118 protein-coding genes (1 of these 118 running past the window's edge) are annotated in these 109,103 nt (G+C 62.3%); 83 read left to right on the top strand and 35 right to left on the bottom strand.

Annotated features, from left to right (window positions below; translation table 11 throughout):
- Window positions 1-62: 62 nt before the first annotated feature.
- Complete coding sequence (locus tag HAD_RS16490) at window positions 63-1,337, bottom strand: glycosyltransferase family 2 protein (RefSeq protein WP_156942315.1); 1,275 nt, start codon at window positions 1,335-1,337, stop codon at window positions 63-65.
- A 417-nt stretch (window positions 1,338-1,754) separates the two neighbouring features.
- Between HAD_RS16490 and rpsJ the strand changes: the two genes are divergently transcribed.
- The 31 genes from rpsJ (at window position 1,755) to HAD_RS16335 (ending at window position 21,060) form a co-directional block, all read left to right on the top strand.
- A complete protein-coding gene (rpsJ, locus tag HAD_RS16485; RefSeq protein WP_034765807.1) occupies window positions 1,755-2,075 on the top strand; it encodes a 30S ribosomal protein S10 in 321 nt (106 codons plus the stop codon).
- Window positions 2,075-2,836, top strand: a complete 762-nt coding sequence (gene rplC / locus HAD_RS16480; protein ID WP_035573595.1) for a 50S ribosomal protein L3 — start codon at window positions 2,075-2,077, stop codon at window positions 2,834-2,836. Before rpsJ ends, rplC begins: the two co-directional genes overlap by 1 nt.
- Window positions 2,836-3,474: a 50S ribosomal protein L4 gene (gene rplD, locus HAD_RS16475; protein WP_035573593.1), complete on the top strand. Its 639-nt coding sequence runs from the start codon at window positions 2,836-2,838 to the stop codon at window positions 3,472-3,474. Before rplC ends, rplD begins: the two co-directional genes overlap by 1 nt.
- A 5-nt stretch (window positions 3,475-3,479) precedes the next feature.
- On the top strand, window positions 3,480-3,779 hold the full coding sequence (locus tag HAD_RS16470) for a 50S ribosomal protein L23 (protein WP_035573591.1): 300 nt from the start codon (window positions 3,480-3,482) through the stop codon (window positions 3,777-3,779).
- Window positions 3,780-3,797: 18 nt separating this feature from the next.
- Window positions 3,798-4,628: a 50S ribosomal protein L2 gene (gene rplB, locus HAD_RS16465; RefSeq protein WP_035573589.1), complete on the top strand. Its 831-nt coding sequence runs from the start codon at window positions 3,798-3,800 to the stop codon at window positions 4,626-4,628.
- Window positions 4,629-4,643: 15 nt separating this feature from the next.
- Window positions 4,644-4,922, top strand: coding sequence for a 30S ribosomal protein S19 (gene rpsS / locus HAD_RS16460; protein WP_034765812.1), 279 nt, complete (start codon window positions 4,644-4,646; stop codon window positions 4,920-4,922).
- A 3-nt stretch (window positions 4,923-4,925) separates the two neighbouring features.
- Window positions 4,926-5,315 carry a 50S ribosomal protein L22 gene (rplV, locus tag HAD_RS16455; protein ID WP_035573586.1) on the top strand — a complete coding sequence of 130 codons (390 nt, stop codon included), beginning with the start codon at window positions 4,926-4,928 and terminating at the stop codon, window positions 5,313-5,315.
- Window positions 5,315-6,052, top strand: coding sequence for a 30S ribosomal protein S3 (gene rpsC / locus HAD_RS16450; protein ID WP_035573583.1), 738 nt, complete (start codon window positions 5,315-5,317; stop codon window positions 6,050-6,052). Before rplV ends, rpsC begins: the two co-directional genes overlap by 1 nt.
- Window positions 6,053-6,055: 3 nt before the next feature.
- Window positions 6,056-6,472: a 50S ribosomal protein L16 gene (gene rplP, locus HAD_RS16445; RefSeq protein ID WP_034765815.1), complete on the top strand. Its 417-nt coding sequence runs from the start codon at window positions 6,056-6,058 to the stop codon at window positions 6,470-6,472.
- A 2-nt stretch (window positions 6,473-6,474) separates the two neighbouring features.
- Window positions 6,475-6,693 carry a 50S ribosomal protein L29 gene (rpmC, locus tag HAD_RS16440; protein ID WP_035573581.1) on the top strand — a complete coding sequence of 73 codons (219 nt, stop codon included), beginning with the start codon at window positions 6,475-6,477 and terminating at the stop codon, window positions 6,691-6,693.
- 11 nt (window positions 6,694-6,704) lie between these two features.
- Entirely contained in the window at window positions 6,705-6,950 is a 246-nt protein-coding gene (gene rpsQ, locus HAD_RS16435; protein WP_035573579.1) for a 30S ribosomal protein S17, read from the top strand.
- The gene (rplN, locus tag HAD_RS16430) at window positions 6,947-7,315 is read left to right on the top strand and encodes a 50S ribosomal protein L14 (RefSeq protein ID WP_034765820.1); all 369 of its coding nucleotides are present in this window, start codon (window positions 6,947-6,949) and stop codon (window positions 7,313-7,315) included. The genes rpsQ and rplN overlap by 4 nt, the downstream gene beginning before the upstream one ends.
- A 1-nt stretch (window position 7,316) precedes the next feature.
- Complete coding sequence (rplX, locus tag HAD_RS16425) at window positions 7,317-7,634, top strand: 50S ribosomal protein L24 (RefSeq protein WP_035573577.1); 318 nt, start codon at window positions 7,317-7,319, stop codon at window positions 7,632-7,634.
- Complete coding sequence (gene rplE / locus HAD_RS16420; RefSeq protein ID WP_035573575.1) at window positions 7,627-8,181, top strand: 50S ribosomal protein L5; 555 nt, start codon at window positions 7,627-7,629, stop codon at window positions 8,179-8,181. The genes rplX and rplE overlap by 8 nt, the downstream gene beginning before the upstream one ends.
- Window positions 8,182-8,200: 19 nt before the next feature.
- Window positions 8,201-8,506: a 30S ribosomal protein S14 gene (gene rpsN, locus HAD_RS16415; protein ID WP_035573572.1), complete on the top strand. Its 306-nt coding sequence runs from the start codon at window positions 8,201-8,203 to the stop codon at window positions 8,504-8,506.
- 15 nt (window positions 8,507-8,521) lie between these two features.
- Entirely contained in the window at window positions 8,522-8,917 is a 396-nt protein-coding gene (gene rpsH / locus HAD_RS16410) for a 30S ribosomal protein S8 (RefSeq protein WP_035573570.1), read from the top strand.
- 9 nt (window positions 8,918-8,926) lie between these two features.
- The gene (gene rplF / locus HAD_RS16405; protein WP_035573568.1) at window positions 8,927-9,538 is read left to right on the top strand and encodes a 50S ribosomal protein L6; all 612 of its coding nucleotides are present in this window, start codon (window positions 8,927-8,929) and stop codon (window positions 9,536-9,538) included.
- A gap of 4 nt (window positions 9,539-9,542) precedes the next feature.
- Window positions 9,543-9,905, top strand: coding sequence for a 50S ribosomal protein L18 (gene rplR, locus HAD_RS16400; protein ID WP_034765836.1), 363 nt, complete (start codon window positions 9,543-9,545; stop codon window positions 9,903-9,905).
- 12 nt (window positions 9,906-9,917) lie between these two features.
- Complete coding sequence (gene rpsE / locus HAD_RS16395; RefSeq protein ID WP_035573566.1) at window positions 9,918-10,493, top strand: 30S ribosomal protein S5; 576 nt, start codon at window positions 9,918-9,920, stop codon at window positions 10,491-10,493.
- 20 nt (window positions 10,494-10,513) lie between these two features.
- Window positions 10,514-10,699 (top strand): 50S ribosomal protein L30, encoded by a 186-nt coding sequence (rpmD, locus tag HAD_RS16390; protein ID WP_035573564.1) that lies wholly within the window; start codon window positions 10,514-10,516, stop codon window positions 10,697-10,699.
- Window positions 10,700-10,757: 58 nt separating this feature from the next.
- The gene (gene rplO / locus HAD_RS16385) at window positions 10,758-11,237 is read left to right on the top strand and encodes a 50S ribosomal protein L15 (RefSeq protein WP_035573562.1); all 480 of its coding nucleotides are present in this window, start codon (window positions 10,758-10,760) and stop codon (window positions 11,235-11,237) included.
- A gap of 88 nt (window positions 11,238-11,325) precedes the next feature.
- Window positions 11,326-12,684, top strand: coding sequence for a preprotein translocase subunit SecY (gene secY / locus HAD_RS16380; RefSeq protein ID WP_035573560.1), 1,359 nt, complete (start codon window positions 11,326-11,328; stop codon window positions 12,682-12,684).
- Entirely contained in the window at window positions 12,681-13,250 is a 570-nt protein-coding gene (locus tag HAD_RS16375) for an adenylate kinase (protein WP_035573558.1), read from the top strand. Before secY ends, HAD_RS16375 begins: the two co-directional genes overlap by 4 nt.
- A gap of 147 nt (window positions 13,251-13,397) precedes the next feature.
- The gene (gene rpsM / locus HAD_RS16370) at window positions 13,398-13,766 is read left to right on the top strand and encodes a 30S ribosomal protein S13 (RefSeq protein WP_035573556.1); all 369 of its coding nucleotides are present in this window, start codon (window positions 13,398-13,400) and stop codon (window positions 13,764-13,766) included.
- A 13-nt stretch (window positions 13,767-13,779) separates the two neighbouring features.
- Complete coding sequence (rpsK, locus tag HAD_RS16365) at window positions 13,780-14,169, top strand: 30S ribosomal protein S11 (RefSeq protein ID WP_035573554.1); 390 nt, start codon at window positions 13,780-13,782, stop codon at window positions 14,167-14,169.
- Between the two features lie 67 nt (window positions 14,170-14,236).
- Window positions 14,237-15,274 (top strand): DNA-directed RNA polymerase subunit alpha, encoded by a 1,038-nt coding sequence (locus HAD_RS16360; RefSeq protein ID WP_035573552.1) that lies wholly within the window; start codon window positions 14,237-14,239, stop codon window positions 15,272-15,274.
- A gap of 49 nt (window positions 15,275-15,323) precedes the next feature.
- Window positions 15,324-15,743: a 50S ribosomal protein L17 gene (gene rplQ, locus HAD_RS16355; RefSeq protein WP_035573550.1), complete on the top strand. Its 420-nt coding sequence runs from the start codon at window positions 15,324-15,326 to the stop codon at window positions 15,741-15,743.
- 364 nt (window positions 15,744-16,107) lie between these two features.
- Window positions 16,108-17,319 carry an RtcB family protein gene (locus HAD_RS16350; RefSeq protein WP_051596398.1) on the top strand — a complete coding sequence of 404 codons (1,212 nt, stop codon included), beginning with the start codon at window positions 16,108-16,110 and terminating at the stop codon, window positions 17,317-17,319.
- A gap of 283 nt (window positions 17,320-17,602) precedes the next feature.
- On the top strand, window positions 17,603-18,664 hold the full coding sequence (locus tag HAD_RS16345) for a hypothetical protein (RefSeq protein WP_035573548.1): 1,062 nt from the start codon (window positions 17,603-17,605) through the stop codon (window positions 18,662-18,664).
- 128 nt (window positions 18,665-18,792) lie between these two features.
- Window positions 18,793-20,373, top strand: a complete 1,581-nt coding sequence (locus HAD_RS16340) for an amino acid permease (protein WP_035573546.1) — start codon at window positions 18,793-18,795, stop codon at window positions 20,371-20,373.
- An 84-nt stretch (window positions 20,374-20,457) separates the two neighbouring features.
- A complete protein-coding gene (locus tag HAD_RS16335) occupies window positions 20,458-21,060 on the top strand; it encodes an HD domain-containing protein (RefSeq protein WP_035573544.1) in 603 nt (200 codons plus the stop codon).
- A 17-nt stretch (window positions 21,061-21,077) separates the two neighbouring features.
- On the opposite strand, the gene HAD_RS16330 is transcribed toward HAD_RS16335, so the two are convergent.
- Window positions 21,078-22,262 carry an FAD-binding domain gene (locus tag HAD_RS16330; protein ID WP_035573541.1) on the bottom strand — a complete coding sequence of 395 codons (1,185 nt, stop codon included), beginning with the start codon at window positions 22,260-22,262 and terminating at the stop codon, window positions 21,078-21,080.
- 130 nt (window positions 22,263-22,392) lie between these two features.
- Here HAD_RS16330 and HAD_RS18755 point away from each other — a divergent pair, with 130 nt between their 5' ends.
- Window positions 22,393-23,013 carry a TetR/AcrR family transcriptional regulator gene (locus tag HAD_RS18755; RefSeq protein ID WP_035573539.1) on the top strand — a complete coding sequence of 207 codons (621 nt, stop codon included), beginning with the start codon at window positions 22,393-22,395 and terminating at the stop codon, window positions 23,011-23,013.
- Between the two features lie 152 nt (window positions 23,014-23,165).
- Here the strand turns inward: HAD_RS18755 and HAD_RS16320 are convergent, their stop codons facing one another.
- Window positions 23,166-23,549 (bottom strand): Kazal-type serine protease inhibitor family protein, encoded by a 384-nt coding sequence (locus HAD_RS16320; protein WP_035573537.1) that lies wholly within the window; start codon window positions 23,547-23,549, stop codon window positions 23,166-23,168.
- Between the two features lie 91 nt (window positions 23,550-23,640).
- Window positions 23,641-24,564 carry an SDR family NAD(P)-dependent oxidoreductase gene (locus tag HAD_RS16315; protein WP_035573535.1) on the bottom strand — a complete coding sequence of 308 codons (924 nt, stop codon included), beginning with the start codon at window positions 24,562-24,564 and terminating at the stop codon, window positions 23,641-23,643.
- A 139-nt stretch (window positions 24,565-24,703) separates the two neighbouring features.
- On the opposite strand from HAD_RS16315, the gene HAD_RS16310 reads away from it, so the two are divergent.
- Window positions 24,704-25,072, top strand: coding sequence for a VOC family protein (locus tag HAD_RS16310; RefSeq protein ID WP_035573533.1), 369 nt, complete (start codon window positions 24,704-24,706; stop codon window positions 25,070-25,072).
- A 62-nt stretch (window positions 25,073-25,134) separates the two neighbouring features.
- Here the strand turns inward: HAD_RS16310 and HAD_RS16305 are convergent, their stop codons facing one another.
- Window positions 25,135-26,673 (bottom strand): S10 family peptidase, encoded by a 1,539-nt coding sequence (locus HAD_RS16305; protein ID WP_035573531.1) that lies wholly within the window; start codon window positions 26,671-26,673, stop codon window positions 25,135-25,137.
- Window positions 26,674-26,943: 270 nt separating this feature from the next.
- On the opposite strand from HAD_RS16305, the gene HAD_RS16300 reads away from it, so the two are divergent.
- From HAD_RS16300 to HAD_RS16290, 3 genes are all read left to right on the top strand, one after another.
- The gene (locus HAD_RS16300) at window positions 26,944-28,233 is read left to right on the top strand and encodes a NupC/NupG family nucleoside CNT transporter (protein ID WP_035573780.1); all 1,290 of its coding nucleotides are present in this window, start codon (window positions 26,944-26,946) and stop codon (window positions 28,231-28,233) included.
- 145 nt (window positions 28,234-28,378) lie between these two features.
- Window positions 28,379-30,424, top strand: coding sequence for a TonB-dependent receptor (locus tag HAD_RS16295; RefSeq protein ID WP_241765396.1), 2,046 nt, complete (start codon window positions 28,379-28,381; stop codon window positions 30,422-30,424).
- Between the two features lie 20 nt (window positions 30,425-30,444).
- Window positions 30,445-31,059 (top strand): glutathione S-transferase family protein, encoded by a 615-nt coding sequence (locus tag HAD_RS16290; protein WP_035573529.1) that lies wholly within the window; start codon window positions 30,445-30,447, stop codon window positions 31,057-31,059.
- Here HAD_RS16290 and HAD_RS16285 read toward each other — a convergent pair.
- Window positions 31,056-32,054, bottom strand: a complete 999-nt coding sequence (locus HAD_RS16285; RefSeq protein WP_035573527.1) for an MsnO8 family LLM class oxidoreductase — start codon at window positions 32,052-32,054, stop codon at window positions 31,056-31,058. The genes HAD_RS16290 and HAD_RS16285 overlap by 4 nt on opposite strands.
- A 53-nt stretch (window positions 32,055-32,107) precedes the next feature.
- Here HAD_RS16285 and HAD_RS16280 point away from each other — a divergent pair, with 53 nt between their 5' ends.
- A complete protein-coding gene (locus tag HAD_RS16280; RefSeq protein WP_035573525.1) occupies window positions 32,108-34,774 on the top strand; it encodes a M1 family metallopeptidase in 2,667 nt (888 codons plus the stop codon).
- 29 nt (window positions 34,775-34,803) lie between these two features.
- Here the strand turns inward: HAD_RS16280 and HAD_RS16275 are convergent, their stop codons facing one another.
- Both HAD_RS16275 and HAD_RS16270 read right to left on the bottom strand, forming a co-directional pair.
- Window positions 34,804-35,592, bottom strand: a complete 789-nt coding sequence (locus tag HAD_RS16275; protein ID WP_035573523.1) for an SDR family NAD(P)-dependent oxidoreductase — start codon at window positions 35,590-35,592, stop codon at window positions 34,804-34,806.
- Window positions 35,589-36,026 carry a PaaI family thioesterase gene (locus HAD_RS16270; protein ID WP_084332023.1) on the bottom strand — a complete coding sequence of 146 codons (438 nt, stop codon included), beginning with the start codon at window positions 36,024-36,026 and terminating at the stop codon, window positions 35,589-35,591. The genes HAD_RS16275 and HAD_RS16270 overlap by 4 nt, the downstream gene beginning before the upstream one ends.
- A 117-nt stretch (window positions 36,027-36,143) precedes the next feature.
- On the opposite strand from HAD_RS16270, the gene HAD_RS16265 reads away from it, so the two are divergent.
- The 6 genes from HAD_RS16265 to HAD_RS16240 all read left to right on the top strand — a co-directional run bounded on the left by HAD_RS16265 (window position 36,144) and on the right by HAD_RS16240 (window position 40,405).
- Window positions 36,144-37,304, top strand: a complete 1,161-nt coding sequence (locus HAD_RS16265) for an acyl-CoA dehydrogenase family protein (protein WP_035573521.1) — start codon at window positions 36,144-36,146, stop codon at window positions 37,302-37,304.
- A gap of 95 nt (window positions 37,305-37,399) precedes the next feature.
- A complete protein-coding gene (locus HAD_RS16260; protein ID WP_035573520.1) occupies window positions 37,400-38,635 on the top strand; it encodes a serine hydrolase domain-containing protein in 1,236 nt (411 codons plus the stop codon).
- A 191-nt stretch (window positions 38,636-38,826) separates the two neighbouring features.
- Window positions 38,827-39,318: a hypothetical protein gene (locus HAD_RS16255; protein WP_156942314.1), complete on the top strand. Its 492-nt coding sequence runs from the start codon at window positions 38,827-38,829 to the stop codon at window positions 39,316-39,318.
- Between the two features lie 9 nt (window positions 39,319-39,327).
- A complete protein-coding gene (locus HAD_RS16250; RefSeq protein ID WP_035573515.1) occupies window positions 39,328-39,792 on the top strand; it encodes an NUDIX hydrolase in 465 nt (154 codons plus the stop codon).
- Entirely contained in the window at window positions 39,789-40,052 is a 264-nt protein-coding gene (locus HAD_RS16245) for a DUF3253 domain-containing protein (protein ID WP_035573513.1), read from the top strand. Before HAD_RS16250 ends, HAD_RS16245 begins: the two co-directional genes overlap by 4 nt.
- Window positions 40,052-40,405 carry a TfoX/Sxy family protein gene (locus HAD_RS16240; protein ID WP_035573511.1) on the top strand — a complete coding sequence of 118 codons (354 nt, stop codon included), beginning with the start codon at window positions 40,052-40,054 and terminating at the stop codon, window positions 40,403-40,405. Before HAD_RS16245 ends, HAD_RS16240 begins: the two co-directional genes overlap by 1 nt.
- Before the next feature lie 112 nt (window positions 40,406-40,517).
- Here the strand turns inward: HAD_RS16240 and HAD_RS16235 are convergent, their stop codons facing one another.
- From HAD_RS16235 to HAD_RS16225, 3 genes are all read right to left on the bottom strand, one after another.
- Window positions 40,518-41,021, bottom strand: coding sequence for a phosphoglycerate mutase family protein (locus HAD_RS16235; protein ID WP_051596396.1), 504 nt, complete (start codon window positions 41,019-41,021; stop codon window positions 40,518-40,520).
- Complete coding sequence (locus tag HAD_RS18230) at window positions 41,018-41,506, bottom strand: DUF3291 domain-containing protein (protein ID WP_051596395.1); 489 nt, start codon at window positions 41,504-41,506, stop codon at window positions 41,018-41,020. Before HAD_RS18230 ends, HAD_RS16235 begins: the two co-directional genes overlap by 4 nt.
- 85 nt (window positions 41,507-41,591) lie before the next feature.
- Window positions 41,592-42,386: an enoyl-CoA hydratase/isomerase gene (locus HAD_RS16225; RefSeq protein ID WP_035573509.1), complete on the bottom strand. Its 795-nt coding sequence runs from the start codon at window positions 42,384-42,386 to the stop codon at window positions 41,592-41,594.
- Window positions 42,387-42,547: 161 nt separating this feature from the next.
- On the opposite strand from HAD_RS16225, the gene HAD_RS16220 reads away from it, so the two are divergent.
- Window positions 42,548-43,984 carry a coniferyl aldehyde dehydrogenase gene (locus HAD_RS16220; protein ID WP_035573507.1) on the top strand — a complete coding sequence of 479 codons (1,437 nt, stop codon included), beginning with the start codon at window positions 42,548-42,550 and terminating at the stop codon, window positions 43,982-43,984.
- Between the two features lie 70 nt (window positions 43,985-44,054).
- On the opposite strand, the gene HAD_RS16215 is transcribed toward HAD_RS16220, so the two are convergent.
- The 3 genes from HAD_RS16215 to HAD_RS16205 all read right to left on the bottom strand — a co-directional run bounded on the left by HAD_RS16215 (window position 44,055) and on the right by HAD_RS16205 (window position 47,140).
- Window positions 44,055-45,632, bottom strand: coding sequence for a DEAD/DEAH box helicase (locus HAD_RS16215; RefSeq protein WP_035573505.1), 1,578 nt, complete (start codon window positions 45,630-45,632; stop codon window positions 44,055-44,057).
- Window positions 45,633-45,814: 182 nt separating this feature from the next.
- Window positions 45,815-46,345 carry a hypothetical protein gene (locus tag HAD_RS16210; protein WP_156942313.1) on the bottom strand — a complete coding sequence of 177 codons (531 nt, stop codon included), beginning with the start codon at window positions 46,343-46,345 and terminating at the stop codon, window positions 45,815-45,817.
- A 186-nt stretch (window positions 46,346-46,531) separates the two neighbouring features.
- The gene (locus HAD_RS16205; RefSeq protein ID WP_035573501.1) at window positions 46,532-47,140 is read right to left on the bottom strand and encodes a superoxide dismutase; all 609 of its coding nucleotides are present in this window, start codon (window positions 47,138-47,140) and stop codon (window positions 46,532-46,534) included.
- A gap of 64 nt (window positions 47,141-47,204) precedes the next feature.
- Between HAD_RS16205 and HAD_RS18225 the strand changes: the two genes are divergently transcribed.
- Window positions 47,205-47,855: a squalene/phytoene synthase family protein gene (locus HAD_RS18225; RefSeq protein WP_162177532.1), complete on the top strand. Its 651-nt coding sequence runs from the start codon at window positions 47,205-47,207 to the stop codon at window positions 47,853-47,855.
- On the opposite strand, the gene HAD_RS16195 is transcribed toward HAD_RS18225, so the two are convergent.
- Together HAD_RS16195 and trmFO are read right to left on the bottom strand one after the other, a co-directional pair.
- The gene (locus HAD_RS16195) at window positions 47,852-48,829 is read right to left on the bottom strand and encodes an NAD-dependent epimerase/dehydratase family protein (RefSeq protein ID WP_035573499.1); all 978 of its coding nucleotides are present in this window, start codon (window positions 48,827-48,829) and stop codon (window positions 47,852-47,854) included. The two genes, HAD_RS18225 and HAD_RS16195, sit on opposite strands and share 4 nt — an antisense overlap.
- A gap of 5 nt (window positions 48,830-48,834) precedes the next feature.
- Complete coding sequence (trmFO, locus tag HAD_RS16190; protein ID WP_035573497.1) at window positions 48,835-50,238, bottom strand: methylenetetrahydrofolate--tRNA-(uracil(54)-C(5))-methyltransferase (FADH(2)-oxidizing) TrmFO; 1,404 nt, start codon at window positions 50,236-50,238, stop codon at window positions 48,835-48,837.
- A 78-nt stretch (window positions 50,239-50,316) separates the two neighbouring features.
- On the opposite strand from trmFO, the gene HAD_RS16185 reads away from it, so the two are divergent.
- The 3 genes from HAD_RS16185 to HAD_RS16175 are packed head-to-tail and all read left to right on the top strand — an operon-like array spanning window position 50,317 to window position 53,119.
- Entirely contained in the window at window positions 50,317-51,135 is an 819-nt protein-coding gene (locus tag HAD_RS16185) for a hypothetical protein (protein ID WP_156942312.1), read from the top strand.
- Between the two features lie 53 nt (window positions 51,136-51,188).
- Window positions 51,189-52,163 (top strand): hypothetical protein, encoded by a 975-nt coding sequence (locus HAD_RS16180; protein ID WP_035573493.1) that lies wholly within the window; start codon window positions 51,189-51,191, stop codon window positions 52,161-52,163.
- 11 nt (window positions 52,164-52,174) lie between these two features.
- Complete coding sequence (locus HAD_RS16175) at window positions 52,175-53,119, top strand: hypothetical protein (protein ID WP_035573491.1); 945 nt, start codon at window positions 52,175-52,177, stop codon at window positions 53,117-53,119.
- 16 nt (window positions 53,120-53,135) lie between these two features.
- On the opposite strand, the gene uvrA is transcribed toward HAD_RS16175, so the two are convergent.
- Entirely contained in the window at window positions 53,136-56,192 is a 3,057-nt protein-coding gene (gene uvrA, locus HAD_RS16170) for an excinuclease ABC subunit UvrA (RefSeq protein ID WP_035573489.1), read from the bottom strand.
- A gap of 141 nt (window positions 56,193-56,333) precedes the next feature.
- Window positions 56,334-57,425: a phosphatase PAP2 family protein gene (locus HAD_RS16165; RefSeq protein WP_035573487.1), complete on the bottom strand. Its 1,092-nt coding sequence runs from the start codon at window positions 57,423-57,425 to the stop codon at window positions 56,334-56,336.
- 282 nt (window positions 57,426-57,707) lie between these two features.
- Between HAD_RS16165 and ssb the strand changes: the two genes are divergently transcribed.
- From ssb to queA, 6 genes are all read left to right on the top strand, one after another.
- Window positions 57,708-58,190 carry a single-stranded DNA-binding protein gene (ssb, locus tag HAD_RS16160; RefSeq protein ID WP_035573774.1) on the top strand — a complete coding sequence of 161 codons (483 nt, stop codon included), beginning with the start codon at window positions 57,708-57,710 and terminating at the stop codon, window positions 58,188-58,190.
- 12 nt (window positions 58,191-58,202) lie between these two features.
- Window positions 58,203-59,042 (top strand): OXA-1090 family carbapenem-hydrolyzing class D beta-lactamase, encoded by an 840-nt coding sequence (blaOXA, locus tag HAD_RS16155; protein ID WP_084332020.1) that lies wholly within the window; start codon window positions 58,203-58,205, stop codon window positions 59,040-59,042.
- Window positions 59,043-59,189: 147 nt separating this feature from the next.
- Window positions 59,190-61,982, top strand: a complete 2,793-nt coding sequence (gyrA, locus tag HAD_RS16150) for a DNA gyrase subunit A (RefSeq protein WP_035573482.1) — start codon at window positions 59,190-59,192, stop codon at window positions 61,980-61,982.
- Window positions 61,983-62,024: 42 nt separating this feature from the next.
- Window positions 62,025-62,522, top strand: coding sequence for a pantetheine-phosphate adenylyltransferase (gene coaD / locus HAD_RS16145; RefSeq protein ID WP_035573480.1), 498 nt, complete (start codon window positions 62,025-62,027; stop codon window positions 62,520-62,522).
- Between the two features lie 108 nt (window positions 62,523-62,630).
- Window positions 62,631-63,548: a peptidylprolyl isomerase gene (locus HAD_RS16140; protein WP_241765395.1), complete on the top strand. Its 918-nt coding sequence runs from the start codon at window positions 62,631-62,633 to the stop codon at window positions 63,546-63,548.
- A 54-nt stretch (window positions 63,549-63,602) separates the two neighbouring features.
- The gene (queA, locus tag HAD_RS16135) at window positions 63,603-64,658 is read left to right on the top strand and encodes a tRNA preQ1(34) S-adenosylmethionine ribosyltransferase-isomerase QueA (RefSeq protein ID WP_035573479.1); all 1,056 of its coding nucleotides are present in this window, start codon (window positions 63,603-63,605) and stop codon (window positions 64,656-64,658) included.
- On the opposite strand, the gene HAD_RS16130 is transcribed toward queA, so the two are convergent.
- The 4 genes from HAD_RS16130 to HAD_RS16115 all read right to left on the bottom strand — a co-directional run bounded on the left by HAD_RS16130 (window position 64,647) and on the right by HAD_RS16115 (window position 68,037).
- On the bottom strand, window positions 64,647-65,135 hold the full coding sequence (locus HAD_RS16130) for a PaaI family thioesterase (RefSeq protein ID WP_035573477.1): 489 nt from the start codon (window positions 65,133-65,135) through the stop codon (window positions 64,647-64,649). The genes queA and HAD_RS16130 overlap by 12 nt on opposite strands.
- A complete protein-coding gene (locus HAD_RS16125) occupies window positions 65,132-65,503 on the bottom strand; it encodes a tRNA-binding protein (RefSeq protein WP_035573476.1) in 372 nt (123 codons plus the stop codon). Before HAD_RS16125 ends, HAD_RS16130 begins: the two co-directional genes overlap by 4 nt.
- Window positions 65,503-66,270: an SDR family oxidoreductase gene (locus tag HAD_RS16120; RefSeq protein ID WP_035573474.1), complete on the bottom strand. Its 768-nt coding sequence runs from the start codon at window positions 66,268-66,270 to the stop codon at window positions 65,503-65,505. Before HAD_RS16120 ends, HAD_RS16125 begins: the two co-directional genes overlap by 1 nt.
- A 99-nt stretch (window positions 66,271-66,369) precedes the next feature.
- A complete protein-coding gene (locus tag HAD_RS16115; protein ID WP_162177530.1) occupies window positions 66,370-68,037 on the bottom strand; it encodes a DUF262 domain-containing protein in 1,668 nt (555 codons plus the stop codon).
- A gap of 123 nt (window positions 68,038-68,160) precedes the next feature.
- On the opposite strand from HAD_RS16115, the gene HAD_RS16110 reads away from it, so the two are divergent.
- The 14 genes from HAD_RS16110 to HAD_RS16045 all read left to right on the top strand — a co-directional run bounded on the left by HAD_RS16110 (window position 68,161) and on the right by HAD_RS16045 (window position 82,614).
- The gene (locus HAD_RS16110; RefSeq protein ID WP_035573473.1) at window positions 68,161-68,994 is read left to right on the top strand and encodes a fumarylacetoacetate hydrolase family protein; all 834 of its coding nucleotides are present in this window, start codon (window positions 68,161-68,163) and stop codon (window positions 68,992-68,994) included.
- A gap of 16 nt (window positions 68,995-69,010) precedes the next feature.
- Entirely contained in the window at window positions 69,011-69,745 is a 735-nt protein-coding gene (locus HAD_RS16105; protein WP_035573472.1) for an MBL fold metallo-hydrolase, read from the top strand.
- A 349-nt stretch (window positions 69,746-70,094) separates the two neighbouring features.
- A complete protein-coding gene (locus HAD_RS16100) occupies window positions 70,095-71,324 on the top strand; it encodes an EAL domain-containing protein (protein ID WP_035573470.1) in 1,230 nt (409 codons plus the stop codon).
- 85 nt (window positions 71,325-71,409) lie between these two features.
- Window positions 71,410-71,895, top strand: a complete 486-nt coding sequence (locus HAD_RS18220; protein ID WP_051596391.1) for a hypothetical protein — start codon at window positions 71,410-71,412, stop codon at window positions 71,893-71,895.
- A 32-nt stretch (window positions 71,896-71,927) separates the two neighbouring features.
- Window positions 71,928-72,791 carry a TIGR01459 family HAD-type hydrolase gene (locus HAD_RS16090; protein ID WP_035573468.1) on the top strand — a complete coding sequence of 288 codons (864 nt, stop codon included), beginning with the start codon at window positions 71,928-71,930 and terminating at the stop codon, window positions 72,789-72,791.
- A gap of 56 nt (window positions 72,792-72,847) precedes the next feature.
- A complete protein-coding gene (locus HAD_RS16085) occupies window positions 72,848-73,279 on the top strand; it encodes a MaoC family dehydratase (protein ID WP_035573467.1) in 432 nt (143 codons plus the stop codon).
- A complete protein-coding gene (gene ribF / locus HAD_RS16080) occupies window positions 73,280-74,203 on the top strand; it encodes a riboflavin biosynthesis protein RibF (protein ID WP_035573465.1) in 924 nt (307 codons plus the stop codon).
- Window positions 74,204-74,290: 87 nt separating this feature from the next.
- The gene (locus HAD_RS16075) at window positions 74,291-74,848 is read left to right on the top strand and encodes a YbjN domain-containing protein (protein WP_035573463.1); all 558 of its coding nucleotides are present in this window, start codon (window positions 74,291-74,293) and stop codon (window positions 74,846-74,848) included.
- A gap of 115 nt (window positions 74,849-74,963) precedes the next feature.
- Window positions 74,964-75,473 carry a type III secretion system chaperone family protein gene (locus HAD_RS16070; protein WP_035573461.1) on the top strand — a complete coding sequence of 170 codons (510 nt, stop codon included), beginning with the start codon at window positions 74,964-74,966 and terminating at the stop codon, window positions 75,471-75,473.
- 182 nt (window positions 75,474-75,655) lie between these two features.
- Window positions 75,656-78,634, top strand: coding sequence for an isoleucine--tRNA ligase (gene ileS / locus HAD_RS16065; RefSeq protein ID WP_035573460.1), 2,979 nt, complete (start codon window positions 75,656-75,658; stop codon window positions 78,632-78,634).
- Between the two features lie 58 nt (window positions 78,635-78,692).
- Window positions 78,693-79,223: a signal peptidase II gene (gene lspA / locus HAD_RS16060; RefSeq protein WP_035573458.1), complete on the top strand. Its 531-nt coding sequence runs from the start codon at window positions 78,693-78,695 to the stop codon at window positions 79,221-79,223.
- A gap of 21 nt (window positions 79,224-79,244) precedes the next feature.
- Window positions 79,245-79,739, top strand: a complete 495-nt coding sequence (locus HAD_RS16055; RefSeq protein WP_051596390.1) for a DUF3035 domain-containing protein — start codon at window positions 79,245-79,247, stop codon at window positions 79,737-79,739.
- A gap of 45 nt (window positions 79,740-79,784) precedes the next feature.
- Window positions 79,785-81,155: a M16 family metallopeptidase gene (locus tag HAD_RS16050; protein ID WP_035573457.1), complete on the top strand. Its 1,371-nt coding sequence runs from the start codon at window positions 79,785-79,787 to the stop codon at window positions 81,153-81,155.
- 1 nt (window position 81,156) lies between these two features.
- A complete protein-coding gene (locus tag HAD_RS16045; RefSeq protein ID WP_051596389.1) occupies window positions 81,157-82,614 on the top strand; it encodes a M16 family metallopeptidase in 1,458 nt (485 codons plus the stop codon).
- 1 nt (window position 82,615) lies between these two features.
- Here the strand turns inward: HAD_RS16045 and HAD_RS16040 are convergent, their stop codons facing one another.
- A complete protein-coding gene (locus HAD_RS16040) occupies window positions 82,616-83,563 on the bottom strand; it encodes an NrtR DNA-binding winged helix domain-containing protein (RefSeq protein WP_035573768.1) in 948 nt (315 codons plus the stop codon).
- Window positions 83,563-84,180, bottom strand: coding sequence for an HD domain-containing protein (locus HAD_RS16035; RefSeq protein WP_035573455.1), 618 nt, complete (start codon window positions 84,178-84,180; stop codon window positions 83,563-83,565). The genes HAD_RS16040 and HAD_RS16035 overlap by 1 nt, the downstream gene beginning before the upstream one ends.
- 179 nt (window positions 84,181-84,359) lie before the next feature.
- Between HAD_RS16035 and HAD_RS18640 the strand changes: the two genes are divergently transcribed.
- Window positions 84,360-84,512 (top strand): hypothetical protein, encoded by a 153-nt coding sequence (locus tag HAD_RS18640; RefSeq protein WP_156942311.1) that lies wholly within the window; start codon window positions 84,360-84,362, stop codon window positions 84,510-84,512.
- Between the two features lie 20 nt (window positions 84,513-84,532).
- Here the strand turns inward: HAD_RS18640 and HAD_RS16030 are convergent, their stop codons facing one another.
- The 8 genes from HAD_RS16030 to HAD_RS15995 all read right to left on the bottom strand — a co-directional run bounded on the left by HAD_RS16030 (window position 84,533) and on the right by HAD_RS15995 (window position 89,808).
- The gene (locus tag HAD_RS16030; RefSeq protein ID WP_035573453.1) at window positions 84,533-85,654 is read right to left on the bottom strand and encodes a beta-ketoacyl-ACP synthase III; all 1,122 of its coding nucleotides are present in this window, start codon (window positions 85,652-85,654) and stop codon (window positions 84,533-84,535) included.
- A 115-nt stretch (window positions 85,655-85,769) separates the two neighbouring features.
- On the bottom strand, window positions 85,770-86,090 hold the full coding sequence (locus HAD_RS16025) for a hypothetical protein (RefSeq protein ID WP_035573451.1): 321 nt from the start codon (window positions 86,088-86,090) through the stop codon (window positions 85,770-85,772).
- Window positions 86,087-86,671, bottom strand: a complete 585-nt coding sequence (locus HAD_RS16020) for a DNA-3-methyladenine glycosylase I (RefSeq protein ID WP_035573450.1) — start codon at window positions 86,669-86,671, stop codon at window positions 86,087-86,089. Before HAD_RS16020 ends, HAD_RS16025 begins: the two co-directional genes overlap by 4 nt.
- A complete protein-coding gene (ygfZ, locus tag HAD_RS16015) occupies window positions 86,664-87,473 on the bottom strand; it encodes a CAF17-like 4Fe-4S cluster assembly/insertion protein YgfZ (RefSeq protein ID WP_035573449.1) in 810 nt (269 codons plus the stop codon). Before ygfZ ends, HAD_RS16020 begins: the two co-directional genes overlap by 8 nt.
- 16 nt (window positions 87,474-87,489) lie before the next feature.
- The gene (locus HAD_RS16010; protein ID WP_051596388.1) at window positions 87,490-88,035 is read right to left on the bottom strand and encodes a biotin transporter BioY; all 546 of its coding nucleotides are present in this window, start codon (window positions 88,033-88,035) and stop codon (window positions 87,490-87,492) included.
- 88 nt (window positions 88,036-88,123) lie between these two features.
- Window positions 88,124-88,549 (bottom strand): GtrA family protein, encoded by a 426-nt coding sequence (locus HAD_RS16005; protein WP_162177529.1) that lies wholly within the window; start codon window positions 88,547-88,549, stop codon window positions 88,124-88,126.
- Between the two features lie 75 nt (window positions 88,550-88,624).
- Entirely contained in the window at window positions 88,625-89,164 is a 540-nt protein-coding gene (locus HAD_RS16000) for a VOC family protein (protein WP_035573441.1), read from the bottom strand.
- A 2-nt stretch (window positions 89,165-89,166) separates the two neighbouring features.
- Complete coding sequence (locus HAD_RS15995) at window positions 89,167-89,808, bottom strand: carboxymuconolactone decarboxylase family protein (RefSeq protein WP_035573439.1); 642 nt, start codon at window positions 89,806-89,808, stop codon at window positions 89,167-89,169.
- Between the two features lie 133 nt (window positions 89,809-89,941).
- Between HAD_RS15995 and HAD_RS15990 the strand changes: the two genes are divergently transcribed.
- From HAD_RS15990 to HAD_RS15970, 5 genes are all read left to right on the top strand, one after another.
- Window positions 89,942-91,282: a dihydroorotase gene (locus HAD_RS15990; protein ID WP_035573437.1), complete on the top strand. Its 1,341-nt coding sequence runs from the start codon at window positions 89,942-89,944 to the stop codon at window positions 91,280-91,282.
- Window positions 91,279-91,869 carry an HD domain-containing protein gene (locus tag HAD_RS15985; protein WP_051596387.1) on the top strand — a complete coding sequence of 197 codons (591 nt, stop codon included), beginning with the start codon at window positions 91,279-91,281 and terminating at the stop codon, window positions 91,867-91,869. The genes HAD_RS15990 and HAD_RS15985 overlap by 4 nt, the downstream gene beginning before the upstream one ends.
- A complete protein-coding gene (locus HAD_RS15980; protein WP_035573435.1) occupies window positions 91,866-92,651 on the top strand; it encodes an ion channel in 786 nt (261 codons plus the stop codon). Before HAD_RS15985 ends, HAD_RS15980 begins: the two co-directional genes overlap by 4 nt.
- A 34-nt stretch (window positions 92,652-92,685) precedes the next feature.
- Window positions 92,686-94,554: a feruloyl-CoA synthase gene (locus HAD_RS15975; RefSeq protein ID WP_035573434.1), complete on the top strand. Its 1,869-nt coding sequence runs from the start codon at window positions 92,686-92,688 to the stop codon at window positions 94,552-94,554.
- A gap of 79 nt (window positions 94,555-94,633) precedes the next feature.
- Entirely contained in the window at window positions 94,634-96,181 is a 1,548-nt protein-coding gene (locus HAD_RS15970; protein ID WP_035573766.1) for an acetolactate synthase large subunit, read from the top strand.
- Between the two features lie 6 nt (window positions 96,182-96,187).
- On the opposite strand, the gene HAD_RS15965 is transcribed toward HAD_RS15970, so the two are convergent.
- A complete protein-coding gene (locus HAD_RS15965; RefSeq protein WP_035573432.1) occupies window positions 96,188-98,209 on the bottom strand; it encodes a lytic transglycosylase domain-containing protein in 2,022 nt (673 codons plus the stop codon).
- Between the two features lie 104 nt (window positions 98,210-98,313).
- On the opposite strand from HAD_RS15965, the gene dapA reads away from it, so the two are divergent.
- Together dapA and smpB are read left to right on the top strand one after the other, a co-directional pair.
- Window positions 98,314-99,195 (top strand): 4-hydroxy-tetrahydrodipicolinate synthase, encoded by an 882-nt coding sequence (gene dapA, locus HAD_RS15960; protein ID WP_035573765.1) that lies wholly within the window; start codon window positions 98,314-98,316, stop codon window positions 99,193-99,195.
- Window positions 99,196-99,204: 9 nt separating this feature from the next.
- Window positions 99,205-99,684 (top strand): SsrA-binding protein SmpB, encoded by a 480-nt coding sequence (gene smpB, locus HAD_RS15955; protein ID WP_035573431.1) that lies wholly within the window; start codon window positions 99,205-99,207, stop codon window positions 99,682-99,684.
- A 4-nt stretch (window positions 99,685-99,688) separates the two neighbouring features.
- On the opposite strand, the gene HAD_RS15950 is transcribed toward smpB, so the two are convergent.
- Complete coding sequence (locus HAD_RS15950; RefSeq protein WP_035573430.1) at window positions 99,689-100,345, bottom strand: uracil-DNA glycosylase; 657 nt, start codon at window positions 100,343-100,345, stop codon at window positions 99,689-99,691.
- 71 nt (window positions 100,346-100,416) lie between these two features.
- Between HAD_RS15950 and recQ the strand changes: the two genes are divergently transcribed.
- From recQ to HAD_RS15930, 4 genes are all read left to right on the top strand, one after another.
- Window positions 100,417-102,249, top strand: a complete 1,833-nt coding sequence (gene recQ, locus HAD_RS15945) for a DNA helicase RecQ (protein ID WP_035573428.1) — start codon at window positions 100,417-100,419, stop codon at window positions 102,247-102,249.
- Window positions 102,250-102,342: 93 nt separating this feature from the next.
- Window positions 102,343-102,951: an ATP-dependent Clp protease proteolytic subunit gene (locus HAD_RS15940; RefSeq protein ID WP_035573426.1), complete on the top strand. Its 609-nt coding sequence runs from the start codon at window positions 102,343-102,345 to the stop codon at window positions 102,949-102,951.
- Window positions 102,952-103,058: 107 nt separating this feature from the next.
- The gene (locus HAD_RS15935; RefSeq protein ID WP_051596386.1) at window positions 103,059-104,687 is read left to right on the top strand and encodes an ATP-binding protein; all 1,629 of its coding nucleotides are present in this window, start codon (window positions 103,059-103,061) and stop codon (window positions 104,685-104,687) included.
- A 63-nt stretch (window positions 104,688-104,750) separates the two neighbouring features.
- Window positions 104,751-105,815 carry a D-2-hydroxyacid dehydrogenase gene (locus tag HAD_RS15930; protein WP_051596385.1) on the top strand — a complete coding sequence of 355 codons (1,065 nt, stop codon included), beginning with the start codon at window positions 104,751-104,753 and terminating at the stop codon, window positions 105,813-105,815.
- Here the strand turns inward: HAD_RS15930 and HAD_RS15925 are convergent.
- A complete protein-coding gene (locus HAD_RS15925; protein WP_051596384.1) occupies window positions 105,812-106,831 on the bottom strand; it encodes a glycosyltransferase family 2 protein in 1,020 nt (339 codons plus the stop codon). The genes HAD_RS15930 and HAD_RS15925 overlap by 4 nt on opposite strands.
- Before the next feature lie 135 nt (window positions 106,832-106,966).
- Between HAD_RS15925 and HAD_RS18215 the strand changes: the two genes are divergently transcribed.
- The 3 genes from HAD_RS18215 to cobU all read left to right on the top strand — a co-directional run.
- A complete protein-coding gene (locus HAD_RS18215; protein WP_051596383.1) occupies window positions 106,967-108,241 on the top strand; it encodes a glycosyltransferase family 2 protein in 1,275 nt (424 codons plus the stop codon).
- 93 nt (window positions 108,242-108,334) lie between these two features.
- Window positions 108,335-108,706, top strand: a complete 372-nt coding sequence (locus tag HAD_RS15915; protein ID WP_035573425.1) for a DUF983 domain-containing protein — start codon at window positions 108,335-108,337, stop codon at window positions 108,704-108,706.
- A gap of 94 nt (window positions 108,707-108,800) precedes the next feature.
- On the top strand, window positions 108,801-109,103 hold the 5' portion of the coding sequence (gene cobU, locus HAD_RS15910) for a bifunctional adenosylcobinamide kinase/adenosylcobinamide-phosphate guanylyltransferase (protein ID WP_035573423.1). Its footprint extends 207 nt past the window's final position; only the first 303 of its 510 coding nucleotides appear in the window; its start codon is at window positions 108,801-108,803; its stop codon lies off the right edge, out of view.

Raw genomic sequence — 109,103 nt, 5'->3', positions numbered from 1 at the left:
AAAAGGCCGCCCAAACAGGGCGGCCTTTTTTGTATCTGGATTTCCGTTCTGTCCGGGCGAGGTTACTTGCCCGATTGCGGCAGGCGGATGAAGGACGCCAGGAAGGCGGCGGCGGCGAGCTGGACGCTGATCGCGACGGAGGTCAGCGACAGGGAGAACCAGCGCAGCGTGGAGCTGCCCACGATGTCGCCAAAGCCGGAAGAGGCCCAGCCGGAGAAGGCGGCGCCCGCACCCGCTAGTCCCGCAACGCAGAGAATGGCTGCCAGCTGGAGTTGTCGCTCCAGCGTGAGGAAAGGCAGGATCCGATCGAGGTGCTTCGATGTCGGCAGCACGCCGAACTCACCTGCATAGACCCGCGTCAGAAGCGAGAAGGTCAACAGCTGGACACCGAGGATCACCGAGAAGCAGGACGCCACCAGGGTCAGCAGGTCGAACCGGATACCGCCAATTTCCAATGGGCCGCCGATCAGGGCAGCGATGCCGACCAAGCCAGCGCCAAGTAAGGTGGAGCCAGGCACGCCGAACAGCCATTTCGGACTGTGTAGCAGCAGGAAGCGGAGGTGACGCCAGCCGTCCCGCCAGGTGCGCAGGTGAGGCGCCCGCGTCCGGCCATCCGGGGACAGGGTGGTCGGCACTTCACGGATGTCGAGATCATTGAGGGATGCCTTCACCACCATCTCGCTGGCGAATTCCATGCCCGGGCTGGAGAGTTTCAGGTCGCGAATGGCGTCGCGGTTGAAACCGCGCAGGCCGCAATGGAAATCACCGACCGGGATCTTGAAGAAAAGGCGACCGATAAAGGAGAGGACCGGGTTGCCGAGCATCCGGTGGAGGAAAGGCATCGCACCTGGCGCAATGCCGCCCTCGAACCGGTTCCCCATGACCAGTTGTGCGCCCTCGCGCAGTTCCCAGACGAAGGCGTCGAGATTGGCGAAATCATAGGAATCGTCAGCGTCGCCCATGATGACATACTTGCCGCGGGCAGCACGGATGCCGCCGATCAGGGCCGCGCCATAGCCGCGCGCGGCCACCGGCTGGACCCGGGCGCCTTCTTCCTTGGCGATTTCGCGTGAGCCGTCTGTGCTGCCATTGTCGGCAATCAGGACCTCGCCCTTGATTCCGGCGCGGTCCAGATAGTCGCGTGCCTTGCGGATGCAGGTGGCGAGAGTTTCGGCTTCGTTCAGGCACGGCATGAGAATAGTCAGCTCAAGATCGCGCGCCTCTTGGCCTTCGAATTCGGACCGGAGGTGTTTGAGGAGTTCGAAGGCGCCGACGCCTTCTTCCGGCTGGTTGTCGGGCTCTGGCCAGCTCGCGTCGATTTTTCTGACTGTATTCATTGTCTACCCTGCCATCTTGTTTGAGCCGACCGTCTCAGGAATCCGGAAAATTTCGGTGAAGATTGCTGGGATCTCCCGACGATTTCCGTTGAATCTTTTTGGAATCCGGTCCGGATCGGTTAACCATGCTTGTGCCCGGGTTTATCGTTGGCATGTACTGGCGGTGTGATCATGCGGGCAGGGGGCCTTCCTGCCGGTGGCCAGACCGCCCGCTGTCACTGCAGATCAACAGCAAAAATACGTCGGGCAGGAGTTGACGGGGCGGTGACTATCCCATAGACCGCCCACTTCGCCGGGATGGCAGCGCTTTTTAATCAGCGAACGCTCCCTCGAAACAGACAATTCAATCCCACGGACGCCCGGGCGCATGCTGTTTTGCCCACGGGCGGATGTGTTTTGTGCGGACGGACCGAGACGATGGAACGACAAAATATCCGGATCAGGCTGAAAGCCTTCGATCACCGCGCCCTCGACATGTCGGCGAAAGAGATCGTGAACACGGCAAAGCGCACGGGCGCTGAAGTCAAAGGCCCGATCCCGCTGCCAACACGTATCGAGCGCTTCACCGTGAACCGCTCGCCCCACATCGACAAGAAATCCCGCGAACAGTTCGAGATCCGCACGCACAAGCGCATCCTCGACATCGTGGACCCGACCCCGCAGACCGTCGACGCGCTCATGAAGCTCGACCTGTCCTCCGGCGTCGGCATCGAAATCAAGCTTGAGGGAGGCCGTTAATGGCTCTGCCAGCAGCCCGTACCGGCGTGCTTGCCCGCAAAGTCGGCATGACGCGCGTATTCGATGAGCAGGGCCGTCACGTTCCCGTGACCGTCCTGTCGCTCGACGGCTGTCAGGTCGTCGGCGTGCGCACGGAAGACGAGCGCACCGTCACCACCAAGAAGGGTGGCGAAGTCACCCGGACGGACGGCTACAAGGCCGTGATCATGGGTGTTGGCGACAAGAAGGCCAAGCGCACCACGAAGGCGCTGCGCGGCCAGTTCGCGAAAGCCGGCGTTGCGCCGAAGCGTAAGCTGAAAGAATTTCGCGTCTCCGGCGACCTGCCGGAAGTTGGCGCGACGGTCCTTGCTGACCACTTTGCTATCGGCCAGAAAGTCGATGTTGCTGCGCTGACCATCGGTAAAGGTTTCTCCGGCGCCATGAAGCGCTGGAACTTCGGTGGTCTCCGCGCGACCCACGGTGTGTCGATCTCTCACCGTTCCCACGGTTCGACCGGTGCAAACCAGGATCCGGGCCGTGTCTGGAAAGGCAAGAAGATGGCCGGTCACTACGGCGTTGAGCGCGTGACCACCCAGAACATCGAAGTCGTCCGTACGGACGTCGATCGTGGCCTGATCCTCGTGAAGGGCGCTGTCCCGGGTCACGATGGCGCCTTCGTCGAAATCCGCGACGCAGTGAAGAAGGCTCCGCATGCCGATACGCCGGCAGCCGGTTCGTTCAAGGCCGCTGAAGGCAACACCAATCAAGAGAGCGCCGAATAATGGAACTCGCAGTCAAAACCCTGGCTGGCAAGGCTGCCGGCAATATCACGGTCGACGATGCGATCTTCGGAATCGACGAGATCCGCGACGACATCCTGCAGCGCACCGTTCGCTGGCAGCTCGCTCGCCGTCAGGCCGGTACGCACAAGACCAAGTCGCGCGGTGAAGTGAACCGCACGACGAAGAAGTACATCCGCCAGAAAGGTTCCGGCGGCGCACGTCACGGTTCGCGCAACGCACCGATCTTCGTCGGTGGCGGTATTGCCCACGGCCCGCGCGTCCGCAGCCACGCTCACGACCTGCCGAAGAAAGTCCGCAAAATGGCTCTGGCCCATGCGCTGTCTTCGAAAGTGAAGGGCGAAGCGATCCTCGTTCTGGACGACGCTGTGCTCACCTCCGCCAAGACGAAGGAACTGGCTGGCCAGTTTGCAGGTCTCGGCATCGAGAACGCGCTGATCATTTCGGGCTCCGCAGTTGACGAAAACTTCGCCAAGGCTGCGCGCAACATCCCGAACATCGACGTGCTGCCGGTCGCTGGCCTGAACGTTTACGACATTCTGCGCCGCAAGACGCTGGTCATCACCAAGGAAGCTGCCGAGGGTATCCAGGCGCGCTTCGACGGATCGAAGGAGGCCTGATCGTCATGGCTGACGTGCAACCCCATCACTACGACGTCCTGCGCCGTCCTCTCATCACCGAGAAGTCGACGCTGGTCGCCGAACAGAACAAGATTGTGTTCGAAGTCGCTATCGATGCCGACAAGAAACAGATCAAGGACGCGGTCGAGACCCTGTTCAAGGTCGACGTGACCAAGGTCAACACGATCCTCCAGAAGGGCAAGACCAAGCGCTTCCGTGGCTATGCCGGACGTCGTTCCGACATCAAGAAAGCCATTGTGACGCTTGCTGAAGGCCAGTCTGTCGACATCACGACGGGCCTGTAAGCGGGAAGGACGAATATTATGGCACTGAAGACATTCAATCCGACTTCGCCCGGCCGCCGCCAGCTCGTTCTGGTCGACCGTTCCGAGCTCCACAAGGGCAAGCCGGTCAAGGCGCTCACCGAGGGCCTGACCAAGAAGGGCGGACGCAACAACAAGGGTCGCATCACGGCACGCCGTATCGGCGGTGGCGCGAAGAAGCTGTACCGCAAGGTCGACTTCAAGCGTAACCGTTGGGACATTCCGGCGACCGTCGAGCGCCTGGAATACGATCCGAACCGCACGGCCTTCATCGCGCTGATCAAGTATGAGGACGGCCAGCTGTCCTACATCATCGCGCCGCAGCGCCTGGAAGTCGGTGACACCGTCATCACTTCCGCAACGGCGGACATCAAGCCGGGCAACACGCTGCCGCTGAAAAGCATCCCGGTCGGGACGATCATCCACAACATCGAGCTGAAGCCGCAAAAGGGCGCCCAGATGGTCCGCTCTGCCGGTACCTACGCCCAGCTTGTTGGCCGCGATGGTGGCTATGCCCAGATCAAGCTCACTTCGGGCGAACTGCGCATGGTGATGGATACCTGCCTGGCAACCGTCGGTGCTGTGTCCAACCCGGACAACATGAACCAGGTGCTCTCCAAGGCTGGCCGCAAGCGCCACCTCGGCAAGCGCCCGTCTGTCCGTGGTGTCGTGATGAACCCGGTCGACCACCCGCACGGTGGTGGTGAAGGTAAATCGTCCGGCGGTCGTCACCCGGTGACGCCGTGGGGCAAGAAGACCCGCGGTCCCAAGACCCGCAAGAACAAGGCTACGGATCGTCTCATCATCCGTCGCCGTAACGCGAAACGCTAACAGGAGCCACGAGACATGCCCCGTTCTGTCTGGAAAGGCCCGTTCGTCGACGGCTACCTGCTGAAGAAAGCAGAGGAAGCCCGTTCCTCCGAGAAGCGCACTGTGATCAAGACCTGGTCCCGTCGCTCGACGATCATGCCGCAATTCGTTGGCCTGAACTTCCAGGTCCACAATGGCAACAAGTTCATCCCCGTTACCGTGTCGGAAGAGATGGTGGGTCACAAGTTCGGCGAATTCGCCCCGACCCGCACCTACTACGGCCACGGCGCGGACAAGAAAGCGAAGAGGAAGTAAGCCATGGGTAAGGCCAAGAATCCTCCTAAGCAGGCTTCGAACGAGTCGCGCGCTGTCCTGCGCATGTACCGTTCCAGCCCGCAGAAGCTGAACCTGCTGGCACAGCAGATCCGCGGCCTTCCGGTCGAGCGGGCTCTGGCTGAGCTTCAGTTTTCGCCTAAACGTCCGGCCAAGGATGTTCGCAAGCTGCTGCAGAGCGCTATCGCGAACGCTGAAAACAACCACAACCTCGACATCGACAGCCTGGTCGTCGCCGAGGCCCACGTTGGCAAGAACCTGGTGATGAAGCGTATTCGGGCCCGTGCCCGTGGCCGCGCTGCACCGATCCAGAAACCCTTCGCGCAGCTCACCATTGTGCTGCGTGACACGAGCATGGAAGCGGAGGCTGCCTGATGGGTCAGAAAGTAAATCCGATCGGCCTGCGTCTCGGTATCAACCGGACGTCCGACAGCCGCTGGTACGCAGACAGCGCCGATTTTGGCCGTCTGCTGCATGAGGACATCGGGATCCGCAAGGAAATCCGCAAGCGCCTCAAGCAAGCCGGCATTTCGAAGATCATCATCGAACGCCCGCACAAGAAGTGCCTCATCACGATCCACACGGCTCGCCCGGGTCTGGTGATCGGCAAGAAGGGTGGGGACATCGAGACGCTCCGCAAGGACCTGTCGAAGATGACCGAGGATGAAGTCCGCGTGAACCTCGTTGAAATCCGCAAGCCGGAAATCGACGCCACGCTGATCGCCGACGACATTGCACGCCAGCTTGAGCGCCGGGCTTCGTTCCGCCGCACGATGAAACGGGCCATTCAGTCCGCCATGCGCCTTGGCGCAGACGGTGTGAAGATCATGGTTGCCGGCCGTCTTGGCGGCGCCGAGATCGCCCGTACTGAAAAGTATGCTGAAGGGTCCGTGCCGCTGCACACGCTGCGCGCCGACATCGACTACGGCACTGCCGAAGCCGAAACCACCTACGGCATCATCGGGATCAAGGTCTGGGTCTACAAAGGCGAGATCCTGGAGCACGACCCGATGGCACAGGACAAGCGCCTGGAATCGTCCGGCCAGTCCCGTGCACGTGCAAATGCTAACCAGCGCGGCCCGGCAACGGGCGCACAGACCGCCGGAGCATAAGAGATGCGTCAACCGAAGCGAACCAAATTCCGCAAGGCCTTCAAGGGCCAGATCCGCGGGAACTCCAAGGCGGGTTTCTCGCTGGCATTCGGCGAGTTCGGCCTGAAGGCGCTCGAGCCGGAACGCGTGACCGCGCGCCAGATCGAAGCGACCCGCCGTGCCATTACCCGCGAGATGAAGCGTCAGGGTAAAGTGTGGATCCGCGTCTTCCCGGACGTGCCGGTGTCGGCCAAGCCGATCGAAGTGCGTATGGGTAAAGGCAAGGGCTCGGTGGACCGTTGGGTCTCCCGCGTTGCCCCGGGCCGCATCCTGTTCGAGATTGACGGTGTGCCGGAAGACATTGCCCGCGAAGCTCTGCGCCTCGGCGCTGCCAAGCTTCCGATCAAGACCAAAATCATCAAGCGTATCGAGGGGATCTGATCATGGCTCGCAAGACCAAAGCGCGTCTCGATGACTTGAAGACGAAATCGGCTGACCAGCTCAAGGATGATCTGGTGAAGCTGAAGAAGGAACAGTTCAACCTGCGTTTCCAGGCGGCCACCGGTCAACTGGAAAAAACTTCCCGCGTTTCTGAAGTCCGCCGCGACATTGCTCGCGTGAAGACTCTGATGCGTGAGAAGGCTCAGGCCGGTCAGGCGTAAGGAGAGGGATCATGCCCAAGCGTATCATGGAAGGCGTCGTGGTCTCCGCCAAGCAGAACAAGACCGCAATCGTCCGCGTCGAACGGACCTTCACTCATCCAGTGATGAAGAAGATCGTTCGCCGCTCTAAGAAGTATCACGCTCACGACGAGGCCAATGCCGCCGTCGAAGGGCAGATCGTCACCATTCAAGAGTGCACGCCGAAGTCCAAACTGAAGCGTTGGGAACTCGTAACCGGCGAAGGGAGTGACGCATGATCCAGATGCAGACCAACCTGCGGGTGGCTGACAACTCCGGCGCGCGCCGCGTCCAGTGCATCAAGGTGCTGGGTGGCGCAGGCCGTCGTTATGCCTCCGTCGGGGACGTGATCGTGGTCTCCGTGAAGGAAGCGATCCCGACAGGCCGCGTGAAGAAGGGGGATGTCCGCAAGGCCGTCGTCGTTCGCGTGGCAAAAGACATCAACCGCCCGGACGGCTCCACCATTCGTTTCGACACGAACGCTGCCGTCCTGATCAACAACAATGGCGAGCCGATCGGCACCCGTGTGTTCGGCCCGGTTCCGCGTGAACTGCGCGGCAAGAACCAGGTCAAGATCGCCAACATGGCCCCGGAGGTCCTGTAACATGGCTGCGAAGATCAAAAAGGGCGACACGGTTGTCGTGATCGCCGGCCGGAACAAGGGCACCACGGGCGAAGTCCTGAAGGTGATCCCGGATGAGAACCGCGTCGTCGTGCGCGGCGTGAACGTTGTGAAGCGTCACCAGAAGCCGTCCCAGGCAGATGCCGGCGGTCTGAAGACGTTTGAGTCACCGGTTCACGTCTCGAACGTGGCGCTCACCGATCCGCGCGATGGCAAGGCCGTCCGCGTGGGATTCAAAACCGACGAGCATGGCCGCAAGACGCGCTATGCCAAACGCTCTGGGGAATCCATCGATGTCTAAGGCATACGAACCCCGTCTGAAGACGAAGTACCGCGAACAGATCCGCGCCAAGCTGCAGGATCAGTTCAACTACTCGAACCCGATGATGGTCCCGAAACTGGACAAGGTCGTGATCAACATGGGCGTCGGCGAAGCTGTGGCGGACTCCAAGAAGATCAAGTCGGCCCTGGCCGAGCTCGAGCGGATCGCCGGCCAGAAGCCGGTGGCCACGAAGGCTCGCAAGTCGATCGCGGGCTTCAAGCTCCGCGAAGGCATGCTGATCGGCTGCAAGGTCACCCTGCGCCGCGACCGCATGTACGAGTTCCTCGATCGTCTGACCAACATTGCCCTGCCGCGCGTGAAAGACTTCCGTGGTCTGAACGGCAAGAGCTTCGATGGCCGTGGCAACTACGCCATGGGTCTGAAGGAACACATCGTGTTCCCGGAGATCAATTACGACGAAGTCGATGACGTTCGCGGTATGGACATTATCGTCTGCACCACCGCCGCAACCAACGAAGAAGCCAAAGCACTCCTTGCTGAGTGTGGCTTCCCGTTCCGGAACTAGCGCCCAGGAGACTGCTGACATGGCAAAGAAGAGCGCAATCGAGAAAAACGCGAAACGCCAGAAGATGGTGGAACGCTACGCTGAAAAGCGCGCAAAGCTGAAAGCGGCGGCGATGGATGAGAACCTGTCGCTTGAAGAGCGCTACAAGGCCCGCCTGAAACTGGCTGAGCTGCCGCGCAATTCCGCACCGAACCGCGTGCGCAATCGCTGTGAGGTATCCGGGCGTCCGCGCGGTTACTATCGCAAACTCAAAATGTCGCGGATCGCGCTGCGCGAGCTTGGCTCGAACGGTCAGATCCCCGGCCTCGTGAAGTCCAGCTGGTAAGAGAGGAGGGTACACATGAACATTTCTGATCCCCTCGGTGATATGCTCACACGCATCCGCAACGCTCAGATGCGCGGCATGTCTACAGTTGTCACCCCGGCGTCAAAGCTCCGCGGTCGTGTGCTGGAGGTTCTCCTGTCGGAGGGCTACATCCGCGGCTACACGGAAATCGAAAAAGACGGTCACAAGAACCTGGAAATCGAGCTCAAGTATTACGAAGGCCAGCCGGTCATCTCGGAGATCAAACGTGTCTCCAAGCCCGGCCGCCGCGTGTACTCTTCGGTCTCCGACATTCCGCTGGTGCGTAACGGCCTCGGCATCTCCATCCTTTCGACCTCGAAAGGTGTGATGTCCGATAACGTTGCCCGCACAGAGAATGTTGGTGGCGAAGTGCTCTGCCGGGTCTTCTAGGAGAACACCATGTCACGTATTGGAAAACTCCCCATTGAGATCCCCGCCGGCACCACGGTGACGGTCGAAGGACAGACGATCAAGGCAAAAGGCCCGAAGGGGGAACTCTCCCTGACGGTTGCCGAAGTCATCACGCCGAAGCTGGAAGGCAATGAGCTGACCGTCATGCCGCGTGAAGACCTCACGAAGGCTGCCAACGCCCGGATCGAAGCCGAGACGGCCCGTGGCAAGCGTCCGCCGACGTTTGCCCAGGCACTTGACGCCGTTGCCCGCACCCAGTGGGGAACCGCCCGGTCGCGCGCTGCCAACATGATTGAAGGCGTGTCCAAAGGCTACGAAAAGACGCTCGAACTCGTCGGCGTTGGTTATCGTGCGCAGATGCAGGGCAAGGATGTGAAACTGGCCCTCGGCTTCTCGCACGATGTGGTCTACGCGGCGCCGGAAGGCATCACGCTGGCATCGTCCAAGCCGACGGAAGTCGTCATTTCGGGCGCTGACAAGCAGGCTGTCGGCCAGGTTGCCTCGGAAATCCGCAAGTACCGTTCGCCGGAGCCTTATAAAGGCAAGGGTATCCGTTACGCGGGCGAATACGTCCGCCGTAAGGAAGGTAAGAAGAAGTAACGCCATGAAAAGCTCACGCGAAAAGATGCAGCGCCGCGCCCAGCGGGTTCGTACAAAGCTCCGGAAGGTCGCCGAAGGCCGTCCGCGCCTGTCGGTTGCGCGCAGCCACAAGAACATTTCCGCCCAGATCATCGACGACGAGAAGGGCATCACGCTCGCTTCGGCCTCGACGCTGGAGAAGGACGTTCTCGGCGGTGCCAAGACCGGCGCTGATACGTCTGCCGCTGCTCAGGTCGGCAAGATCCTGGCAGAGCGGGCCAAGAAAGCCGGTGTCGAAGACGTTGTTTTCGACCGCGGCGGCTACATGTTCCACGGCCGGGTGAAAGCCCTGGCAGACGCCGCCCGTGAGGGCGGTCTCAAATTCTAAGGAGAGGCCCCTATGGCTGAAGAAAGAGGAAGAGGCCGCCGGAATCGCGATCGCGACGAGGAGCAGTCTGAATTCGTCGACAAGCTGGTTGGAATCAACCGCGTCGCCAAGACCGTGAAGGGGGGTAAGAACTTCGGTTTCGCAGCCCTCGTCGTGGTTGGTGACCAGAAGGGCCGGGCCGGCTTCGGCAAGGGTAAAGCCCGCGAAGTTCCGGAAGCGATCCGCAAGGCAACGGAAGAAGCCAAGCGTAACATGGTCCGCATCCCGCTCCGCGAAGGCCGCACGCTGCACCATGACGGCCGTGGCCGTTGGGGCGCTGGCAAGGTTGTGCTGCGCGCAGCCCCTCCCGGTACCGGTGTGATCGCAGGTGGTCCGATGCGTGCCGTGATGGAAGTGCTGGGCGTCCAGGACGTCGTCGGCAAGTCGATCGGCTCCTCGAACCCGTACAACATGGTTCGCGCCACATTTGATGCACTGACGGGGCAAGCCAGCCCGCGTTCCGTTGCATCCAAACGTGGCCTGAAAGTTCAGGACGTGGTTGGCCGTCGCACCGATGGTGCGTCGGAAGCCGGCGTCGTTGAAGCCTGAGCCGAGGGAAGGATAACGACATGTCGAAATCCAAGCTTACCGTCCGCCAGACTGGCAGCCCAATCGGCCGCAAGCCTGCACAGCGCCAGACGCTGGTTGGCCTTGGCCTGAACAAGGTTGGCCGGACCAAGGAACTCGAAGACACTCCGGCCGTGCGCGGCATGATCCGCAAAGTGGCCCACCTGGTAGAGGTGGTCGGCGAATAAGGCCTCGCGCCGCATCGCCCGCCGCCCTCACCATCAAGACGTATCGGAAGATAGAACGATGAAACTCAACGAACTGTCCCCCGCTGAAGGCTCCACCAAGCAGCGCATGCGCATTGGCCGCGGCGTCGGCTCGGGCAAGGGCAAGACGGGCGGCCGCGGTGTAAAAGGCCAGAAGGCCCGTTCCGGCGTTGCCATCAATGGCTTCGAAGGCGGCCAGATGCCGATCTACATGCGCCTGCCGAAGCGTGGCTTCACGCCGCGCGGCCAGAAAACGACGTCCTGGGTCAACCTGGGCCGCGTCGCGAAGGCTGTTGAAGCTGGCAAACTGGATCCGTCCAACGTGACGGAAGAGACGCTCGTGGCTTCCGGCCTGGTGCGCAACGTCCGTGACGGTGTGCGCCTGCTGGCCAAGGGCGATGCTCCGAAAAACCTCAACATCACAGTGACCGGCGCGTCCAAGGCGGCTATCGAAGCCGTTGAAAAGGCCGGCGGCAAGGTGACGGTTACGGGTGCCGCGAAAGACACGGCTGCAGAATAAACAGAGGTTTTTACCCGGAACCCCTTCACAAACACCGTGACGCCGCCGATTTTGGCGGCGCACGCATTTTCAGGGAGATCGAGCGTCGATGGCCAATGCCGCAGAACAGATGGCTCGCAATGTAAATCTGGGAACCTTTGCCAAGGCCAAGGACCTTCAGAACCGCATCCTGTTTACTCTGGGCATGTTGTTGCTCTACCGGCTCGGCACCTTCGTCCCGATTCCCGGTCTCGACCCGGTCGCTTACGCGTCGATCTTTGAAAGCCAGTCCGGCGGTCTTCTCGGCAACATGAACATGTTTGCCGGTGGGGCCGTGGAGCGGATGGGCATCTTCGCCCTGAACGTGATGCCGTACATTACGGCCTCCATCATCATCCAGATGATGACCCAGGCCTCTCCGACGCTCGAAAAGCTGAAGAAGGAAGGCGAGGCGGGCCGCAAGCAGATCAACCAGTACACCCGTTACCTGACGCTGGCGTTCGCGCTGGTGCAGTCATTCGCGATCTCTTCCGGGCTCTCGCATGTCCGGATCGATGGCATCGCCGGGCCGTTCTTCATCCTGACTGGTGTGGTGACCCTCACGGGCGGCACCATGCTGCTGATGTGGATGGGTGAGCAGATTACCGCGCGCGGCATCGGGAACGGCGTCTCGCTGATCATCTTCGCCGGTATCGTGGCAGAGCTGCCCAAGGCGATTGTAAACCTTATCAGCCAGGCGCGGGCTACCTCGGTCAACGTGGTGTTCGTCATCGCAATCGCCGCCATGGTGATCGCTCTGGTTGTGTTCATCGTGTTCATGGAGCGCTCGCAGCGGCGGCTGCTGATCCAGTATCCGAAGCGCCAGCAGGCGCATGGCGCTGCGCAGGGGCAGAAGAGCTTCCTGCCGCTCAAGATCAACACGGCGGGCGTGATTCCCCCGATCTTTGCGTCGGCCCTGCTGATGCTGCCGCTCACTGTCGTGGGCTTCATGGGCGGTAACGCAGCCGGTGCAGCAGCGGACACGGATGTGAACGGGGTTCTGTCCTGGCTTGCGGCGAACTTTTCGGCCGGCACCTGGACGCACATCATCTCCTATTGTGTGCTCGTGATCTTCTTCACGTTCTTCTACACCTCGATCATGTTTAATCCCGAGGAAACGGCGGATAACCTCCGGAAATATGGTGGTTTTATCCCGGGTATCCGGCCCGGTTCGAACACCGCCGCCTACTTCGACTATGTGCTGACTCGCCTGACCGTGATCGGTGCGCTCTATTTGACCTTTGTCTGTGTTTTGCCAGAACTGTTGCGGCGCTATTTTCCAGAAATCCCGTTTTACATCGGCGGGACATCTCTGCTGATTGTGGTGTCGGTGACGATGGACACCGTGACGCAGATACAGTCGCATTTGATTGCGCATCAATACGAAGGCATGATCAAGAAGTCGAAGCTCGGGGGCCGGAAAAAATGAATTTGATACTGTTCGGGCCGCCTGCGGCCGGGAAGGGTACGCAGGCGAAACGTCTGGTTGAGGAGCGTGGCTTCGTCCAGCTCTCCACAGGAGACATGTTGCGCGCTGCGCGTGCCTCAGGCTCGGAACTGGGCCAGCGTGTTGCCAAGATCATGGACGAAGGCGGCCTCGTCTCCGACGAGATCGTGATCGCCCTGATCGACGAACAGCTCACCGCCAACAAAGGGGCCGCCGGATTTATCTTCGATGGCTTCCCGCGTACGGTTGGCCAGGCAGGCGCCCTGGACGAGCTGCTCAAGTCGCGCGACACGGAAGTGAACCGCGTCATCCGCCTCGTGGTGGACGACGAACAGCTTCTGGCACGTGTAACCAAGCGTTTTGAAGAGCAGGGGCGCAAGGATGACAATCCGGAAACCTTCTCGAAACGTCTTGAAAAGTACTATGAGGACACGGCCCCTCTGGTGCCGATTTACGCTGAGCGGAGCATCCTGACGGAAGTCGACGGGATGGCCTCGATCGACGAGGTCGCAAAGCAGATCGACGCTGCGCTGAAAGAGACGGCATAAAGCTGGGATTCCGCTGTTGACGCGTTAATTTCCACGGCTATAAGCCTCCATTCTTAGCTTAAGGCTTAATCGCCGGCGCGCGAGGCGGACCGTTTCCGGCTCGGCGCGCTTTTAATGTTTGAACAGTCCGCTTGAGGAGAACCGGCATTGGCCCGTATTGCAGGCGTAAATATCCCGACCAACAAGCGCGTCGTCATTGCGCTGCGGTACATCCACGGCATTGGTCCGTCCTTCGCACAGGAAATCTGCGATAAGGTGGGCGTTGACGCGTCCCGCCGCGTGAACGAACTGACCGACGCTGAGGTTATCAAGATCCGCGAAACGATCGACGCCGATTACATGGTCGAAGGTGACCTGCGCCGCGACACGTCGATGAACATCAAGCGTCTGATGGATCTTGGCTGCTACCGTGGCCTGCGCCATCGCCGCAAGCTGCCGGTTCGCGGTCAGCGGACGCACACCAACGCACGTACCCGCAAGGGTCCAGCCAAGCCGATCGCCGGCAAGAAGAAGTAAGGGGTAGTTCGTCATGGCTCGTGAGACGACCCGCGTCCGCCGCAAGGAACGCAAGAACATCACCTCGGGTGTTGTTCATGTGAACTCCAGCTTCAACAACACGATGGTCACCATCACCGATGCGCAGGGGAACACCATCTCCTGGTCTTCATCGGGCACGATGGGCTTCAAGGGATCGCGTAAGTCGACCCCGTATGCTGCCCAGATGGCCGCTGAAGATGCCGCCAAGAAGGCCATGGATCATGGCCTGCAAACCGTCGAGGTTCTCGTCCGTGGTCCGGGCTCGGGCCGTGAGAGCGCTCTGCGTGCCCTTCAGGCTGCCGGCCTGACGGTTACTGCGATCAGCGACACCACGCCGATCCCGCACAATGGGTGCCGCCCGCCGAAACGCCGCCGCGTCTAAACGGATAGAACCTTCCCGGTGGCGCGACTCTATCGCGCCGCCTTCCGCTTTTTGAGGATCGCCACACATGGCCGAGAACACCGCCGTCAACGACCGTAACTGGAAAGAACTGATCCGCCCGAACCGCCCGGTGGTTCAGGCCGGATACGACCCGAAGCGCAAGGCGAAGCTCGTCATTGAGCCGCTGGAACGTGGTTATGGCACGACGCTGGGCAACGCCCTGCGCCGCGTGCTGCTGTCCTCGCTGCAAGGTGCTGCCATCATTGGCGTCCAGATCGACAATGTCGTTCACGAATTCTCCGCCATTCCGGGCGTGCGTGAAGACGTGACCACGATCGTTCTGAACCTCAAGCAGGTCGCGATCTTCATGGAAAGCGAATCGTCCAAGCGCATGGTCCTCAAGGCGACCGGCCCGGGCGAAGTGAAGGCCGGTCAGATCGAGACCTCGGGCGACACCAAGATCCTCAATCCGGATCACGTCATCTGTACGCTCGATGACGGCGCCGAAGTGCGCATGGAATTCACCGTCGACACCGGCAAGGGCTATGTCCCGGCCGAAGCCCACCGTCCGGAAGATGCGCCGATCGGCTATATCCCGATTGATGCGATCTATTCGCCGGTCCGCCGCGTCGGCTACCAGGTGGAAGACACCCGTGAAGGTACGAAGCTGGACTACGACAAACTGACCCTCGACATCGAAACCGATGGGTCGGTCACGCCGGAAGATTCCGTCGCTTACGCCGCACGCATCCTGCAGGACCAGCTGCAGCTCTTCATCAACTTCGAAGAGCCGACGCTGGAAGCCGGCACCCAGACGGAAGAAACCGATCTCGGCTTCAACCCGGTTCTCCTCAAGAAGGTGGACGAGCTGGAACTGTCCGTGCGCTCGGCAAACTGCCTGAAGAACGACAACATCGTTTACATCGGTGACCTGATCCAGAAGTCGGAAGCGGAAATGCTTCGCACTCCGAACTTCGGCCGCAAGTCGCTGAACGAAATCAAGGAAGTCCTCGCTGGTCTTGGCCTGCACCTCGGCATGGAAGTGCCGGACTGGCCGCCGGAAGACATCGAAGGCCTCGCCAAGAAATACGACGACCACCTCTAGGACCCGAAACTCAGACGGGGGCCTGACCACCTCCTGAAGGATAACGACAATGCGCCATCGCCTCGGATACAGAACTCTGAACAAAACGACTTCCCACCGGAAGGCGATGTTCGCCAACATGGCCGCAAGCCTGATCGAACACGAACAGATCGTGACGACGGTGCCGAAAGCCAAGGAAATGGCTCCGCTGATGGACAAGCTGGTGACCCTGGCCAAGAAGGGTGACCTCGCTGCCCGCCGTCAGGCCCTCTCCAAGGTCCGCAACGAAGATGCTGTCCGCAAGCTGTTCGACGTCTTCGGCGAGCGCTACAAGGACCGCAATGGCGGCTATACCCGCGTGCTGAAAGCCGGCTACCGCCATGGCGACAATGCACCGGTTGCTGTCCTGGAACTCGTCGACCGTGACGAGTCTGCCAAAGGCGCCGCCGACAAGGCTCGCCACGAGGCAGAACTCGAAGCCGGCGAATAATCCGCGCAAAAAATTTTCCGCAAGGAAATCAAAGAGCCCCGGAGTTTTCCTCCGGGGCTTTTTGTTTTTTGCGGTTGACGCATTTGCCTGCTTCCATCATACGGCGCCTCCATTCAGCAACGGAGAGGCCCGATGAACGATCGGTTCCCAAGTCAGACACGGAAGAATGCCGCCCTGGCGCAGGGCTGCGATCGATTCCGCATGGAGGTTGCTGGATAAGGGCTGATGGTCAGCCCGATGACCTGAATGGTCAGATACCGCCCTCCGCGCGTTCCGCCCGGAGGGTTTTCTTTTCTCTCTCACCCAAAGGGATTCGCGCGGAGGGCTTCTCAGGAGGGGTCTGCCTAGAGCAGGCTGTGAAACGATGAGTGAGTTTGAAGTGTTCGAAACCTTTGCCGGTGGCCGCATCAAGGCTTGGGTGAAAGGCGTGACGGTGGAAAACGCCGCGCGTGAGCAGCTTGAGAATGTCGCCGGGCTGCCGTTCGTGCACTCGCACCTTGCCGTTATGCCAGACGTGCATTTCGGGCGCGGCGCAACGGTTGGTTCGGTGATCCCGACCAAAGGCGCGATCATTCCCGCCGCTGTCGGTGTCGACATCGGATGCGGTATGATGGCGGTGCGGACCAGCCTGACCGCGAATGACCTGCCAGACAGTCTCTCGGCTGTACGCAGCGAGATCGAGCGGAAGGTGCCGGTTGGCAACGGACCGGGTGGAAACCACAAGGACACCCCGGCGCGGGCCGCTTCGGCGCTCCGCCGGTCGGGGCTCGACACGCGTCTCGAGGTGATCCTCGCGAAACACAAGCGCGTCAAGCGCGCGAAGTTCGCGACACAGCTGGGAACGCTTGGCGGCGGGAACCACTTCATCGAGCTTTGCCTCGATGAAGCGGACCGTGTGTGGGTGATGCTGCATTCCGGATCCCGCGGCACGGGGAACATCCTCGGCACCTACTTCATCCAGGAAGCCCGCGAGGCCCTGGAGAAGCGGGTGCTCGGCTATCACGTCCCGGACAAGGACCTCGCCTTCTTCGTGGAAGGGGAAGACCTGTTCGATGACTACACGATGGCCGTGGGTTGGGCGCAGGACTATGCGCGCCTTAACCGCGAGGTGATGATGGACCGCGTGCTGCTTGCCTTGCGCGATTTCTTCCCTGGCTTCTCGCTGGAGAAGGAAGCGGTGAACTGCCACCACAATTATGTGGAGCGGGAACACCACTTCGGCGCAAATGTCTGGGTGACCCGCAAAGGCGCTGTGCGCGCCGGTGCAGGCGACCTCGGCATCATTCCCGGCTCGATGGGGGCGAAGTCCTTCATCGTGCGCGGGAAGGGCAATGCAGACTCTTTCTGTTCGTGTTCGCACGGGGCAGGGCGAGCTATGAGCCGGTCGGAAGCCAAGCGGACCTTCACTGTGGAGGACCACCTCATGGCGACGGAAGGCGTGGAATGCCGGAAAGACTCCGGCGTCATCGACGAAACGCCGATGGCCTACAAGAACATCGACGCCGTCATGGCCGCGCAGACCGACCTTGTGGAGATTGTCCACACACTGAAACAGGTCGTTTGCGTCAAAGGCTGATCGAATTAATTTCGATGTGTCCTTGACACGCAACGGTGGCTCACCTTATACGCCACCCTCCTCTTGACCAGCCGTCCGGATACAGACGGCTGGTCAAACCAATCAACGGAACAAACAGATGAAGCACGGTTGTACAACAACAAACCTGCTCCTCAGTCGATGGGGAGCGCTGTCAGCGTCCCCCGCGCGTTTGCCGGTGGGCGTCTGACCTCACAATTTTTCTGACTTCGATCGGTCCGGACCCGGCCTTCCGGCATGCGGACGATATGGAAGGAGGTGGATCATGGGCAATCCCATGACCCGGCGCCACGTGCGGCCGCATGGCCGTGCCGGTGCCATGACGCCACTGTTGCAGTTCCTCGCTGGGCCCCATGCCGAAGCGCTGGCCATTGCCTGGCCGGCGCCGCATGTGAAGTTTCTGGCCCTGCCATCGGCGCGCCGTCATGCGGCGGCCATCCTGCTGGCGCGTGATCTCGACCTTGAAGAGATCGCCCATATCGCCGGGTACGGGCAGGATGGGGATGTTGCAAAACACCTCATGCACGGCCAGGCCACCGGCGGTCTGATGAAGGTGCTTTCCCGGTTGGGCGAGACCCTCTGGGAGGCGGCGGATTATGACTTGTTCCTGTCGCTGTTTTCGGATGAGAATACGGCGCAGGTATTGCGGCATACGGATGAAATCCGTCCGGCGCAGCTGCGCCTGATCCGCGCCTTGCCTGTCCTGCTCCGGCGGCCGAAAATCCTTCGGCACATTCCGGACAGCAAAGGCGCCGTGGAGGATCTTGCCGCAGCCTTCGGTCTGGCCGTGCGTATGCGCGGACAGACACAGGCCGCATCCGTCGCCCGCCGGTGGGAGCGGGCCGCATCGTCTGAACGTCTGTTCGACATGGCTGCGGACGATCTGCAGCCGGCCCGCTTCGGCAACATGCTGTCCCCGCCGGACCTGCCGCCAGCCTTCTTCCGGGTGACGGACAGGAAAATGCTGGGGCAGGTTGCGCGGGAGTTCCGCAACTGCCTGCGGGACTTCACCGGCGACATCGCTGCCGGGCGCATGGCGGTTTACGTTCTGCACGATGGCGTTGAGCGCGCCGTCCTTGCCCTGCGCCAGGATCCGGTGGGCTGGCGGCTCGCGGAGGCGAAAGGCAAAGGCAATATGGACCTGCGCGAAGAAACGCTCCGGTTCATTGTCGATGCTGTGGAACGGGCAGGTGGGCGGACAGGCGAGTCCAGCTGGACGCTCGCGCGCCGTCTGCACGAGCATTTCTGCAGCCGCTGTGGACCGGCCTATGTTCCGGACCGGAACACCTGGGAGGACCAGCTGATGCTGGGCGCTCTCTGGGACTGATCGGGAGACTGATCCGGGCACCTGGTGGGAGACGCCTCTCCGGAAACGGAGGGGCGTCGTCTCACGGAAGTCTCTTGTGCAGTCCGGAATTACGGATAGGCTCAGCGCCGCCTATCGGAGCATTCCCCATGATATTCGATCGTATCAAGCCGCTCGACGCCATCCTTGCGACAGCGGAGAAGAAGTCCCTACACAGATCCCTTGGTGCCTTCCAGCTGACCATGCTGGGCGTCGGCGCCGTGATTGGCACAGGCATCTTCGTCCTGACCGCTGCGGCCGCCCAGAAGGCCGGGCCGGGCATGATGTTCTCTTTCGTCATTGCAGGTTTCGTCTGCGCGGTGGCAGCGCTTTGCTATTCAGAGCTCGCCTCCATGGTGCCGGTCTCGGGCTCTGCCTACACTTATACCTATGCCGTGATGGGGGAGTTGCTGGCCTGGATGGTCGGCTGGGCGCTAATTCTCGAATACGCGGTCGCGGCCTCGGCGGTGTGTGTCGGCTGGTCCGGTTACGTGATGGGCCTCGTTGAGAACTTAACAGGGTTCACCTTGCCCGGGGCGCTCAGTAGCGGCCCGGCCTGGGGCTTTGCAGGCGGCATTCCGAGCGTCGATTTCAGTCATGGGGTGGTGAACCTGCCTGCCATCATCGTGGCGGCCGTCGTCACCTGGCTGCTGGTTATCGGTACCAGCGAAAGCGCGTCGGTGAACGCAGTGCTGGTGGCCATCAAGGTCACGGCCCTGACGGCTTTCATCGTGCTCAGCTTCCCGATCCTGAAAGGGGAGAACTTCTCGCCGCTCATGCCGACCGGATTGCTGGGACATGACGGGCTCGGCGTCGTTGGGGCCGCGGCGACCATCTTCTTTGCCTATGTCGGCTTCGATGCCGTTTCGACAGCCGCCGAAGAGACCAAGAACCCTCAGCGCAATGTGCCGATCGGCCTGCTCGGCTCGCTGGCCATCTGTACGGTTTTCTACTTCCTTGTGGCGGCAGGCGTGGTCGGAACCGTCGGGGCCCAGCCTGTGCGCGATGCTGCTGGCGCGGTGCTGCCGCCGGACGGGGCCGGTTTTGCCGCCCGCTGCGCCGAACTAGCCGCGCTCGGTCAGGCGCCGATCGTCTGTTCGGACGAGGCGCTGGCAGAGACGCTCCGCATCATCGGCTTCCCCGTGATCGGCAACCTTGTCGGTCTCGCGGCCTCCATCGCATTGCCGTCTGTGATCCTGATGATGATCTACGGCCAGACGCGGATCTTCTTCGTCATGGCCCGCGACGGCCTGCTGCCGGAGAGGCTCGCGGATGTGCACCCCAAATTCAAGACACCGTGGAAAATGACCATTTTTACCGGCATCTGCGTTGCCATCGCAGCGGCCTTCTTCCCGGTTGGCCAGCTGGCGGACATTTCGAACTCCGGCACCCTGTTTGCCTTCTTCATGGTCGCCATTGCGGTGATGATGCTGCGCCGGACGGATCCGGACCGGTTCCGCCCGTTCCGCACGCCACTGGTCTGGGTGATCGCGCCGATTGCAGCCCTGGGGTGCCTCGGCCTCTACCTGAACCTGCCCTTCGTGGCGCAGATGGTTCTGCCGGTCTGGGGCGCCATCGGGCTGCTGATCTACGTCTTCTACAGCCGCAAGCGCAGCCATGTCGGCCTGGGCCTGATCGAGGTGCATGAAGAAGATTCGGACGTCCCGCCGACGGCCATGCCGCCAATCTGACGGCACAGGGACTGGAAAGGGATTGGAACTGGCCCGCGGCGGGGGTATCCTGCGGCCAGAGAATAAGAAACCGGAGGAAACGACATGGCGGACGGACACGGCGCGGCCCCAAGCGCGAAATTCACGCAAATGCTGGATGGCACCCAGGAAGACTGGGATATCATCGCGAAGAACGCGCGGGCGTTCAACAAAGGCCTCGCGAAACGGGTGCTGGATCATCTGCGCCTGCTGGACGGGGATTTCGGCGGCTATCCCATCGACCGGCTGGAGCATTCCCTGCAGACAGCGACGCGCGCGCATCGCGACGGGCGGGACGAGGAATATGTCGTCTGCGCGCTGCTGCACGATATCGGTGACACGCTGGGCAGCATGAACCACCCGGACGTGGCCGCCGCGATCCTGAAGCCGTTCGTGTCGGAAGAGAACCTCTGGATGGTCGCCAATCACGGCGCCTTCCAGGGCTATTACTTCTTCGAGTATCTCGGCCTCGACAAGAACATGCGCGACCAGTTCAAGGACAGCCCGCACTACCAGCGCTGTGCCGAGTTCTGCCACAAATACGACCAGGCCGCCTTTGACCCGGACTATGAAAGCGAACCGCTGGAATTCTTCGAACCGATGGTGGAACGCGTCTTCTCCAAGCCGAAGAACTCCATGTACCTGAAGGCAATGAAGACCGCTGAATAGTCCGCAGGCGGCCGGCCCTAAATACCGTAGTCCGGAAGATGGAAATCGTCCTTCACAGTGTCGCCGATCAGCAGGTCGGCCAAAGGTGGGATGACCATGAGATGCGTGGCCATGTTGCGCAGCCAGATTCCGAACTCGGTCTTCGGGGCGATTGAGGACGCGAATGCGCGGGCACTTTTCTGCTTCTCTTCAATGAAGGGACGCAGGCGTTTCTCGTAGGCGTCAAAAGCGGCCGGTATGTCGCCGCCGCTCGCGGCGAGTTCGCCGGCCAGCACATAGGCCTCGGTCATGGCGAGGCCAGTGCCTTCTCCGGCGAGCAATGACGGACAGGCGGCCGCATCGCCGATCAGGACGGTCCGGCCCTTGCTCCATTGCGGAACATCGGCCTGGCTCACCCGGTCCAGATAGATCTCTGCCGTATCGTCCATGGCATCCAGCATTTCCCGGGCTTCCCACCCCATGTCTTCGAAGATGTCCCACAGAGCGGCTTTCTTCGTACCGAGATCATGCGGTAGCGGCGCTTTCAGACGCTCATTCTCGAAGATGAAGAGTACCAGCGTGCGGTTGTCGCGCATGGCAAAGCGGGAGGCGCTGAGGCCGGGTTTGGTGTAGCTGACATAAACGTCCTTGTCCTGGTGGGGATAGTCCCGGCACTCGAACGCGGCGACATGGAAGCCAACGGGCTTTTCAAAACCGGCCTGATCGCCCCAGACAAGGTGGCGGACATTCGAATGCAGGCCGTCTGCGCCAACGGCCATGTCGAACTCACGCGTCCCGCCATGCTTCAGGCTGACGGATACGCCATCGCCATGATCGTCGATGGCGACAATGGTTTCGCCAAAGAGGGTTTCGATCTTGTCCTTCACGGAATTGAAGATCACTTCGGCCAGCTCACCCCGTGGCAGGCTGGTGTAGCGATCATGGGTGAGACGCCGGAACACGTCCACATTGAAGCCCGCGGCCCGGGCACCGCTTTCCTTGACCAGCCGGAGTTCCTGCACGTCGTAGCCGTGGGTCAGGATCTCCGGAAGCAGGCCCATTCTCTCTGCCACATCGTAGCCGACCCCCCAGAAATCGATGACATAACCGCCCGCCCGGAACTCCGGCGATTCCTCGATCAGGGTGGGTTCGTGACCGGTACGCAGCAGCCAATAGGCGAGGCATGGCCCGGCAACGCCGGCGCCGCTGATAGCGATTTTCATGGGAGGACTCCGTGACAGGCAATTTCAGTTTTCAATACTCAGGCGCTGGCGGGCCTGGGGTCCGTCAGGGTTGTGGACCACGTGGTCCACACATCTGGTACGTAGTCCTGGTGCAGGCTAGGGTCAAGTTATGAGCCGTTCACGATTCGAGAAACTCAACCCCGACAAGCAACACCGCCTCATCGAGAGCGCGGCGGAGGAATTTGCTGCGAAGGGCTATGAAGCGGCGTCGCTGAACCGCATCCTGGAGCAGGCGGGCATGAGCAAAAGCTCGCTGTATTACTATTTTGACGACAAGGCGGATCTGTTCACGACGCTTGTGGACCGGTCGCTCGGTTTGCTGTTCCGGGAGATTGGCGGTTTCGACGCGAGCACGCTGACGGAAGATAATTTCTGGAGCGAGATGGAGGCGCTGGCGCAGCGGTTCACAGCCCTTGGCAACTCCAACGCCTGGTATGTGAAGATGGGCCGCATGTTCTATCGTTTGCGTTCAGACCCGGCGCACAGTGCGCCGACGGAACGGTCGTTTGTCGCGGCGCGGCGCTGGATCACGGACATTCTCCGCAAGGGGCAGGCATTGGGGGCGGTCCGGACCGACCTGCCGGAAACGCTGTTGGTCGACGCTGCCATGGGCCTGGGGGAGGCGTTGGACTTGTGGGTGCTGAACCACTGGGACGAGATTCCAGACGATGCACGCCTGCGCATGGCAAATGATCAGGTGGGTTTGTTCCGGCGCCTGCTCGCGCCCTGAGCTGCTGAGGCGGCTTGCGCTCTGTTGGGGGAAGCCGGCCGATATCATCCGTATCCGGGTGGAAGTGTTGAACGGTTGGCACCTGAAAAAATGGCCCGTATCCAAGGGGGTGTGGGCCATTCTTTATGCATGAATAGGGGGTCTGCTGACGGTCAGCTTTCCTTCACCTTGCACTCACCGGGGTAGGCGACGCTGACGCCTTCGGCATAAGCTTCGCAGCGATTGCCATAGGTCTCGCCGTCGCATCCGCACACCGGGCGGTATTCCTTGGTGCAGATCGGGCCGGTTTTCCTGCAGGTGCCGGCGGCGTCCGCGATCGCGTGGCAGGCGCCGTCTTCATAGATACAGGTCAGGCCGTCATCGCATTGGAGCGCCGCGATGCCGCCGCACATGGCGCCTTCACCGGCTGTCGGCAGATCATTGGGGGCGGCGACTTGATCCGCTGGAACGGCCCGGTCCGGAACGACGCCGGGTTCGAGAAACCAGGCGCAACCGGCCAGAAACAAAGAAGAAAACAAAAGAATGGCGAGGCGCATGAGAGTCTCCTTTCGGGAGAACAACCTGCGCCTCGCCATCATTTTTGGCAAGTTTGAAGCGGGGCCCTGGGCCCGCGTTTCAATGCTTGGCTCAGCCTTGGCCTTTGCCCTCAGCGACGAGCGAGAACATGTTCGCGCCGTGCTGGCCGCCGGAGGTGAAGGCCGGCAGTGTCTTGCTGGTGTCGGTGATCTCGTCCCACTTGGCCGCAACGGCTTCGGCGGTCAGCTCGTCGCCCTGGCCGACATAGGCGCCGCGGGTTTCGACGATGCGGGCCATCGAGAAGGCACCGGCACCGGCCGACAGGATCATGCCGGTCGGAGCGTCGTCTTTCACAAGGTTCATCACGCCCGGCGTGACATATTCCGGCTTCAGCTGTTCCAGCGCTTCCGGCGGCATCAGGCCTTCGGTCATGCGGGTTGCGGCGACCGGGCAGACCGCGTTGACCTTGATGTCGTTCTTGGCGCCTTCGATTTTCAGCGTGTTCATCATGCCGACGACGCCGAGCTTGCCGCCGCCATAATTGGCCTGGCCAAAGTTGCCATACAGGCCGGTGGAGGAGGTGGTCACGACGATACGGCCGTAATTCTGTTCCTTCATGATGTTCCAGGCAGCGTGGACCGGAAGGAACGTGCCGCGCAGGTGGACGGCGAGCACCAGGTCGATGTCCTGGATTGTCATCTTCGAGAACGACTTGTCGCGCAGGATGCCGGCATTGGCGATCAGGATGTCGATGCGGCCCCATTTTTCCATGGTGTCGTCGATCATTTTCTTCACGCCGGCCTCGTCCGCCACGGACGATCCGTTGGCCATGGCTTCGCCGCCCATGGCTTCGATTTCCTTGACCACGGCTTCAGCGGCTTCGGAGCTGCCGCCGGAGCCATCCATCGACGCGCCGAGGTCGTTGATCACGACTTTTGCGCCGCGGCGGGCGAGTTCGAGGGCGTGGCAGCGGCCAAGACCGCCACCGGCACCCGTAACAATGGCAACGCGACCGTCAAAACGGATGTCAGACATGGGCTTTCTCCTGAAAAGTTTGGAGGTTTCACACCAGACGCTCACGTGAACGTCAAGCACATCCCTTGCGTCAGGCATTGCCTGCGTTGTCGCACCGTGTATCAGTTCCATTCTGGAATGCACCAGAGGAGGAAACAACATGCTCGCTTATGTCACGCTCGGCTCCAATGATACCGACAAGGCCTGCGCCTTTTACGACGCGGTTCTGGGGGAAATGGGGGCCAAACAGGTCTTCAATAATGGCCGCCTTTACTTCTACGGCACGGGGCCTGGCGCACCCATGCTGGCAGTTGGCGGCCCGTACGACGAGAAGGCGGCCACTTGCGGCAATGGCGTCATGCCGGCCATCGCCGCACCGGACAATGCGACGGTCGACAAGGTCTACAACAAGGCCATCGAACTCGGCGCGCAAGATGAAGGCGCCCCCGGCCAGCGCATGCCGACCTTCTACGGCGCCTATTTCCGCGACCCCGACGGCAACAAGATCTGCATCTGCAAGCTCGGCTAGGGCGTCACTGCTCTGAAAGGCTTTGGCCCCCGGCATTGTGCCGGGGGCCTTTTTGTTTCTGCCTAGTCGGGCCGCTGGTCTTCCAGCTTCCCGGCATAGAAGCTGCGGATGTCGGCGGCGAGGGCCTTCAGGGCACCGTCGTTCAGGTACATCATGTGCCCGCCCTGATAGTAGGTCATGGCCACCTGGTCCTGCGGGATGCCGTAGCGGGCGAAGGTGATCTCTGCGTCGAAGAAGGGGCAGATCAGATCAAAATAGCCGCTGGCGACCATCACTTTCAGTGCCGTGTTGTGGCGCATGGCCGTCGTCAGCTGGCGCCCGGCATTCACATAGTGCGGTTCCCAGTACTCGCCTTCCGGCGCGTCGCGGAAATCCCATTGTTCGCCGGCGTCCGGGCTGGAGACCATGTAGGGCCGGTCCATTTCCACGCCGAGATCGGCGGCGAGATACTGGTTCATCAGCGCCGAATAGGCTGAGCTGACCGCATAGCTGGAGACATCGTCCTCCGGGCCTTCGGCGGCATCGTCTGCCTCGTCCCCCAGATAGCGCCCGTCGAGCCGCCCGAGCGCCACGCCCTTGTCGCGCAGCAACTCCTTCTGGAAGCGGTGCATCAGGATACGGAGGTTCGACGTCTCGATATATTCCGGATCGAGCCCGGTGAAATAGGCGAGCCTGTCGCGGATATAGGTACGTTCTTCCGGGCTCAGCCGCTCGCCCTTCCACAGGGCCGGGCCGTATTCGTCGCGCGCGAAGGCCCGGGCCTCGGCCAGGAATTCCGCCTGCGGAACGCCTTGCCCGGCGCGGCCATGATACTGCGCCGCCGCTGCCATCGAGGGCAGGTAGGTGACATAGGAGTAGACATTGTCATGGGCAGAGGTGGAGCCCTCATAATCCAGTGCCTGCGAGATCAGCACGATGCCGTTGAGGGCAATGTCCACATCGCCCACCGTCAGCTCATTGGCGAGATAGGCGGCACGCGTTGTGCCGAAGCTTTCGCCGATCAGGTATTTCGGCGCGTTCCAGCGTTTGTGCTTGGTGATCCAGATGCGCATGACTTCGGCAATGGATGACTTGTCGCCCGCTTCGTTCCAATAGTCCTTGTCTTCGCCTTCGCCGATGGCCTGGCTGAATCCGGTGCCGACCGGATCGATGAAGACAAGGTCTGTCTGGTCGAGGATGGAGAGCGGATTGTCCACCATCCGGTAGGGCGCGGCGCCATCGTCTTCGTCGGCATCGCTGGCCACCACGACCCGTTTAGGGCCGAGCAGGCCCATGTGCAGCCAGACGGAGGCCGAGCCCGGCCCGCCATTGAACACGAAGGTCACCGGCCGGTCCGACCCGGCATCTTCCTTGATGTAGGAGATCGTGAACAGGCTGGCGGCCGGTTTGCCATCTTCATTCGTGATCTGCGTGTCGCCTGCCTCGACCGTGTAGGTCATCTTCTGGCGGCCGAACGTGCCGGTGTGGCGGCTTTCGAACATGACCGGATCGGGCACGGGGCGGGTTTCGGTCTCTTTCGGCGGGTCACCGGCGTTGGTGTCGGCAAAGGCGGGGGCAGTCATGGCCATGACGGCGGCCATGAAAAGGGCGCGCAATTTCATCGGGGTCGGGTCTCCTTGACGTCCGGCGGGTCACCTCTCAGGAGATCGCGCCAGAGGTCTGATAATTAAGGCGAAAACCTATCCCTCGGGCCGCGCCTCGTCAAACCGCAGATTTACGTCCGGTGCAATCGGTCTGCAACCTGCCCTGCCGCTTGCCAGGCAGCATGGAACGCACCTGCCGAACAGATCAGTGCTTCCCCTGCGGCGGCCACCCGTTTAATCCATAAGGCTGTATCTTCGGGGAAGGGAGACTGGGCCGGGATGAACATCATGGGATTTGAATGGGGCTGGGACAACGCCCGCGCGTTGCTCGGCATCGCCATGATCTATGGCCTCTGCTGGGCCTGGTCTGAAAAACGCAAACTGTTCCCGTGGAAAGTCGTCATCGGCGCCACGGTGATGCAGTTTGTCTTCGCCCTGATCCTGTTCGGCATTCCCTTCATCCGCTCCATCCTGTTCCGCGCCAATGACGTGGTCGATGGCCTGCAGGCCGCGACGCGCGCCGGCACGGGCTTTGTGTTCGGCTATGTCGGGGACAATGTCGCCGGGGCCGAACTGATGGACGGCACACCCCCGCCGCTCTTCTTCTTCCAGATCCTGCCCATCGTCATCGTCGTCGCCGCCCTGTCGGCCATGCTCTGGCACTGGGGCATCCTGAAATGGATCACCAACGGCTTCGCCTTCATCTTCCGGCGGGGCATGGGCCTTGGCGGGGCGACGTCGCTGGCCGTCTCCGCCAACGTCTTCATGGGCATGACCGAGGCGCCGGTGCTGATCCGGCCTTACATCAAGGGCATGACCCGGTCGGAACTGCTGATCATGATGACGGCGGGCTTCGCGACCATCGCGGGCTCTGTCCTCGTCGTGTACGGCTCGTTCCTTGAAGGCAAGATGGCGAACCCGCTGGCGCAGTTGCTAACGGCTTCCATCATGGCCGCGCCTGCGGCTGTCGCCGTTGCCCTCACCATGATTCCGGAAACGACCCCCGCGACCGAGCGGATGAAAGAGCCGGACTTCAACTACGCCTCCACCATGGACGCCTTCTCGCGCGGCGCGACCGATGGCCTGCAGATCGTGTTCAACATCGCGACCATGCTGATCGCGGCGCTGGCGCTGCTCTGGCTGGTCAATGCCGGGCTCGGCGCGCTTCCGGACGTTGCCGGTGCGCCGCTGTCGATTGAGCGTGTGCTCGGCTGGATCTTCGCCCCGCTGATGTACATGGTCGGCGTGCCGATGGAAGAGGCGGCCAAGTCGGGCTCCCTGATGGGTGTGAAGACGGTGCTGACTGAATTCGTGGCCTTCCTGCAGCTGGCCGAAGTGCCGCCGGACGCAATGGACCCGCGCACCCGCATGATCACCGCGCACGCGGTCTGCGGCTTTGCGAATTTCGGCTCCATGGGCATCCTGATCGGCGGGCTTTCCATCATCGAGCCGAGCCGCCGGGATGACTTCCTGTCGCTCTCCTGGCGTACGCTGGTGGCCGGCACGTTTGCGACCTGCCTGTCGGCGGCGGTCGTCGGCGCGTTGCCGTATCAGCTGTTTGCGGGCGCGAACGGCTAACCTGCTGACAAAAGCCTGACACGCAGGCGTGACCGGCTGCCCCTTGCGTGCCGCTGCGGTACGTACGACACACAAGGCTTCCGCTTGGGAGGAAGCGTTTATGCAGAGTGATAACGGCCGTAAAATTCACGGCGGCGCGAGCTGTTTGCCCCATACTTCCGCGCTTTCCAGCGCGGTAGGTATCGCATTCCTGTTTGGTGCCTTGTCGGCGCAGGCACAACAGGCGGATGAAGCGCCGGTGACGCGCGATGTGCTTTCGCCGATTGAAGTGTGGGGTGACCGGAATGCGAATGATCCGGGAAGCTACTCCGCACTCGATGCCGCCGAAATCGACGCCACCGCCGCCGACCACCCCGCCGAAATCCTGAACCAGCTGCCCGGCGTGAACGTGCAGATGAATTCCGGGCAGGAACATCTGATCGCCATCCGCTCGCCGGTGCTGACCGGCGGGGCCGGGCAGGGCAGCTTCCTGATCCTCGAGAATGGTGTCCCCACCCGCTCCCCTGCCTTCGGCAACGTCAATTCCCTGATCGAGCCGCACCACGAGGTCGCCGACGCCATCGAAGTCGTGCGCGGGCCGGGCAGTGCGAAATATGGCTCCAACGCCGTGCACGGACTGATCAACGTCATCCTGCCGGAACCGGGCGAGGGCAGCGAAGTGCGCGCCTCCTATGGCACGCTTGGCCGCTGGCGCACCGACATGAAGCTGGACGAGGGCCAGCACTGGCTGGTGAACCTCTCCCTGCAGAAAGACAATGGCTGGCGCGACAACACAGACGTCAACCAGCAGAAGCTCTCCGTGGTCGGCAAGTTCAATCCGGGCCTGTGGGACGCGACCGTCTGGCTGTCGGGCCAGAACCTCGAGCAGGAAACGGGCGGCTATATCGTCGGCGCCGATGCCTACAAGGATGAGGACATCGCAAAGTCGAATCCGAATCCCGAAGCCTGGCGCAATGCCTGGTCCGCCCGGCTTGGCGCCCGCCTCGAACGGCCCCTGTTCGATGGCGCGCTGGTGGTGATGCCCTACGCCCATTCGCAGGCGATGATCTTCGCGCAGCATTTCCTGCCGAATGGCGGTGTGGAGAAGAACGGCCACACAGGTGGCGGCGTGATGGTACGCTACGAGCAGCCCGTCTCGCAGCAGCTCACCTGGCGCGTCGGCACAGACCTCGACGCCGCGAGCGGCTACCTCCGCGAAATCCAGCCGGACCCGTTCGGCTTCTTCCCCGGAGATTCGCGCTTCCCGCAAGGCGTCCACTATGACTATGACGTCGACACAACCGTCGCGGCGCTGTGGACCGAACTGGAATGGGCGCTGTCGGACGATGTCCGCATTCTGGCGGGCCTGCGCGGCGAGAGCCATGATTATGACTACTCAACCAAGGCGCCCGCCGGTATCAATGGCCGCTTCAACGTGCCGGCCGACCGGTCGGACTCCTATGAATTCGTGACGCCGAAGCTTGGCGCGGTCTGGTCGGTCTCCGACACGGTCGATCTCTATGCCAACTACGCCCGCGGGGCCCGTGCCCCGCAGGTGTCGGACCTTTACCGCCTGCAGAGCCTGCAGGTCGTGGGGCAGGTCGATACTGAAACGCTGGACAGTGTCGAACTCGGCGCGCGCGGCGCAGCCCTCGACGGGCGGCTCGTCTTCGATGTCGCCGCCTACTGGATGGACAAGGAGAATTACTTCTTCCGCGACTCCGACGGCCTGAACGTGACCGACGGCTCGACAGAGCACAAGGGCGTGGAAGTCTCCGCCGCCTATGACCTCACCGATACGCTGTCCCTGTCAGGCAATGTGTCCTGGTCGGACCAGACCTACACCTTTGACCGGATCGTGGCGTCTGCCTCCAGCAGCATCCTCGATGGCAACGAGATCGACACCGCGCCGGAATGGCTCGCCAATGCGCGGCTGAACTGGCAGGCGACCGATCGCCTCGCCCTGTCGCTGAATGTCGAACATGTCGGCGAATACTTCACCGACCCCGGCAACCAGAACACCTATCCCGGCCATACCGTGCTCGGCGCCCGCGCGGCCTGGGCCTGGACCGACACGCATACGGTCTGGATCAATATTCGCAATCTGACGGACGAGCGCCATGCTGACCGGGCCGATGTGTCCTTCGGCAACCAGCGCTACTTCCCCGGCGAGCCGGTCAATGCCACCGTCGGCATCAGCCGCACATTCTAGAACATAATCGGAGGAAACCCATGAAGCTCTATCACAGCCCCCAGGCGCCAAACCCGGATCGTGTCGTCTACTTCCTGCGTGCCAAGGGCAAGCTTGATGCGGTCGACCTTGAAGAAGTCTCGATCATGAAGCAGGAGCATAAGACGCCGGAATACCGTGAAGTCTCGCCCTTCGCGCAAGTGCCTGCGCTGGTGCTGGACGATGGCACCAAGATTACCGAGAGCCGCGCCATCTGCACCTATTTCGAAGGCATCTTCCCGGAGCCGAACCTGATGGGCGCCGACCCGAAAGAGAAAGCCCTGATCGAGATGTGGGACCGGCGCGTGGAGATGATGTTCTTCGTCCAGTTCGCCACCTGGTTCCGCAACGCGCATCCGATGATGGCGCCGCTGGAAGTGCCGCAAAGCGCAGAGGCCGCCGCCAAGGGCGAGAAGGCCGCAAAGAAAATGGCGGAACGGTTCGACGCCCATCTCGCCGACAATGAGTTCCTGGCGGCCGGGCGCTTCTCCATCGCGGACATCACGCTTTTCATCGCCTGCGGCTTCTGCCGCGTGATGAAGTATGAGCCGCACAAGGAGCACGCCAATCTCGGCCGCTGGTATGAGGCCATGAAGGCGCGCGGCTTCGCGGGCTAGGCCATCGCTTCGGCGATCAGCTGGTAGGAGCGGATACGGTCTTCGTTCCGCTCGGCCAATGTGAGGATGAACAGCTCGTCGGCGCCATGTTCGCCCGCAAAGGCGGACAGGCGCGAGGCGACATCGTCTGCTGCGCCGATCACGCCGCGTCCCTCCGCTGCGGCGAGCGCTTCGGGAGAGGCGGCGGCGATCACGGCATCGGCCTCCGTAGACGGAACGAAGGCGCGGAAGTCCCCCGTACTGCGGGCCAGGTTCCAGGCGATGGCGGGTTTGGACAGGCGGCGGGCCTCGGCCTCTGACTCCGCGGCGAGGGCAACGAGGCCAACGGCGGCATAGGGCTCTGCGGCGAAGGGCGAAGGCTCGAATGCCTTGCGGTAGGTCTCAAGGGCAGCGCCCGCCCCGCCCGGCGCCAGGAAATCCGCAAAGGCGAGCTTCAGGCCCATCGCCCCGGCAAAGGCCGCCGAGTCCGGCGAGGAGGACAGCATCCACAAATCCGGCCGGGCGCCGCGCGGGCCGACATGGATGCCCGTCGCCCGGTGGTTCTCCGGCAAGGGTGCCTCACCGCTCGCATCCAGCATCCAGTCCATCAGCATGCGCAGCATGGTCGGGAAGGCCTGCGCGCCGGGGCCGAGCAGGGCGGCGGAGGTGCGCGGGTCCGCCCCGGTCGCCCGGCCGACGCCCAGTTCGATCCGGCCCGGCGCCAGCGCTTCGAGCGCGCAGAATTGCTCGGCCACTTTCAGCGGCGAATAATTCGGCAGCATCACCCCGCCGGAACCGAGCTTCAGATGCTGCGTGCGCTGCGTCAGCGCGGCGATCAGGACTTCCGGCGCGGCGCCCGCGAAACTGCGTGCATTGTGATGTTCCTGCACCCAGAAGGACCGCCAGCCCCGCCCGTCCAGTGCCCCGGCCAGGGCAAGCGTGTTCTCAAAAGCATCCGCGGCGGTCTGGCCCTCGAACAATGGAGATGGATCGAGTATCGAGAGGACGGGTTTCATGGCTCTCCTGATGCGCTAAGCAGGAGGGTGAAACAAGACAAGGAAGCGATTTCATGCGGTATCTGGCGGCGTCCCTTCTCCTTCTTCTGGCGGCCTGTGTGCAGCCATCGGCCTTCGGTCCGCAGGTCCGCGCCGTGCCGATGGATGATCTGAGGGCCGCGGCGCCGTCCGGCCGGCTTTCCGGCGTGGCCCAGCCGGTGGCCTACCGGGTGGAGATGACCGTCGACCCGCGGGAGGCGGCCTTCGCCGGGCATGTCGGGATTGACGTGAACCTGCAGACATCCGCGCCGGGGATCTGGATGCACGGGGCAGATCTCGACGTGTCCTCGGTCACGGTGACGGCAGGCGGCGAGACCCGGCCAGCCAGCTGGACAGAAGTGGACCCGACCGGCGTGGTCTGGGTAGGTTTTCCGAACCGAGTTCATGCGGGCGGCATCACGCTGACCATCGACTATACCGCTGCCTTCGACGCGAACCTCGCCGGGCTGTTCCGGGTGGAGGAAAAGGGCGAAGCCTATGCGCTGGCCAAGTCCGAAAGCATCCAGGCCCGCCGTTTCCTGCCAAGCTTTGACGAGCCGGGCTTCAAGGCCCCGTTCGATTTCACGCTGATTGTACCGGAAGACATGCTGGCTATCGGCAACACGCCGGTCGCATCGCGCGTCCCGGACAAGCCGGGCTTTGACCGGGTGACTTTCCTGCGCACCCGGCCGCTGTCGACCTATCTCCTGTCGGTCGCCGTGGGTAATTTCGAGAAAGTTCCCGCCGGGACGATCCCGGTGAATGCGCTGCGCGACTGGCCTGTGCCGCTGACGGGCTATGCCCGCGCAGGCAAGGGTGAGGAGCTGGACGCAATCCTCTCCATCACGCCCGCCATCGTGGAGTTCTTCGAAGAGGCGCTGGAACAGCCCTATCCTTATGAAAAGCTGGACATCATCGCCGCGCCGCAATGGCCGTCGGGGGCGACCGAACTCGCTGCCGCGATCACCTACCGGGAAAGCCGCATTCTCGCGAATGAGACGTCCGGCGCCCTGTTCCTGCGGTCCATGAAAGGTGTCCACGCGCACGAGCTGTCGCATATGTGGTTCGGCGATCTCGTCACCCCGCCCTGGTGGGACGATCTCTGGCTGAAGGAAGGCATTGCCAGCTGGGCCGAGCCGGCCGTGCTCAGCGTGCTGGAACCGGATGGCGGGTACGACATTCAGGCCGTCGCCGATGCGGTTGCCGCCATGCGGCTCGACAGCCTGTCCAGCGCCCGCGCCGTGGCCCAGCCGATCACGGAGAATGCCGACATCCGCAACGCCTATGATGCGATCACCTACAACAAGGGACAGGCCGTTCTGGGCATGGTGGATGCGTGGTTCGGGCCGGACCAGTTCCGTCCGGCGCTGGGCAAGTATATCGCCGAATATGCCGACGGGGCCGCTGACAGCGAGGAGTTCTTCCGCGCCATCGGCCGGACAACGGGCAATCCGGATATCGGCCAGTCGCTGAAGACGTTCGTCACCCAGAATGGCGTCCCGCTGCTGGAGACAGACCTTCAGTGCACAAGCATTGGCGCCAAGGTCGTTCTTGAACAGAGCCGCTATCGCCCGCTGGGCTCCGATGCGGACCCAAATCGCCACTGGATCGTTCCGGTCTGCGTGTCCTGGCGCGAGGGAGACGCGTCCGGACGGTCCTGCACGCTCCTGAAGGCGCGCCGTCAGGTCATGCCGCTGGAGGGGGCGACATGCCCGGACGCCTACCACCCGAATGCCAACGGCACCGGCTATTACCGGTTCAATCTTGCGGGCGACGGCTGGAACAAGCTGATCGCCGTCCTGCCCGGTCTGTCGGCAGCCGAAGCGCTGACCGCCATCGACAGCGCCGAGGCGGACTTCGATGCCGGAGAGATGGATGCGGCCACGCTGCGCCGGGTGCTCGCCGCCGGGGCGCAGCATGACGATGCCGCCGTCGCCGCCGCCGTGCTGGGCATCTATGCAGACCTGATGGAGCAGCTGGACGATGCGCCCGGCCTGCGCGCCGACGCTGAGGCGGCTTCCGCCCGCCTGCGCGCGCAAATGACGGATCAGGGGGGCGATCCGGAACTGGAAGCCAGCCTGGCGGAGTTCGATGCCACGATCCTGAAGCAGGAAGCGGCCCGGACCGACCTCGCCGCGAAAATGGACACATGGCTTACCGACCCGGAGGCGGACGGGAACCTGTCCAGCGACCTCTATGCGTCGGGGCTCCTCGTCCTGCTGGATCAGGGCGGGCAGGCGGCGTATGATCGTGTGCTGACGGCCTATGACGAGATCGACAACCCGGCCTTCGGCCAGTCTGTCGCCAGGGCGCTGGGCAGTGTGACGGATCCGGATCAGGCCGCCCGCACGCGGGGCCTGATCGCCTCTGCCGCACTCGGCCCGCGTGAAACCTACACCATGGCCCTGTTGCAGATGAAAACGCCGGAAACGCGCGAGGCGATGTGGGCGTATCTCGAAGACAATTTCCCGGCCTTCCTGAAAGCCATTCCGGCCCAGTGGAAACGCCGCACGCCGCGGCTGGCATCCTATTTCTGCGACAGCGAAGGCCTCGATGCGCTGAACGCCCTGTTCGAAGAATATGGCGACCTCGCCGAAGGGCACGCGCGCGAACTGTCGCTGGCGCGGGAGCAGATCCATCTCTGCATGGCCCGGAAAGCCGCGACGGAGGCGGACCTTGAAGCCGCCTTCGCCGCGCCCTAGCCGGGAAACGCTCTTTAAGCGTTCCTGCCCTAGGCGTTTTTGATCGTCAGGCCGCCATCGACCGGGATGTGCACGCCGGTCATGAAGCTGGCCGCCGGCAGAACACAGGAGAGGGTGATGTTCGCCACCTCCTCCGGAATGCCGTAACGGCGCAGCGGCACGCGGCGCTTGGCGTAGATTTCCTTGTGCTCGTCCGGAATGCCGGCGGTGATGCCGGTCTTGATCGGGCCGGGGCAAATGCAGTTCACGGTGATGCCTTCGCGGCCAAGGTCCACGGCGAGGCCGCGGGTGAGGCCGATGACGCCATGCTTGGCGGCGACATAGGGGGAGTTTCCGGGCGTTGCGCCCAGACCTTCCGTGGACGCCACATTCACGATCCGGCCATAACCGGCCTTGCGCATGTAGGGCAGCGCCGCGCGGATGGCGCGCTGGTGGCTGGTCAGCATGACATTGATGCTGGGCCCCCAGCTGTCCTCATAACTTTCCTCGGCGATATTGGCCGGGATGGCGAACCCGGCATTGTTGACCAGGATTTCCAGCCCGCCGAAATGCGCGGCCGTCTCGTCGATCACGCGCTTGATGGCATCGGCATCGCCGACATCCATCGCCCAGCCCTTCACATGATTGATCCCGGCGGCCTTGATCTCCTCGACCACGGCATCGACGGCGTCCTGTTTCAGATCCGTGACGGCAACATTGGCGCCTTCGCGGGCGAACAGGTGGGCGGTGGCCCGGCCCATGCCGCTGGCGGCGCCGGTGATGAGGGCGGTCTTGCCCTTGATCGAGCGCGACAGCGCTTCATAGGGTGGCTGGCTCATAGGGGTTTCCTCTCTCTTCTTTTCTTGATTGTCCCGGAGAAGTTCAGGACAGGGCGTCCGTCTTCTCCGCTTACGATTCCCCGGATGAAACTCAGCGATCCGCCGTCTCGCAGGATGTCTCCGCGCGCTTCCAGCCGTTCGTTCTCCACGACCGCATCGACGAATTCCGATGAAAAGGCGACCGTGACGCCGGTAAATCCCTCCGTCGTGCCGTGCCCGAGGGCAAACAGCGCAAAATCGGCGAAACTCATCAGGCAGCCGCCATGCACGACGCCGTTGGCGTTCAGATGCTTGCGTTCCACCCGGAAGGCGGCGACCGGTCCCTGCTCGTCAACCTTGAAATAGAACGGCCCGGCCGTCTCGTGTTCATATGGATCGTCGGTCCAGGTGAACCATCCTGCGAACTCGCCTGATTTCTCGATTGTTTTGGTCACGCTGCCTCCCTGTATTTCGGGCGGCACGATACCGCACGGTTACCCTTCGACAAGCGTGCCGTTGGGGAATAGATTACCCCGGCGAACAGACAGAATAATGGAACAAGGAAGCAGACCATGGCCTTCGACGCCGAGATCCGCGACGCCCTGATCGAACAGGTGCGCCGCTTTGTGACCGAGAAATGCGTACCGGCCGAGGCGGACGTCTCTGAAAATGACGAGGTGCCTCAGTCGATCGTCGACGAGATGAAAAGCCTCGGCCTGTTCGGCATTGCCGTGCCGGAGGAATATGGCGGCCTTGCCCTCGACATGGAGACCGAATGCCTCGTCGCGTTCGAACTGGGCCAGACCTCTCCGGCCTTCCGTTCGGTCGCGGGCACGAATATCGGCATCGGGTCGCAGGCGCTTGTCCTGTTCGGCACCGAGGAGCAGAAGACGAAATGGCTGCCGGGCGTCGCCTCGGGCGACCTGATCGCCAGTTTCGCGCTGACCGAGCCGGAAGCCGGCTCGGACGCCGCCAGCCTCAAGACGAAAGCCATCCGCGATGGCGATCATTACGTCCTGAACGGCACCAAGCGTTACATCACCAATGCCAACAAGGCCGACATCTTCACGGTCATGGCCCGTACAGATCCTGACACGCCCGGCGCCAAGGGCGTCTCGGCGTTCGTGGTCGAGCGGGACACGCCCGGCGTCTCCGTCGGCGTGCCGGAGAAGAAGATGGGCCAGCAGGGCGCGCATATCTGCGACGTGATCTTCGAAGATGCCCGCGTGCCGGCCAGCAACATGATCGGCAAGGAAGGCGAGGGCTTCAAGGTGGCGATGAGCGTGCTGGATAAGGGCCGCCTGCACATCTCTGCCGTCGCGACCGGCGTCTCCAAGCGCCTGATCCGCGAAATGGTGAACTATGCACTGGAGCGCAAACAGTTCGGCAAGCCGATCATGGAACACCAGATGATCCAGGCGATGATCGCCGACAGCCAGGCCGAGACCTATGCGGCCGAATGCATGATCATGGATGCTGCCCGCCGCCGCGATGCAGGCGAGGATGTCACCCTGCTCGCCTCATCCACGAAACTGTTCGCCACTGAGGCGTGCGGCCGGGTTGCGGATCGCGCGGTGCAGGTGTTCGGCGGCGCGGGCTATGTCTCCGACTATGGCATCGAGCGCTTCTACCGCGATGTCCGCATCTTCCGCCTCTATGAGGGCACCAGCCAGATCCAGCAGATCATCATCGCCCGCGAACTCGCCCGGGCGGCCAAGAAAGGCACCCTGTAAGGGCGCACATTTGCCTCTGCGGGCACACCGGGTAGAATTCCCGTTCGCCCGCAGAGGCCATTTAAAAAGACCGGGATAACAGGAAACGCACTCAGATGTTCGAACACGACCCCACAGACCCGCATGAAGTCGGCCTTGATGCGGATCGCCTCGCGGCGGTTCCGGCCTTTTTCAAGGAAAACTATCTCGACACCGGCAAGCTGCCCTGCATGGCAACGCTGATTTCGCGCAATGGCGAGGTCGCGCTGGAAGACTATTCCGGTACGACGCATCTGGGCGAAGGCGACCCGATCGGCCCGGACACGATCTTCCGCATCTATTCCATGACCAAGCCGCTGACCTCGCTCGCGGCGATGATCCTGTTCGAGGAAGGCAAGCTGCGCCTGGAGCATGAGGTCGCCCGCTACATTCCCGAATTTGCGGATGTGAAGGTCTTCGATGGCGGCACGCGCGAAGGCTACACGGTGCGCGATCCGGACCGGCCGATGCGGGTGCTGGACCTGTTCACCCACACGTCCGGCCTCACCTATGGCTTCATGATGCAGAATGAGGTGGACGCCCTCTACCGCAAGGAAAAGATCGGACGTCCGGACGAGACGTTGCAGCAGATGGCAAAGCGCCTCGCTGGCCTGCCATTGCTCTGCTCGCCGGGAGAAGAATGGTGGTACAGCCACTCCATCGATGTGCTGGGCGCCATCGTCGAAATCGTTTCCGGCATGGAGCTGGACGAGTTCTTCCGCCAGCGGATCACCGGCCCGCTGGGCATGGTCGACACCGAATTCTGGGTGCCGGAGGAGAAACTCCCCCGCCTCATGGCCTGCTATGAGAAGCACGCCATCACCGGCGAAGTGAAGCTTGCCGATCCGGCCGGGGCTGAGTCGAAGCTCTACGCGAAACGCCCGACGCTGCTGAACGGCGGCGGCGGCCTCGTCTCCACGGTGCGCGATTATCACCGTTTTGCCCTGATGCTGCTGCGCGGTGGCACGCTGGACGGCGCGCGCATCATCAGCCCCAAGACCTGGGAATTCATGCGCCAGAACCATCTCCCGAATGGCGAGACGATGCGCAGCATGGGCCGCTCCATGTTCAGCGAAGTCATGTCGCCGGGTGTCGGCTTCGGTCTTGGCGGCTCGGTGGTCACCGATGTGGTCGCCAGCCAGCAGCCGGGCAGCGAAAGTACATTCAGCTGGGGCGGCCTCGCCTCCACCTTCTTCTGGGTCGATCCGGAAGAAGAAATCATCGGTGTCCAGATGACCCAGATGATGCCGTCCTCGGCCTATCCGATGCGCGTCCAGTTCCAGCAGTTGGCTTACGCGGCGGTTGATTGGTGATCTGCATCAGGCGGTTTTTTGCTGTCGTCTTCCTTGCGCTTCTCGCAGCAGGTTCGGCGCAGGCACAGCATTGGGCCAGCTACAAGCATGAGAACTCCCCCGCCGGGGCGTTGTACCAGGACTTTGTCGGGCGTCCGTATCAGGGTGTTGATGAGGAGCGCGCAGCGCTTCGCGACTTTGCTGACCGCTACATGGCGCTTTCCGGTCCAAACGGTGATGCGTGCTTTTACGGCTGCGGGGCGGGTCGCGCAGGCATTGGCCCGAATATCACCCATCCGGAATTCCGCCTGTACCTGGCGTACACGGCAATCGCGGAAGCAGAAGTCAGCAGAAACCTTCCGGGCGATGCGGTGTACGCCCTGTCCGCGGCGGCGCAGCTTGTTGCGGTCTGGAAGGCGGAATATGAAGCGGCCGTGTTTGAAGCCATGTCTTTAGGTGAAACGCGTTCGGAGGCAGATCAGAGCGTTCTGTCATTCTTGTCAGGCAGAGGCTGGGTTTATTTTTCCGGTTGCGTCGGCAGGGATGCACCGTTCGATGAACTTGCCGGCCACATTGATGAGATTGCTCTGACTGCGTTGCAATCGCCGTCGATTTCAAAGGCCGATTCAAATCGGCTGAACGCGCTGCGGGCGACCCTGCCTGAATTGGGGCGCGGCGTGTGGGCGGACGAGACACAGCCTTAGCGCCCCATCATGACGTTGCCTGATGTCCCCCCGCCGCAACAAAGGCCCAGCGCCCGTCTCGTCATTCTTGATGCGGCGGGCCGGGCGCTGCTGTTCCGTTTCCGCTTTCCGGACCGCACGTTCTGGGCAACGCCCGGCGGCGCGGTGGACGAGGGCGAAACTTTCGAGCAGGCCGCGCGCCGCGAACTGCTTGAGGAAACGGGCCTGATGGGAGACCTCTCCGGCGAGGTGCACCGGCGCTACACGGTCTTCACCGGCCCCTCCGGAAACCGGGTGGAGGCGGACGAGCGCTATTTCTGCCTGCGCACGGAAGGCGCGGAAATCGACCGCTCGCGCTGGGAGCCGGTCGAGCAGGAGATGATCGCAGAGACCGCCTGGCTTTCGCCTGCTGATATCCGGGCCTTGCCGGACCCGGTATTTCCGGAGAACCTCGCCGACCTTGTCGATTATCTGAAAGAGGCGCCCCGCGCATGAGCGAGCCAACCGCAAATCCCGTCCGCGAGGCGATCCTGGAACTGACCGAGGCGGCCGGTCCCGGAAAGTCGATCAGCGCCGAACAGGCGGCCCGGGCCGTCAGCGAGAAGAACTTCCAGCGCGTCCTGAAGGATGTGCGGGCCGAAGCCATTCGCCTGCATACCGAGGGCACGGTGCTGATCTACCGCAAAGGCAAGCCGGTGGAGGATCCGAAAGCCTTCAAGGGCGTCTACCGGCTCGGGCGTCCTGCTGTGTCCTGATGGCGAAGCCGCCGGAACCTTTCCATGAATTCGTCATGGAGCTGTTCATGCCGATGGGGCCGGTCAGCGTGCGGCGCATGTTCGGCGGCGCGGGCGTTTTCAAGGACGGCCTGATGTTCGCCTTGCTGTCAGATGACGTGATCTACCTGAAAACCGACGCGGCCCTTCGCGCAGACCTGGAAGCCGAAGGCTCCGAGCCGTTCATCTGGACCCGGCAGAGCGACGGCAAGCAGACGGACATGGGCTATCTCAGCCTGCCGCCGGATGCGATGGACGAGGCGGATCTGGCCAGCGAATGGGGACGCAAGGCGTTCGCCGTGGCGCTGGCCGCAAAGGCAAAAAAGCGCAAATAGGACCCGTCGGACGCCGCTATATATGGTGTATAGACGGTCTGTAGATTGGATTTGTGAGGGTCTGAGCGGCGGCTTATCCAACACCGGATTTCTCCTCCTGGTTGGAACGAGTCTATTCCCCGTAGCGGCGCAGCTCGCTCTTCGCCCGGCCTTTGGTAACCGTCACGACATAGAGCCGGTCATACTCTGTGGCCTCGACAATCGGCGCGCCGGGCTTGCCGCCCAGCTGCTTCACAAGGTCCGGAATTGTATTGGAATGGCCGACGACCAGCATGGCACCTGGGGTGGCTTTCAGCTGGTTTGCAAAGACGTCCTGGCGGCGCGCATCATAGAGCTGTACGGGCAGGCCGGTGCTGTTCGCGGTCGGCTTGGCGGTCGAGATCGTGCGCTTGGTGTTCGTCGACCAGATTTCGGTCAGGCCTGCGCCCTGTAGCTCCTGTGACAGGATGTCGGCGCGGGCACGGCCCACGACGGTCAGGTCCGGATCGTCACCGGCCTGTTTTTCCGCATGGCGGACCAGGTAAATCGTTGTGTCTGGCGGCGTGGGCGTGCTGGCACAGGCGACAATCGCCAGGAACGACAGGGCTGCGAGGGTGGCGCGGCGCGTCAGGCTCATGCTGCGACGGGGCGATCCACCGGATCGTCCAAGGAGAAGGCTTCCGGCGTGGAGCCGTGTGCTCTCAGGTGCTGCAGCTTCTGCCATCCGTCCTCCATCGAAACGCGTTCGCCCTTCGGGGCCCACCACATCACAAAGCCGGGGCCAGCCGAACGGTCGATTTCCGTTGACAGGCGCCGCATGCTCGGCGGGTGGGTCCGGCCGGAATACGAGAATTCCTGGAGGTGCTCAAGCGACGTCCAGCCCCCCATGGTCGAAACATCCGGGGCTCCCATGCCCTCCGGATATGGAAAAATGCCGTCCAAAGGCATCCACACACCGTCAGGGCGACGCACGCCATGACGGTGGAAGTGCAGGCCTTCAAAGCTTGCGGCATCCGCAAAAACACGCGGCATGATGCTCACGAAAATACGGATAAACTCATTTTCCAGACTGAACGCCCCAAGTGGGCGCGCACAGTTGAAATGAATAAGGCGATAACCCATCCCCAGCCTCCTGAAGAGCAAGGAAATACCCAGAAGGAATTACCCCATTCTTAAAGGCCGGTCCGTAACCGTCATAAATCTTAGGTTACTTTCCCTGAAATTTTGCCGGGCGCTTTTCGAGGAAGGCCTTCACGCCTTCGGCAAAGTCCGCTGTCCGGCCCGCTTTGCGCTGTGCGAGGCGTTCTTCGTGCAAGGCTTCGCCAAGATCGGTTTCGGTGGCGTCCCAGATCAGTTTGCGCATGCCGGCCAGAGCGACCGTCGGGCCCGCTGAAAGGGTTTCGGCCCATTCCATCGCGGTGGCCATCAACTGGTCATCCTCGACCACTTTGTTGACCATGCCCCACTCCAGGGCTTTGTCGGCGGGCAGTTTTTCGCCGAACAGGGCCATTTCCATGGCACGAACCCGGCCGACCGTGCGGGCCAGCAACCAGGTAGAACCGCCATCCGGCACGAGGCCGATGCGGCGGAAAGCCTGCAGGAAGTAGGCGCTTTTCCCGGCGACGATCACGTCTCCCATCAGGCCGATGGAGCAGCCGACCCCTGCCGCCGCGCCGTTCACGGCCGTGATCACCGGGTGCGGGTGTTCGCGGATGGCGACGATCATCGGGTTGTAATGGGTGTCCAGCGGGCGTCCGGCGTCCGGCTTGGAGCCCGGATGGCTCAGTGACGGCCCGTTGACCTTGCCCAGATTGGCGCCCGAACAGAAGCCCCGGCCATTCCCCGTAATCACGGTGCATCGCGCCTCGTCTGCCGCTTTTTCGAGGGCGTGCAGCATCTCCTGTGCAGTGTCGACACCGCACGCATTCATCGTCTTCGGATCGTTGAAGGCGATGACGGCGATATTGCCCTTCAGTTCGTAGGAAATCAGCTCGTAGCTCATGGTCGCCCTCCCTTTGGCGTGGATCTGTGTCTGACGCGCAATCTAGCCCGGGCTGACGGCTTGTGAACGCCTCACCCGGCGGCAAGCCCAATCTTCCATTGTTAAGCCCTGAACGTGCGCTACACTGTTCAGAACAACCGATAAGCAGGGAGATCGGATCCATGGCCCTTGATAGCGCCCCCACCACCGGCATGACCGGCATTCTCGCCAGGCAGAAAGCGGCTCACATTCGGGACGGGATTCCATCGACCGCCAAGCGGATTGAATGGCTCGACAAGGCGATTGATCTCCTGATCACCTATAATGACGAACTGGTCGATGCGATGTGCCAGGACTTCGGGCACAGGTCCAAGGACCAGTCGGGTTTCACCGATATCGCGAGCTCCATCGGCGCCCTGAAGCATGCCAAGAAGCACGTCGCCAAATGGATGCGTCCGGAAAAACGCAAGTCGGAATTCCCGCTGGGCCTGCTCGGCGCCCGGTCGCAGATCCAGTACCAGCCGAAGGGCGTGATCGGCGTCATCAGCCCGTGGAACTTCCCGGTGAACCTGACCTTCGCACCGCTGGCGGGTGTGTTCGCGGCCGGCAACCGCTGCATGATCAAGCCGTCGGAGTTCACGGAAGTCACATCCGAAGTGATGAAGAAGGCAATCGCCCAATACTATGATGAGGAAGAAGTGGCCGTGATCACCGGCGGGCCGGACATCGGCGCCGAGTTCACCAAGCTGGCCTTCGATCACATCCTCTTCACCGGGGCGACCTCCATCGCCCACCACGTCATGCGCGCTGCGGCCGACAATCTGGTTCCGCTCACGCTGGAACTTGGCGGCAAGAGCCCGGTCGTGCTGGGCCGGTCGGCAGACATGCAGAAAGCGGCCAACCGCATCATGGCCGGCAAGGCGTTGAATGCCGGGCAGATCTGCCTGGCGCCGGATTATGCGTTCGTGCCGAAGGAAAAGACCGCCGATTTCGTCGCTGCCGCGACCCAGGCGATCGAGACGATGTATCCGAGTGGCCTGAAGGACAATGAGGACTACACCTCCATCGTGAACCAGCGCCACTATGACCGTCTGATGGGCTATATCGACGAAGCGAAATCGAAGGGCGCAGAGGTCATCGAGATCAATCCGACCGGGGAGAATTTCTCCCAGCAGCCGTATCACAAGATTCCGCCGCATATCATCGTTGACCCATCCGACGATCTGAAAGTGATGCAGGATGAGATCTTCGGGCCGATCCTGCCCATCAAGTCCTATTCCGACACCAAGCAGACGATCGATTATATCAACGCGCATGACCGGCCGCTGGGGCTCTACTATTTCGGTGAAGACGCTGCGGAAAAGGATATGGTGCTGAACAACACCACGTCCGGCGGCGTGACCGTGAATGATGTGGTCATGCATGTCGGCCAGGAAGACCTGCCGTTCGGCGGCGTGGGCCCGTCGGGCATGGGCTCATACCACGGCCGGGAAGGCTTCATGGAATTCAGCCACAAGAAGGCTGTCTTTACACAGACGGGTAGCGAAATGATCGCCATGATCCGTCCGCCTTACGGTGAGAAATTCCGCAAGCAGGTCCAGGGTCGGCTGAAGCGCTGATCGCCTCGCCATCCAACAAAAAAGCCCCTCATCCGGCTGGATGAGGGGCTTTTTTTGATCGGCTGGAAATTTAGCGTTTCAGGAAGGCCGGGATGTCGTTGCCGAAGCCTTTCACCTTTTCCGGTGCCGGGTCGAGGATCAGATCATCATCCTTGCGCTTGCGGTCCCGCGTCGGCTTTTCCTTGCGCTCGGCGCGTTCCCGCTTGGGCTTCTCGCTCTTTTCAGCCTTCTCCGGCTTCTCAGGCTTTTCGGCCTTCTCCGTTTTAGCAGGCTTCTCGGCTTTTACAGGCTTTTCAGCCTTAGCCGGCGTGTCTTCGCGCGCGGTGTCTTCCGGCGGTTTGGCGACAGCGGTTTCGCTCTCAGCTTCTGGTTCTTCCTGCCGGCTACGGCCGCGTGCGCCGCGCGGGGAACGTTCGCTGCGGCCTCCACGGCTGCGTCCGCTATCGCGGCTGCTGCCACGGCGTCCGCGTCCGGTTTTTTCTTCCGGCGGCAGGTTTTCAAGCTCTTCGAGCAGGCCTTCCGGCATGTACTCTTCGACATCCTGCTTGAGCATCTTGAGGACAAAGCCCCAGGATTTCTCATCGACCGGCGAGACCAGGGTGAAGCTTTCGCCTGTGCGCCCGGCGCGGCCGGTCCGGCCGACCCGGTGGATGTAGTCTTCATCTTTCGGCGGCGGACCATAGTTGAACACATGGCCGACATCCGGAATATCGAGCCCGCGGGCCGCAACATCGGAAGCCACCAGGAGTTTCAGGTCCCCGTCCCGGAATCTCTGAAGCGTTTCCGTCCGGACGGACTGGGGCAGGTCGCCGTGAATCGGCGCGGCATCGTGCCCGTGTTTGGTCAGGGACGCGGCGACAATATCGACTTCGACCTTGCGGTTGCAGAAGACGATCCCGTTTTTCACATCGCGCGATTCAATGACGCGGCGCAGCGCTGTGCGCTTGGCCTTCGCCCCGTCGGTCGGCAGGTGGACGACATGCTGGCTGATCGTGGTCGCCGCATCCGTGGGCCGGGCGACTTCGATCTTCACCGGATCGCGCTGAAAGGTTTTCGCCAGGCGCTGAATATCGGTCGGGAAGGTCGCGGAGAACAGCAGTGTCTGGCGGCGCGGCGGCAGCTTGGAGCAGATCTTTTCGATGTCCGGGATAAAGCCCATGTCGAGCATGCGGTCGGCTTCGTCGATGATGAAGTATTCCACGCCCATCAGCAGCAGCTTGCCGCGATCGAACTGGTCGAGCAGGCGGCCCGGCGTGGCGATCAGGACGTCGACGCCGCGTTGCAGCAGGCCTTCCTGTTCCTTGAAGCTCACGCCGCCGATCAACAGCGCCATGGTCAGCTTCAGGTGTTTGCCATATTTCTCGAAACTCTCGGCAACCTGTGCAGCGAGTTCGCGCGTCGGGCAGAGAATGAGGCAGCGCGGCATGCGGGCACGGGCGCGGCCTTTCGACAGGCGGTGGATCATCGGCAGCACGAAAGCGGCCGTCTTGCCGGTGCCGGTCTGGGCGATGCCGGTGACGTCGCCGCCACTGAGAACATGCGGGATGGCTTCGGCCTGAATGGGGGTCGGGGTCTTGTAGCCCGACTCGTCCAGGGCTTTGAGGATGTTCGGGGCAAGCCCGAGGTCGGCGAATGTCGTTTCAGTCAATGTGTGTCGTTCCTAGGATGGAAGTTGTTACCCGGTGCGGCCCGAATGGCCGCCAACATTCCGCTTTCCGCACTGTAATGTGCGTTCCGCGGACCGGGCGCTTTCCATGCCCGGAGCGTCTTGTGCGCTGCACATAGTGTATTTTGGGCTTGACGTGAAGGGGCTGCGTTCAGGACCGGGAGTTAGCCCCCGGCGGTCATGTCCCGGTATTTCATGACATCTTCGACCAGCGACTTCAGCACCCGTTTGGATTGGCCCATGTCGGAAAGTTGTCCCGGCACAGTGATCGCCGCCGTCATCAGGGTGCCTTCCTCGCGGACTTCCAATGTGATGTTCAGGTCACCTTCCCAGGACCAGATGGAGGACAGCATCTTCGAGCGGATGATACATCCATTGGTCGCGTCGGTGATGTCTTCCAGCGGCTGGCTCCGGCTGGCGAGTGAGCAGAGGACGGCGGCCAGGGTTTCGCCAAACGTATTGCGGAAGCCCTGTGTGACATCCCGGCTGGTTTTCATGCCCAGCTTTGCCGAGATCGGCAGGGAGATGTCCTTGATGAGTTTGAGCGGCGGAGCTGGGCCGGCCCCCGTGATGAGCATGACCGGGCGGGCAAACTCGTAAAACTGTTCGGCCGACATGCCCTTGGGGTTCTCCCCCGTCACCGCTTCGATCCGGGCGCGCACCTCGGGATGCCCCATGATTTCACGCGGGACCATGGAGGCGCGCCAATCAAGGGCGGGATCGACTGAATCCAAGGAGGATGGCACGGTATCCGTTTCAGATCCGGCTCTCGGTGCGCCGCATTGGGCGCAAAATCTGTCCGTTTCGCCGAATTTCCGGCCGCACTGCGTACAGAACATGGTCGGGTCCCCACGACTTTTGCCGCAGAGACCCTACCGTAATTATGCGCCCGCGTCAGCGAGGTTCTGGTTCACGAAGTCCCAGTTCACCAGGCTCGTCAGGAAGGTGTCCATATAGTTCGGACGGGAGTTCTGGTAGTCGAGATAGTAGGCGTGTTCCCACACATCCATGGTCAGGAGCGGGGTGGTGCCATCTTCCGTCAGCGGGGTTTCGGCGTTCGGCGTCTTGGTGATGGCCAGCTTGCCATCTTTCAGGACCAGCCAGGCCCAGCCCGAGCCGAACTGCGTGCCGCCAGCCGCCTTGAACGCTTTGACGAACTCGTCATAGCCGCCGAGGTCACGGTCGATCAGTTCTGCAGCCTTGCCGTGCGGCTTGCCGCCGCCGCCGGGTTTCATCGAGTGCCAGTAGAAGGTGTGGTTCCACACCTGTGCGGCATTGTTGAACATGCCGGCTTTAGATGCATCGGCCGCTGCGATTTTGACGATTTCCTCAAGCGACTTGCTTTCGAGGTCCGTGCCCTCGATCAGGCCGTTCAGGTTGGTCACATAGGCCTGATGGTGCTTGCCATAGTGGAAGTTCAGGGTCTGTTCGGAAATGTGTGGCGCCAAAGCATCGCGCCCATAGGGAAGATCGGGAAGTGTGAATGCCATCTGGAATTCCTTTCTTGCAGGTATGTATCTGGTAGATAAGCGCGTCATCCGACATATGGGTTCCATGCCGAATACTACCAACCCCCTTTCCAAAACACAGTGGGCCGCAATCGACAAGCGGGTCCGTAAGGTTGATGAGGACCGCTGGATCTCCAGCCGGTACGCGCCTTCGGCCCAGCGTCAGGCCCTGACAGCCCTCTATGCGCTCGCCTATGAACTGGCCCGGGTGCGGCTCGCCGTCTCTGAAGAGACGCTGGGTCTGATCCGGTTCCAGTGGTGGCGCGAAGCGCTGACTGAGCTGGAAGAGGGAAAAACACCGCGCGAGCATGATGTCTGCCTCGCCATTGCGGAGCAAACGGCGGCTGGTCAGCTGAAGCCCGCTGCGCTGCAAAGGCTGGTCGATGGGTATGAAGCCGCCTTTGTGGCGGAAGACCGCAGCAAGGAGCCGGAAGCCTGGCTCGCCCTCATCGCGGCGAGCATGCTGACATCCCATCATGACTGGGCCGAGGAAATCCGCGATGTCGCGCCGGCCTATGCCGCGCTGCGGCGGTCAGAAACGAAAGCCTTCGGCCCGCATGTGAAGCCCGTCCCGAAATCCATCCGCCCGGCCGTCGCCCATTACCGCCTGCGCAAGCATTACAGCGAAAAAGGCGAACCGGACGCCGTCACCAAACGCCTCAGCATCCTGAAAGCGATCCGGACCGGGCAGGTCTAGGCGCCACCCGTGATCAGCGACGCGCCCAGCGTGCTGGGTGAGACGAAGCCGCCGTCATGGGCGAAGGGCATCGGGTCACCAGATTTCAGGGCGTTCAGGATCGCGGCGAAATCCGTACGGCAGCGGAAGCCGAGATCGCGTTCCATCCGCGCGGCATCATAGACCCGGCCGATGGAGGCGGGGAGTTTCCAGCCTTTTCTGGCGAAGAGGTCAGGTGCTTCCGGGAAATACCTTGCCACCACTCCAGCAGCGTCGGCCTTCAACGCCGCACAATCTTCGCGCGTGAAAGGTGTGGGCGCTGAGGCGATATAGAGGCCGAAGCCGATCTCCACGGCTTTCTCCAGCGCGACGACATGCGCTTCGGCGGCGTCTTCCACCGTCAGACGGCGGTGCAGGAATTCGATGGCTTTCAGGTTCTCTGGTGGCGGGTCGCTGTGGGTGTCGTCGTCTTCCGGGAAGAACCGCGAGGTGCGCAGGATGACGACGCCAAGGCCCGTCTCGCCATGGACCTGGCGGCACAGAGACTCGGCGGCAAGCTTGGTGACGCCATAGATGTTGCGAGGCGCCAGCGGCGCGTAAGTCTCATCCATCCAGACGGCTTCTTCGCTGACCTCGTCGCGCACGGCCTGTGAGATCATCAGGGATGTGGTGGATGTCATCACAAACCGGTCGTGCCCGGCGGCGACGGCGGCCTCCAGCAGGTTCAGTGTGCCGGTGACATTGGTGTCGATAAAGGCGCGGGCCGGGAAGCGGGCGATGTCTGGCTTGTGCAGGGCGCCGGCATGGATCACGGCCTCAATGCCGCGATTGCTGAAGATCTGGTCGATCAGGGCCCGGTCGGCCACGCTTCCGGTCACCTGTGTGTGCGGACCGGGCGCGACGTCCAGCCCGGTAACTTCATGGCCGAGAGCGGCCAGCCGTGGGGCAAGATGGCGGCCCAGCCAGCCAGTGGATCCGGTTAGCAGCAGCCGCATTGCCGCTACTCCGCTGCGACGAGGCTCTGCCCGGCCAGCCACGCATCGATATCGCTTAACGCGCGCGCCGCCTGGGCGCCTTTCTTGGCCCGGCCTTTCGCCTTGCCGCGCAGGCGCTTGCCGTTTTCGTCGGTCTTCGGGAATTCGGCGATATCCGGGAAGAGTCCGAAATTGACGTTCATCGGCTGGAAGGTCTGTTTGCCTTCGAGGTGGCCGCCCGTGATGTGCGTGACGAGCGCGCCGAGCGCCGTTGTCGGCGGCGGCGCGTCCAGCGTACGGCCGAGGCGTTCTGCGGCGGCGAAGCGTCCGGCGAGCAGGCCCATGGCCGCACTCTCGACATAGCCTTCCACGCCGGTGACCTGTCCGGCAAAGCGCAGGCGCGGCATGGATTTCATGCGCAGCTGGGCGTCGAGCAGCTTGGGTGAGTTCAGGAACGTGTTGCGGTGGATGCCGCCGAGGCGCGCGAACTCGGCCTTCTCAAGACCGGGGATCATGCGGAAGATGTCGGTCTGTGCGCCGTATTTCAGCTTGGTCTGGAACCCGACCATGTTCCACAGCGTGCCGAGGGCATTGTCCTGGCGCAGCTGGACGATGGCGTGGGCCTTCACGTCCGGCTGGTGCGGATTGGTCAGGCCAACCGGCTTCATCGGGCCGAAGCGCAGCGTCTCCCGGCCCCGTTCCGCCATGACTTCGATGGGCAGGCAGCCTTCGAAATAGGGCGTGTCCTTTTCCCAGTCGCGGAATTCGGTCTTCTCGCCCGCGATCAGCGCGTCGATGAAGGCGTTATATTGCTCTTCCGTCAGCGGACAGTTGATATAGGCCGCCGTGTCGCCGCCGGGCCCCGGCTTGTCATACCGGCTCTGGCGCCAGGCTTTCGACATGTCGATGCTGTCGAAATAGATGATCGGAGCGATGGCGTCGAAGAAGGCGAGATCATCCTCGCCCGTGTGGGCATGAATTGCCTCGGCCAGCGGAATGGATGTCAGCGGGCCGGTGGCGACGATCACGCTGTCCCAGTCTTCCGGCGGGATGCCGGCAATTTCTTCGCGGACAATGGTCACGTTCGGGTGGGCTTCGAGTTTTGCGGTGACCGCTTCGGCAAACCCCTCCCGGTCGACCGCCAGCGCGCTGCCCGCGGGCACCTGGTGTTCTGCCGCGGTGGAAATGATCACCCCGTTCGCGCGGCGCATCTCTTCGTGAAGCACGCCGACGGCGTTTGCCGTATGATCGTCGGAGCGGAACGAGTTCGAACAGACAAGCTCGGCCAGTTTGTCCGTCTGGTGGGCTTCCGTGCCTTTTACGCCGCGCATTTCGTGCAGGATGACCGGCACGCCGGCATTTGCCGCCTGCCAGGCCGCTTCCGATCCGGCCATGCCGCCGCCGATGATATGGATAGGTTTGATGCTCATGAGCGGGACATGCGCAGGCCGGTCGGTTCCGTCAAGACGGGGTTTGCGGCTGCGCCCGGGAGCGGTATGGCATTCTGCATGGATTCAAATACGTCATCCCCGGCGGCGTCGCCGTCCATTCCGGATCTGATTGGGCAGGCCTGGCGCCTTGCGGCCCAGGCCGCCCTGCCGGGCCTGCCATGGCTGGCCCTGCTGGCGCTGATGGGCGGTTTCTACAAATGGGCGCTGACCACTGGCGCCGGCGGGACGATGCTGGCGCTGGCCGCGCTGGTCGTCTTTTTCCTGGCAGGGGTGCAGGCGTCCCTGATGATCTACCGGGCGATGATTCCGGATGCCAAAGGGGCCTTCATGGCCTTGATGCATATGAACCTCGCCATCTATCTCGCCTTCTTCTTCATTGGTTTTTTTGTCTTTTTCTTTGTCGGCATTTTCGGCGTCGTGATGTTGCAATTGTCCGGTCTGGTGGATCTGGCAGCCGAAGGGGCGGACCAGCAGATTCCGGCTGCGCTGGCGGGCATGATGTCGACGCCCTATGGCTGGGCGCTCTCCATCGTCTATGCCGCCGGGCTTGGCGGACTGGCCTTTCTGGCCTTGCGCCTTTTGATGGCCGGGGCCGCAACGGTCCAGACAGGGCGGGTCATGGTGTTCCGCACCTGGCGCTGGACGAAGGGGGACGTGGTGCGCTTCGGTGCGGCGAGCCTCGCCACGCATGTCCTGCCGTTCCTGGTGGGCTATGTCGTCAACCTCGTCATCGTCAATGCGGCCGGTCAGGGAGAGATTGCCGTGTTTGCGACCGGGGTCAGCGGCCTGTTGCTGCAGGTACCGTTTATCCTGGCGGGCCATGGCCTGGCCGTGGCGGCATTGCGGGCCATGCATCCCCCCGCCAGCGTTGCCTAAGCGCCCGAAACCGGCTTAGTTTCCCGCCTCAGGGGTCAAGCGAGGGATGCAACATGGCAAGCCAGTTCACGTTCGACGGTGCGTTGATGTTCGGGTTCCGCGCGGCATATGTGCGGACCTTCCCCTGGAAATACGCCTTGGCTTTTGCCGGAGTCAGCACGGCGCTGTCGGCCTTGTTTTTCTGGCTGGTGAAAGACACGCTGCTCGGTTTCATTGAGACGGTAGAGCAGCTGGATCAATCCGGGATTGATGATCCGGCTGTGATCTTCGGGGCGATGTCCAACTTGTTCAGCAGCCTGCTGCCAACGGCGATCGTGGGCGGGGGCGCCAGCCTGGTTGTCTGGGCCATGTTCATGACCGCCACCCAGCGGCGGTATATCCGGGATGAGGACTTTTCGATCCGTTTCGGCCCCGACGAGGTGCGGATGATGGGGGCCGGCCTTGTCTGGTTTCTCGCGCTTTCAGTCATTTATGTCCTGCCGCTGCTCGTGATGCTGCCCGCCTTCAGCCTGATCACGGATTTCTATCACGGGGACATCACCGAGGAGCAGCTGGCAATGTCCATGCTGGGCCGTGCTGGTATCGTTTCGGTGTTCTTCCTGCTGACTTTGCCGGTCTATATCTTCTTTGCGACGCGGTTTGCGCCCGTGTTCGCCATGACCCTGAAGGAAGGCAAAATTGCCTTCGGCGATGCATGGATTGCGTCTCGCGGCCGGTTCTGGCCGATCCTCGGGGCGTACCTCATCCTCGCGATCATTGGCGGCATGGCGGTTGGCTTCGTCTCAACCATTCTGGAAATGCTGGTGATGCCCCTTTTCATGAATTCCGCGAGTTTAGTGGACGATTTATCCGGACTGAAAAGCCTGTTTACGCCCGGGGTGGTCGTGGGGCTGCTGATCTACACATTCTTGCGCTACTTCATGTCAGGCTTGCTGATGCACTTTGTGAACGGACCGGCGGCCTTCGCAGCGCGGCATGATCCGCGCGGCAGTGTCGATCAGACGCTCAATCTGGCGGAATTCGATTAAGGCGCAGGCACATGAACACGGTACAATTCAGTTTCGGAAATGCCGTGACCCATTTCACGAAGACCGGGGGACCGGCAGGCTTCCTGTGGAAGTTCGCTCTGGCCTACGCTGTGCTGGCGTGTCTGGTGCAGGCCGTCTCGATCATCCTGCAATGGCCAATCTATGAGGCGTACGTCCAGATGTTTGCCGGCGGCGGGGATCTGGATCGCTATGCTGAAGACCTGAAAAACATTTCCGTCGGCACGTCATTGAGCGGTCTTCTGGTGATGCCGCTCGGTATTCTGCTCTGGGTCGCTTTCGAGGGGGCCAACCAGCGCCGATATATGCGTGGGGAAGGGTTCGGATTGCGGATCAGCGCCGATGAAGGGCGCTTGCTGCTTGTCGGCCTGATCTGGATTGCGCTGTTCATCGGCATGTATATCGGGTTTGCGGTGACCTTGCTGATACCCGTGCTGGCCGGTTTGGCGATTGGATCGGATGGAATCGGTCTGGCGGTGCTGCTCGGCATCGTTCTGATGCTTGGCTATATCCTGCTCGTCCTGTGGCTTTCCGCGCGTCTTTCTGCTGCGGCCGCCCTGACGGTGAGAGACCGGCAGATCCGTTTCTTTGAGTCCTGGCGCGTCACCCGGGGCAAGGGATGGACGATTGTCGGATCGTGGATTGTGCTCGGTCTGATCGCCATCGTGGTGCTGATCCTGTTCTATCTGCTCCTTGCGGCGCTTGGCATTGGCCTGCTGTCAGCGCAGGTGCCCGGCCTGATGGACGGCGACGCGGCAGACGGCGCAATTGTCGGCGCGGTCGCGTCCCCCATGTTCTGGGCGCCGATGCTGGTTGTCGTGCTCGCCTTCAGCGTTGCGCAATCCACGCTGATGCACATTTTCAGTGGGCCGGCCGCTCTTGCCGCGCGCACCGATCCGGAATGGGTCAGTGCGGGCACGATCGGTGAGTTCGACTAGGCGGGAACCCTCTCCACTATTTGGCGGAACTGGCCGCCTTCGTTTTGCGGCCCTTGGCAGGTGTTTTCGCGGGGGCTTTCTTCGCGGCGGGTTGCTTGGCAGCGGGTTTTTTGGCTGCAGGTTTGGCGCCAGTTGGTTTCTTCGCCGTAGCCTTGCTGCTTGTCTTCTTGGCGGCCGCGACCGGTTTCGCCCGCTTGTTGCGCGCCGCACGGCGTTCATCCTGCCGGCGGAAGGTTTCGGCCAGGAAGCGCCCGGTCCAGCTTTCCTTTGAGGCCGCGATATCTTCAGGCGTCCCGGCTGCGATCAGCTGACCGCCCCCGTCGCCGCCTTCCGGACCGATATCCAGCACCCAGTCGGCTGTTTTTACCACATCCAGATTGTGCTCGATCACCAGCACCGTATTGCCGCCATCCACCAGCTCATGCAGCACTTCCAGAAGCTTGCGCACGTCTTCGAAGTGAAGGCCCGTGGTCGGCTCGTCCAGAATGTACAGCGTGCGGCCGGTTGCGCGTTTCGACAGTTCCTTGGCCAGCTTGACGCGTTGCGCCTCGCCGCCGGACAGGGTCGTCGCCTGCTGGCCGACCTTGATGTAGCCGAGGCCAACACGGTTCAGCGTTTCCAGCTTATTGGAGATGGCGGGGACGGCCGAGAAGAATTTCGCCCCGTCTTCCACCGTCATGTCCAGCACATCGGCAATCGACTTGCCTTTGAACTTCACTTCCAGCGTCTCGCGATTGTAGCGCTGGCCCTTGCAGGTTTCGCAGGTGACGTAGACGTCCGGCAGGAAGTGCATTTCGATCTTGATGACACCGTCGCCTTCACAGGCTTCACAGCGGCCGCCTTTGACGTTGAAGCTGAACCGCCCTGGTGCATAGCCGCGCGCCTTGGCTTCTGGCAGGCCGGCATACCAGTCGCGGATCGGGCCGAAGGCGCCGGTATAGGTGGCCGGGTTCGAACGCGGCGTGCGCCCGATCGGGCTCTGGTCGATGTCGATGACCTTGTCGAGGTGTTCGAGGCCCTGAATGCTCTCATAAGGCAGCGGCGGGCTGGAGGCCCCGTTCAGCTTGCGCGCCAGTGCCTTGTAGAGGGTCTCGATGATCAGGGTGGACTTGCCGCCGCCGGACACACCCGTCACGCAGGTAAAGCTGCCCAGCGGGATGGTTGCATTGACATTTTTGAGGTTGTTGCCCGTTGCGCCTTTCAGGGTGACCTTGCGTTTGACCTTCTCCACCGGGCGGCGCTTGGGGATGGCGATTTCCCGCGTGCCGTTCAAATAGTCTGCCGTCAGACTTTCCTTGCATTTCAGGATGTCGGCGGGTGTGCCTTCTGCAATGATTTCTCCGCCATGAACCCCGGCGCGCGGACCCATGTCGATCACATGGTCCGCTGTGAGGATGGCGTCTTCATCGTGCTCCACGACAATGACGGAATTGCCGAGATCGCGCAGGCGTTTCAGCGTTTCCAGCAGGCGTTCATTGTCGCGCTGGTGCAGGCCGATGCTGGGCTCGTCCAGCACATAGAGCACGCCGGTCAGGCCGGAGCCGATCTGGCTCGCCAGCCGGATCCGCTGGCTTTCCCCGCCCGACAATGTGCCGGAAGCGCGCGAGAGGCTGAGATAGTCGAGGCCGACATCGTTCAGGAAGATCAGGCGATCATTGATTTCCTTCAGGATGCGCGACGCGATCTGGTTCTGCTGTTTGGTCAGCGTCTTGTGCGCGACGGCGAACCATTCACCGGCTTCGCGGATCGAGAATTGTCCGGCATCGGAAATATCGAGCCCGGCAATCTTCACGGCCAGCGCTTCGGGTTTCAGGCGTTTTCCACCACATGCCGGGCAGGGCGCAGCCGCCTGGAATTTGCCGATCTCTTCACGCACCCACTGGCTGTCGGTTTCGCGATAGCGGCGTTCCAGGTTCGGGACGACGCCTTCGAACGTCTTCGTCACTTCATAGCGGCGCATGCCGTCATCGTAGACGAAGTCGATCTCTTCCTCGCCCGTGCCGAAAAGGATGACATCCTGCACGGTCTTTGACAGCTTGTTCCACGGGCTTTTGAGGTCAAACCCGTAATGATCCGCCAGGGCCTGTAGTGTCTGGGTCTGATAAGGCGAGGTTGATTTGGCCCAAGGCGCGATGGCGCCATTCATCAGGTCCAGATCCTTGTCCGGCACGACAAGACCGGCATCGATTTTCAGCTGTTGGCCGAGCCCGTCGCAAGTCGGGCAGGCGCCGAACGGGTTGTTGAACGAGAACAGGCGCGGCTCGATTTCCGGAATGGTGAAACCTGAGACCGGGCAGGCGAAATTGGCGCTGAAGGTGACGCGGCGCGGCTCTTTTTCGTCATCCGCCTTGTCGGCAAATTCCGCGATGGTGATGCCGTCTGCGAGGCTGAGCGCCGTTTCGAAGCTTTCGGCAAGGCGCTGTTCCATGCCCTCGCGAACGACAATCCGGTCCACCACGACGTCGATGTCGTGCTTGTATTTCTTGTCCAGCTTGGGGGGGCTTTCGAGTTCGTAGAACTCCCCGTCCACTTTTACGCGCTGGTAGCCATTCTTGAGAAGTTCGGCGAATTCCTTGCGGTATTCCCCCTTCCGGCCACGGACGATCGGCGCCAGCAGGTAAAGGCGTGAGCCTTCCGGCAGGTCCAGCGTACGGTCCACCATCTGGCTGATGGTCTGGCTCTCGATGGGCAGGCCCGTCGCCGGGGAATAGGGGACGCCGACACGCGCCCAGAGAAGGCGCATATAGTCATAGATCTCTGTCACCGTGCCGACGGTGGAGCGCGGATTGCGGCTGGTCGTCTTCTGCTCGATCGAAATGGCGGGCGAGAGACCCTCGATGCTCTCGACATCCGGCTTCTGCATCAGTTCCAGGAACTGGCGCGCATAGGCGGACAGGCTCTCGACATAGCGGCGCTGGCCTTCGGCATAGATCGTGTCGAACGCCAGCGAGGACTTTCCCGACCCCGACAGGCCGGTCATCACCACCAACTCGCCGCGGGGAATGTCCACGTCGATGTTCTTGAGATTGTGTTCCTTGGCGCCGCGAACGCGGATGAAGGGGGACTCGGCCATGATGGAGACTTTCGGGGCGAGGACTTTCGGGCTGTTTGCTCGTTACGTCTGCGAACGGTATTGGGTCTTTGCTAGAGCCAATGTGTGTTGCGAGTCCATAATTACAGCAAGAACAAAAAGAGAACCTCGCTGCGAGAGCAGCTATTTTGCTTCAGGAGGGTAGATCCGCGCGACAGCAAGCCCGCCGAGTTTCCAGCATACGAAAGCAACTGCGGCACCTGCGAGCCCATCGATCATATAGTGCCAGCCCAGGATGAATGAGCCCAACAGTATGGCCACGAAATAAGCGGTGGTGATGGTCCGCCAGACAGGTGTTCGTCCGAACATGAGAACGAAGAGGAAGGCCGTGGCGCAATGCATGCTGGGGAAGGCGGAAATGCCGCCAATGCCAATCCCGTCTTGCTTGAACGTGTCCCAGAGCATGTCCTGCATCCCGGTGTTACGAAGCGCCGGTAGTGAGTGCAGGTGTGTCATCAGGTCGGCGTAGCGAGCCGGGTCTGTGCTGACATGTTCATAAAAACAGGGGCCGGCAGATGAAAAAAACAGGGCGAGCAGGTTGCCGCCGATGAACCAGGTCATCATGAGGGAAAGGCAATATCGCAGTCGCCGGGCCCGTTCGATCCCGGTTGCCACGAAACAGGTGATCCAGCTGCCCACCAGGAGCGCTGCCCAGACATCGTACAGAAAATCGAGCGTGATGATGATCGGCGGGATCTCGTAGACCCACTCAAACAGTTTCCATGGGTCTGTGCCAAAAAAGAGGGATGCGTCCCACGCGGCCAGAGTATCGTCCCACGCAAATGGAACGATCGAGGGAATCCGGGCCTTCACCGTTGAGTAAGAAGACATCATGAGGCCGAAAGAAACCACTCCTGCGAGAACCATGAATGGTGCGGCAGTGAGCGCGTCGCGGTTGCGTGAGTATATCCGCCGCGCCACGACTTTCAGCTCTTCATTGCGGATCTGGGGGAGAAGTGTCAGGAGGCCGATCAACATGACGCCTTCGAAGAACCGCGTCGTGTTACGTACCGTATAGCTGTAATAAGCTGAGGTCGCAGAAGCGGCGGAGCCTTCAGCGCCGTGGATCAAATTTTTCATGATCATCGCCAGCAGCAGCCAAGCGGTCAGGCCTGCGAAAACAACTGCCATCAACCGAAAATCCAGGCGCACCGGAATCATGCGGTCCGCAAGGAACCGGGATTTAACGCTGGCGGTCAGGCTGCGGTTTGTCATCGCTCCGCTATAGTTGAATTCGCTTAAGAAGCGGTTTGGCTCTTCCCCGAAATGTTGAACTTTCGGACTTCCCCTGTTTGCTTTTCCACTGCAGGCGGGGCGGCCATGGTCCGGTTGCTGCAGGAGCAGATCGCTGAGCGGCGGCAGCTAATAGAACAAAACAGAAACATTCTCTTGACGCAGCAATCCTTTGTGAATACCGCTGAACTCGTCAGCGACAGCCGGAGCCGTCGGCGATATGGTGGCAACTTGATTCGGAAGCAGAATGATCGGAGCGAAGTCATGGCAGGATCGGTAAACAAGGTCATCCTCGTAGGAAATGTCGGGCAGGACCCTGAGGTTCGCCAGTTCCAGAACGGTGGACAGGTCGCCAGCTTCTCGCTCGCAACGTCCGAAACCTGGAAAGACAAGAACACCGGGGAACGCCGCGAGAAGACCGAGTGGCACCGTATTGCCGTGTTCAGCGAAGGCCTTGTCCGCGTGGTTCAGAACTATGTGAAAAAGGGCTCGAAACTGTACATCGAAGGCCAGCTTGAGACCCGCAAATGGCAGGACAAGGAAGGCCAGGACCGGTACACGACCGAGGTTGTTCTGCGCGGTTTCAATTCCACGCTGACCATGCTCGACAGTCGCGGCGAAGGCGGTGGTCGGTCTGCCGGCGGTGATTTCGGTGGCTATTCGCAAGGGGGCGGCGGTGCCCGCCAGATGAGCGGTCCGCAGGAAAGCTTCGCCAGCCACGATCTCGACGACGAGATCCCGTTCTAGGGACCGCCTGCAATGGTCGGAGCCTTGCTCAGGCCTTTTCTGGTTCTGGGGGGCTTCCTGCTCGCCGCTTGCGCGTCGCAGGTGTCTGGAAACCCTCCGCAGAACGTTGAATCCTCTCTGGAAATGTCAGGCGTGGACCCTTCGCGGTCTGCCCTGTTGATCGTGCGGCTGGAAGACGGAGCGACCTGGTCCAGCGGCGGCGCCCGGGTCGATGAGCGCTTTGTGGCCGCGTCCACATCGAAGATCCCGCATACGCTGATCGCCATTGAAACCGGGGCGGTTTCCGGCCCGGACGAATGGTTTGAATGGGACGGACAGGCGCGATTTCTGCCGGCCTGGAACAGGAGCCAGACACTGGCGGACGCGTTCCGCCATTCGACCGTTTGGATCTACCAGGCGATCACACCGCGCATCGGCAGCGAAGCCTTGCATGGCTGGCTGGCGGCGTTTGGCTATGGCAATGCCGACACAGGCACGCCGGAAGACGTCACGACCTATTGGCTCAAAGGCCCGCTCAGCATTTCCGTACGTGAGCAGGTCGCCTTTCTGACGCGCCTTGTGCGGCATGACCTGCCCCTTTCGGCGCAGACCTATGACCTTGCCGTTCCGGTCATGCTGGCGGAAACGGGCCAGGACTGGCGCCTCTATGCCAAAACCGGCTGGTACAGCAGTGATGAAGCGCAGGACATTGGCTGGTATGTCGGCTGGCTGGAGCAGGGCGGCGGGGCCGCGCCGGGGACCTATGTCTTCGCCTTCGACATGGATATCGAGACCCCGGAAACGGACATTCCAAGGCGTCCGGCGGCCGTCCGTCAGGCGCTTGTGGATATCGGGGCGCTGCCCGCGCCCTGAGCCTTGTTGTAAAAACGTTTTTTTACCCCGAAATCGCTGCAATTTTCGGGGCTTTCAGGTTTGTTTTGGCGCCTCGAAATGCTAGACAAATAGAAAGATTCTGATGCGCGATTCCCGCGCGCCCTCTGCAGCAGACACGAGTTTCTCATGAGTGACCAGACGACCCCTCCGGAAGACCCGGAAACCCCCGAAAATGGCGGTGGGGGCGGCGCCGGCCTGCCGGACGGGATTGAAGCCATTTCCATCGAATCCGAGCTGAGAAGCTCTTATCTCGACTATGCGATGAGCGTTATCGTCAGCCGGGCGCTGCCGGACGTGCGCGACGGCCTGAAACCGGTGCACCGGCGTATCCTGTATGCGATGCAGGTCAACGGCAACACGCCGGACAAGCCGTACAAGAAATCGGCCAATATCGTCGGCGCCGTGATGGGTAACTTCCACCCGCACGGCGACAGCGCGATCTATGACGCGCTCGTGCGGATGGCGCAGCCTTTCTCCATGGGGCTGCCCCTGGTCGACGGCCAGGGCAATTTCGGCTCGATCGACAACGATCCGCCGGCCGCCATGCGTTACACCGAATCCCGGATGATGAAGGCGGCGACGCATCTGCTGGCCGACATCGAAAAGGATACGGTCGACTTCCAGGACACCTATGACGGCTCACAACAGGAGCCGATCGTTCTGCCGGCGCAGTTCCCGAACCTCCTCGTCAATGGCGGCGGCGGTATCGCGGTTGGCATGGCAACGAACATTCCGCCGCACAATCTGGGCGAGATCATCGATGCCACCATCGAAGTGATCGACAATCCCGAAGTGGATGACGACGCCCTGTGCGAAATCGTGCCAGGTCCGGATTTTCCGACCGGCGGCCTCATCATGGGCATGTCCGGGTCCCGCAAGGCTCTGCTGACGGGGCGCGGCAGTGTGATCGTCCGGGCGAAGACGGATATCGAGGAAGCCCGCAACGGGCGCCAGGCCATCATCGTCACCGAGATTCCCTATCAGGTGAACAAGGCCGCGATGATCACCAAGATCGCCGAGCTGGTGCGCGAAAAGCGCGTTGAAGGCATTGCAGACCTGCGAGACGAATCCGACCGTCACGGCATTCGCGTCGTGATCGAGGTGAAGAAGGATGCCAGCGCCGAAGTGGTGCTGAACCAGCTTTACCGCTTCAGCCAGATGCAGAACTCGTTCCCGGTGAACATGCTGGCGCTGAATGGCGGCCGGCCGGAGCTGATGAACCTGCGCAAGGTGCTCGATTGCTTCATTGCCTTCCGTCAGGACGTCGTTGTCCGCCGGACCAAGCATGACCTGAACAAGGCCCGCGACCGTGCCCACGTCCTCGTCGGTCTCGCCATGGCCGTGGCCAATATCGACGAAGTCATCCGTATCATCCGGCATTCGCCTGATCCGAACACGGCGCGCGAACAGCTGCTTGCCAAGGCGTGGCCTGTCATGGACATGGGGCCGTTGCTGGACCTCATCGCCGACCGGCGCACGCGCAAGGGCGAAGGCGATACGATCTACCTGTCGGACGAGCAGGCCCGCGCCATTCTCGCGCTCCAGCTGTCGCGTCTTACCGGCCTCGGCCGGGACGAAATCGGCAATGAAGCCAAGGGCTTGTCCGAAAAGATTGCCGACTATCTCGACATTCTCCGGTCCCGTCCGCGCATCCGCGATATCATCAAGGGTGAACTGGCGTCCGTGAAAGAAAAATTCGCCGTGCCACGCCGTTCCGAATTCACGGCCGGCGGGATCGACATGGAAGACGAGGACCTGATCGAGGTCGAAGACATGGTCGTCACCGTCACCCATGGCGGCTATGTGAAGCGGACCCCGCTGTCGACCTACCGGACCCAGCATCGCGGCGGCAAGGGCCGTTCCGGCGTATCGATGAAGGAAGACGATTTCGTCGTCCAGCTCTTCTCGGCAACGACGCATACGGAAATGCTGTTCTTCTCCTCGGCCGGCATGGTCTACAAGGAGAAGGTGTGGCGCCTGCCTGTCGGCGGGCCGAACTCGCGCGGCAAGGCGCTGGTCAACATCTTCCCGCTGGCTGCCGACGAACGGATCGAAAGCGTCATGCCGCTGCCGGACGACGAAGAGTCCCGCAACGAACTGGATGTGATGTTCGCCACCAAGACGGGCAATGTCCGCCGGAACAAACTGTCCGACTTCATCCGCGTCAATCGGAATGGCAAGATTGCCATGAAGCTGGAAGAAGATGCGGATGATGGCATCGTCAGTGTGAAGATCTGTTCCGAGAAGGATGATATCCTTCTGACCACGGCGCTGGGCCAGTGTATCCGCTTCCAGGTTACCGATGTGCGTGTCTTTGCCGGCCGCAACTCGACCGGCGTGCGCGGCATCCGGCTGGGCGAGGGGGACGAGGTCATTTCCATGGGCATCCTGCGCCATATGGATGTCACGTCCGAAGAGGCCCGGGCCTATCTCAAACACGCTGCGGCCATGCGCCGTGCCGCGACAGGCGAGGAAGAGGAGGTCTCTGACGATGATGAGGAGGCCGTTGAAGAAGCGTCCCTCTCCACCGAACGCCTGGCTGAGCTCGGCGCCGCAGAGGAATTTGTCCTCACCATCGCTGACGACGGCATGGGCAAACGGTCCTCGGCTTATGACTACCGTGTCACGGGCCGCGGCGGCAAAGGCCTTGTCGCCCAGAACATCTGGGGCCGGGACAAGAAAAAGGGGCCGGTCAAGCAAGTGGCCCAGTCCTTCCCGGTCGACGATGGCGACCAGGTCATGCTGGTCACCGATGCGGGCCAGCTGATCCGTACGCCGGTCGAGCAGATCCGGATTGCAGGCCGCTCGACAGGCGGTGTCTGGGTGCTCCGCACGGCAGAAGGCGAGCGCGTTGTTTCGGTTGCCCGCCTTGTGGAAGACGCTGAAACCGCTATGGAAGAGGACGGCGGCGCTGAGTAAGCGCCGCTGTTTGCACGTTTAACAGGGCCGGGGAGGGCCGCCATGCACCGCGTTGGATTGTATCCGGGAACATTTGACCCCCCGACCATCGGCCATGTCGATATCATCAACCGGGCCCGGAAACTGGTGGACACGCTGATCATCGGCGTTGCCATCAATGAAGCCAAGAAGCCGTTGTTTTCCTTGGAAGAACGCGTCTCCATGGTGCAGTCGGAATGCGAGAAGCTGAACGGGCCGGGGCTGGCGGATATCAAGGTCATGCCGATGCATGGCCTGCTTATGAAATTCGCTGAAGCCTGCGGCGCGCAGATCATCGTGCGCGGCCTGCGGGCGGTTCAGGACTTCGAATACGAATTCCAGATGACGGCGATGAACGAACAGCTCAATCCCGATATCGAAACCGTGTTCCTGATGGCCGATGTGCGGCATCAGGCCGTCGCGTCCCGTCTGGTCAAGGAAATCGCCAGTCTTGGCGGCGATATCACGCCTTTCCTGACGCCGGATGTGAAGCGCGCCTTGATGGAAAAATACGGGAAGTGATCCTGCGCGGCAGTTCTACTGCCTCAGACCGTTGAATCCTGACATGTGATGCCTGACATTGGTAAACACATGGCGCCGCAGTGCGCCCGGATGGAGACGTTGCGTACCATGAAACTGGCCCCCCTGAATTTTGCGCCCCTGAGATTTGCGTCCATGGCCCTCGCGGCCTCCGCCATTGCGCTGTCGTTCGCGGCGGTTGCCCAGGAAGCGACTGAACCGGCGGCCCCGTCTGAAATCACCGCGGCCGAAGCCAAGGCGGACCCGGCCAATTGGCGGCATGTGGATCCGGAAAACCTCTTCATCTTCGACACAAACAAGGGCCGCATCCTGATCGAGGCCTTCCCCGAAATCGCGCCGAAACACTATAAGCAGTTTTCCACCATCATCCGCTCCGGCGACTATGATGGCACGGGTTTTCACCGCGTGATCAACGACTTCATGGCGCAGGGCGGAGACATCTTCGCCCTGAAGGGCCGCGATTCCGGCCTGCCGAATGTCGAAGGCGAGTTCACCTTCCGCCGTGATCCGGCAGAGATGCCGCTGGAAGCCACCATCGGTCCGGAAGACACGGCAAAGTTCGGTTATATCAAGGGCTTCCCGATCGGGACGCAGGCGAGTTTCTTCGCGGAAATGTCGGTCGACGGCATGGTCGAGAGCTATATCCCGCACTGCAAGGGCATGGTTTCCACCGCCCGCACGGATGATCCGAACTCTGCCAATTCGCAATTCTTCCTGATGCGCGGCCAGGCAGAACATCTTGACCGCAAATATACCGCCTGGGGCCGCGTGGTCGTGGGGGAAGATGTCGTTATGTCCATCAAGCATGGCTCGGACGCCCGCGACGGCCATGTCGACAATCCCGACATCCTGACATCGGCGAAGGTTGCAGCCGACTTGCCGGAGGGCGAGCGTCCGGAGGTCTGGGTAGAGCGGACGGATGGGCCGCTGTTCCGGGCCAGTGTGGCCGACAAGGACGACATTGATGTCTGTTCGCTGCCGTCCGTGCCGGCGGTTGTCAGCGAGTAAGGCCTGCATAGGTCTTGTTGCGCGGCGTGCCGCTTTCTGCGAGACGGGCGCCCCATGGATCTGAGCCAATTTCAGTTTGACCTGCCTGAACGGCTGATTGCGCTGCGCCCGGTGGAGCCGCAGGATTCTGCGCGCCTGCTGGTCGTGCACGGGGACGGGCGGCTGGAAGGTGCCAGTGTGCGGGACCTGCCGCGCTATCTGAATGCCGGCGATGTGCTGGTCTTCAACGATACGCGGGTGTTGCCTGCGGCCCTGAAAGGAGTGCGCCCGGCGCGTGACGAGATCGGGCAGGACGTTGCCTGCGATGTGAATCTGACCGAGCGGATCGACGCCGCCAACTGGCGCGCGCTGGCCCGGCCGGGCAGGCGGCTGAAGGATGGCGACACGATCGTCTTCGCGGAAGGCTTCACGGCAGAGATCACCGGCCACCATGACGGCGGCGAGATCGGCCTGCGCTTCTCCCTTTCGGGCGAGGACCTGACGGCGGCGCTCGATCGGCACGGTGCCATGCCGCTGCCGCCCTATATCGCGCGCCGCCGCCCGGCCGATGCGAAAGACCGCGAGACCTATCAGACTGAATTTGCGGGCGAAGATGCGGCCTCGGTCGCGGCGCCGACAGCCGGTCTGCATTTTACGCCGCGCCTCCTGTCAGAGTGTGACGCAGCCGGGCTCGTGCGCGAGACCGTGCGCCTGCATGTCGGCCTCGGCACGTTCAAGCCGCTGGAAGAGAAACAGCTGGAAGAGAACCGGCTGCACCAGGAATGGCGCCGCCTGACGCCGGAGACGGCGGCCCGATTGAATGCCGCGCGGGCTGGCGGGGGCAGGATCGTGCCGGTAGGCACCACGGCCATGCGGACGCTCGAAAGCTGTGTGGATACGGACGGTATGTTGCATCCGGCCACCGGCCCCACCGACATCTTCCTGAAGCCGGGCGATGCCGTGCGGGGCACCGATGCGCTGGTGACGAACTTCCACCTGCCGGGCTCCAGCCTGTTCATGCTGGTCTCGGCCCTGATGGGAACAGAGATCATGCGCGCGGCCTATGCCCACGCCATCGCGAACGAGTACCGCTTCTATTCCTACGGCGACGCCTGCCTGCTACTTCCCTAATTGGGTTGCGACATCCGGGCGCAGTTCCGTCATTTCACGGATGGCCTTGGCCGCCGTGATACGGGCGAGATGGCGGCCCTTTTCGTCGCGCCAGTCGGCCTCGACGAGGCCGGTTGTCCGGCCGCGGCTGACAAGGCGGCCTTCGATTGTGATGATGCCATGCGGCACCGGGCGCAGGATGCGAGTCTGCAGCTCCATCGTGGTGAACCATTCGCCGTCTTCCAGCGCGCTGGCCATCGTCATGGAGACGATATGATCGGAGAGGCCCGCGACCCAGCCGCCGAAAACGCGGCCATCATTGATGTCCCGGTCACCTTCATTCGGCCACTCATAAAGCGTGCGGCCATAGCTGACCTCTTTCAGCCACAGGTCCGGCCGGATGCCGAGATTGCGGATGCCCGGGGGCAGCTCCCATTCGCCGCTTTTCAGCCGGTCGAAAAAGGCTTGCTGCTGCTTTGAAAGTTCGGTCCGGCTCATGCGAGGCGCGCTCCATTGGGGACGGGTTTGTCAGGGGAAAACATGACGATGGCGCCGTCGGTATCGGCAAAGCCGAGCGTCAGCACTTCGGACATGAATTTGCCGATCTGGCGCGGCGGGAAATTGACCACGGCGGCGACCTGCTTGCCGACCAATTCGTCCGGCGAATAGTGCACCGTCACCTGGGCGGAACTCTTCTTCACGCCGACGCCCGGTCCGAAATCAATCCGCATGCGAATGGCAGGCTTGCGCGCACCTTCCAGCGGCGCGGCCTCCAGCACGGTGCCCACGCGGATGTCCACTTTGCGGAAGTCGTCAAAAGTGATTTCGTCTGCCGGGGCGTTTTCCGGTGTATCGATCAGATGCATCAGGTAGACGTGGCCCCGCCATCGACCACCAGCATCTGGCCGGTCATGTAGGCCCCGGCTTTCGAGGCAAGATAGACGGCGGCGCCGGCAATCTCTTCCGGTTCGCCGATCCGCTTCAGCGGCGTGCCGGCCAGGCTGCGCTTCAGCGTGTCCGGGTTGTCCCACAGCGCCTTGGCGAAGTCGGTCTTGATCAGGCCCGGCGCGATGCAGTTCACGCGGATATTGTCGACGCCGAATTCCGTGGCGAGGTTGCGGGCCAGCTGGAAGTCTGCCGCCTTGGAAATGTTGTAGGCCCCGATCACCGGCGAGCCGCGCAGGCCACCGATCGACGAGACGATGATCACCGCGCCGTCCTTGCGCTCGCGCATCTGCGGGGCGCACATCTGGATCAGCCAGTTGTTGGAGATGATGTTGTTCTGCAGGATCTTGGCGAAGGCGTCGTCCTCAATCCCGCTCATCGGGCCGTAATAGGGGTTCGAGGCCGCGTTGCAGACGCAGATGTCGATCTTGCCGAACGCCTTGTTGGTGGCGTCCACCATGGCCTGCAGGTCTTCCTTGGACGAGATGTTGGCCGGAACGGCGATGGCGGTCCCGTCACCGTGCTTCTCATTGATCGCATTGGCCACTTCCTGGCACGGGCCGGGCTTGCGGGACGAGATGGTCACTTTGGCGCCGGCGTCTGCCATGGCTTCAGCGATGGCCTTGCCGATTCCCCGGGAAGATCCGGTGATGACGGCGACTTTGCCGGTTAGGTCGAACAAGCTCATGGCGGGGCTCCCTGCGTGTTTTATATCGACGCACAAGCTAAGCCCTCCGGCGGGGCGCCGCTAGGGGGTCCCAAGGGAAAGCAACACGTTGCGCCGGGCTCAGATGCCCCAGACCTGGCAGAGGATTTCGACCAGCATCTCGGTCCGCTTGCGCACCACGTCGGCGGTCCAGGCATCCTGGTCCTGCAGGTCGCGGGTCAGGGCGAAGTCCATACCGCCGCCGCCATTGAAGTAGACTTCCTTCTTGGCGCGAAAATCCTGCCGGTCGGCCTTCTGGTTCACCTTGTGGGTCAACAGCACGAAATTGCCGAGCGTATCGCATTGCTCGCGCCGCTTGGCGGGGTCAGGCCAGACGGTCAGCCAGTGGCTGTCCTCATGGATGTTGCGCGGCAGCACGTGTTCCACGGTAGCATCGGATTCCGGCGGGATGGTCACGCCGTCTTCGAGGGCTGCGTTCAGCCGCAGCGCCATGGCACGCCGCTGAGCGAATGTCGCAAACCGGCCCAGCATCCGCTCCCGGGCCTTTTTTGAGTCAGAGCGGTCTACCGCCAACGGCCCGTTCTTGGCGAACAGGGTCCGGTCATTGGTGATGGCTTCCATCACCTTGTTGAAGCGTTTGTTCCGCTGGTCGCGGTCGGTGACCACGAGCATGATGACGAAAGCCAGGCGCTCGAGCCGGGTGAAGAAGTCCGGCGCCTGCGGGTCATCCACACCACGCTCGACAAGGAATTTGAGGGCCGGGGCCCGCCAGCTGCTCTGGTCCAGCGCGCGCATCTGGTTCAGCTTGTCGCTGACGACTCTCGCGTTCGGCCCGTCCTGCACGTCGCCCGTGGTGATCAGCCGGTACGCCTCGACATAGCGCGGCAGCACTTCTTCGAGGAATTTGCGCGGATCCACCTTGGACAGGACGGCCTTCGGGAAGGCCGAAATCAGTTCGCCGCGGCCCGACTTGTCATAGATGGAGCGGATCTGGCGCAGCAGGTCGTCAAAGGCCGATCCGCCGAGGGCGGCCTCATGTTCCGACCAGCGCTCGGCATAGGCGCTGGCTTCCTTGTCTGTGAAGCGGGCGCGCTGGAACAGCTCTGTCTTGATGATGTCGTGCGCGTCCGGCTCCTTGCCGCGCGTGTTGAGCACGCGGAAGACCTTGAAACCCTGTTCCTTTTCACCCACGACAACTCTCACCAGCGCACAGCGGTTCATGACCATATCGGCGAGTTCGCGCCGGTCCTTCTCGTCCATGCCGCTGAGCCGCTTCATGAACGCCGCCGCGTTGCGCACCATGCGTTGCTGACTTTCGCTTTCGCCCGGTTCCTTGTCCAGGTTCCGCGTCGCGCCCGGCGTCTGGATGGCGTCGCGGAAGAAGGGGCCGTCCATATGGTTCAGCGTCAGCCGCCAGTTGGCGCCTTCGCCCAGCATCGGGCGGGCGTCGTCGGCGATCAGGGCGTGCAGCATCGCGGCGCGGGCCTTGTCAGGTTCGAGGTCCCGCAGCACCGCGAGCAGGATGGTCAGCGTCGTCAGTCTTTGCTGGCCGTCGACAATCTCCAGCACGCCATTTTCGGCGCCGTGGATCAGGACGATCGCCCCGACGAAGTGCGGTGTGCCCGTTTCCACCGAATCGATGAGGTCGCCGAGCAGCTCATTGGCTTCGCGGGCTTCCCAGGAATAGCTGCGCTGGTAGGGCGGCATCTGGAGCTGCTCGCCCGGCGCAAAAATCACTCTCACCGAGCTTTCCTGCGCCCTGACGCCGAGGTCGATTCCCTGATCCATGCCGTTGTCCATTCTGGAGCCCCCGTGTCTGTCTTCTGACTAGCTCTTGCCAACCCACGTCACAACGCGAGATGAACCGCGTGAAGTGTGTTTCTGGCTGAAGTGTGACGAGAGGGTAACGATATGCATTTGATCAGGTTCCGGTATGAAAACTCCATTCGATATGGAATACTTTCTGCGCAGTCCGTAACCCCCATTCGGGGGAGCGATCTGTCTGAAGCGCTGTCCGGCGAACCGGATGGGGCGCCTGTCCCCCTTTCCGGTATCGAAATTCTGTCACCTGTCGCGCGGCCCGGGAAAATTCTCGGCATCGGCGTGAACTATGCCGCGCATGCCGCGGAAAGCGTCAGCTTCATCGACACGAAAAAACCGGAAGTCCAGAAATGGTTCAACAAGCAGGTGACCTCGATCAATGATCCGTATGCTGACGTAGACCTTCCGAAGGTTTCCGGACAGCTTGATTATGAAGGGGAATTGGTCGTTGTGATCGGCAAGCGCGGGCGCCATGTGCCGCGCGAGCGGGCGTTCGAAATCATCGCGGGCGTCACCATCGGCTGTGACTATTCGGTGCGTGACTGGCAACGTGCCAGCCAGACCATGATCATGGGCAAGGGGTTCGATACGCACGCGCCTGTCGGACCGGCCATCGTGACGCTGGATGAAATCGACGATCTTTCCGCCCTGGAAGTCCGGACCTTCGTAAATGGTGAGCAGCGCCAATCCGGCCATGTCAGAGACATGGTCCACGACATTCCTTCGCAGATTGCCCATCTTACGGCGGCGTTTACGCTGGAGCCGGGCGACCTGATCTTCACCGGCACGCCCGCGGGTGTGGGCGCAGGTTTCGATCCGCCGAAATGGCTGAAGGCCGGGGACCGGGTCCGGGTCGAGATCGACGCGCTGGGTTACATCGAGCAACAAATCGTGACAGAGCCGGGGGCCACAGTGATCGGCTGATCCGGGAGGTTTCGCCGTGCCGCGCGCCAGCGTTCTCGCAATCCTTGTTTCGATATTTCTGGCGGCGTGCAGCGGCGGGCAGGGCGCGAGCCGTCAGGTTTCGCCCGATGATGTGCGGAGCGCAGATTTCGCCCTGCTGCCGTGCGCCGCTTCCTCAGAGGATGCGCCGTGCCTTCTGGTTGTCGCTGGCGGCAAGCGGGTCCTGTTCGGCACGCCATCCGGCCTCCGCAAGTCGATGCCGGGCGACACATTGGCCAGCCTTGATGCCGTTCTGTTGTTCTCGCTGCAGGGGCCAGATCTCGAAGGGCTGGATGAAGTGCGCAATGCAGGCTGGACGGCCGGACGCGAGGGACCTCTGGCGGTTGGCGGGCCCTCCGGAACGCGGGAAGTCATCGCGGCGCTGAACAAGGCGTATGAACTGTCGGATGCGCAGATCTTTGTCGAAACATCGCCGAAAGGCGGCTTCGGCGCAGCGCTGCTGGGCGTGCTGCCCGGTGAAGGCGACGCAAAAACCGATGTGTTCAATACCGGCGACCTTGTTGTCACCAAGATCGAAGCCTCGGACGGGCGGGCCGGGTATTGGGTAGACTATGGCGGCGAGCGGGCCGTGCTGCAGCCTTGCGGCATGACCCTCGCCGTCAAATTCAACGAATTGGATGCGTTTACCCTGGCCTGCGGCGAGGAGGCCCCGAACGCATGGCCGCTTCAGGACGTCCAGTATCTGGTGCAGGGCGCCAGTGCGGCGCCGTGATCAACGGCCCGGTATCAAAGGTGCGGTCGCGAGAAATTTTGGGAGCCGGATAAAGGACCGGGGCGCACATTTCTGCGCGCCCCGAGTCTCCCCCGAGACAGCCCCCGCTCCGGCCAATAAGATGGCCGCGGACCGGCGGTGCCGGGTCTGTATCTTCTGGCTATCGGTCGCGTGCCGGGCTGTCCAGTTACGGATTGTATCCGTTTGTGACACGGGCGGTGCATGTGACCTTGCCGCAACAATGAGCGGCGGGATTGCCGGACCACCCAAATTGGGCCACATCCAAGCAATTCGTTAACTTCTGAGGCTTATCTGTTAAGATTGACGAATAGTTTCGGGTGCTGAGCTAATGACGTTTCTTTTGTTCCTGCTGTACATGGCAGCCGGCGGCGCAGCTGGATACGCCAGCGCCACCATGCTGCAGCTCGGCCTGCCGCTCTCTGTGGGCGCAGGCGTCCTGACGACAGCAGTTCTCAGCCAGATTCACGTCCTGGTCTCCAATGGCAGCTCGAAGCGCGAAATTGATGCGCGCATGCAGGCCATCGAGAAAGAGAACCGCGACGCCGAACGCCGGATGGACGTCGTCGAGGCCCGCACCGATGTGGTCGAGGAAACCGTCAAGCACGAGCTGACCGAACGGCGCGATGCGCTCGTCTCCGAGATGAAGCAGCTGGAAGGCCTGATCGACCGGTTGTCGCACAGTTTCGAAACCCGGCTTGCCGAAACCTCCAGCGCCAAGATTGTCGCCCCGCAGGAAGACGCAATTCTCCGCGATGTCCGCGACGCGCTGAAGGATGGCCGTGTCGACCTTCACCTGCAGCCCATCGTTTCGCTGCCGCAGCGCCGCGTCTCCTTCTATGAAGGGTTCACCCGCCTGCGCCGTCCGGACGGGTCGCTGATCCTGCCGGCGGAGTTCCTCGATGCGGGCCGCCGCGCAAACCTGATGGGCCAGATCGACAATTTCACCCTGTTCCGCTGCGTGCAGATCGTGCGCCGCCTGGCAGAGCGCGATCGCCGCGTCGGTGTCTTCTGCAACATCGCGGCAAGCTCCCTGGAAGATTCGACCTTCTTCCCGTTCTTCCTTGAATTCATGACCGAAAACCGGGACCTCTCCGGCGCGGTCATCTTCGAGATCCGGGCCGACCGGTTCGAGACGCGCTCGCGCACGATGCGGGACAATATGGACAAGCTGACAGAGCTTGGCTTCCGCTTCTCCATCGACCATGCCCCGGACCTCGGCCTCGACCTGCCGCGCCTGCAGTCGGCGGGGGTACGCTTCGTGAAAATGAATGGCGCCGCCCTGATCGACCAGCTGCGCGATCCGGCGGGCCCGCGTCCGGTTTCCTCGATCAATCGCCGCGTCGATGGCGAGGAAGTCTCCGCCGTGTTCTCGCGCTATGGCATCACTATGGTGGCCGAGAAAATGGAAGACGAGGCCAGCGTCGTCGAAATCCTCGAATACGAAATTCCCTATGGCCAGGGCCATGTCTTCGGCGCGCCGCGCCCCATCAAGGCCTCGCTGATGCAGGAAACCGCCCCGCCGCGGGAGATGGTCCAGCGCATGACCAATTTCGGCTGAGCCTCCTTTTTCCAGAAGGCCGCGTCCTTCAAATCGCCCCAATCCCGGTATTCCCTGTCCTCCGCACTCAAGCGGAGGATTGCCCATGCGCGCGCTCATCCTGGCTCTCGCACTCTGGCCCGCCGGGCACGCTCTGGCCGAGGTGCAGCAGGTCGTCGCCAGCCTTCTAGGCGAGACGGAGTTCGAGGCACCCGAAGCACTCCAGAACTTGGCTGAGGGCCCGGTCTGGCTGGATCTCACCATTGCGCCGCCGCTTGATCCGTCCTTGCAGCGGGAAGACGGCTCATGGTCCGGTATGGTCTGCGATCATCATGGCGAAGTCAGCGCAAAGTCGGTCTCAATCACGACCGGATCCAATCATTTGCTGCTGAATGTCCGCCCCGGGTCGCCTGACCGGCACGCGGCCAATCTCGTCTCGTGCGACTACGCCCCGCAATATTCGGACGGCGATGATCCCGGCCATGTGACTCGCGTGAAAGGCTGTTACTACGCCAACGCGACCTCGATCCCGACCGCTGTGCAGTGGATCCTGAACCCATTGCCGGCCAGCGACTGCAAGTCCGGCGATTGACCGCGGCGCCTGCGCAGCCTACCTCGCCGCCCATGACCGCACTGCAATTCCCGCAAGGGCTCTCCGAAATCGCCAGCCGCTACGACACGATCCTGTGTGACGTCTGGGGCGTGATCCACAATGGCCGCAGCGCATTCAAGGATGCGTGCGACGCGCTGGTCCGCTTCCGCGAAGACGGCGGCCATGTGTGCCTGATCACCAATGCGCCCGTGCCGAAGGCGCAGGTGATACGCCTGTTCGCGCCGCTGGGCGTACCGGAGGCCGCGTTCGACGACTGCGTCTCCTCGGGCGATGCGACGCGGGCGGAACTGGCCCGGTTCCAGGGCAAGGCCGTCTGGCGCCTTGGCGCCGATGGCGGCTGGGAACATGACCGTCACCTCTATGAAGGGCTGGACCTGAATTTCACTGACGCCGACGACGCCGACATGCTGCTCTGCATCGGCCTGCGCGACCATGTCGGCGAGCACCCGGAAGACTACCGCGAAGAACTGAAAGCCGGCGTGACGCGCAGCATTCCCATGATCTGCGCCAATCCGGACAAGCAGGTTCGCGTGGGCGGACAACTCTATTGGTGCGCCGGTGCACTGGCGGACGTGTACGAAGACCTGGGCGGCAAGGTGATCTATTCCGGCAAGCCCTATCCGCCGATCTATCAGCTTGCGCTCGAGCGGATCGAAGCCCTGACGGATGGCAAGCCGGCCGACAGGTCCCGCATCCTCTGCATTGGCGACAGCCCGGGCACCGATGTCCGCGGCGCGAGCGTGCAAGGCTTTGACAGCCTGTATGTCGGCACCGGCATCAAGGAGCATGGCGAGCAGTTCGAAGAGGAAGTCATCGAGCTGCTGGCCGCATATGGAGAGCAGGCGACCTGGGCCATGTCGGGCTTAAGGTGGTGACGCGCCGCTTTTAGGCGTGTAACGAAGCCCGTCGAAAGAATCGGAGTATCCCCGGCATGACTGAATTTACCGGCTTCAAATATGAAGACCTTGAAATCGGGCAGGCGCACGAGACCGTGCACGAAATCACTGCGGACGACATCCAGCGCTTTGCGGAAGTCTCGGGCGATTTCAACCCGCTGCATATGTCCGACGAATACGCCGCCACGACCATGTTCGAAAAGCGCATCGCCCATGGCGCGCTGACGGCGAGCTACATCTCCGGCATTCTTGGCAATAATTTGCCTGGGCCGGGTGCCATTTTCGTGGGGCTCAACATGCGGTTCCGCCGCCCGGTCTATATCGGGGATACGGTCACCGCCCGGGCGACCGTTGCCGAGAAGATTGACCGCGGCAACCGCATCGTTCTCAAGATCGAATGTATTGTGGACGGCAAGCGTGTCATTACCGGTGATGCCGAAGTGGTCGCGCCGAGCCGGGAGGCCTGATTGGCCGTTTATGCCGACTACCGGGGTCTGCCTGCCAGCGCGCGGGGCACTTCGGTTGCGCTCGGCAATTTCGATGGCCTCCATGCCGGTCACCAGGCCGTGATGGAGGCCGCGAAACAGGCGGGCGGCGGCAAGTTCGCCGTCGCGACGTTCGAACCGCCCCCCCGCGCCTATTTCCGTCCCAGCGACCCGCCTTTCCGCATTTTCCGGCCCGAACGGCGCAATAATGCGATCCTCGCTGCCGGGGCGGACGTTGTTTTCGAATTGCCGTTCAATGGCGAAATGGCCTCGATGACGGATGAGAGCTTCGTCCGGGAAGTCCTGGTCGACGGGCTGGCCGTCAGCCATGTCTCGGTCGGGTTCGATTTCCGCTTTGGCCGCGGCCGCATGGGCCATGCCCAGCGTCTGGCAAGCCTTGGCCGCGCGCTCGGGTTCGGCGTGACAATCGTCGAGGAAGTGATCGAGCTGGAAGGCAAGGCGTCATCGACGGCCATCCGGCAGGCGTTGCACGCCGGTGAGCCGGAGGTCGCGGCTGAATTGCTTGGCACCTGGTGGATTGCCGACGGCGTGGTTGAAAGCGGCGAGAAGAACGGGCGCACGCTGGGCTTCCCGACGGCCAACCTGCATCTGGGCGACCTGATCCACCCACGCCACGGAATCTATGCGGTGCGGGCGCGAATAGACCAGCAGGGCGACTGGCTGGATGGCGTCGCCAATTTCGGCCGCACGCCGACGACCGGCATCCGCGATCCGCTGCTCGAAACGCACATTTTCGATTTCGACGACGACCTTTATGGCAAGTGGCTGGAGGTCCAGCTGGTCTCCTTTATCCGGCCAGAGCTGAAATTTGACGATTTGGATGCTCTGGTTGAAGCGATGCACGCAGACGCTGCAGAAGCGCGCAAACGTCTCGCAAAACGATAGATTTTATTGGAATCACCTCTTTCCATGCCTCCCAGCGCCCGCCATGCTGGTGCCACAACCCGGGGGCATAAACAGAGGGAGTTTCCCATGCGTACTTTCCTTGCCGTGGCGGCATTGGCAGTCGCCGCATCCTTTACAGCGTCGGCTGAAGACTTCAGCGCCGACACATCGCTGGCGGATGACGCTCGCGTCGTGCGGAGTGTGAACCTTGAAGACCTCAAGGCGCTAGCCGTCGCTGAAGGACATACGATCACCGAAGTTGGCGGCGATGGTGACGTGTCCCTTCGCGCCACAACCCCCGACGGGCTGATCTTCCACCTCATCGGCACGGCATGCGCGTCGGAATATTCCGAAGACTGCCTCGGCATGATGGTGCAGGTGCGCTACGACGACGATGAGCTGGTGACCGCCGAGAAGATCAATCAGGCCAACCTGACCTTTGCGGCTGTCTCGACCTGGTGGGACAAGGAAGGCGAGACGGTCGGCACGACCCGCTACCTGATTCTCGATGGCGGCCAGAGCATGGAAAACCTGAAGGTAAACCTGCAGAATGCGCTCGCCCTCGGGCCGCTTGTCGCAGATGTCGTCTGGCCCGCCGATGATGATTACGACTGGCTGTACGACGACGAGGAAGACAGCGAATAACATGCCCCGCTACTGCCACATTGCGGACATCTAAAACTGGCAATAATCTCCTTACTGGGGATGTATGGCAGTCTGAGGTTGAAGTGTGCGCAAGGCATTGGCAGCAGCTGGATTCATGACTCTGGGATGCGGCAGTGCGCTGGCGCAATCACCGGAAGACGCGCCGCGTCCGGCCCGTGCGCCGGATGTCGTGATTCGCAATGTTCAACTGGATGACCTTCGCCTGATCGTCGATGAGATGGGCGGAACGTTCCTCGCCGCTGGGCAGAATGATATGGGGGCGCCGTTCGTGTTTGCGCGGCTGCCCGATGGCCTGACTCTTGGCATCTATTCGGTTTGTGCCGACGAGGCGGCCTCTGACTGCCGCGGTGTGGAGTTCATGGCGGCGTTCGGTTCGGTACAGTCCTACGAGCAGGTCACGGAGGTCGACCGCGCCTTCAGCGCCGTCTCTGTCTACAAGGCCGACCAGGATACGGTGAATGTCTCACGCTATGTGATTCTGGACCGGGGCATCACCTGGGGCAATCTGATTGAGAATGCCGCCGTATTCGATGCCTTGTGCTCGAAAGTGGCTGAACGCCTGGCCTATGGTCCGCCGCAGGCAACGGCGTCTGCGCCCCGCTGAGGCATCATCGCCCTAGTGACAGGTTAACCTCTGCCTGTTAAGGCGCTTGCCGATGGACCGGATATTCACAATTCGAATTAGCCGCCCGGCTGCGCGCTGACCCCACCGAAGGGTCTGGGCCAGGCCGGGATTTGCTTTTTGAGCCCTGAATTCCTCTCCCAATCCGTTCACACTGAAGATCCATGACCGATTCCCTGACCGACCGAGACTATCGCGACACCCTGTTCCTGCCCGCGACGGAATTTCCGATGCGTGGCGGCCTGCCCAAGCGTGAGCCTGACTGGATCAAGCGTTGGGATGACCTGAAGCTTTACGAGCGCCTGCGCGCCGATGCGAAGGAACGCGGTGCGAAGCCGTGGATCCTCCACGATGGCCCGCCTTACGCGAACGGGCACATCCACCTCGGCACGGCGATGAACAAGATCGTCAAGGACATCATTGTCCGCAGCCACCAGATGGCGGGCTTCGATGCTGCCTACCTGCCGGGCTGGGACTGCCACGGCCTGCCGATCGAATGGAAAGTCGAAGAAGAGTTCCGCTCAAAGGGCAAGACGAAGGACGACGTGCCGCCCGGAGAATTCCGCGCCGCCTGCCGCGCCTACGCCGAAAAATGGGTCGAGATCCAGGGCAAGGAGTTCCGCAATCTCGGCATCGAGGGCGAGTGGGACAATCCCTACCTGACCATGAAGTTCGAGAGCGAAGCCTCCATCGTCGGCGAATTCCTGCGCATGGCGATGACCGGCTCTCTGGTCCGCGGCGCCAAGCCGATCATGTGGAGCCCGGTGGAGCGCACCGCGCTCGCCGAAGCGGAAGTCGAATATCACGACCGCAAGGTGCCGGTGATCTGGGTGAAGTTTCCGGTCGAAGGGTCAGACGCCTGCGTTGTGATCTGGACCACCACGCCATGGACGATCCCGGCCAACCAGGCCGTCAGCTACAATCCTGAAATCTCCTATGGCCTGTATGAGGTCGAGACGGTGATGAGCGAGGAAGAGCTCGGCTTCGCGCCTTACGCCAAGCCGGGTGAAAAGCTGATCCTTGGCGATGCATTGGCGCAATCTGTCATGGATGGGGCGAAAGTCTCGTCCTTCAAACGTCTTGAAGATGTCGATCCGGCGGCGCTGGGCAAGCTATCCCATCCGCTGCATGAGATGGACCCGTTCTTCGCCCATGACATCCCGCTCCTCGCTGGCGAGCACGTCACCGACGATGCCGGTACGGGCTTTGTGCACACGGCGCCTGCGCATGGTGAGGACGACTTCAATGTCTGGGTCGAGTCCGGCCACAAGGCATCTGACATCCGCCAGATCGTCGATGCCGATGGCTGTTACACGCCGGACGTGCCGCGCTTTGGCGGCATGGACATCATCCGCACCAGCGGCAAGAAGCGCGGCGAGCCGGGCAAGGCGAACCCGGAAGTCATCAAGGCGCTGGCCGAGAGCGGCAATCTGCTGGCGCGCGGCATCACCACGATCCGCGATGCGCACTCCTGGCGCTCCAAAGCGCCGGTCATCCGCCGGGCGACGCCGCAATGGTTCATCTCGATGGACAAGCCCGGCCCGAACGGCAAGACGCTGCGCGAGAATGCCCTGAAGGCCATCGACGAGACCGAGTTCTTCCCGGCTGCCGGCCGAAACCGCCTGCAGAGCATGGTGGAAGGCCGCCCGGACTGGCTGATCTCCCGCCAGCGGAACTGGGGCGTGCCGATCACGATCTTCGTCAACAAGACCGGCCAGCCGCACACCGCTGCGCTGCCGAAAGAGCAGGCGGATGCGCTGAACGACGCCATCAAGGCCGCAATCGCCAAGGGCGGCGTCGAGGCCTGGTTCGATACACCGGCGGCAGACTTCCTCGGCCCCCTCGGCCTGTCGGCCAATGAATGGGACAAGGTGACGGACGTTCTGGATGTCTGGTTCGACTCCGGGACGACTCATGCCTTCGCCCTGCGTGAGCGCGGCATCATCGATCCGGAAACCGGGCAGGCGAACCTGTACATGGAAGGCTCCGACCAGCACCGCGGCTGGTTCCAGTCATCCCTGCTGGAGTGCTGCGCGACGCGCGGCATGGCGCCTTACAAACAGGTGCTGACGCACGGCTTCATCGTCGATGCTGACGGCAAGAAGATGTCCAAGTCGATCGGCAATACGATCGAACCGGAGCAGATCCAGAAACAGTACGGGATCGAGATCCTGCGCATCTGGACGGCGTCGGGCGACTATACTGAAGACCTGCGGATCTCCGACGAGATCATCAAGGGCTCGGTCGAGACTTACCGCAAGCTGCGCAACACGGTGCGCTACATGCTGGGCGCGCTCGACGGCTGGACGGAAGACGAAGCGATCGCACCGGAGAAGATGCCGGGCCTTGAACGCTGGGTGCTGCACCGCCTCGCCGAACTCGATGCGCAGGTGAAGGCCGCTTACAATGTCTACGACTTCAAGCGTGTGATGAGCCTGCTCATCAATTTCGCGGGCGTGGACCTGTCGGCCGTCTACTTCGACATCCGGAAAGACAGCCTCTATTGCGACCCGCGCTTCAGCACGATGGATGCGTGGGACGATGCGACGGCTGTCTATGGCAATCGCCGCCGCGCCGCGCGCACGGTGATGGCCGCCGTGCTTGAGCGCCTGCTCACCTGGCTTGCCCCAGTGATGCCGTTCACGATGGAAGAGGCCTTCCTCGAAAGCCATCTCAGCGGCAAGGCGGAGTCGGTCCACCTGCTCCTGTTCCCGTTTACGCCGGTAAACTGGAGAGATGAGGAGCTCGCCGAACGCTGGGCAAAGATCTTCACCGTCCGCCGCGTCGTTACCGGCGCGCTGGAAGTGGAACGCCGCGAGAAGCGGATCGGCGCCTCGCTGGAGGCCGCGCCCGTTGTGCACATTGCGGATGAGGCGTTGGTGAAGGCGTTCGATGGCGAAGATCCGGCGGACCTGTTCATCACATCCGGTGCGGAACTGGTCCACACGCTGGAAGGCAAGGGCGGCGGCTTCACGCTGGACGATACGCCCGGCGTGGTCGTCTATCCGGAAAAAGCCGAGGGCATCAAATGCCGGCGCAGCTGGAAGTATTTTGATCCTGACCTCGCAGATCCGGAGTTTCCGGACATCACCCCCCGCGATGCGCTGGCGGTGAAAGCCTGGGACGCGACGCACAGCGAGTGATGGGACCAACCTGCACGGAATCGCTTGATCTGGCCGGGACGGGATGCAATCTCCCCGCATGCAATTGAAACCCGCTCAGGTCTGGCCCCTGGCCATCATCCCGGTCACGCTGATCGCAGACCAGGTGACCAAGTCGATGGTTCTGGCGAACGAACAGTTGCGGGCCATGGAATGCTTCCAGAACACCTTTGCCTGCGGCACGATTGAGCTGCCCGGCCCGATCAACCTGTCGATGGTGTGGAACCGCGGCATGAGCTACGGCATGTTCCAGTCCGAGGGCATCGGCCGCTGGATTCTAGCGGCGGTCATGCTGGCCATCGCGCTGGGCTTCCTGCGCTGGCTGCTGGTGGCGGAGGGGCGGCTCCTGAAACTGTCGCTGGCCCTGGTGATCGGCGGCGCATTCGGCAATCTGATCGACCGGGTGCGTTTCGGCGCGGTTGTTGACTTCATCAATGCCGGCGCGCTCCATTTCCCGTGGGTCTTCAACGTGGCCGACGCTGCGATCAGTGTTGGCGCGGTCTTGCTGTTTTTCGATCAATTCGTACTGTCAGGAAGAAAGCCATCCGGGAATCCGGACCGGCCATCCTAAACTTAGAGGCGAGGACGCCAAATGAAGACGCAGCTTTCCCTACTGGCCCTGGGCGCCGTGTGCCTGGCGACAACGGCCTGTTCCAGTGGAGCACGCGGAACACGCACGCCGGACGAGTTCCGGGTGGTGACCAAGGCGCCGCTGATCGTGCCGCCGGATTATTCGCTGCGTCCGCCGGGGGCTGGCCAGGCTGTCCCGGCTGAAGTGGAAGCTGCCCAGAACGACAATGCGTCGGCATTCGGCTCAACGCTTGGCGTGAATGCCAGCGCCTCCGAGCGGGCCCTTGTCGCGGCGGCGGATGCCAATGCCGTCAGCCCGATGATCCGGACCGAAGTCGACTATGAAGAGTTCAAGACGATCCGCAAATCGCGGAGCATTTCCGACCGGATCCTGTTCTGGCGGAAGGACAATCCCGAGGATGCCGAATCCGCGGCGACGGACAACGCAACCGGCAGCGCGCCAGTGACCATCGAGAGCACCACGGCCAAGCCGCGAGTGAAACTTCCGGGAACCTGATCCGGCCGGGTGCCGGACTTCCAATTCTTGCAAGGGAACAAGCTCATGAAACGGATTTTGACCGGAGGGCTTGCGGCCCTCGCCGTCTTCGCCTTGCCGGCCCTGGCCGACACAGCGGCGGAGCCTTCGCAATCCTGGACCCCGACCACCTTCCATCTCGACAATGGCATGCAGGTCGTGGTCATCCCCGACCACAGGGCGCCGGTCGTCACGCACATGGTCTGGTACAAGGTCGGCGCGGTCGATGAAGCCCCCGGCAAGAGTGGAATTGCCCACCTGTTCGAACACGTCATGTTCCAGCAGACCGACACGCTGGCGCCGGGTGAGTTCGATTCCATCGTCTCCCGCAATGGCGGCCAGTCGAACGCGTTTACCAGCTGGGACTACACCGCCTATTTCGAACGGGTCGCCAAGGAGCAGCTCGGCACGATGATGGAGCTGGAAGCCGACCGGATGGTGAATCTCGTTATTGATGACGACCCCGAAGGCGCCTTCATCTCTGAACGCGACGTGGTGAAAGAAGAACGCCGCCAGCGGATTGATAACAATCCCGGTGTCATCCTGCAGGAACAGGTGCTCTCCGAACTCTGGAAAGGCCATCCGTACGAAATCACTGTCATCGGCAACATGGACGAAGTCGCGGCGCTGACCCCGGAAGACGGCCTGAACTTCTATCACGAATACTACAGTCCGGAGAACGCGATCCTCGTTGTCGCTGGCGATGTCAGCGAAGACGAAGTTCGCACGCTGGCGGAAGCGACCTATGGCCAGATCGTTCCGACCGGCACCGCCCATGGCCAGCGCAAATGGCGCGACGTGCCGCTGCTGACCGAAGACGACCTGATCGTCCACGCCGATCCGAAAGTCCGCCAGCCGGTCTGGAGCCGCTATTACAACGGTGTCTCGCAGATCCGCACGCCGCACGAAGCCTATGCGCTGGAAGTTGGCCTTGAAGTCCTGGGCGGCGGGATGACCAGCCGGCTCTACCAGTCGCTGGTGGAGCAGCAACAGCTCGCCATCAGCGTGTCCTCCTATGCCTGGTCCGACCTGCACGATCCCGGCCCCGCCGTGATTTCGGCGAGCCCGGCGCCCGGCGTCAGCATGGATGAGCTTGAAACCGCCGTGATGGCCGAAGTCGAACTCGCGCTCGAAGAGGGCTTCACGCAGGCGGAAGTTGTCAGGGCGCGGAACAAGCTGGCGGCGACCGCGATCTATTCCCGTGACAGCCAGTCAACCATGGCGAACGTGTTCGGCTCGACACTGGCCATCGGCGGCACGATTGAGGATGTCCTGTCCTACCCGGATGAGGTCCGCGCGATCACGCCGGACGAGGCCATCGCAGCGGTCCGCAAGATCTTCGGGCCAGACAGGCATTTCATCGAGGCGCAGCTGCTGCCGTCCGAGGAGGGAAACTGACATGAGACTCATGACTTTTGCTGCCGGCCTGTTTGCCGCAACCAGCCTGTCCGCCTGTGCCTCTCTCAATCCGCCTCCGGCCGAGCCTGAAACGATTGTCGAAGTGGAGGTGGTTGAAGAACCGGCGCCGCTTGAGGTCGCGGTTCACTCCGGTGACTTTGCCGAGATCCAGCAGTTCACGACGCCCGGCGGCGCGTCGGTCTGGCTCGTGTCTGAACCGTCCATTCCGATCCTCTCTCTCAACATGGCCTGGAAAGGCGGCGAGGCGAGCGATCCTGAAGGGCTGGAAGGCCTGACAGATGCGGTCACCTACCACATGAATGAAGGCGCGGGCGATCTCGACTCCCTCGGCTTCCAGACGCGGATGGAAGACCTGAACATGAGCTTTGGCTGTTCGGCCTCGAACAACTGGACCTCCTGCTCGGCCTCCATGCTGACGGACAATGCCGACGATGCCATGGCGCTGATCGCAACGGCGTTTGAAGATCCGCGTTTCGACGAGGGTCCGTTCGAACGCTTCCGCCGGGAGCAGCAGGTCGGCCTCAAGACGCGTGAGACGAGCGCGGGCTATCTCGCCTGGAAGGCCCAATCGCAGGCGCTGTACCCGGATCATCCCTATGCCCGGACCAAGACCGACGAGAGCATCGCAGCGCTGACACCGGAGCTGGCGAAAGAGCAGATGCGCAAGCTGATGGTGAAGGACCGCCTGCTGGTCACCGCTGTCGGCGCCGTGACGCCGGAGGAACTGGCGCCGATGATCGACGAGGTCATCGCCGACCTGCCGGAAACATCCACCTTGCCGGAAACTCCGGACATCGTTCTGCCGGAACTCGAACCGGCGGACCCGATCGTCGTTGATCTGCCTCAGCCACAATCCCTGGTCCAGTTTACCGGCCCCGGCCTGAAGCGGGACGATCCGGACTTCTTCCCCGCCTTCGTGCTGAACTACTCGTATGGCGGCGGCGGCTTCGAGAGCCGGTTGATGAAAGTCCTCCGTATCGAGAAGGGCTTGACCTACGGCATCTATACGAGCCTGTCGCCGGGCGAGCACATTCAGACCTGGAGCGGCGGCGGCCAGACCAAGAATGAAAGCGCCGGCGAGTTCATCCAGGGCATCAAGAACGAGATGGAAGATCTCGTCGAGCATGGCGTGACCGAAGAAGAACTGGCCGACGCGAAGGCTTATCTCACCGGCTCCTACCCGCTGGGGTTCGATTCCAACGCAAAGATCGCCAGCCAGATGATGGGCGTCCGCCAGGACGAACTCGGCATCGACTATTTCGATCTGCGGAATGACAAGGTCCGCGCCGTCACGCTGGAAGATGTGAACCGGGTCGCAAAGGAATATCTCAACCCGGAAGATTATCTCTTCGTCGCCGTGGGCCAGCCGGAAGGCATCTCCGTAGAGGAGTTCGAATCCGAAGACCCGGCGGAAATGGAATCAGAGTCGGAAGACTAGGTCAGTCCGCAGACCGGCGCGGGGTCGACAGGCCTGGCGCGCCGGTCGAGATGGCCTGCTCGCGGCAGAAACGGTAAAGCTCGGCCGGGCGCCCGCCCGTGCCGGTTTCCATCGCGCCCGTGCCTTTGACCAGCCCGGTCTTGTCCAGCGCCCGGCGGAAGTTCTGCGTGTGCAGGCCAAGGCCGAGAATCGCCTCCACCGTCCGCTGCAGCGCTGACAGGGTGAATTTGTCCGGCATCAGTTCGAAGACGACCGGGCGGTATTTGATCTTGCCCCGCAGCCGCGAGATTGCCGTGGCCAGGATGCGCCGGTGATCCGACGCCATGGCCTCGCCCAGCGTGACATCGGGTTCGGCGAGATTCGCATCGCGCGCACATTCGGCGACCAGTCCGGCCTCATAGAGCAGTTCATACCGGTCCAGCACGCGCTCTTCCGCCCAGCGCGCGCCATCGAGGCCGAAGGCGATCTTTGCCCGTTCCAGCCGCATCTCCTTGCCGGCCGCCCAGGTGAACAGGCGCGGTACGATCTGGCTGTCGATGATGGCCGGGCGGCCATTGCGATGATCTTCCCAGGGGAAGTAGCGATACCAGTTCTGCCAGCGCGCCTCGAACCCCGCCTCGGCCGGGCGGGCTTCCGGCGTCAGGGCGAGATACCCCACCGAGATGACGCGGGCATGCGCCGGCGCGCCCGCCAGCGTCGCTTCCGGCATTTCCCGGTCGCGGTCGCCAAAGGTGTAAAGCTGTTCGACATAGCCGAGTTCAAAGCCCGTCTGTTCCCGCACCCAGCCCCGCAGTGACAGGTCGAACGTGCGGTGCTTGTCAGGATGGAACGGGCCGAAGGGCAGCGCATCCTCGCTGCCGCGCCGGGTGACCAGCACCAGCGGCGTGTCGTCCTGAATGGCAACCATCACGGCCGACAGGCCGATCAGCAGAGGGGAAGCGGATCTCATCATGGCGTGCCGATCTCCGTCATGATCTCGTGAAAGCGGGCGAGGAAGGCTTCCTGTGCATCGGTTGCCGATTTTGGGGTGAGCCGCAGGCGGACCCCGTCAGGCGGGACCACAAAAAAGCGGTTGGCCTCGTCCTCCTCAAAGCCCGCCAGTTGCGTGGCCTCGAACCAGGCGCAGATCAGGTCCGCCTTCTTGATACTCTTCTTCAGGCGCACCGGCGTCACCGGCGACAGGCCGAAACGGATATGGATCGCTTCCTGCAGCCGGCCTTCAATGTCCTTGTAGCCTTCGCCCAGCAGCGCCTTGAACGGCGAGATCATGTCGCCGATCACATATTCCGGGCTATCGTGCAGCAGGGCCATCAAACGGTGCTTTGCGCTCATCGCCGGGTCGAGCTCCCGGCAGATCTGTTCCACGATGACAGAATGTTCGGCAACGGAGAAGGCATTCCGGCCCTTTGTCTGGCCGTTCCACCGGGCCACACGGGCCAGGCCATGGGCGATGTCCTCGATTTCCACATCCATGGGCGAGGGATGGGCAAGGTCCAGCCGCCGTCCGGACAGCATGCGCTGCCAGACCCGGGGAGCCTTAACGGATTGCTTCTTGCGTCCGGTCATTCAGCCCTTCTTTAAAGCATCGGTAATAAGGGTAAAGAAAGGGGGGCATTCTGGTTACAAACCCGCCCTGCGATTGCCCCTATTTCCAAATGCGCTGTTAAGGGCTTTGCGCGAAAACTGCTGCACTGACAACAGGGAACGGAATCAGCTCCGTCGACCCGATTCAATATAAGGCGGTGATGATGTTCGAGGCAGTGGCACAGACGGCTCCGTGGCAGGCAATGGCGTTTTGTGTGCTCCTGATGGGCGGAATCATCGTTGTCGTCGAGGCGGCCAAGTCCAGCCGCGAAGTCTTCTGGGGCGACCTGTTCAGCGACGACGAGTACGACTGAGCTGTTCCGGAGCGTCTGCTTCAGGCCGTTTTTTCAACAAATACCGTGCCGGCCGAATAGCCTGCACCAAACGAGCAGATCAGGCCCTTTTCACCGGGCTTGAAGTCTTCCGAATGCTTGTGGAAGGCGATTATGGAGCCAGCCGAGGATGTGTTGGCATACGTGTCCAGCACAGTCGGGCTTTCATCGGCGCTCGCCTCATGGCCCAGCACACGGGTCGAGATCAGCCGGTTCATGTTGGCATTGGCCTGGTGTAGCCACAGGCGGCGGAGGTCCGTACCCTGAAGGCTTAGCTCATCAAGCTGTTCCGAGATCATCTTCGATACCATGGGCACAACTTCCTTGAAGACCTTGCGGCCTTCCTGCTTGAACAGCTTGTCCGGCGCGCCAATGCCTTCCGGCGCCGCACGGTTCAGGAAGCCGAAATTGTTGCGGATGTTATTGGAGAACTCGGTCTTCAGCTTCGTGCCGAGGATCTTCCAGTAACCGGCCGGGGCGATGCTTTCCTCTTCCACCAGGACGGCGGTGGCGACATCGCCAAAGATGAAGTGGCTGTCGCGGTCGGTGAAGTTCAGATGGCCGGAACAGATTTCCGGGTTCACCATCAGGACGGATTTCGCTGAGCCTGTGCGTACAAAGTCTGCGGCTGTCTGGATCCCGAAGGTCGCCGAGGAACAGGCGACGTTCATGTCAAAGGCAAAGCCGCCAATCCCCAGCGCTTGCTGGACTTCGATCGCCATGGCCGGGTAGGCGCGCTGCATGTTGGAGGCCGCGCAGATCACCGCATCCACATCTTCCGGTTTGCGGCCTGCGCGTTCCAGGGCCTGGCGCGCGGCATTCACGGCGATTTCGGCAAGCACGGAAATCTGTTCGTTCGGGCGTTCCGGAATGCGCGGGGCCATGATGTCCGGATCCAGTACGCCCGTCTTGTTCATCACATAGCGCGACTTGATGCCGGAGGCCTTCTCGATGAACTCGACCGAGGAGTGCGTTTTCGGCTCGATGAGGCCGGAGGCGATGTCAGCGTCCCGCTCGCGATTCCAGTTGTCCGCCCAGGCATTGTAGGCTTCGACCAGTTCTTCGTTTGAAATGGAATGCGGCGGCGTCCACAGGCCTGTGGACGAGATGACGGCGTTCTTCATTGTGCCCTCTTATGCGCGCCACATGCGGGTCACGTGGCAAGATACTGAATCGTTAGCCTATTTTCTGTAGCGCGGCTTTGAGGCCGGGTCGAGACGCCGGATCAGTCAGGCCAGATCAGTCAGGCAAGTGCAGGCCGGAATCTGTCGTTTGCTTCGCATCTTCCCGCGAAACGCCGGAGGCTTCGAGAATGGCCTGCCGTTCTTCGGCGGCCTCGCGGTCGGTCTGGATACGCTGGGCGTCCGAGCGTTGACGCGCCTCAATCAGGGCGAGCTCGGTCTTGATACACTTCTCGCGGGCGTCCGGGTTCGGCGTATAGCTGCACTTGGCATAGGCCTCGGCCTTGTTGCTTTCCTGACTATTGGCAGAGACACAGCCGGCCATCAGCGGCAGGGCCAGTGCCATCAGCGGGGCCATCCGGTGGATCGTCTTTTTCATGCTGCCAACTCCTGCACTTCGCGGTGACGGGGGCAAGTTACGTCATGGTCATTCACCATGCCAACCGCCTGGGCCCAGGCATAGACGATGGTGGGACCAACGAATTTGAAGCCGCGCTTCTTCAAATCCTTCGACATGGCGGCCGACCAGTCGGTCGAGGTCGGTGCCTGCCGGAAATGCGTCCATTCGTTCACGATCGGTGCGCCGCCGACGACGTCCCAGCAATAGCCGGCAAAGCCCTCGCCCGCCTCTTCCATGGTGAGGAAGGCCTGCGCGTTGCCGATCACGGCCTCGATCTTCTTGGGGCTGCGGATGATACCCGGATTTTTCAGCGCCTTTTCGGCCCGCTTCGGTGTCCACCGGGCCAGTTTCTCCGGATCGAACTGGTCGAATTCCTCACGGATCGAGTCGCGTTTGCGCAGGATGGTGATCCAGGAAAGGCCGGCCTGCATGCCGTCCAGCTGCAGCTTCTCCCAAAGGGCCCGGCCATCATGTTCCGGCACGCCCCATTCGGTGTCGTGATAGGTGCGGTAGAGCTCGTCCGTCAGCGGCGCCCAGGCGCATGGGAAATCGTCACTCACCGGAGGCCTCCACGCCGAGGGCGTTCATTTCGTTCTGTGCCCACTCCGGCACGTCAAATGTCACGGGCTGGTCATTGCATGTCAGCGGCCGGGACTGGTCGAGAACTTTCTGCAACCGGTCGGTCCGCACCAGCGCGAGGCCGGCATCCCCCTGTACGCTCGTCACCGTGCCGACAGGTGCGGCCGAGAAGATCTCGGTGCCCGCCTCCAATGCTGCGCCCCGGACAGTCAGCGTGCGCTTGCGGATCTTGCCGCGCCGCTTCATCCGGCTGGCGACTTCCTGTCCGACGAAACAGCCCTTCTTGTAGTCGATGCCGCCCATCACATCCATGTTGATGTCGGTCGGGAAAACTTCGGCCGCGCGATAGTCGGAACCCCATTCGGGCACGCCCGCCGCGATGCGGTTCGCTTGCCAGTCCGCGTCCGGAATCATGTCCCCGGCGTCGGCCAGCGGCACCCAGGTGCGGCCCCAGAGGGCAGGCGAACGGGGATCGCGGTGATCGTCGGAGCGGACGGCCGCGAAGGTCTCGTCGAGCGCGATCTCGACCTGCGCGCGCAGGCGGAACATTTTGAGGCGCTTCATCAGGTCTTCGGCGGCATCCTCATGCACATCCACAAGCACGCCATCGTCCGTCCGAAGCACGGTATAGTCCGTTATGATCTTGCCCTGAGGGGTCAGAAGTGCGCCATAACGCACCTCGCCCGCCTGCCAGTCCTGCACCGGATTTGTCACGGTTCGCTCCAAAAGAGCGATCGTGTCAGGCCCGGAAAGGCGGATCAGGCTGCGGTGCGGAAAGCGCATTCTCGGCGTCCTCGTCTCAGCCCGCCCGGCGCGGGAAGGCTGCCAGCAGCGCCGTCGCCAGGCCGCTCTTGATCAGCGCGCCCAGCAGGAACGGCGCAACGCCTGTCGCAAAGGCCACTTCAGGCCCGGTTAGCGCCGACAGCCAGCTCCAGCCGGCAAACAGGATCACGCCGTGCAGGCCGACAAAGCCCAGCAGCCGCGAGGCATGTGCGCCGATACGGTCGCCCTTCGGCAGCAGCCCGGCGGTGAAAGCCACCAGGGGAAAGCTGATCAGGTATCCCGCCGTCGGCCCGGCCAGCGCCACCAGGCCCGGCTTGCCGCCGGACAGGACAGGCGCTCCGGTCAGCGACAGGGCGAGCCATGCCAGCACCGTCATGGCGCCTGCACGCGGCCCCATCAGGGCGCCCAGCATCAGCACGACCATGGTCTGCATCGTCATGGGCACCGGGTACATGGGTACCGAAATGTGCGAGGAGGCCGTCAGCGCCGCGACGCCTGCAATACCGATCAGGAACGGACGCAACAGGGCCAGGGTGTTTGGGCGTGTCGGGGCGAGCTTCATGGGAGGAGGCCTCGTGTCAGGTGGGAAAGAAGGCCGAGTTGTGGGACGCGCCCGTCCGGGGGTCAAGCAGGGCTGCTGACAGGTTCTGTCAGCGGCGGAACACGAAATAGCGATTAAGCAGGTAATTGGTGCTGAAAGACGCGCCGACCCCGGCTGCAAAATAGACGCTGACCCACAGGCCGGCTGGCGGGCGGACCCATTCGAGCGCGGCGATCACCGCCACCCGCACCGCGCCCGACAGGAGGAGCACTCCCATGTTCGCGGCCATCCGGCGCGTGGAGAAACGGGAGGATTCCTGCCGGAACGTCCAGAATTCATGGACCAGATAGAACACCGCGCCCAAGGCAAGGAAGGCGATCGCGGCGGACACCGACAGGTCCAGATGGGCAAAATAGTACAGCGCCAGCGTGATGACATAGTCGATGGCCAGCGCGGCCAGGCTCGCCACAAAATAGCGCGCGCCCGGACTTTGCCGGAGCCGCCTTACCGTCTCGCTGTCAAATGTCGGGGTCACGCACATGCCCGTACTGGTTTCAGATCACCGGATCATACGCGCGAAACCCTAATATCCTCCTGCGTCGGGAGGCGGTCAGGCGTCTGCCTCTTCCGCAGCGGGCCAGGGCTGCATTTTTGCGGGCGGCGGGGACGGCTTGAACTCGGTTTCGTCAAGGGCGGCGAGGGCGCGTTCACGGTCGGCCGGGGTGAAGCTGCCCGTTGTGGCGCAGAACTCCACGATGTTGCCGTTCGGATCCTTGGTGTAGACCGAGTGGCACCAGTTATGGTCGATCTCCAGCACGTCCAGCCCGGCCGCATTCCAGCGGTCTTTCCAGGCCGTCAGTTCCTCGGTTGAGTCTACAGAGAACGAGTAGTGATTGGTGCCCGGAGGCAGGCCGCCCGCTTCGTTCAGGTCGTACTTGTAGCTGTCCTGCCCTGCGGTGTCGTGCAATTCCCAGAACGCGATGAAGCGGCTGTTGTCACCGTCCATGCGGTAGAAGAAATGCTTGCCCCAGCCGCCGCCGGGGATTGGTCCGATCTCCACCTTCACGAGCTCGAAGCCCATGATGCGCTCATAGAAGTCGTGCGTGGCTTTCATGTCCTTCGCCGCGAGGGCGAGGTGATGATATCCCATGGCTATTCCTCCTTGCGGTCCACCATGCTCATGACATCGTCATAATACCCTTCCGGTGCGGGGACCTCTGTCACCGGCTCATCGACATCATCGTATTCCAGGCGCAGGGCCCGGCTCATGATGGCGTGCATCATGTAGGTGCAGGTGATGTAGGTGAATTCGAGAATCTCTTCGTCGCTGAGATGTTTCTTCAGCGTCTCGAACACGCCATCGGGCACGCGGCCGCGTTCCAGCACCAGCCCGTCCGTATAGGCCAGAAGCGCCCGTTCCAGCTCGTTGAAGCAGGTGGCGACCTGCCAGTGCGGAATGGCTTCGATCTGTTCTTCCGGCATGCCGAGATGGCGGCAGGACTTGCAGTGCTGGGAGAAGACGAACCGGCTGCCCACGGTGTAGCCGGCCCGGATCTGGCCAAGCTCGCGCAGTTTCGGGTCAATCTGGCGGTCCTTGGAGCGGTAGAAGCGGAAGCCTTCGGTCGTGTGCTGGAATGCTTCCGGAACGATGTTGAACACCGTCCACCAATTGCCGGGTGTGCCGGTGGCCGTGCCGGGTTCGGCGACCGGGTCGCGGTCTCCGAACACGATGTCGAAGATTTTGTCGGCGTAGGGGTTCTTGGCCTCGCGGCCTGCTTCTTTCAGCCTGGGCACTCAATTCTCCTCCCGTCGCAATTGTGTCGTGCGATCCGGGGGTAACGTATGCGTAAACCTCTGCGCGGCCAAGCGTCACCCGGCGTCATGGAGGTGGGTGACAGCGCGGGCGAGCGGGCGCATATAAGGGCGCATGAGCGAGACTTACGATCTGATCCTTCGCGGCGGCACTGTCGTCACTCCTGGTGGTGAATTGGAGGCCGATATCGGTGTGCGCGGCGAGCGCATCGCCCGGATCGGAGACCTCTCCGGTGCATCGGCTGGCGAGATCTATGGCGCGACCGGCCTGCATATCCTGCCGGGCGTCATCGACAGCCAGGTTCACTTCCGCGAACCGGGCATGGAATACAAGGCAGACCTCGAAACCGAAGCGCGCTCTGCCGCGCTCGGCGGTGTTGTTGCCGTGTTCGAGATGCCGAACACCAATCCGGCGACCACGACGCCGGCGATGTTGCAGGACAAGCTGAACCGTGCGGCGGGACGCATGGATGTCGACCACGCCTTCTATGCCGGCGCCACGCACCAGAATATCGACCTGCTGCCAGAGATGGAGCGCATGCTCGGCTGTTGCGGTGTGAAAGTGTTCATGGGCGCCTCCACCGGCGATCTGCTGATCGCCGACGATGAAGGCGTCGAAGCGGTGCTGCGCGTCATCAAGCGCCGGGCGGCTTTCCATTCCGAGGATGAATTCCGTCTTGAAGAGCGCCGCAGCCTGGCTGTGGAAGGCGACTGGCGCAGCCATCCGGTGGTGCGCGACGTCGAGGCCGCCGTGTCATCCACGACGCGCCTTCTGCGCCTGGCCCGCAAGGTCGGGAAACGCATCCATGTGCTGCACATCTCCACGGCGGAAGAAATGGAAATCCTGCGGGATGCCAAGGACATCGCCAGCGTCGAGTGTCTGCCACAGCACCTGACGCTCGCGGCGCCGGAATGTTATGAGCGCCTCAAAGGCTATGCCCAGATGAACCCGCCGATCCGTGAGCAGCGCCATCAGGACGCCCTCTGGCGGGCCCTGAATGCCGGCATCGTGGACGTGATGGGCTCAGACCATGCTCCGCATACGAAGGAGGAAAAGGCGCGGCCCTATCCGGCCAGTCCGTCGGGTATGCCGGGGGTGCAGACAACTGTGCCAATCATGCTGACTCATGTGAACAACGGGAAGCTCAGCCTGCAGCGCTTTGTCGAGCTCACCAGCGCGGGGCCGCAGCGCGTTTTCGGCCTGGCAGACAAGGGCCGGATCGCCGAGGGCTACCATGCCGATTTCACCGTCGTGGACCTGAAGCGCAAGGAAACCATCACCGCCGACTGGTCGAAGTCGAAATGCGGCTGGACCCCGTTCGACGGGTTCGAAGCCACCGGCTGGCCGGTCGGCACCATCATCCGCGGCGGCTTTGTCATGCGTGACGGAGAGATCGTGAAGAAAGGCGGCGGCAAGCCTGTCCGTTTCAACGAAACGCTGGAGCCTGCCACTTGATCCCAGCTGCGCTGATGGAGGCTCTGCGCCAGCGCTATGCCGAGCCACAGCGCCACTATCACACTTGGGCGCATATCGAGGCGCTGCTGGAACATTATCGCCGATGGGTGCGTTACCTGAACCGGCCGGGGCCGGTGCTGTGGGCGTTGTACTGGCACGATGCGATTTACGATCCGAAGTCGAAGGACAATGAGGAAAAGAGCGCGCAGCTGCTGGAGCGTGAAGCGGCGGGCCACCTCTCACCGCATGACATAGACTTTGCCGTTGTGATGATCCGCGCGACCGCCACGCATACCGTTCCGGAGGGCTTATCTGCGCAGGATACCGAAGACCTCGCCCTGTTCCTGGATATGGACCTGTCGATCCTCGGGGCACCTGAGCCCATATATGACCGATACGAGCAGGATATCCGTGCCGAGTACGCCTTCGTTCCGGAAGAGGCCTACCGGGCAGGCCGGGGCGCGATCCTGACTGGGTTCCTCTCCCGTCCCCGCCTTTACTTCACCGACATCGCCCATGCAGAATGGGACGCATCGGCGCGCTCAAATCTGGCGCGCGCTGTGCGGGCGTTGGAGCAGGGGTCATGAAACACGAACGTAAGGGGCTGAACCGGGCCCTTTTCTGGCTGTACGAAGGCCATGGGCCCTGGCCGTTCCGGTTCCGCTGGCTGATGCTCACATTCGATTTCGTCACGATCGCCTACTTCCTGTGGGCGCCGTTCGAGCAGCGCGGCTATCATCATGTGCTGCTGGACTATGTGATCGGGGTTGTGATCGCGTTTGACTATCTGGCCCGGTTTTACATCGCCCGGCACCGGCTGAATTTCTTCTTCCGGCCTGTGAACCTGGCGGACCTGGTCGTCGTGGTGACCATGCTGGCGCCTCTGCTTGTATCGAACTTCGCATTCCTGAGGGTCCTGCGAGCGATGCGGGCCATCCGGGCATTTACCTTCGTGCGCCGGATCAAGATCCTGACGCCATTCTTCCAGCGGCATGAGCAGGTCATCGACAAGGTGACGAATCTGATCGTGTTCGTCTTCATCATGTCAGCGCTGGTCTATGCCACGCAGGTAGGCCTGAACCCGAATATCCACACCTATCTCGACGCGCTCTATTTCACCATTACCAGCCTGACGACGACCGGGTATGGCGATGTGCTGATGATCGGGCGTTGGGGGCGGATCCTTTCCATCATGATCATGGTGCTCGGCCTCACCCTGTTCTTGCAGCTGCTGAAGGCGATTATCGAACCGAACGACAAGATCGAAAGCGAATGCCCGGAGTGCGGCCTGCTGATGCATGACCGGGATGCGGTCCATTGCAAGCATTGCGGCCATGTGGTCCACATTCCCACACGCGGCCTCGTTTAAGCCGGAAAAACAATAAATCAGGGAGAGGCACAGCGTGGCCGACACAGCTCAAATTCCATTCCGCGAAGTGCCTTACCTTCCGCTCAGGCTGAAGGTGGACCGCCGGGATGACGGGACGATCTATCTCGAAAATGGCAACCCGCTGAAGGCCTGCCCGCCGCACATGCTGGCGCCCTTGGTGAAGTGGGCGACCCAGAGACCTGATACTGTCTGGCTGGCCGAACGGCCGAAAGATGGCAGCGACGGCTGGCGGGAAGTGACCTATGCGCAGGGCCTCGCCACGGTGAAACGCCTGGCCCAAGGCTTCCTCGATGCAGGCGGCGGCCCGGATGCGCCGCTGATGATCCTGTCCGCCAATGCGGTGGACAATGCGCTGATCAAATACGCTGCGATGTGGGCCGGTTGTCCGGTCGTGCCGGTGACGCCGGCCTATGCCCTTTTGTCGGAAGACCTTGGGCGCCTCAAATATATCGACGATCTGATCGGACCGAAATTCATCTATGTTGAAGACGGCGCCGCCTATCAGCGCGGACTGGACGGCATGGGCATGGACGGACGGGTCGTGATCTTTGGCGGCGATGCGCCGGACCGGTGCGAAGCGGTCCGGTTCGAACAGTTCGGCCGCGCGCCGGGGCCGGAGGTGGACGCGGCCTATGACAGGCTGACTCCGGATACGGTCGCTAGCTACATGATGACATCGGGGTCAACAGGAGAGCCGAAAGCGGTCATCAATCTGCATTCCATGGTCGCCTGTAATGCCCGTATGATCCGGTCTGTCTGGGACGAAGCACGCCTTGATGAGATCACCGGTGGCCCACAGGTGATGTGCAATTTCCTGCCATGGAGCCATACCTACGGCGCCCATTCCATCCTGCACAACATGCTCGACTGGGGTGGAACGTTCTACATCGACGAGGGGGCGCCCACGCCTGCGCGCCTGCCGGCCATGATCCGTAACCTGAAGGATGTGCCGACCACGCAGCATACGACTGTTCCTGCAGCCTGGGCGGCGCTGGCGACGGAACTGGAACGGGACCAGGAACTCGCGGACGTCTTCTTTTCCCGCATCGTCTGCATGGCCTATGGCGGGGCGTCGATGGGTCAGGACATCTATGAACGCATCCAGGCCGTTGCGGTCCGCACCACCGGGGAACGGATCTCGCTGTCGGCTGGCTATGGCGCCACCGAAACGGCGCCGACGGCGTCCAATGTGCACTGGCCGAACGACCGGATGGGCCTGATCGGCCTGCCGCTGCCGGGCAACACGTTCAAGATGGTGCCCAATGGCGAGAAGATGGAACTGCGCGTCAAAGGCGTGAACATCACGCCCGGCTATTACCGCAATCCCGCAAAAACGGCCGAAGCCTTTGACGAGGAAGGCTATTACAAACTCGGCGACGCGGTGAAGTTCGTGGATCCGGACAATCCGGAGCGCGGCCTTGCTTTCGACGGGCGCACCGCCGAAGAGTTCAAGCTCTCCAACGGTACCTGGGTGTCGGCAGGCACGGTGCGCGTGCAGGCTGTTGCCGCCACGGGCGGGGCGTTGTCAGATGCGGTGGTCTGCGGCTTGAACCAGGCCGATATCACACTGCTCGGCTTCGTGAACGAGGCATGGTGCCAGCGGCTTGTCGGAGAGCCCCTGCCGCTGGAAGACCTCGTCCGGCATCCGAAAGTCGTCGAACAGGTCCGGATTGGCCTGCAGGATCACAACCGGCACCATCCGAACCCGGCGGCGCGCGTCGCCCGCGTCCTGCTTCAGCCCATCCCGCCGCGCCCCGATGCTGGCGAGATCACCGAAAAGGGCTACATCAACCAGTCCCGCACACAGGACCTGCGCCGCGCCGAGATCGACAAGCTCTACGGCACAACGCAAACACCGGATATCATTGACCTCAGGCGTTGATCCGTCGCAGCGACAGGCTAAACACGGGCAGCAGGAACAACAGGAAGGAAACACCATGGCCGATACACAGGTTCAAACAATGACCGGGGCCGAAGCGCTTGTTTCCACACTCGCCGATCATGGCGTGACGGCCTGTTTCGCCAATCCCGGCACCTCCGAGATGCACCTGGTGACCGCGCTCGACCACGAGCCGCGCATCAAATCTGTCCTGTGCCTGTTTGAAGGCGTCGCGACTGGCGCGGCCGACGGCCATGCCCGCGTCACCGGCGGTCCGGCCATGACGCTGCTGCATCTCGGTGCTGGCTACATGAATGGCGGGGCGAACATTCACAATGCCAAGCGCGCCTGGACGCCGATGATCAATGTGATCGGCGATCATGCCGTGCCGCACCTGCGCTATGATGCGCCGCTGACATCCAACATCATGGGCCTTGCCGGGCCGAACTCGAACTGGATCAAGTCTGCCGACAAAGTGGCGGATGCAGGCAATCTGGCGGCGGAAGCCTGGGAAGCCAGCTTCGGGCCAGTCCCCGGCCCGGTCAGTCTGCTGCTGCCGGCCGATACGGCCTGGACCGAAGGTGGCAAGCCAGGCAAGCGGCGCGCACGCCCAATGCTTCACAAACCGGACGCCGCCCGCATCGAAGATGCTGCCCGCAAGCTGAAAGATGCAAAGAAGCCGGTGATCCTGATCAATGGCACGGCGCTCACCAGCGAAGGGCTCGCCCAGGGTGCTCGCCTGAAGGCAGCGGGTCTGCGGGTTATGACCGATACCTTCTTCCAGCGGCAGGCGCGCGGCGCCGGCACATTCATCCCTGACCGGATGCAGTATTTCGCGGAAGCCGCCATTTCGGATCTGGAAGGCGCAGACCTGATGCTGATCGCTGGCACGCAGGCGCCGGTCGCGTTCTTCTCCTATCCGGGCAAGCCGTCCCTCCTCGTGCCTGAAGGTTGCGAGCCCTACATTATCGGCGGACCTGAAACCGACAGCGCGGCCATTCTTGGCGCATTGGCCGATGCGATCGGCGCGAAAGAGTCCAGCGAATTTGCCGAACTGGACATTCCGGGCCAACCCACGGGCGACCTGAACGCCATGACAGTCGGCATGGCGCTTGCCCGGCATATGCCGGAGGGCGCGTTCGTGTCTGACGATGGGGTGTCCAATGGCCTGCCATGCTTCCTGATGACTCAGAAGACCCGGCCACATGACTGGATGATGCTGACCGGCGGCGCCATCGGGCAGGGCATGCCGCTCGCCCTCGGCGCCGCAGTTGCTGCGCCGGACCGGAAAGTGCTGTGCATTTCAGGGGACGGCGCCGGCATGTACACAAACCAGGCGTTGTGGAGCATGGCGCGGGAGGAGGCGAATGTCGTCAACGTCGTTTTCGTGAACCATTCCTACCGTATCCTGAACATCGAACTGGCCCGCACCGGCGCTGGCAACCCCGGCCCGACCGCGAAGTCGATGCTGGAACTTGGCGAGCCGGAAATCGATTGGGTGAAACTGGCTGAGGCACAGGGCGTCGAAGCACAGGATGCCTTCACGGCGGAAGAGTTCGACGCGGCGCTGGAGCGTGCCTTCGCTGCCGACGGCCCGCAATTGATCGCCGCACACGTCCCGGCGCGGTAAAGCGGTTTATTCCTTCCCGCGTTCCAGGTCTTCCTGGATCTTGATCTCTTCCGGCTTGCCCGAGAGGCGCGAACGGTAGACCTGCGTGTTCTCCAGAATGCGCTGGACGTAATTGCGCGTCTCGCTGAACGGAATGAACTCCACCCAGTCGATCGGGTCGACCTGACCGGTGCGTGGGTCGCCATAGTCCGAGATCCATCTCGATGGGCGGGTCGGGCCGGCATTGTAGGCCGCTGCTGTCATGATGTAGCTGCCGTTGAAGCGGTTCAGCAGGTAGTCGAGATGCTGGCCGCCCAGGGTCATGTTGTAACCCGGATCATCTGTCAGCCATGATTTGCGGTAGGGCAAGCCGCTCATCCGTGCCTCGCGCGACGCGGTGGAGGGCATGAACTGCATCAGGCCCCGCGCCCCGACATAAGAAATCGCGTTCGGGTTCATCTCGCTCTCTTGCCGCGACAGCGCCAGCATCAGCGAGCGCTCCACCTGCGGCTCTTTCAGAAGCGGATAGGAGACGACCGGATAGGCCGCATCCGTCGCGACGATCCCCTTGGCGAGACCGGCTTTGGCGCCGCGTACGCCGATGTCCGGCACATGGTATTCACTGGCGAGGTTCGAGAGCTGGATATAGTCCGCCTCGGTCTCCAGCAGGTCATCCAGATGATAGGCGAAGGTGCGGAACAATTGTGTTTCGCCCGTTTCACCCAGCAGTCGTAGCGCCTTGACCATCGGGCGGGCCTCGAACGCCGCGACTTCAGCCTCGGTCGGCTTGGCGGCAGGTTCGAAGAAGATCTGCCGGTCGCCCACGCGTTCGGCGGCGAGCTGGCCATAATAGGTGAATTTGTGGCTTGCGGCGTCGAGATAGGCCAGTTGGGCGCGGGCTGTTTCGCCCAGCGCATCTTCGGCGCGGCCGGTCCAGTACTGGCCACGTGACAGGCTGATCGGTGTCGAGACGCCATCGGCCATGGTTTCGAAATGCTGCAACGCCCGTTCCGGTTCGCCTTTCAGCCGCAGCGCAATCCAGCCCGACACCCATTCCGCCTCCGCAAAGTCCCCGCCGGATGTCATGCCGTGTGGCGATGCCAGCTGGTAGGCGCGGCTCCAGTTTCCGTCTTTCAGGTCGGTGCGCATCGCAATCGAGCGCTCTTTCCAGAGTTTTGAACGGCCGGCGGCGGGCACGTCCTTGCCGTCGATCTGCGTGAGCAGCGGGATAGCGCCCTCCTGGTTGCCATGCGTACGGCGCCAGCGGGCCCGGTCATACAGCAAGCCGGGATTGTCCTTCAGGCTGTCAGGTACGGCACGCACCAGGGCATCGACATTGCGTCCGCGGCTGGCCAGGGCAATGCGGGCATCGACCAGTTTGCGATAGTCAGAGGACAAGAGGGATTTCAGGCGCGAGGCCGCCGTGCGCTGGTTGGTCCAGAGCAGGAATTCGACGCGCGCCTGGTGGTCGGCCTGGGTCAGCTGTCCGCCGAACCGGGCCAGCACCTGACGCTCCAGCGCCCGGTCCATGGAATTGTTGTGCCAGGCATCGCGGACGGCCTCGACAGCGTCATCCATCATGCCCACTTCGCGCAGCGCATTGGCCAGCGCCACCTTGCCCTCGCCCGTGCGCGGGCCGGATTTCCTGAGCCACGCGATCCGCTCGTTCGCAGACAGGGTGGACAGTTCGATGATTTCCTCAGCCCGGGCCCGCATGTTTCCGGCTTTCGGCCAGTCGTGCAGGCGCGTCAGTGCGTCATTGACCTCATCGAAGCCCATGCCGGGGACGCCTTCGCTGGCGCGTTTCCACATGATCAGGTCGCGCACGGCGGGATCGGTGGCTTGCCCCTGAAGGCGTGCAACTTCGCTCCATTTGTACTGCCCGGCAGCTTCCAGTGCCTTGTGGAGGATCTCCGAGTTCCTGGAATCCGTCGCCGTGGAGACGTAAGGCCGGTCGGGTTTCAGGCTGGGCGACTCCGGCAAACCGGCAGCGGCTGCACCGGAAACGGCAACGGCGGCAAACAGGGAAAGCGCGAACGGTCGGATCATGTGAGTTGTCACCGGGTGTTTATTTCTGAGCCAAAGCGTGGGAAGGCAGAGGCGATTCATATATGGATCATTCCAAACAACACCTGAATCGCGGCAAGAATACGATGTTTCATGGCTCAATCCCAGCGCTGGTCACTCCATTCAAGAACGGGGCCGTGGACAAAAAGGCGTTCGCCGAACTGGTGGAGCGCCAGATTGCCAGCGGATCGGCGGGGCTGGTGCCTGTCGGCACGACCGGGGAAACCTCGACCCTCAGCACGGACGAGCACAAGGCTGTTGTCTCGCTTTGTGTAGAGGTTGCTGCAGGACGGGTGCCCGTCATCGCCGGGGCCGGCTCGAACTCCACCGATGAAGCCATCGACTTTGTCGGCCATGCCAAGGCCGCAGGGGCCGATGCCGCGTTGGTCGTCTGCCCGTACTATAACAACCCCAATCAGGACGGACTGTACGCCCACTTCAAGGCGATCAACGACGCCGTTGCCATGCCTGTGGTGCTCTATAACGTGCCAGGCCGGACTATAGTGGACTTGCAGCCGGCCACGGTTGCCAAACTGGCGCGTCTTCCGAACATTGTCGGCATCAAGGACGCAACCGGCGATATGGCGCGCGTTTCCCAGCACGCGGCGCTGATCGGCGAAGGGGAACAGTTCGTACAGTTGTCCGGCGATGACCCGTCGGCGCTCGGCCATCTGGCCATGGGCGGGGCGGGGTGCATCTCGGTCACCGCGAATGTCATGCCGGAGGCGTGCGCAGCCATGCACAAGGCTTTCCAGGCCGGGGACTTCGAAACCGCCCAGACCATTGAGCGCCGCCTGATCGCCCTGCACAAATCCATGTTCTGCTCGCCCTCGCCGGGACCCGCCAAATACGTGCTGCACCGCCTCGGCCTGTGTGAACCGGACGTCCGCCTGCCGTTGACCCCACCAGATCCGGCGGCCCATGAGCAGATCGACGCTGCCATGGCACTTGCCGGGCTTCATGCCTAAATAGGGCCCATGGCAAAGAGTAATCAAACCAAGGGCCGCTCGGACGGGCTGATCGCGGAGAACCGCCGGTCACGCCGCGACTATGAAGTGGAAGACACGCTCGAAGCCGGCATTGTGCTCGTCGGTTCCGAGGTGAAGGCCCTGCGCGAAGGCAAGGCCAATATCGCAGAGGCCTATGTTAGCCCCGAGGAGGGCGAGCTGTGGCTGGTCAATTGCGAGATCCAGACCTATGCCGGCGCCAACCGGTTCAACCATGAACCCCGCCGCAAGCGGAAGCTGCTCGTCTCGCGCCGGGAACTGGCGAAACTCTCGCAGGAAGTCGAAAGGGCCGGGCGCACAATCGTCCCGCTGAAATTCTATTTCAACGACCGCGGCATCGCGAAGCTCCTGATCGGCACGGCCACCGGCCGCAAGAATTACGACAAACGCAACGTCGAAGCCAAACGCGACTGGGCCCGGCAGAAGGCGCGGATCCTGAAAGAGGGGTGACGGCCTAGCCGATCGCTTCCCGCGCCATCGCGAACACGTCTTCGAACATTTCCGCCGTCAGGCGGCCGGTGTTCGTGTTGTAGCGGGAGCAGTGATAGCTGGAGACCAGCAGGTAATCGCGCCCGCCAAAGCTCACCTCATATCTTGTTCCGTGCCCGAACGGATGATCCTTCAGTTTCAGGCCGAGCGCGCGCACGGTCGAGTCATGCGAAATCTTGCCGAGGCAGAGCATGACTTTCAGCTTCGGCAGCGCCTCGATCCGGGACAGCAGGAAGGGCCGGCAGGCATTAATCTCCGCGCCGACGGGTTTGTTCTCCGGCGGCACGCAGCGGACCGCGTTGGTAATCATCGCGCCGGTGAGGGCGAGGCCGTCGCCCGGGTCGGCGGCATAGGTGCCTTTGGAAAATCCGAACTTGTCGATGGTGGCGTAGAGCAGGTCGCCCGCCCAGTCGCCGGTGAAGGGCCGCCCCGTCCGGTTGGCCCCGGTCACCCCTGGTGCGAGGCCGATGACCAGCAGCTCGGCCGCCTCATCGCCAAAACTTGGCACCGCGCCGTTGAACCAGTCCGGCTCCTTCACGGCGACGGCCTCGCGATATTCCACAAGGCGCGGACACAGCGCGCAATCCTTCGGCGCTTCGGGCGGGTAAGTTGGGGTTTTCATCCGGACTATCTGGCCTGATTCGCGCACCCGCCCACTTGCCCCGACTCACGGGCGCCGCCACAACATGGGCCATGTCTGCCGCTCCCACTCTCGACGATGCCCGTGACCTGCTGAAGCGGGTTTATGGCTATGAGGCGTTTCGGGGCTTGCAGGAGGATGTGATTGCCGATGCGCTGGCCGGGCGGGACGCGCTGGCCGTGCTGCCGACCGGCGGTGGCAAGTCGCTCTGTTACCAGATCCCGGCACTGTTGCGCCCGGGCGTCGGCCTCGTCGTGTCGCCGCTGATCGCGCTTATGGCCGATCAGGTGGATGCGCTGAAGCAGGCCGGTGTGCGGGCCGAACGACTCGACAGTTCCATGGATTTCAGCGCGCGCGCGGATGCGCTGGACGCCGCCCAGCGCGGCGAGATGGACCTGCTTTACGTCTCGCCGGAAGCGCTCGGCACGGGCCTCGCGGACCGGTTGGCGAAGATGGATATCTCCCTCATCGCAGTGGACGAGACGCACTGCGTCAGCCAGTGGGGCCATGACTTCCGGCCGGATTATCGCGCGCTTGGCCGTTTGAAGGATCTCTTTCCTGGCGTACCCCGCCTTGCCGTCACCGCGACGGCCGATGCCCGCACGCGGGATGACATTCTCGCCCAGCTGAACCTGACGCAGCCGTCCGTGCACGTCGCCAGCTTCGACCGGCCGAACCTGGCCCTCGCCGCGGAGCCGAAAGAGGGCAATCGCACGCAGCGCGTCGTCTCTCTTGCGAAGGCGCGGCCTGGGCTCTCCGGTATCGTCTATTGCGCCACGCGCAACGCCACCGAAGACCTGGCCGAGGCGCTGGAAAAGGCGGGTGTGCCTGCGCTTGCCTATCATGCCGGGCTCGACGCGGGCCTCCGGGCCGAGCGCCAGCGGCGGTTCCTGCTGGAAGACGGCCTCACCATGTGCGCCACGGTCGCCTTCGGCATGGGCGTCGACAAGCCGGATGTGCGTTTCGTCATCCATGCCGATCCGCCGAAGACGATGGAAGCCTATTGGCAGGAAGTCGGCCGGGCAGGGCGCGATGGCGAGCCTGCCGAGGGTATCGCCCTGTACGGCCCGGCGGACATGCGCCGCTCGCTCAGCTGGACCTATGAGAGCGATGCGCCGGACGAGGTGAAGCGCGTCCAGATTACCAAGACCCGCCAGCTGTTCGCCTTTTTCGATGGCGATGAATGCCGCCGCCTCGCCGTGCGCCGTTACTTTGGCGAAGAGACCTCCGAGACCTGCGGTGTCTGCGACATTTGCCGGGGCGAAGGCGGGGAGAGCCATGACGCGACTCGCTGGGCCCAGATGGCGGTCTCCGCCGTGCTGCGCTGCGGCCAGCGCGTGGGGCGCGGGCGCCTGATCCAGCACTTGCTCGGGCAGGCGAAAGACGCCCTCGACGAGGAGCTTTCCACCCAGTCCACCTTTGGTATTGGCGCGGAGTTGCCCAAACAGGGCTGGAACCGCATTTTCGATGCGCTGCTCTATGACGGTATGCTGGCCGAGGGCGGCGATGCGATGCGCCCGATCGTCATGGTGCCGGATGGCGATGCGGCGCGGGCGCTGTTCAAGGGCGAGCGGACGCTGTTTCTGCGGGCTGATCCTGCAGCTGCCCGCCGCCGCAAGACGGGCCGGGTGGCCCGTGCCGGGGTGCAGGACGACCTGTCAGAGCGCGATCAGACCCTGTTCGATGCCCTGCGCCTCTGGCGGACCGAAACCGCCAAGGCCCGCGGCGTGCCGCCTTACGTGATCTTCCACGACCGCACCCTCGCCGAAATCGCCCGCGAACGCCCCGCAGACGCCACCGCCCTGCGCGACATCAGCGGCGTCGGCGAGAAAAAAGCCCAGCGCTACGCCGAAGATGTCGCCCGGATCGTGGCCGAGGCGGCATAATCCCCCTGTGGAACAGCGCATCCCCACCCTTGACCCGGGCGCCGGGGCACCGCACCTATGACTCCATAAGAATCCCCGCGAACCGGAGACATCATGGACTATTCTTCCCGCGAGCCGCGCCTCGACGACGAGAATGAAGAGAAAAAGGCTTCCGAGCCGAATGCCTTCCTTGAGGAAGCGCTGTTCAAGGCCCGCACGATCCTGCTGACCGGCGGAATCGACTTCCTGCAGGCCCGCCGCGTGTGCGAGCGCCTGCTGGCGCTGTCGTCCGAGAATGACAAGCCGATCCTGCTGGTCCTGTCCTCGCCGGGCGGCCACGTCGAATCCGGCGACATGATCCACGACATGATCAAATTCGTGCCGGCGCCGGTGAAAATCCTCGGCACGGGCTGGTGCGCCTCGGCTGGCGCGCTGATCTATGCCGCTGCGGCCAAGGAAAACCGCTACGCCCTGCCGAACACCCGCTTCCTGCTTCATGAACCGCGTGGCGGCGTTGGCGGCCAGGCGACGGATGTGGAAATCCAGGCCCGCGAAATCATCAAGATGCGCGAGCGCCTGAACAAGATCTTCGCAGCCGCCACCGGCAAATCGCTGGAGCAGATCAAGGAAGACACAGACCGTGACTTCTGGATGGGCGCGGAAGAAGCCGTCAAATACGGCCTCGTCCACAAGATCGTCAGCCATCACAGCGAGATCGACTGACCCGTCAGGGGAAGAACGGTTAACCTGCCGGTAACCAAAAGTTAGCGGCCTCTCAATCATTCCGGGCGATGATTTCTCTTCTGTTAGACTGAAGAGAGACCGCCCGGATGCTCGCGCGTGTCGAAGACATTTCTTTGCCAATCCCGCCCGTTGCGGCGGATACCAATTGCGCGGCTGCGCTCAGCCTTTTCCTGTCCGATACATCCCTATTTGCGCTGCCGCTGCGGGAAGAAGACGGCGCGCTGACGCTGGTCACCCGCGCGGCTGTCACCGAAGCCATGGCAGGCCCTGAGGGGCGATCGGTCTGGGCCTCCCAGCCCGTCTCGATGCTGGCGTCCGAATCTCCGCAGATTGTTGAGGCAACGGCGCCCGCCGGCCTCGCTGCCGGGATTGCCGCCACCAAGAACCCGGACGCCCTCGGCGAGGGTTTGATCGTCGTCCAGGACGGTGCCTATCGCGGACTGGTCAACCCCGCTGCGCTGACGGCGACGATCGCCAGGGAAAATGCCGCGCGCGCCCGCACGCTGGGCCAGGCTGCCCGTCGCATGGAAGCGGCCAAGGCGAAACTCAATTCCGCCGCGCGCGAAAAAGCCGATTTCCTGGCGTTCCTCGGTCATGAGATTCGCACGCCGCTGACCGGTATCCTCGGCGTTGCCGACCTGTTGCAGGACAGTGTCTCCGGCGGAGAGCCGAAGCGGCTGGCCCGCACCATTTCCGAAAGCGGCCACCATCTTGAGCGCCTGTTGAACGACCTGCTGGACCTGTCGCGTCTCGAAGCCGGCAAAATGCCATTGCATGCGGCGCCTTTCGATCTGGATGAGTTCGCCGCCGAGGCCCGGGATGTCTGGCAACCGCGTTCGGACGGCAAGCGGGTTGCCTTGCGCATTCATGTCGAGGATGGCACGCCGCGGATCGAGGCAGATGCCCTTCGCTTGCGCCAGATCCTGTTCAACCTGCTCAGCAATGCGCTGAAGTTCACTGAACACGGTCATGTCGATGTGTCGCTGGCCACCTGGCGCGATGAGTCGTCCCTTCGTTTGCGGATGAGCGTGTCCGACACGGGGTGCGGCATCACTGAAGAAGACAAGGCGCGCCTGTTTGAAGCGTTCGAACAGGCCAGTGCCACGACAGCCCATGTGCATGGCGGATCGGGGCTTGGCCTTGCGATTGCCAAATCATTGGCCAGGGCGATGGGTGGAGAAATATCTCTGGCCGACAATCCTGACGGAGGCAGCATCTTCACGGTCGACCTGCCGGTCCAGAAGGCCGGTCCGCGTCTGGTCGCCAGCCCGGCACCGGAGAAAACCCTCCGGCCCCAGATGGGCAAGTTTGAATTGGGCCGCATCCTCGTCATCGAAGACCATGCCGCCAGTGCACTGGTGATCACCGAAGCACTCCGCGCGGCTGGCTGGGAAGTGGACCATGCCGCGAACGCTGCGGCGGCGCGCGAATATATATTCGACGTTGGCTATCAGGCGATCCTGACCGATATTCACTTGCCGGATGAAAGCGGGGACATGATCCTGAGTACCCTGCGCACCACGCCGGGGCCGAATTCCGAAATTCCCGTGCTCGCCGTGACGGCGGACCTGACCGATACCCGCCGGACGGCCTGCAAGGCGGCAGGGTTTGTTGCCATGATCGAAAAGCCAATCCGTCCCCGTACGATGGTCGCGACACTGGCCGACATCCTGATGATGGGCGACAGCCCGGATGCCTGGGCGAGAGTCGGGTAGCCTCGCAGGGCCGAGGGAGGAGCGCCTCGCCTGACCAACAGATTACAGACAGGAGTGAGGGCCATGAGCCGGGAAGTCCGAAATGTGCTGGCCCGGCTGCGTTGGCCTGAAGAATATATCAGAACCCTGCGGGACATTTTCGCGCCTGCGGAAATCCATCTTGCGGACAAGGACGATACTGAACGGGTCCGTGAATTGCTTGGTTTCTGCGATGTGGCCGTCATTGATGGCGTCCTGGATGACAGCTTTCTGTCGGCGCCCAATCTGAAGTGGGCCCATTGCGACCAGTCCGGTATCGATGCCTATGCCCCCCGTCGCCTTGCCGACAGCGATCTCATCGTGACGTCTTCCAAGGGGCGTTCCGGTCCGGTGCTGGCAGAGCACGCGGTCTTTTTCATGCTGGCCTTCTGCTATGATGTGAAACGCCTGTTGCGCGCCCAATCGAGACGCGTCTGGGCAGATCACAATCAGGACGGGTTGCGGGGCTTGTACGGGCGCAAGGTGTGCATCGTCGGATATGGTGCAACCGGCAGCCATCTTGCCCGGCAGTGCCGCGCCTTCGGGATGGAGATCACGGCCTATCGCCGCCGGAACATTCCGGCAGATGTCGAAGGTGTCACGATGTTCTCGCTTGAAGCGGGGGACCGGCTGGAAGAGGCCGTACGCGGCGCCGATTTCACGGTCATGTGCGCGGCGCTCAATGATGACAGCTGCCACATGCTGGGTACTGACGAAATTGCGGCGATGAAGCCGGGCGGTGTTCTGGTGAACATGGCGCGGGCGCAGCTGGTCGATGATGTAGCCATGCAGGCTGCACTGCGGTCAGGCCAGTTGGGCGGGGCGGGGCTGGATGTCACAGATCCTGTCGAGCCGTTGCCGCCGTGGCATCGCCTTTGGGGGCAGCCGAACCTCTTGCTCACACCCCATGTTACGCCGCAAATGCCAGATCGCACGGCACGCACGCTCGACATCCTGCGGGAAAACGCCGGTCGCTATCGGCGCGGAGAGCCGCTGAAATTCGCGTTCGGGGTCGAGGATGTGTTCTCGCGCGGTCAGCGCCCCGAATATTTCAGGGGCTATCATCGCATCATGGCGACCTGGAAATGGATCGGCGAACGTCTCGCCTAATCCGCAACGGCGCTGGAGACCGGCGCCGGGGACATGTCCGGCTTCAGGAACCGGATTGAGGTGAACAGCGCGATGGTTTCGCAAAGCAGGGTCGTGAACGTGACGGTGATCCGCCAGCCCGCCACTTTCTGCAGCCCCTTGAACGGGAAGGCGTGGCGGCGGTGATCGCGCAGGAAGCCGCGTTGGCGCGAAAATTCCGGCACAAGGTTCCATTTCTTGTAGAAGTATCGTTCCGCCTTCATGCAGCGAGCCGAATTCCAGCGCAGGCAGAAATACGGGATTTCGCGCCAGGTCAGTTTCTTGCCAACGGCATAGGCGACAACTGAAGTCGGCTCGTACCAGATCGTCCAGTCTTTTTCCTTCGCTTTGAAGGCCATGTCGATTTCGTCGGTGAAGCCGACCAGTTTCGGATCGAACGGGCCAATGTCTTCCAGCATCTCGCGCCTGGCCAGAACGACGTGGAATTCCGTGCTGTCCGATTCTTTCCGGACGAGTTCGTCCTTCTTTTCGAGATAGGATTCATGTTCGAAGCCGTGCCGGCGATACATGTCACGGCCCTGTTCCGTCTCGGTGAATTTCAGGATGCCACCGGCGTGATGGATCTTGAGGTTCGGCATTCGGGATGCCGGTCCGACCAGGATGGTCGGCGTCACAAGCCCGGCGCCGGTTTCTTCGGCACAATTGACCAGCGCTGAAAGCCAGCCTTCAGAGAAGACCACATCATTGTCGATGAATACGACATAGGGTGTGTCCACAAGCGGAAGCGCAATATTGCGGGCATCGTTGGGCGTCACGTATCCTGGGCGGCGGATAAATGTATGGCCGTGGCTTTCCACATTGGCTTTCAGTTCGTCCGAGATTGCCTTTGGGGAGCCGCCATCAACATAGATCATGCGGAACGGCAGATCGGCGGTATCGAAAACGGCGTTCAGGGACATCGTCGCCTGCTCGAAACGCTCGCGAGGCGACACGATGATGGTGACAAGCGTTTGGTCATTCGGGGCCGCGTTAAGCATATTCTGTGTCCGTCTCACTGATGCTGGTCCATGAACCGGAATTCTTTGCGAATTCTGTGCCGGTCGGCCGTATCTTCGTGACGGCATCTTTCTTGCTCAGTCGAACAGGAGCTCATTTACTGGAAGGGACCCGTCTTGACGAAGTCCAACTCTACGCCCGCGCCCAGCGTGTCCGTCATTCTTCCGACGTTCAATCGTGCACACCTGATCGCCGCCAGCATCATGTCTCTGTTTGAGCAGACGTATCCGATTTCGGAAATTCTCGTCGTTGACGATGGGTCGACCGACAATACCGAGGCGGTCGTGGCCGGGTTTGCTGATCGGGTCCGGTATGTTCGTCAGGAAAACGGAGGAAAGAACGCTGCCATCAATACCGGCCTGAAGGGTGTCGAAGGGGATCTCGTCTGGATCATGGATGACGACGACCTGGCGCCGCGGGACGCTCTGGAACGGCTGGTGGCCCCCTTCATTGCCGATCCGTCGACCGCCATCACTTACGGCGCATTGCAGAAGTTCCGGGAAGACGACGTCACCGGTGAAATATACTACGAAATGACCCACCCCTATCCGCCGGAAGATGGCAGGTCGTTTTTCGTCCGGGTCATGGAAGATTGTTACATTACGGGGCAACCCTGCCTTCTGGTGCGCCGGTCCTGCTATGACGAAATCTTTCCGCTTCCTGAGAAAAACGTGATCTCAGAGGATTACGCGGTTCTGCTGCTTCTCGCCCGCCGGTGGTCCGCCACGCGCGTGGACGGTGTGACCCTGTTGCAGCGCCAGCATGACGGGCCACGTGGGCCGGCCGAAATCCGCTACGCCGCTGAATCCCGGAATGCCCGATGGAGCCAGGCGGACACGGAACTCCTGCGCAACCTGTTACCGCGTGTTTCCCTGGACGAATTGGCCGGGCGGCCGGGCGCAGAATTGCGGGATCCGAGGGAGCGGCGTCAGGCCCTGTTCCAGAAAGCCACGATTGCCGCCCGCAAGAAGCTCTGGCCAATGGCGCTTGAGGCCGTGCGCGAAGGCGTGAAAGAAGCGCCGAAGGCGCCGCTCAGCGATAGGGACCAGTTGATCCTGGGCCGGATGCTGGGCTGCCGGTACGGTCTCGACGAGCTTCTGGAAGCGCCTGAAATCCTGGACGATCTGCGCGACGCGTTCTCGGGCCTTGCAGAACAGCACAAAGCTGTCGGCGATATCGCAGCCTTGCTGCCTTATTTGGCAAAAGTTGCCTTGTCTGAAGGGGATATCCGCAAGGCCATGGGCTTCCTGCGCCTGTATTTCCGGTTTGCGGGCTTCGTACGGGGCAGCCAGCTCGTCATCTGGAAAGCATGGCGAAAATTATCCGGACAGGAACAAACCACCCCGGAGGAAAAGTCATATACCGGCGGGAGGATAGGCGAGGCGCACTGAACGGCCTCCGTATCAGAGAGACCACTGCCTGCGGCTCATCGCCTCCCGGGTGGACCTTGCATGGTGACACCCGATAGTCTCGGAAAATTGCCCATGCCCGAGATTGCCACCTCTTCTGCCCGCACCGCGCTCGTCCGCGGACTGGCCCTGAAATGCCCCGCCTGCGGGCAGGGCGCGCTTTACAGGGCATACCTGAAGCCGGTGGACACATGTGCATGCTGTGGCGCGCCGTTGGGGCAGGTTCCTTCCGAAGACGGGCCTGCATGGCTCACCGTGCTGATGCTGGCGCCACTTCTGGTGGCCATCACGTTTTTTGTGTCCATGTCGGATCTGCCGTTCTGGATCACCCTGCCGGGCGCCGCACTCGCCGTCACGGGCGCCGTCATGCTGGCCCTGCCGCGCGTCAAAGCCGGCTGGATCGCCGTGCTGTGGTCCATGGGGAAAGTTGGCGAGAGCCAGGAATAGTGACCGGGAGAATGGGCATTCGACGAATTAATCCGGGCATTTCAGATGCCGAGCCCAATCGGGCTCAAGATATTTGGACCGACTGGACGCGAGTATGACGATAAATCTGGTTCTTGGAGGCGCCCGGTCAGGCAAGAGTGCGCGGGCGCAGCGGCTGGCGGAAACGTACCAGGACCGGCGCGTCTATATCGCGACAGCCGAACCGCTTGATGCGGAAATGCGCGACAGGATTGCCCGCCATCAGGCGGATCGGGGGCAGGGCTGGCAAACGGTCGAGGCACCGCTCGATCTTGTCGGGGCTATGGAGACTCTATCCGGAGAGGACAAGGTCATTCTTGTCGATTGCCTCACACTGTGGCTGTCCAACCTGATGCATCACGAACGCGATGTGGAGACG

The sequence above is a fragment of the Hyphomonas adhaerens MHS-3 genome (genome assembly GCF_000685235.1).
GTDB classification, from domain to species: Bacteria; Pseudomonadota; Alphaproteobacteria; order Caulobacterales; family Hyphomonadaceae; genus Hyphomonas; species Hyphomonas adhaerens.
This window is presented reverse-complemented; position numbering and strand designations above follow the sequence as displayed.

Coding starts and splice junctions, on each gene's coding strand:
- HAD_RS16490 (WP_156942315.1), bottom strand. CDS start 1,337: ATGAATACAGTCAGAAAAATCGACGCGAGCTGGCCAGAGCCCGACAAC.
- rpsJ (WP_034765807.1), top strand. CDS start 1,755: ATGGAACGACAAAATATCCGGATCAGGCTGAAAGCCTTCGATCACCGC.
- rplC (WP_035573595.1), top strand. CDS start 2,075: ATGGCTCTGCCAGCAGCCCGTACCGGCGTGCTTGCCCGCAAAGTCGGC.
- rplD (WP_035573593.1), top strand. CDS start 2,836: ATGGAACTCGCAGTCAAAACCCTGGCTGGCAAGGCTGCCGGCAATATC.
- HAD_RS16470 (WP_035573591.1), top strand. CDS start 3,480: ATGGCTGACGTGCAACCCCATCACTACGACGTCCTGCGCCGTCCTCTC.
- rplB (WP_035573589.1), top strand. CDS start 3,798: ATGGCACTGAAGACATTCAATCCGACTTCGCCCGGCCGCCGCCAGCTC.
- rpsS (WP_034765812.1), top strand. CDS start 4,644: ATGCCCCGTTCTGTCTGGAAAGGCCCGTTCGTCGACGGCTACCTGCTG.
- rplV (WP_035573586.1), top strand. CDS start 4,926: ATGGGTAAGGCCAAGAATCCTCCTAAGCAGGCTTCGAACGAGTCGCGC.
- rpsC (WP_035573583.1), top strand. CDS start 5,315: ATGGGTCAGAAAGTAAATCCGATCGGCCTGCGTCTCGGTATCAACCGG.
- rplP (WP_034765815.1), top strand. CDS start 6,056: ATGCGTCAACCGAAGCGAACCAAATTCCGCAAGGCCTTCAAGGGCCAG.
- rpmC (WP_035573581.1), top strand. CDS start 6,475: ATGGCTCGCAAGACCAAAGCGCGTCTCGATGACTTGAAGACGAAATCG.
- rpsQ (WP_035573579.1), top strand. CDS start 6,705: ATGCCCAAGCGTATCATGGAAGGCGTCGTGGTCTCCGCCAAGCAGAAC.
- rplN (WP_034765820.1), top strand. CDS start 6,947: ATGATCCAGATGCAGACCAACCTGCGGGTGGCTGACAACTCCGGCGCG.
- rplX (WP_035573577.1), top strand. CDS start 7,317: ATGGCTGCGAAGATCAAAAAGGGCGACACGGTTGTCGTGATCGCCGGC.
- rplE (WP_035573575.1), top strand. CDS start 7,627: ATGTCTAAGGCATACGAACCCCGTCTGAAGACGAAGTACCGCGAACAG.
- rpsN (WP_035573572.1), top strand. CDS start 8,201: ATGGCAAAGAAGAGCGCAATCGAGAAAAACGCGAAACGCCAGAAGATG.
- rpsH (WP_035573570.1), top strand. CDS start 8,522: ATGAACATTTCTGATCCCCTCGGTGATATGCTCACACGCATCCGCAAC.
- rplF (WP_035573568.1), top strand. CDS start 8,927: ATGTCACGTATTGGAAAACTCCCCATTGAGATCCCCGCCGGCACCACG.
- rplR (WP_034765836.1), top strand. CDS start 9,543: ATGAAAAGCTCACGCGAAAAGATGCAGCGCCGCGCCCAGCGGGTTCGT.
- rpsE (WP_035573566.1), top strand. CDS start 9,918: ATGGCTGAAGAAAGAGGAAGAGGCCGCCGGAATCGCGATCGCGACGAG.
- rpmD (WP_035573564.1), top strand. CDS start 10,514: ATGTCGAAATCCAAGCTTACCGTCCGCCAGACTGGCAGCCCAATCGGC.
- rplO (WP_035573562.1), top strand. CDS start 10,758: ATGAAACTCAACGAACTGTCCCCCGCTGAAGGCTCCACCAAGCAGCGC.
- secY (WP_035573560.1), top strand. CDS start 11,326: ATGGCCAATGCCGCAGAACAGATGGCTCGCAATGTAAATCTGGGAACC.
- HAD_RS16375 (WP_035573558.1), top strand. CDS start 12,681: ATGAATTTGATACTGTTCGGGCCGCCTGCGGCCGGGAAGGGTACGCAG.
- rpsK (WP_035573554.1), top strand. CDS start 13,780: ATGGCTCGTGAGACGACCCGCGTCCGCCGCAAGGAACGCAAGAACATC.
- HAD_RS16360 (WP_035573552.1), top strand. CDS start 14,237: ATGGCCGAGAACACCGCCGTCAACGACCGTAACTGGAAAGAACTGATC.
- rplQ (WP_035573550.1), top strand. CDS start 15,324: ATGCGCCATCGCCTCGGATACAGAACTCTGAACAAAACGACTTCCCAC.
- HAD_RS16350 (WP_051596398.1), top strand. CDS start 16,108: ATGAGTGAGTTTGAAGTGTTCGAAACCTTTGCCGGTGGCCGCATCAAG.
- HAD_RS16345 (WP_035573548.1), top strand. CDS start 17,603: ATGGGCAATCCCATGACCCGGCGCCACGTGCGGCCGCATGGCCGTGCC.
- HAD_RS16340 (WP_035573546.1), top strand. CDS start 18,793: ATGATATTCGATCGTATCAAGCCGCTCGACGCCATCCTTGCGACAGCG.
- HAD_RS16335 (WP_035573544.1), top strand. CDS start 20,458: ATGGCGGACGGACACGGCGCGGCCCCAAGCGCGAAATTCACGCAAATG.
- HAD_RS16330 (WP_035573541.1), bottom strand. CDS start 22,262: ATGAAAATCGCTATCAGCGGCGCCGGCGTTGCCGGGCCATGCCTCGCC.
- HAD_RS18755 (WP_035573539.1), top strand. CDS start 22,393: ATGAGCCGTTCACGATTCGAGAAACTCAACCCCGACAAGCAACACCGC.
- HAD_RS16320 (WP_035573537.1), bottom strand. CDS start 23,549: ATGCGCCTCGCCATTCTTTTGTTTTCTTCTTTGTTTCTGGCCGGTTGC.
- HAD_RS16315 (WP_035573535.1), bottom strand. CDS start 24,564: ATGTCTGACATCCGTTTTGACGGTCGCGTTGCCATTGTTACGGGTGCC.
- HAD_RS16310 (WP_035573533.1), top strand. CDS start 24,704: ATGCTCGCTTATGTCACGCTCGGCTCCAATGATACCGACAAGGCCTGC.
- HAD_RS16305 (WP_035573531.1), bottom strand. CDS start 26,673: ATGAAATTGCGCGCCCTTTTCATGGCCGCCGTCATGGCCATGACTGCC.
- HAD_RS16300 (WP_035573780.1), top strand. CDS start 26,944: ATGGGATTTGAATGGGGCTGGGACAACGCCCGCGCGTTGCTCGGCATC.
- HAD_RS16290 (WP_035573529.1), top strand. CDS start 30,445: ATGAAGCTCTATCACAGCCCCCAGGCGCCAAACCCGGATCGTGTCGTC.
- HAD_RS16285 (WP_035573527.1), bottom strand. CDS start 32,054: ATGAAACCCGTCCTCTCGATACTCGATCCATCTCCATTGTTCGAGGGC.
- HAD_RS16280 (WP_035573525.1), top strand. CDS start 32,108: ATGCGGTATCTGGCGGCGTCCCTTCTCCTTCTTCTGGCGGCCTGTGTG.
- HAD_RS16275 (WP_035573523.1), bottom strand. CDS start 35,592: ATGAGCCAGCCACCCTATGAAGCGCTGTCGCGCTCGATCAAGGGCAAG.
- HAD_RS16265 (WP_035573521.1), top strand. CDS start 36,144: ATGGCCTTCGACGCCGAGATCCGCGACGCCCTGATCGAACAGGTGCGC.
- HAD_RS16260 (WP_035573520.1), top strand. CDS start 37,400: ATGTTCGAACACGACCCCACAGACCCGCATGAAGTCGGCCTTGATGCG.
- HAD_RS16255 (WP_156942314.1), top strand. CDS start 38,827: ATGGCGCTTTCCGGTCCAAACGGTGATGCGTGCTTTTACGGCTGCGGG.
- HAD_RS16250 (WP_035573515.1), top strand. CDS start 39,328: ATGACGTTGCCTGATGTCCCCCCGCCGCAACAAAGGCCCAGCGCCCGT.
- HAD_RS16245 (WP_035573513.1), top strand. CDS start 39,789: ATGAGCGAGCCAACCGCAAATCCCGTCCGCGAGGCGATCCTGGAACTG.
- HAD_RS16240 (WP_035573511.1), top strand. CDS start 40,052: ATGGCGAAGCCGCCGGAACCTTTCCATGAATTCGTCATGGAGCTGTTC.
- HAD_RS16235 (WP_051596396.1), bottom strand. CDS start 41,021: ATGAGCCTGACGCGCCGCGCCACCCTCGCAGCCCTGTCGTTCCTGGCG.
- HAD_RS18230 (WP_051596395.1), bottom strand. CDS start 41,506: ATGGGTTATCGCCTTATTCATTTCAACTGTGCGCGCCCACTTGGGGCG.
- HAD_RS16225 (WP_035573509.1), bottom strand. CDS start 42,386: ATGAGCTACGAGCTGATTTCCTACGAACTGAAGGGCAATATCGCCGTC.
- HAD_RS16220 (WP_035573507.1), top strand. CDS start 42,548: ATGGCCCTTGATAGCGCCCCCACCACCGGCATGACCGGCATTCTCGCC.
- HAD_RS16210 (WP_156942313.1), bottom strand. CDS start 46,345: ATGGTCCCGCGTGAAATCATGGGGCATCCCGAGGTGCGCGCCCGGATC.
- HAD_RS16205 (WP_035573501.1), bottom strand. CDS start 47,140: ATGGCATTCACACTTCCCGATCTTCCCTATGGGCGCGATGCTTTGGCG.
- HAD_RS18225 (WP_162177532.1), top strand. CDS start 47,205: ATGCCGAATACTACCAACCCCCTTTCCAAAACACAGTGGGCCGCAATC.
- HAD_RS16195 (WP_035573499.1), bottom strand. CDS start 48,829: ATGCGGCTGCTGCTAACCGGATCCACTGGCTGGCTGGGCCGCCATCTT.
- trmFO (WP_035573497.1), bottom strand. CDS start 50,238: ATGAGCATCAAACCTATCCATATCATCGGCGGCGGCATGGCCGGATCG.
- HAD_RS16185 (WP_156942312.1), top strand. CDS start 50,317: ATGGATTCAAATACGTCATCCCCGGCGGCGTCGCCGTCCATTCCGGAT.
- HAD_RS16180 (WP_035573493.1), top strand. CDS start 51,189: ATGGCAAGCCAGTTCACGTTCGACGGTGCGTTGATGTTCGGGTTCCGC.
- HAD_RS16175 (WP_035573491.1), top strand. CDS start 52,175: ATGAACACGGTACAATTCAGTTTCGGAAATGCCGTGACCCATTTCACG.
- uvrA (WP_035573489.1), bottom strand. CDS start 56,192: ATGGCCGAGTCCCCCTTCATCCGCGTTCGCGGCGCCAAGGAACACAAT.
- HAD_RS16165 (WP_035573487.1), bottom strand. CDS start 57,425: ATGACAAACCGCAGCCTGACCGCCAGCGTTAAATCCCGGTTCCTTGCG.
- ssb (WP_035573774.1), top strand. CDS start 57,708: ATGGCAGGATCGGTAAACAAGGTCATCCTCGTAGGAAATGTCGGGCAG.
- blaOXA (WP_084332020.1), top strand. CDS start 58,203: ATGGTCGGAGCCTTGCTCAGGCCTTTTCTGGTTCTGGGGGGCTTCCTG.
- gyrA (WP_035573482.1), top strand. CDS start 59,190: ATGAGTGACCAGACGACCCCTCCGGAAGACCCGGAAACCCCCGAAAAT.
- coaD (WP_035573480.1), top strand. CDS start 62,025: ATGCACCGCGTTGGATTGTATCCGGGAACATTTGACCCCCCGACCATC.
- HAD_RS16140 (WP_241765395.1), top strand. CDS start 62,631: ATGAAACTGGCCCCCCTGAATTTTGCGCCCCTGAGATTTGCGTCCATG.
- queA (WP_035573479.1), top strand. CDS start 63,603: ATGGATCTGAGCCAATTTCAGTTTGACCTGCCTGAACGGCTGATTGCG.
- HAD_RS16130 (WP_035573477.1), bottom strand. CDS start 65,135: ATGAGCCGGACCGAACTTTCAAAGCAGCAGCAAGCCTTTTTCGACCGG.
- HAD_RS16125 (WP_035573476.1), bottom strand. CDS start 65,503: ATGCATCTGATCGATACACCGGAAAACGCCCCGGCAGACGAAATCACT.
- HAD_RS16120 (WP_035573474.1), bottom strand. CDS start 66,270: ATGAGCTTGTTCGACCTAACCGGCAAAGTCGCCGTCATCACCGGATCT.
- HAD_RS16115 (WP_162177530.1), bottom strand. CDS start 68,037: ATGGATCAGGGAATCGACCTCGGCGTCAGGGCGCAGGAAAGCTCGGTG.
- HAD_RS16110 (WP_035573473.1), top strand. CDS start 68,161: ATGCATTTGATCAGGTTCCGGTATGAAAACTCCATTCGATATGGAATA.
- HAD_RS16100 (WP_035573470.1), top strand. CDS start 70,095: ATGACGTTTCTTTTGTTCCTGCTGTACATGGCAGCCGGCGGCGCAGCT.
- HAD_RS18220 (WP_051596391.1), top strand. CDS start 71,410: ATGCGCGCGCTCATCCTGGCTCTCGCACTCTGGCCCGCCGGGCACGCT.
- HAD_RS16090 (WP_035573468.1), top strand. CDS start 71,928: ATGACCGCACTGCAATTCCCGCAAGGGCTCTCCGAAATCGCCAGCCGC.
- HAD_RS16085 (WP_035573467.1), top strand. CDS start 72,848: ATGACTGAATTTACCGGCTTCAAATATGAAGACCTTGAAATCGGGCAG.
- HAD_RS16075 (WP_035573463.1), top strand. CDS start 74,291: ATGCGTACTTTCCTTGCCGTGGCGGCATTGGCAGTCGCCGCATCCTTT.
- HAD_RS16070 (WP_035573461.1), top strand. CDS start 74,964: ATGACTCTGGGATGCGGCAGTGCGCTGGCGCAATCACCGGAAGACGCG.
- ileS (WP_035573460.1), top strand. CDS start 75,656: ATGACCGATTCCCTGACCGACCGAGACTATCGCGACACCCTGTTCCTG.
- lspA (WP_035573458.1), top strand. CDS start 78,693: ATGCAATTGAAACCCGCTCAGGTCTGGCCCCTGGCCATCATCCCGGTC.
- HAD_RS16055 (WP_051596390.1), top strand. CDS start 79,245: ATGAAGACGCAGCTTTCCCTACTGGCCCTGGGCGCCGTGTGCCTGGCG.
- HAD_RS16050 (WP_035573457.1), top strand. CDS start 79,785: ATGAAACGGATTTTGACCGGAGGGCTTGCGGCCCTCGCCGTCTTCGCC.
- HAD_RS16045 (WP_051596389.1), top strand. CDS start 81,157: ATGAGACTCATGACTTTTGCTGCCGGCCTGTTTGCCGCAACCAGCCTG.
- HAD_RS16040 (WP_035573768.1), bottom strand. CDS start 83,563: ATGAGATCCGCTTCCCCTCTGCTGATCGGCCTGTCGGCCGTGATGGTT.
- HAD_RS16035 (WP_035573455.1), bottom strand. CDS start 84,180: ATGACCGGACGCAAGAAGCAATCCGTTAAGGCTCCCCGGGTCTGGCAG.
- HAD_RS18640 (WP_156942311.1), top strand. CDS start 84,360: ATGATGTTCGAGGCAGTGGCACAGACGGCTCCGTGGCAGGCAATGGCG.
- HAD_RS16030 (WP_035573453.1), bottom strand. CDS start 85,654: ATGAAGAACGCCGTCATCTCGTCCACAGGCCTGTGGACGCCGCCGCAT.
- HAD_RS16025 (WP_035573451.1), bottom strand. CDS start 86,090: ATGAAAAAGACGATCCACCGGATGGCCCCGCTGATGGCACTGGCCCTG.
- ygfZ (WP_035573449.1), bottom strand. CDS start 87,473: ATGCGCTTTCCGCACCGCAGCCTGATCCGCCTTTCCGGGCCTGACACG.
- HAD_RS16010 (WP_051596388.1), bottom strand. CDS start 88,035: ATGAAGCTCGCCCCGACACGCCCAAACACCCTGGCCCTGTTGCGTCCG.
- HAD_RS16000 (WP_035573441.1), bottom strand. CDS start 89,164: ATGGGATATCATCACCTCGCCCTCGCGGCGAAGGACATGAAAGCCACG.
- HAD_RS15990 (WP_035573437.1), top strand. CDS start 89,942: ATGAGCGAGACTTACGATCTGATCCTTCGCGGCGGCACTGTCGTCACT.
- HAD_RS15980 (WP_035573435.1), top strand. CDS start 91,866: ATGAAACACGAACGTAAGGGGCTGAACCGGGCCCTTTTCTGGCTGTAC.
- HAD_RS15970 (WP_035573766.1), top strand. CDS start 94,634: ATGACCGGGGCCGAAGCGCTTGTTTCCACACTCGCCGATCATGGCGTG.
- HAD_RS15965 (WP_035573432.1), bottom strand. CDS start 98,209: ATGATCCGACCGTTCGCGCTTTCCCTGTTTGCCGCCGTTGCCGTTTCC.
- dapA (WP_035573765.1), top strand. CDS start 98,314: ATGTTTCATGGCTCAATCCCAGCGCTGGTCACTCCATTCAAGAACGGG.
- smpB (WP_035573431.1), top strand. CDS start 99,205: ATGGCAAAGAGTAATCAAACCAAGGGCCGCTCGGACGGGCTGATCGCG.
- HAD_RS15950 (WP_035573430.1), bottom strand. CDS start 100,345: ATGAAAACCCCAACTTACCCGCCCGAAGCGCCGAAGGATTGCGCGCTG.
- recQ (WP_035573428.1), top strand. CDS start 100,417: ATGTCTGCCGCTCCCACTCTCGACGATGCCCGTGACCTGCTGAAGCGG.
- HAD_RS15940 (WP_035573426.1), top strand. CDS start 102,343: ATGGACTATTCTTCCCGCGAGCCGCGCCTCGACGACGAGAATGAAGAG.
- HAD_RS15935 (WP_051596386.1), top strand. CDS start 103,059: ATGCTCGCGCGTGTCGAAGACATTTCTTTGCCAATCCCGCCCGTTGCG.
- HAD_RS15930 (WP_051596385.1), top strand. CDS start 104,751: ATGAGCCGGGAAGTCCGAAATGTGCTGGCCCGGCTGCGTTGGCCTGAA.
- HAD_RS15925 (WP_051596384.1), bottom strand. CDS start 106,831: ATGCTTAACGCGGCCCCGAATGACCAAACGCTTGTCACCATCATCGTG.
- HAD_RS15915 (WP_035573425.1), top strand. CDS start 108,335: ATGCCCGAGATTGCCACCTCTTCTGCCCGCACCGCGCTCGTCCGCGGA.